This is a genomic window from Altererythrobacter chaiwopuensis (assembly GCF_054957755.1).
Window position 1 is genome coordinate 1,320,353 of record NZ_JBTXJG010000001.1, and the last position, 110,449, is coordinate 1,430,801.

At 62.0% G+C, this 110,449-nt stretch carries 116 protein-coding genes and 1 tRNA gene (2 of these 117 cut by a window edge); 60 read left to right on the forward strand and 57 right to left on the reverse strand.

Going from position 1 to position 110,449, the window contains the following annotated elements; genetic code table 11:
* Positions 1-533, reverse strand: partial view of a DUF885 domain-containing protein gene (locus ACX2DJ_RS06470; protein ID WP_462571640.1) — the beginning only. It extends 1,297 nt beyond the left edge of the window; only the first 533 of its 1,830 coding nucleotides appear in the window; the start codon lies at positions 531-533; its stop codon lies off the left edge, out of view.
* 107 nt (positions 534-640) lie between these two features.
* Between ACX2DJ_RS06470 and ACX2DJ_RS06475 the strand changes: the two genes are divergently transcribed.
* The gene (locus ACX2DJ_RS06475) at positions 641-850 is read left to right on the forward strand and encodes a hypothetical protein (RefSeq protein ID WP_462571641.1); all 210 of its coding nucleotides are present in this window, start codon (positions 641-643) and stop codon (positions 848-850) included.
* A gap of 24 nt (positions 851-874) precedes the next feature.
* Here the strand turns inward: ACX2DJ_RS06475 and ACX2DJ_RS06480 are convergent, their stop codons facing one another.
* On the reverse strand, positions 875-1,540 hold the full coding sequence (locus tag ACX2DJ_RS06480) for an energy transducer TonB (RefSeq protein ID WP_462571643.1): 666 nt from the start codon (positions 1,538-1,540) through the stop codon (positions 875-877).
* A 526-nt stretch (positions 1,541-2,066) separates the two neighbouring features.
* Positions 2,067-2,723 carry an alpha/beta hydrolase gene (locus ACX2DJ_RS06485; RefSeq protein WP_462571644.1) on the reverse strand — a complete coding sequence of 219 codons (657 nt, stop codon included), beginning with the start codon at positions 2,721-2,723 and terminating at the stop codon, positions 2,067-2,069.
* 109 nt (positions 2,724-2,832) lie between these two features.
* Between ACX2DJ_RS06485 and ACX2DJ_RS06490 the strand changes: the two genes are divergently transcribed.
* The 9 genes from ACX2DJ_RS06490 (at position 2,833) to parC (ending at position 12,314) form a co-directional block, all read left to right on the forward strand.
* Entirely contained in the window at positions 2,833-3,891 is a 1,059-nt protein-coding gene (locus ACX2DJ_RS06490) for a cysteine desulfurase family protein (RefSeq protein ID WP_462572563.1), read from the forward strand.
* Positions 3,888-4,967, forward strand: a complete 1,080-nt coding sequence (locus ACX2DJ_RS06495; protein ID WP_462571645.1) for a cysteine desulfurase family protein — start codon at positions 3,888-3,890, stop codon at positions 4,965-4,967. Before ACX2DJ_RS06490 ends, ACX2DJ_RS06495 begins: the two co-directional genes overlap by 4 nt.
* Positions 4,958-5,299 (forward strand): 2Fe-2S iron-sulfur cluster-binding protein, encoded by a 342-nt coding sequence (locus ACX2DJ_RS06500; RefSeq protein ID WP_462571646.1) that lies wholly within the window; start codon positions 4,958-4,960, stop codon positions 5,297-5,299. Before ACX2DJ_RS06495 ends, ACX2DJ_RS06500 begins: the two co-directional genes overlap by 10 nt.
* Before the next feature lie 142 nt (positions 5,300-5,441).
* Positions 5,442-5,780, forward strand: coding sequence for an ArsR/SmtB family transcription factor (locus ACX2DJ_RS06505; RefSeq protein ID WP_462571647.1), 339 nt, complete (start codon positions 5,442-5,444; stop codon positions 5,778-5,780).
* Entirely contained in the window at positions 5,780-6,250 is a 471-nt protein-coding gene (locus ACX2DJ_RS06510) for an ArsI/CadI family heavy metal resistance metalloenzyme (RefSeq protein WP_462571649.1), read from the forward strand. The genes ACX2DJ_RS06505 and ACX2DJ_RS06510 overlap by 1 nt, the downstream gene beginning before the upstream one ends.
* A 7-nt stretch (positions 6,251-6,257) precedes the next feature.
* Positions 6,258-6,758, forward strand: a complete 501-nt coding sequence (locus ACX2DJ_RS06515) for an arsenate reductase ArsC (RefSeq protein ID WP_462571650.1) — start codon at positions 6,258-6,260, stop codon at positions 6,756-6,758.
* Positions 6,755-7,897, forward strand: coding sequence for an ACR3 family arsenite efflux transporter (gene arsB / locus ACX2DJ_RS06520; RefSeq protein WP_462571651.1), 1,143 nt, complete (start codon positions 6,755-6,757; stop codon positions 7,895-7,897). Before ACX2DJ_RS06515 ends, arsB begins: the two co-directional genes overlap by 4 nt.
* Before the next feature lie 165 nt (positions 7,898-8,062).
* Positions 8,063-9,883, forward strand: coding sequence for a GMC family oxidoreductase (locus tag ACX2DJ_RS06525; RefSeq protein ID WP_462571652.1), 1,821 nt, complete (start codon positions 8,063-8,065; stop codon positions 9,881-9,883).
* 124 nt (positions 9,884-10,007) lie between these two features.
* Entirely contained in the window at positions 10,008-12,314 is a 2,307-nt protein-coding gene (gene parC / locus ACX2DJ_RS06530; protein ID WP_462571653.1) for a DNA topoisomerase IV subunit A, read from the forward strand.
* Positions 12,315-12,382: 68 nt separating this feature from the next.
* Here the strand turns inward: parC and ACX2DJ_RS06535 are convergent, their stop codons facing one another.
* The 6 genes from ACX2DJ_RS06535 to ACX2DJ_RS06560 form a co-directional block, all read right to left on the reverse strand.
* On the reverse strand, positions 12,383-12,931 hold the full coding sequence (locus ACX2DJ_RS06535) for a hypothetical protein (RefSeq protein ID WP_462571654.1): 549 nt from the start codon (positions 12,929-12,931) through the stop codon (positions 12,383-12,385).
* Between the two features lie 216 nt (positions 12,932-13,147).
* Positions 13,148-14,338, reverse strand: a complete 1,191-nt coding sequence (locus ACX2DJ_RS06540; protein ID WP_462571655.1) for a CCA tRNA nucleotidyltransferase — start codon at positions 14,336-14,338, stop codon at positions 13,148-13,150.
* Complete coding sequence (locus ACX2DJ_RS06545) at positions 14,328-14,936, reverse strand: CoA pyrophosphatase (protein WP_462571656.1); 609 nt, start codon at positions 14,934-14,936, stop codon at positions 14,328-14,330. Before ACX2DJ_RS06545 ends, ACX2DJ_RS06540 begins: the two co-directional genes overlap by 11 nt.
* Before the next feature lie 13 nt (positions 14,937-14,949).
* Complete coding sequence (locus ACX2DJ_RS06550) at positions 14,950-15,498, reverse strand: DUF1285 domain-containing protein (RefSeq protein ID WP_462571657.1); 549 nt, start codon at positions 15,496-15,498, stop codon at positions 14,950-14,952.
* A 24-nt stretch (positions 15,499-15,522) separates the two neighbouring features.
* A complete protein-coding gene (locus ACX2DJ_RS06555; protein ID WP_462571658.1) occupies positions 15,523-16,032 on the reverse strand; it encodes a GNAT family N-acetyltransferase in 510 nt (169 codons plus the stop codon).
* 65 nt (positions 16,033-16,097) lie between these two features.
* Entirely contained in the window at positions 16,098-17,255 is a 1,158-nt protein-coding gene (locus tag ACX2DJ_RS06560; protein WP_462571659.1) for a PQQ-dependent sugar dehydrogenase, read from the reverse strand.
* Between ACX2DJ_RS06560 and ACX2DJ_RS06565 the strand changes: the two genes are divergently transcribed.
* The 4 genes from ACX2DJ_RS06565 to folP all read left to right on the forward strand — a co-directional run bounded on the left by ACX2DJ_RS06565 (position 17,248) and on the right by folP (position 21,632).
* A complete protein-coding gene (locus ACX2DJ_RS06565; protein WP_462571660.1) occupies positions 17,248-17,880 on the forward strand; it encodes a ribonuclease HII in 633 nt (210 codons plus the stop codon). The two genes, ACX2DJ_RS06560 and ACX2DJ_RS06565, sit on opposite strands and share 8 nt — an antisense overlap.
* A gap of 27 nt (positions 17,881-17,907) precedes the next feature.
* A complete protein-coding gene (locus tag ACX2DJ_RS06570) occupies positions 17,908-18,834 on the forward strand; it encodes a calcium/sodium antiporter (protein WP_462571661.1) in 927 nt (308 codons plus the stop codon).
* Between the two features lie 204 nt (positions 18,835-19,038).
* Positions 19,039-20,175 (forward strand): site-specific DNA-methyltransferase, encoded by a 1,137-nt coding sequence (locus tag ACX2DJ_RS06575; protein ID WP_462571662.1) that lies wholly within the window; start codon positions 19,039-19,041, stop codon positions 20,173-20,175.
* A 341-nt stretch (positions 20,176-20,516) separates the two neighbouring features.
* The gene (gene folP, locus ACX2DJ_RS06580) at positions 20,517-21,632 is read left to right on the forward strand and encodes a dihydropteroate synthase (RefSeq protein ID WP_462571663.1); all 1,116 of its coding nucleotides are present in this window, start codon (positions 20,517-20,519) and stop codon (positions 21,630-21,632) included.
* Here folP and ACX2DJ_RS06585 read toward each other — a convergent pair.
* Both ACX2DJ_RS06585 and ACX2DJ_RS06590 read right to left on the reverse strand, forming a co-directional pair.
* A complete protein-coding gene (locus ACX2DJ_RS06585) occupies positions 21,629-22,408 on the reverse strand; it encodes an SDR family oxidoreductase (RefSeq protein ID WP_462571664.1) in 780 nt (259 codons plus the stop codon). The two genes, folP and ACX2DJ_RS06585, sit on opposite strands and share 4 nt — an antisense overlap.
* 54 nt (positions 22,409-22,462) lie before the next feature.
* Complete coding sequence (locus ACX2DJ_RS06590) at positions 22,463-23,884, reverse strand: sigma-54-dependent transcriptional regulator (RefSeq protein ID WP_462571665.1); 1,422 nt, start codon at positions 23,882-23,884, stop codon at positions 22,463-22,465.
* A 156-nt stretch (positions 23,885-24,040) separates the two neighbouring features.
* Here ACX2DJ_RS06590 and ACX2DJ_RS06595 point away from each other — a divergent pair, with 156 nt between their 5' ends.
* The 13 genes from ACX2DJ_RS06595 (at position 24,041) to ACX2DJ_RS06655 (ending at position 35,558) form a co-directional block, all read left to right on the forward strand.
* Complete coding sequence (locus ACX2DJ_RS06595; RefSeq protein WP_462571666.1) at positions 24,041-24,163, forward strand: hypothetical protein; 123 nt, start codon at positions 24,041-24,043, stop codon at positions 24,161-24,163.
* Between the two features lie 4 nt (positions 24,164-24,167).
* Positions 24,168-25,289, forward strand: a complete 1,122-nt coding sequence (locus ACX2DJ_RS06600; RefSeq protein WP_462571667.1) for an NAD(P) transhydrogenase subunit alpha — start codon at positions 24,168-24,170, stop codon at positions 25,287-25,289.
* Between the two features lie 75 nt (positions 25,290-25,364).
* Positions 25,365-25,784, forward strand: coding sequence for an endonuclease domain-containing protein (locus tag ACX2DJ_RS06605; protein ID WP_462571668.1), 420 nt, complete (start codon positions 25,365-25,367; stop codon positions 25,782-25,784).
* 1 nt (position 25,785) lies between these two features.
* Complete coding sequence (locus ACX2DJ_RS06610; RefSeq protein ID WP_462571669.1) at positions 25,786-26,070, forward strand: NAD(P) transhydrogenase subunit alpha part 2; 285 nt, start codon at positions 25,786-25,788, stop codon at positions 26,068-26,070.
* A complete protein-coding gene (locus ACX2DJ_RS06615; RefSeq protein ID WP_462571670.1) occupies positions 26,070-27,515 on the forward strand; it encodes an NAD(P)(+) transhydrogenase (Re/Si-specific) subunit beta in 1,446 nt (481 codons plus the stop codon). Before ACX2DJ_RS06610 ends, ACX2DJ_RS06615 begins: the two co-directional genes overlap by 1 nt.
* A gap of 55 nt (positions 27,516-27,570) precedes the next feature.
* On the forward strand, positions 27,571-28,773 hold the full coding sequence (locus ACX2DJ_RS06620; protein WP_462571672.1) for a parallel beta-helix domain-containing protein: 1,203 nt from the start codon (positions 27,571-27,573) through the stop codon (positions 28,771-28,773).
* Positions 28,770-29,783: an SO2930 family diheme c-type cytochrome gene (locus tag ACX2DJ_RS06625; RefSeq protein WP_462571673.1), complete on the forward strand. Its 1,014-nt coding sequence runs from the start codon at positions 28,770-28,772 to the stop codon at positions 29,781-29,783. Before ACX2DJ_RS06620 ends, ACX2DJ_RS06625 begins: the two co-directional genes overlap by 4 nt.
* Positions 29,780-30,754, forward strand: a complete 975-nt coding sequence (locus ACX2DJ_RS06630; protein ID WP_462571674.1) for an alpha/beta fold hydrolase — start codon at positions 29,780-29,782, stop codon at positions 30,752-30,754. The genes ACX2DJ_RS06625 and ACX2DJ_RS06630 overlap by 4 nt, the downstream gene beginning before the upstream one ends.
* Positions 30,755-30,855: 101 nt before the next feature.
* Entirely contained in the window at positions 30,856-32,016 is a 1,161-nt protein-coding gene (locus ACX2DJ_RS06635) for a deoxyguanosinetriphosphate triphosphohydrolase (protein ID WP_462571675.1), read from the forward strand.
* The gene (locus ACX2DJ_RS06640; RefSeq protein ID WP_462571676.1) at positions 32,009-32,701 is read left to right on the forward strand and encodes an NAD(P)H-binding protein; all 693 of its coding nucleotides are present in this window, start codon (positions 32,009-32,011) and stop codon (positions 32,699-32,701) included. The genes ACX2DJ_RS06635 and ACX2DJ_RS06640 overlap by 8 nt, the downstream gene beginning before the upstream one ends.
* A gap of 149 nt (positions 32,702-32,850) precedes the next feature.
* A complete protein-coding gene (locus tag ACX2DJ_RS06645; RefSeq protein ID WP_462571677.1) occupies positions 32,851-33,303 on the forward strand; it encodes an ABA4-like family protein in 453 nt (150 codons plus the stop codon).
* Positions 33,304-33,387: 84 nt separating this feature from the next.
* Positions 33,388-34,941 carry a long-chain-fatty-acid--CoA ligase gene (locus ACX2DJ_RS06650; protein ID WP_462571678.1) on the forward strand — a complete coding sequence of 518 codons (1,554 nt, stop codon included), beginning with the start codon at positions 33,388-33,390 and terminating at the stop codon, positions 34,939-34,941.
* 23 nt (positions 34,942-34,964) lie between these two features.
* On the forward strand, positions 34,965-35,558 hold the full coding sequence (locus tag ACX2DJ_RS06655; protein WP_462571679.1) for a DUF938 domain-containing protein: 594 nt from the start codon (positions 34,965-34,967) through the stop codon (positions 35,556-35,558).
* A gap of 16 nt (positions 35,559-35,574) precedes the next feature.
* Here ACX2DJ_RS06655 and ACX2DJ_RS06660 read toward each other — a convergent pair whose 3' ends face one another.
* From ACX2DJ_RS06660 to ACX2DJ_RS06670, 3 genes are all read right to left on the reverse strand, one after another.
* Positions 35,575-35,703, reverse strand: coding sequence for a hypothetical protein (locus ACX2DJ_RS06660; protein WP_462571680.1), 129 nt, complete (start codon positions 35,701-35,703; stop codon positions 35,575-35,577).
* A gap of 113 nt (positions 35,704-35,816) precedes the next feature.
* Positions 35,817-35,945, reverse strand: a complete 129-nt coding sequence (locus ACX2DJ_RS06665) for a hypothetical protein (protein WP_462571681.1) — start codon at positions 35,943-35,945, stop codon at positions 35,817-35,819.
* A 67-nt stretch (positions 35,946-36,012) separates the two neighbouring features.
* Entirely contained in the window at positions 36,013-36,921 is a 909-nt protein-coding gene (locus ACX2DJ_RS06670) for a DMT family transporter (RefSeq protein ID WP_462571682.1), read from the reverse strand.
* A gap of 81 nt (positions 36,922-37,002) precedes the next feature.
* Between ACX2DJ_RS06670 and ACX2DJ_RS06675 the strand changes: the two genes are divergently transcribed.
* Positions 37,003-37,245: a hypothetical protein gene (locus ACX2DJ_RS06675; RefSeq protein ID WP_462571683.1), complete on the forward strand. Its 243-nt coding sequence runs from the start codon at positions 37,003-37,005 to the stop codon at positions 37,243-37,245.
* A 9-nt stretch (positions 37,246-37,254) separates the two neighbouring features.
* Here the strand turns inward: ACX2DJ_RS06675 and ACX2DJ_RS06680 are convergent, their stop codons facing one another.
* Complete coding sequence (locus ACX2DJ_RS06680; RefSeq protein ID WP_462571684.1) at positions 37,255-38,793, reverse strand: TadA family conjugal transfer-associated ATPase; 1,539 nt, start codon at positions 38,791-38,793, stop codon at positions 37,255-37,257.
* A gap of 228 nt (positions 38,794-39,021) precedes the next feature.
* Here ACX2DJ_RS06680 and ACX2DJ_RS06685 point away from each other — a divergent pair, with 228 nt between their 5' ends.
* From ACX2DJ_RS06685 to ACX2DJ_RS06695, 3 genes are all read left to right on the forward strand, one after another.
* Positions 39,022-39,912 carry a DMT family transporter gene (locus ACX2DJ_RS06685; RefSeq protein WP_462571685.1) on the forward strand — a complete coding sequence of 297 codons (891 nt, stop codon included), beginning with the start codon at positions 39,022-39,024 and terminating at the stop codon, positions 39,910-39,912.
* Positions 39,913-40,014: 102 nt separating this feature from the next.
* On the forward strand, positions 40,015-41,850 hold the full coding sequence (glmS, locus tag ACX2DJ_RS06690; RefSeq protein ID WP_462571686.1) for a glutamine--fructose-6-phosphate transaminase (isomerizing): 1,836 nt from the start codon (positions 40,015-40,017) through the stop codon (positions 41,848-41,850).
* A 107-nt stretch (positions 41,851-41,957) separates the two neighbouring features.
* Positions 41,958-44,309 (forward strand): putative bifunctional diguanylate cyclase/phosphodiesterase, encoded by a 2,352-nt coding sequence (locus ACX2DJ_RS06695; RefSeq protein WP_462571687.1) that lies wholly within the window; start codon positions 41,958-41,960, stop codon positions 44,307-44,309.
* 19 nt (positions 44,310-44,328) lie between these two features.
* Here ACX2DJ_RS06695 and purQ read toward each other — a convergent pair whose 3' ends face one another.
* From purQ to infA, 9 genes are all read right to left on the reverse strand, one after another.
* On the reverse strand, positions 44,329-45,006 hold the full coding sequence (purQ, locus tag ACX2DJ_RS06700) for a phosphoribosylformylglycinamidine synthase subunit PurQ (protein ID WP_462571688.1): 678 nt from the start codon (positions 45,004-45,006) through the stop codon (positions 44,329-44,331).
* A complete protein-coding gene (gene purS, locus ACX2DJ_RS06705) occupies positions 45,006-45,254 on the reverse strand; it encodes a phosphoribosylformylglycinamidine synthase subunit PurS (RefSeq protein WP_462571689.1) in 249 nt (82 codons plus the stop codon). Before purS ends, purQ begins: the two co-directional genes overlap by 1 nt.
* A 126-nt stretch (positions 45,255-45,380) precedes the next feature.
* Complete coding sequence (locus ACX2DJ_RS06710) at positions 45,381-48,224, reverse strand: M16 family metallopeptidase (protein ID WP_462571690.1); 2,844 nt, start codon at positions 48,222-48,224, stop codon at positions 45,381-45,383.
* A 52-nt stretch (positions 48,225-48,276) separates the two neighbouring features.
* Positions 48,277-49,086: a phosphoribosylaminoimidazolesuccinocarboxamide synthase gene (gene purC, locus ACX2DJ_RS06715; RefSeq protein WP_462571691.1), complete on the reverse strand. Its 810-nt coding sequence runs from the start codon at positions 49,084-49,086 to the stop codon at positions 48,277-48,279.
* A gap of 144 nt (positions 49,087-49,230) precedes the next feature.
* A tRNA-Phe gene (locus tag ACX2DJ_RS06720) sits at positions 49,231-49,306 on the reverse strand.
* 100 nt (positions 49,307-49,406) lie between these two features.
* Positions 49,407-49,592, reverse strand: coding sequence for a DNA gyrase inhibitor YacG (yacG, locus tag ACX2DJ_RS06725; RefSeq protein WP_462571692.1), 186 nt, complete (start codon positions 49,590-49,592; stop codon positions 49,407-49,409).
* Positions 49,589-50,581, reverse strand: coding sequence for an Rne/Rng family ribonuclease (locus ACX2DJ_RS06730; RefSeq protein ID WP_462571693.1), 993 nt, complete (start codon positions 50,579-50,581; stop codon positions 49,589-49,591). The genes yacG and ACX2DJ_RS06730 overlap by 4 nt, the downstream gene beginning before the upstream one ends.
* The gene (locus tag ACX2DJ_RS06735; RefSeq protein ID WP_462572564.1) at positions 50,574-51,092 is read right to left on the reverse strand and encodes a Maf family protein; all 519 of its coding nucleotides are present in this window, start codon (positions 51,090-51,092) and stop codon (positions 50,574-50,576) included. The genes ACX2DJ_RS06730 and ACX2DJ_RS06735 overlap by 8 nt, the downstream gene beginning before the upstream one ends.
* A gap of 59 nt (positions 51,093-51,151) precedes the next feature.
* Positions 51,152-51,397 (reverse strand): translation initiation factor IF-1, encoded by a 246-nt coding sequence (gene infA / locus ACX2DJ_RS06740; protein WP_047806247.1) that lies wholly within the window; start codon positions 51,395-51,397, stop codon positions 51,152-51,154.
* A 194-nt stretch (positions 51,398-51,591) separates the two neighbouring features.
* Between infA and ACX2DJ_RS06745 the strand changes: the two genes are divergently transcribed.
* Positions 51,592-54,411, forward strand: a complete 2,820-nt coding sequence (locus ACX2DJ_RS06745) for a TonB-dependent receptor (protein WP_462571694.1) — start codon at positions 51,592-51,594, stop codon at positions 54,409-54,411.
* A 25-nt stretch (positions 54,412-54,436) separates the two neighbouring features.
* Here the strand turns inward: ACX2DJ_RS06745 and ACX2DJ_RS06750 are convergent, their stop codons facing one another.
* The 3 genes from ACX2DJ_RS06750 to ACX2DJ_RS06760 all read right to left on the reverse strand — a co-directional run bounded on the left by ACX2DJ_RS06750 (position 54,437) and on the right by ACX2DJ_RS06760 (position 58,096).
* Positions 54,437-55,234, reverse strand: a complete 798-nt coding sequence (locus tag ACX2DJ_RS06750; protein ID WP_462571695.1) for an esterase/lipase family protein — start codon at positions 55,232-55,234, stop codon at positions 54,437-54,439.
* A gap of 35 nt (positions 55,235-55,269) precedes the next feature.
* Complete coding sequence (locus ACX2DJ_RS06755) at positions 55,270-56,847, reverse strand: WS/DGAT/MGAT family O-acyltransferase (RefSeq protein ID WP_462571696.1); 1,578 nt, start codon at positions 56,845-56,847, stop codon at positions 55,270-55,272.
* Between the two features lie 124 nt (positions 56,848-56,971).
* On the reverse strand, positions 56,972-58,096 hold the full coding sequence (locus ACX2DJ_RS06760) for a BaiN/RdsA family NAD(P)/FAD-dependent oxidoreductase (RefSeq protein WP_462572565.1): 1,125 nt from the start codon (positions 58,094-58,096) through the stop codon (positions 56,972-56,974).
* Between the two features lie 104 nt (positions 58,097-58,200).
* Between ACX2DJ_RS06760 and uvrC the strand changes: the two genes are divergently transcribed.
* Positions 58,201-60,243 carry an excinuclease ABC subunit UvrC gene (uvrC, locus tag ACX2DJ_RS06765; RefSeq protein ID WP_462571697.1) on the forward strand — a complete coding sequence of 681 codons (2,043 nt, stop codon included), beginning with the start codon at positions 58,201-58,203 and terminating at the stop codon, positions 60,241-60,243.
* A 6-nt stretch (positions 60,244-60,249) separates the two neighbouring features.
* Here the strand turns inward: uvrC and ACX2DJ_RS06770 are convergent, their stop codons facing one another.
* From ACX2DJ_RS06770 to ACX2DJ_RS06780, 3 genes are all read right to left on the reverse strand, one after another.
* Positions 60,250-62,115 carry a DEAD/DEAH box helicase gene (locus tag ACX2DJ_RS06770; protein WP_462571698.1) on the reverse strand — a complete coding sequence of 622 codons (1,866 nt, stop codon included), beginning with the start codon at positions 62,113-62,115 and terminating at the stop codon, positions 60,250-60,252.
* Between the two features lie 246 nt (positions 62,116-62,361).
* A complete protein-coding gene (locus tag ACX2DJ_RS06775; protein WP_462571699.1) occupies positions 62,362-63,882 on the reverse strand; it encodes a spinster family MFS transporter in 1,521 nt (506 codons plus the stop codon).
* Between the two features lie 148 nt (positions 63,883-64,030).
* Entirely contained in the window at positions 64,031-65,488 is a 1,458-nt protein-coding gene (locus ACX2DJ_RS06780) for a carotenoid oxygenase family protein (RefSeq protein ID WP_462571700.1), read from the reverse strand.
* A gap of 343 nt (positions 65,489-65,831) precedes the next feature.
* Between ACX2DJ_RS06780 and ACX2DJ_RS06785 the strand changes: the two genes are divergently transcribed.
* Positions 65,832-66,647 carry a universal stress protein gene (locus tag ACX2DJ_RS06785; RefSeq protein ID WP_462571701.1) on the forward strand — a complete coding sequence of 272 codons (816 nt, stop codon included), beginning with the start codon at positions 65,832-65,834 and terminating at the stop codon, positions 66,645-66,647.
* 6 nt (positions 66,648-66,653) lie between these two features.
* Here the strand turns inward: ACX2DJ_RS06785 and ACX2DJ_RS06790 are convergent, their stop codons facing one another.
* The 7 genes from ACX2DJ_RS06790 to hisG all read right to left on the reverse strand — a co-directional run bounded on the left by ACX2DJ_RS06790 (position 66,654) and on the right by hisG (position 75,360).
* The gene (locus ACX2DJ_RS06790; RefSeq protein ID WP_462571702.1) at positions 66,654-67,571 is read right to left on the reverse strand and encodes an acyl-CoA thioesterase; all 918 of its coding nucleotides are present in this window, start codon (positions 67,569-67,571) and stop codon (positions 66,654-66,656) included.
* A 72-nt stretch (positions 67,572-67,643) separates the two neighbouring features.
* Positions 67,644-69,710: an alpha/beta hydrolase family protein gene (locus ACX2DJ_RS06795; RefSeq protein WP_462571703.1), complete on the reverse strand. Its 2,067-nt coding sequence runs from the start codon at positions 69,708-69,710 to the stop codon at positions 67,644-67,646.
* Between the two features lie 123 nt (positions 69,711-69,833).
* Entirely contained in the window at positions 69,834-71,948 is a 2,115-nt protein-coding gene (locus ACX2DJ_RS06800; RefSeq protein WP_462571704.1) for a sodium-translocating pyrophosphatase, read from the reverse strand.
* A gap of 154 nt (positions 71,949-72,102) precedes the next feature.
* Positions 72,103-72,930 (reverse strand): thiamine-phosphate kinase, encoded by an 828-nt coding sequence (thiL, locus tag ACX2DJ_RS06805; RefSeq protein ID WP_462571705.1) that lies wholly within the window; start codon positions 72,928-72,930, stop codon positions 72,103-72,105.
* A gap of 23 nt (positions 72,931-72,953) precedes the next feature.
* Complete coding sequence (gene nusB, locus ACX2DJ_RS06810; protein ID WP_462571706.1) at positions 72,954-73,406, reverse strand: transcription antitermination factor NusB; 453 nt, start codon at positions 73,404-73,406, stop codon at positions 72,954-72,956.
* Positions 73,403-74,692 carry a histidinol dehydrogenase gene (gene hisD, locus ACX2DJ_RS06815; RefSeq protein WP_462571707.1) on the reverse strand — a complete coding sequence of 430 codons (1,290 nt, stop codon included), beginning with the start codon at positions 74,690-74,692 and terminating at the stop codon, positions 73,403-73,405. Before hisD ends, nusB begins: the two co-directional genes overlap by 4 nt.
* The gene (hisG, locus tag ACX2DJ_RS06820) at positions 74,692-75,360 is read right to left on the reverse strand and encodes an ATP phosphoribosyltransferase (RefSeq protein ID WP_462571708.1); all 669 of its coding nucleotides are present in this window, start codon (positions 75,358-75,360) and stop codon (positions 74,692-74,694) included. The genes hisD and hisG overlap by 1 nt, the downstream gene beginning before the upstream one ends.
* Before the next feature lie 78 nt (positions 75,361-75,438).
* Here hisG and ACX2DJ_RS06825 point away from each other — a divergent pair, with 78 nt between their 5' ends.
* Positions 75,439-76,518, forward strand: a complete 1,080-nt coding sequence (locus tag ACX2DJ_RS06825) for a DUF2332 domain-containing protein (protein ID WP_462571709.1) — start codon at positions 75,439-75,441, stop codon at positions 76,516-76,518.
* A gap of 10 nt (positions 76,519-76,528) precedes the next feature.
* Here the strand turns inward: ACX2DJ_RS06825 and ACX2DJ_RS06830 are convergent, their stop codons facing one another.
* Genes ACX2DJ_RS06830 through ACX2DJ_RS06845 form a run of 4 tightly spaced genes read right to left on the reverse strand, consistent with a single transcriptional unit; the run spans position 76,529 to position 79,426 of the window.
* Positions 76,529-77,425 (reverse strand): alpha/beta fold hydrolase, encoded by an 897-nt coding sequence (locus ACX2DJ_RS06830; RefSeq protein ID WP_462571710.1) that lies wholly within the window; start codon positions 77,423-77,425, stop codon positions 76,529-76,531.
* Positions 77,425-78,237 carry an SDR family NAD(P)-dependent oxidoreductase gene (locus ACX2DJ_RS06835; RefSeq protein ID WP_462571711.1) on the reverse strand — a complete coding sequence of 271 codons (813 nt, stop codon included), beginning with the start codon at positions 78,235-78,237 and terminating at the stop codon, positions 77,425-77,427. Before ACX2DJ_RS06835 ends, ACX2DJ_RS06830 begins: the two co-directional genes overlap by 1 nt.
* Before the next feature lie 36 nt (positions 78,238-78,273).
* The gene (locus ACX2DJ_RS06840; RefSeq protein WP_462571712.1) at positions 78,274-79,152 is read right to left on the reverse strand and encodes a pirin family protein; all 879 of its coding nucleotides are present in this window, start codon (positions 79,150-79,152) and stop codon (positions 78,274-78,276) included.
* Between the two features lies 1 nt (position 79,153).
* Positions 79,154-79,426, reverse strand: coding sequence for a BolA family protein (locus tag ACX2DJ_RS06845; RefSeq protein WP_462571713.1), 273 nt, complete (start codon positions 79,424-79,426; stop codon positions 79,154-79,156).
* A 52-nt stretch (positions 79,427-79,478) separates the two neighbouring features.
* On the opposite strand from ACX2DJ_RS06845, the gene ACX2DJ_RS06850 reads away from it, so the two are divergent.
* Positions 79,479-80,084 (forward strand): J domain-containing protein, encoded by a 606-nt coding sequence (locus ACX2DJ_RS06850; protein ID WP_462571714.1) that lies wholly within the window; start codon positions 79,479-79,481, stop codon positions 80,082-80,084.
* Positions 80,085-80,191: 107 nt separating this feature from the next.
* Here the strand turns inward: ACX2DJ_RS06850 and ACX2DJ_RS06855 are convergent, their stop codons facing one another.
* Positions 80,192-81,037 carry an oxygenase MpaB family protein gene (locus ACX2DJ_RS06855; protein ID WP_462571716.1) on the reverse strand — a complete coding sequence of 282 codons (846 nt, stop codon included), beginning with the start codon at positions 81,035-81,037 and terminating at the stop codon, positions 80,192-80,194.
* Between the two features lie 54 nt (positions 81,038-81,091).
* The gene (locus tag ACX2DJ_RS06860; RefSeq protein WP_462571717.1) at positions 81,092-81,661 is read right to left on the reverse strand and encodes a TetR/AcrR family transcriptional regulator; all 570 of its coding nucleotides are present in this window, start codon (positions 81,659-81,661) and stop codon (positions 81,092-81,094) included.
* 68 nt (positions 81,662-81,729) lie between these two features.
* Here ACX2DJ_RS06860 and ACX2DJ_RS06865 point away from each other — a divergent pair, with 68 nt between their 5' ends.
* From ACX2DJ_RS06865 to ACX2DJ_RS06880, 4 genes are all read left to right on the forward strand, one after another.
* Positions 81,730-82,374 (forward strand): glutathione S-transferase family protein, encoded by a 645-nt coding sequence (locus ACX2DJ_RS06865; RefSeq protein WP_462571718.1) that lies wholly within the window; start codon positions 81,730-81,732, stop codon positions 82,372-82,374.
* 4 nt (positions 82,375-82,378) lie between these two features.
* A complete protein-coding gene (locus tag ACX2DJ_RS06870) occupies positions 82,379-83,056 on the forward strand; it encodes a cupin domain-containing protein (protein ID WP_462571719.1) in 678 nt (225 codons plus the stop codon).
* 98 nt (positions 83,057-83,154) lie between these two features.
* Positions 83,155-84,135, forward strand: a complete 981-nt coding sequence (gene cobS, locus ACX2DJ_RS06875) for a cobaltochelatase subunit CobS (RefSeq protein WP_462571721.1) — start codon at positions 83,155-83,157, stop codon at positions 84,133-84,135.
* A 71-nt stretch (positions 84,136-84,206) separates the two neighbouring features.
* Positions 84,207-86,399 carry a transglycosylase domain-containing protein gene (locus ACX2DJ_RS06880; RefSeq protein WP_462571722.1) on the forward strand — a complete coding sequence of 731 codons (2,193 nt, stop codon included), beginning with the start codon at positions 84,207-84,209 and terminating at the stop codon, positions 86,397-86,399.
* Here ACX2DJ_RS06880 and ACX2DJ_RS06885 read toward each other — a convergent pair.
* From ACX2DJ_RS06885 to pyrE, 9 genes are all read right to left on the reverse strand, one after another.
* Positions 86,396-86,794, reverse strand: a complete 399-nt coding sequence (locus ACX2DJ_RS06885) for a PaaI family thioesterase (protein ID WP_462571723.1) — start codon at positions 86,792-86,794, stop codon at positions 86,396-86,398. The genes ACX2DJ_RS06880 and ACX2DJ_RS06885 overlap by 4 nt on opposite strands.
* 1 nt (position 86,795) lies before the next feature.
* Entirely contained in the window at positions 86,796-87,254 is a 459-nt protein-coding gene (locus tag ACX2DJ_RS06890) for a PaaI family thioesterase (RefSeq protein WP_462571724.1), read from the reverse strand.
* 182 nt (positions 87,255-87,436) lie between these two features.
* Positions 87,437-87,922, reverse strand: coding sequence for a Holliday junction resolvase RuvX (gene ruvX, locus ACX2DJ_RS06895; protein ID WP_462571725.1), 486 nt, complete (start codon positions 87,920-87,922; stop codon positions 87,437-87,439).
* The gene (locus ACX2DJ_RS06900) at positions 87,904-89,040 is read right to left on the reverse strand and encodes a DUF3089 domain-containing protein (RefSeq protein WP_462571726.1); all 1,137 of its coding nucleotides are present in this window, start codon (positions 89,038-89,040) and stop codon (positions 87,904-87,906) included. Before ACX2DJ_RS06900 ends, ruvX begins: the two co-directional genes overlap by 19 nt.
* A gap of 5 nt (positions 89,041-89,045) precedes the next feature.
* The gene (gene lepB, locus ACX2DJ_RS06905) at positions 89,046-89,924 is read right to left on the reverse strand and encodes a signal peptidase I (RefSeq protein ID WP_462571727.1); all 879 of its coding nucleotides are present in this window, start codon (positions 89,922-89,924) and stop codon (positions 89,046-89,048) included.
* 23 nt (positions 89,925-89,947) lie between these two features.
* Positions 89,948-90,349 carry a holo-ACP synthase gene (acpS, locus tag ACX2DJ_RS06910; RefSeq protein WP_462571728.1) on the reverse strand — a complete coding sequence of 134 codons (402 nt, stop codon included), beginning with the start codon at positions 90,347-90,349 and terminating at the stop codon, positions 89,948-89,950.
* Positions 90,346-90,621 carry a pyridoxal phosphate biosynthetic protein gene (locus ACX2DJ_RS06915; RefSeq protein ID WP_462571729.1) on the reverse strand — a complete coding sequence of 92 codons (276 nt, stop codon included), beginning with the start codon at positions 90,619-90,621 and terminating at the stop codon, positions 90,346-90,348. Before ACX2DJ_RS06915 ends, acpS begins: the two co-directional genes overlap by 4 nt.
* On the reverse strand, positions 90,618-91,373 hold the full coding sequence (locus ACX2DJ_RS06920) for a pyridoxine 5'-phosphate synthase (RefSeq protein WP_462571730.1): 756 nt from the start codon (positions 91,371-91,373) through the stop codon (positions 90,618-90,620). Before ACX2DJ_RS06920 ends, ACX2DJ_RS06915 begins: the two co-directional genes overlap by 4 nt.
* Before the next feature lie 2 nt (positions 91,374-91,375).
* The gene (gene pyrE / locus ACX2DJ_RS06925; RefSeq protein WP_462571731.1) at positions 91,376-91,954 is read right to left on the reverse strand and encodes an orotate phosphoribosyltransferase; all 579 of its coding nucleotides are present in this window, start codon (positions 91,952-91,954) and stop codon (positions 91,376-91,378) included.
* A gap of 252 nt (positions 91,955-92,206) precedes the next feature.
* Here pyrE and coxB point away from each other — a divergent pair, with 252 nt between their 5' ends.
* From coxB to ACX2DJ_RS07005, 16 genes are all read left to right on the forward strand, one after another.
* Positions 92,207-93,124: a cytochrome c oxidase subunit II gene (gene coxB / locus ACX2DJ_RS06930; protein WP_462571732.1), complete on the forward strand. Its 918-nt coding sequence runs from the start codon at positions 92,207-92,209 to the stop codon at positions 93,122-93,124.
* Positions 93,125-93,156: 32 nt separating this feature from the next.
* A complete protein-coding gene (ctaD, locus tag ACX2DJ_RS06935) occupies positions 93,157-94,857 on the forward strand; it encodes a cytochrome c oxidase subunit I (protein ID WP_462571733.1) in 1,701 nt (566 codons plus the stop codon).
* A gap of 120 nt (positions 94,858-94,977) precedes the next feature.
* A complete protein-coding gene (locus tag ACX2DJ_RS06940; protein WP_462571734.1) occupies positions 94,978-95,895 on the forward strand; it encodes a heme o synthase in 918 nt (305 codons plus the stop codon).
* Positions 95,892-96,017 (forward strand): cytochrome c oxidase system small membrane protein, encoded by a 126-nt coding sequence (locus ACX2DJ_RS06945; protein WP_462571735.1) that lies wholly within the window; start codon positions 95,892-95,894, stop codon positions 96,015-96,017. The genes ACX2DJ_RS06940 and ACX2DJ_RS06945 overlap by 4 nt, the downstream gene beginning before the upstream one ends.
* A gap of 4 nt (positions 96,018-96,021) precedes the next feature.
* The gene (locus tag ACX2DJ_RS06950; RefSeq protein WP_462571736.1) at positions 96,022-96,603 is read left to right on the forward strand and encodes a cytochrome c oxidase assembly protein; all 582 of its coding nucleotides are present in this window, start codon (positions 96,022-96,024) and stop codon (positions 96,601-96,603) included.
* Positions 96,604-96,681: 78 nt separating this feature from the next.
* Complete coding sequence (locus ACX2DJ_RS06955; RefSeq protein ID WP_462571737.1) at positions 96,682-97,554, forward strand: cytochrome c oxidase subunit 3; 873 nt, start codon at positions 96,682-96,684, stop codon at positions 97,552-97,554.
* On the forward strand, positions 97,554-97,946 hold the full coding sequence (locus ACX2DJ_RS06960) for a DUF983 domain-containing protein (RefSeq protein WP_462571738.1): 393 nt from the start codon (positions 97,554-97,556) through the stop codon (positions 97,944-97,946). The genes ACX2DJ_RS06955 and ACX2DJ_RS06960 overlap by 1 nt, the downstream gene beginning before the upstream one ends.
* On the forward strand, positions 97,943-98,518 hold the full coding sequence (locus ACX2DJ_RS06965; protein ID WP_462571739.1) for an SURF1 family cytochrome oxidase biogenesis protein: 576 nt from the start codon (positions 97,943-97,945) through the stop codon (positions 98,516-98,518). The genes ACX2DJ_RS06960 and ACX2DJ_RS06965 overlap by 4 nt, the downstream gene beginning before the upstream one ends.
* A 61-nt stretch (positions 98,519-98,579) precedes the next feature.
* Positions 98,580-99,980: a threonine synthase gene (gene thrC / locus ACX2DJ_RS06970; RefSeq protein WP_462571740.1), complete on the forward strand. Its 1,401-nt coding sequence runs from the start codon at positions 98,580-98,582 to the stop codon at positions 99,978-99,980.
* Positions 99,980-100,963 (forward strand): RsmD family RNA methyltransferase, encoded by a 984-nt coding sequence (locus tag ACX2DJ_RS06975; protein ID WP_462571742.1) that lies wholly within the window; start codon positions 99,980-99,982, stop codon positions 100,961-100,963. Before thrC ends, ACX2DJ_RS06975 begins: the two co-directional genes overlap by 1 nt.
* Positions 100,964-100,973: 10 nt before the next feature.
* Positions 100,974-101,345: a dihydroneopterin aldolase gene (locus ACX2DJ_RS06980; protein ID WP_462571743.1), complete on the forward strand. Its 372-nt coding sequence runs from the start codon at positions 100,974-100,976 to the stop codon at positions 101,343-101,345.
* A 4-nt stretch (positions 101,346-101,349) separates the two neighbouring features.
* The gene (locus tag ACX2DJ_RS06985; RefSeq protein WP_462571744.1) at positions 101,350-101,664 is read left to right on the forward strand and encodes a Rossmann fold domain-containing protein; all 315 of its coding nucleotides are present in this window, start codon (positions 101,350-101,352) and stop codon (positions 101,662-101,664) included.
* Positions 101,657-102,691 carry a GTP 3',8-cyclase MoaA gene (gene moaA / locus ACX2DJ_RS06990; RefSeq protein ID WP_462571745.1) on the forward strand — a complete coding sequence of 345 codons (1,035 nt, stop codon included), beginning with the start codon at positions 101,657-101,659 and terminating at the stop codon, positions 102,689-102,691. Before ACX2DJ_RS06985 ends, moaA begins: the two co-directional genes overlap by 8 nt.
* Before the next feature lie 110 nt (positions 102,692-102,801).
* Positions 102,802-103,065, forward strand: a complete 264-nt coding sequence (locus tag ACX2DJ_RS06995; protein ID WP_462571746.1) for a MoaD/ThiS family protein — start codon at positions 102,802-102,804, stop codon at positions 103,063-103,065.
* A 6-nt stretch (positions 103,066-103,071) separates the two neighbouring features.
* A complete protein-coding gene (locus ACX2DJ_RS07000) occupies positions 103,072-103,518 on the forward strand; it encodes a molybdenum cofactor biosynthesis protein MoaE (protein WP_462571747.1) in 447 nt (148 codons plus the stop codon).
* Positions 103,519-103,719: 201 nt separating this feature from the next.
* A complete protein-coding gene (locus ACX2DJ_RS07005) occupies positions 103,720-104,028 on the forward strand; it encodes a hypothetical protein (RefSeq protein WP_462571748.1) in 309 nt (102 codons plus the stop codon).
* Positions 104,029-104,100: 72 nt separating this feature from the next.
* Here ACX2DJ_RS07005 and ACX2DJ_RS07010 read toward each other — a convergent pair whose 3' ends face one another.
* Positions 104,101-104,649, reverse strand: coding sequence for a hypothetical protein (locus tag ACX2DJ_RS07010; RefSeq protein WP_462571749.1), 549 nt, complete (start codon positions 104,647-104,649; stop codon positions 104,101-104,103).
* 206 nt (positions 104,650-104,855) lie between these two features.
* Between ACX2DJ_RS07010 and rplU the strand changes: the two genes are divergently transcribed.
* The 3 genes from rplU to ACX2DJ_RS07025 all read left to right on the forward strand — a co-directional run bounded on the left by rplU (position 104,856) and on the right by ACX2DJ_RS07025 (position 106,412).
* Positions 104,856-105,380, forward strand: a complete 525-nt coding sequence (gene rplU, locus ACX2DJ_RS07015) for a 50S ribosomal protein L21 (protein WP_462571750.1) — start codon at positions 104,856-104,858, stop codon at positions 105,378-105,380.
* A 12-nt stretch (positions 105,381-105,392) separates the two neighbouring features.
* Positions 105,393-105,662, forward strand: coding sequence for a 50S ribosomal protein L27 (rpmA, locus tag ACX2DJ_RS07020; RefSeq protein ID WP_462571751.1), 270 nt, complete (start codon positions 105,393-105,395; stop codon positions 105,660-105,662).
* 216 nt (positions 105,663-105,878) lie between these two features.
* A complete protein-coding gene (locus tag ACX2DJ_RS07025) occupies positions 105,879-106,412 on the forward strand; it encodes a GNAT family N-acetyltransferase (protein WP_462571752.1) in 534 nt (177 codons plus the stop codon).
* A gap of 76 nt (positions 106,413-106,488) precedes the next feature.
* Here ACX2DJ_RS07025 and ACX2DJ_RS07030 read toward each other — a convergent pair whose 3' ends face one another.
* Both ACX2DJ_RS07030 and ACX2DJ_RS07035 read right to left on the reverse strand, forming a co-directional pair.
* The gene (locus ACX2DJ_RS07030; RefSeq protein ID WP_462572566.1) at positions 106,489-107,373 is read right to left on the reverse strand and encodes a metal-dependent hydrolase; all 885 of its coding nucleotides are present in this window, start codon (positions 107,371-107,373) and stop codon (positions 106,489-106,491) included.
* A 121-nt stretch (positions 107,374-107,494) separates the two neighbouring features.
* Entirely contained in the window at positions 107,495-108,415 is a 921-nt protein-coding gene (locus ACX2DJ_RS07035) for a metal-dependent hydrolase (RefSeq protein ID WP_462571753.1), read from the reverse strand.
* Positions 108,416-108,445: 30 nt separating this feature from the next.
* Between ACX2DJ_RS07035 and ACX2DJ_RS07040 the strand changes: the two genes are divergently transcribed.
* On the forward strand, positions 108,446-109,045 hold the full coding sequence (locus ACX2DJ_RS07040; protein ID WP_462571754.1) for a TetR/AcrR family transcriptional regulator: 600 nt from the start codon (positions 108,446-108,448) through the stop codon (positions 109,043-109,045).
* On the opposite strand, the gene ygfZ is transcribed toward ACX2DJ_RS07040, so the two are convergent.
* Both ygfZ and ACX2DJ_RS07050 read right to left on the reverse strand, forming a co-directional pair.
* Entirely contained in the window at positions 109,029-109,766 is a 738-nt protein-coding gene (gene ygfZ / locus ACX2DJ_RS07045; protein ID WP_462571755.1) for a CAF17-like 4Fe-4S cluster assembly/insertion protein YgfZ, read from the reverse strand. The genes ACX2DJ_RS07040 and ygfZ overlap by 17 nt on opposite strands.
* A protein-coding gene (locus ACX2DJ_RS07050) for an ATP-grasp domain-containing protein (RefSeq protein WP_462571756.1) crosses the window boundary here: on the reverse strand, positions 109,763-110,449 show its 3' portion. It continues 201 nt past the right edge of the window; 687 of the gene's 888 nt are visible here — the last part of the coding sequence; the start codon falls outside the window, past its right edge — the gene reads right to left on this strand; the stop codon is at positions 109,763-109,765. The genes ygfZ and ACX2DJ_RS07050 overlap by 4 nt, the downstream gene beginning before the upstream one ends.

Sequence of the window (110,449 nt, forward strand, 5' to 3'; positions counted from 1 at the left end):
CGCGCGACATAGGCGTCAACATCGCTTGCTTCGCGCAAGGGCTGCGTGGAATCGAGGAAGCGCGGCATGTCGAGATATGCGCCGACATTCTGGATCACCGCATATGGCGCATTGCGCCAGCTTCCCACTGCCACGACGCCATAGGGCTGGGCAAAACCGGCCAGCGCATTGGCATAGGCGGTTTCGACCACTTCGAAGCTGGTCAGCTGGTCGGGCGTCATGCCCACACGCGGGTAGTCGCGGACTGCGGCCAGATCGACCTCAAGCGCGGCCGCGTATTTGGCCAGCCCATCGGGGGAAACATCACTCAACCGGCTGCGCAGTGCGGCATGTTCACCTGTGTCCACGCCCAGGCCGGTGGCGCGTTCGGGCTCATGCGCAAGCAGATTGTAAGCCACCTTGTCCAGCATGGCATCGGGTGCCAGTTCGGGCGTTGGTGCCATCCGGCAGGCGGGAAGCATGGCGATGAGTGAAGCGCCGCCAAAGCCCTTGAGCGCGTTGCGGCGAGTGAGCGAAAAATCGTGATGAGTCATGCCGCTGGTGTTAATGTCAGCTGAAATCAAGTCAATTGCAGGGTTGTGAGGCGGGGCATTGACGGTGCACACGAATGGGCGATCGGCGCCGCAAATGGAGGCAAGACATGAATTTAGTGCTATCGATCGTGATGCTGGCGGCGGGCGCGCTGATCGTGGGCGCATTCATACTCTGGCGGCGCGGCGTGCCGAAGAAGCAGCCGCTGTTGATGCTGCTGCTTGCCGTGATCGCCATTGCCAATGTGCTGATCTGGACGCTGCCCGATGCGAGCGGCGATACGCCGCTGGGCCGGGTAGCTGGCGAAACGGGCGAGTAACGCCGCGCCCCGCCAGCCGTTCGATCAATCGGGCAGGATCCAGCGGATCGAGCTGTTGTAGCTACCCGCAACGGGTTTGCCCGCGGCGTCGGTTGCGGGAGTGAAGCGCGCGCGCGTGGAAATCAGCTTGCAGGTTGCCTCATCAAGCACGCTGTGCCCGCTTGAGCTGGTGATGCGGCAGGCGCTCACACGCCCGCTGGACGAGATGCTGAGTTCAAACCGCGCGGTGCCGGTCAGCTCGCGGTTGATCCAGCTTGTGCGATAGTCGTCGGTCGTCACCCAAGTGCCGGGCGCACCCAGCGGCGTAGCTGGTACGGGCTTTATTGCCGACAGGCCGCCCGCTTCCAGATCGACGGGCGGCAGGACTAAGCGGGATAACATGTCGCCTGGCGGCGGAAGGGTGATCGTGCTGTCAAGCTTGACCTCCGTCATCGATACATCGACCGGCGGCCGGGGAGTGACCACCTGCGATGTTGCCCGGGCTGCGGCGGGGGCCTGTTCAGCCGGATCCGGCGGCGGAGGCGGCAGGGTGATGTCAATGCCGATCAGCGGACCATCGAGCTCGGGCCGGGCGATCTCGTTCACGGCCAACCCGGTGATCAGCAAAGCGCCGAGCGCGCCGGGGATGATCAGCGCGCCTGCCAGGCCGGCACCGCGCTGCTTCAGGGGCATGGGATCTGCGAATGCCATATGCGGCTCCTCTCTCCAGTCGGGCCGCCCGGGGCTTTATTGCCTTTGTCCGGTCCGAAATGCGGCACCGAGAAAAGAATGTTACAACATTACATAATCTAGAGCAAGCTGTTTGGTTCACACTTGTGCAGGCTCGACATGGCACCAGCCATGCAAGTCACTGCATTATCGCAATATCCGGGAGGTGCGCAGGGCCAGCGATGTCGGCCCCCGCGCTAGGGTCAGGACCCATTAAACACATGGCCGTGGCTTGGATGAGAATTGTTCAGGCCGCGGAGCGAGCGAAGGGGAATAGTGGTGCTATTGATCAAGCGAGCGACAAAGGCCCGGGCAATTCTGGCCAAGCCCTGCGGGTGGCCGTTTGCGGGCGAACTGCTGCGTCAGCCACCTCAAAGGGAGAAACACTCCCTTTCTCAGCGCCTACCTTGCATTTCATCCCGCAAACGAGCCACCTTAGTTTTCCCTGAGCGGCTGGCCTGCCAGCCAGCCGAAGGGGCTCATGCGGTTAATGAGTCCTGACCCCAGTTCACTTGATCGGGCAATCGGGATTAAGGCGGAAATCGAGATAATTGTCGACCGACGCCATCAGATCTTCCATTTCGTTTTCGAAGAAATGGTTGGCACGCGGGATTTCCTCGTGATGGATGGTGATGTGCTTCTGCGTGCGCAGTTTGTCGACCAGCTTCTGCACGGCGATCGGCTGGACCACCGTATCTGCCGCGCCCTGGATGAAGATGCCTGAGGCAGGGCAAGGAGCCAGGAAGCTGAAATCATACATGTTGGCGGGCGGGGCGACCGAAATAAATCCGCGTACCTCGGGGCGGCGCATCAGCAATTGCATGCCGATCAGCGCGCCAAAGCTGTAGCCAGCGACCCATGTGGTCTGGGCTTCGGGATGGATCGACTGGACCCAATCGAGCGCAGAGGCGGCATCGGACAGTTCACCAATGCCATTGTCGAAGCTGCCCTGGCTGCGACCGACGCCGCGAAAATTGAAGCGCAAGGTGGCAAAGCCCCGATCGGCAAAGGTCCTGTACATGCGCTGCACGATGCGGTCATTCATCGTGCCGCCCCCTTCGGGATGGGGATGCAGGATCATCGCCACGGGCGCGCGCGGGCGCGGGGGCGGAGAGAAACGACCTTCGAGGCGGCCCTCGGGGCCGGGAAAAATGACTGACGGCATCGCGTAACCTGTTGATGGGCGCTGCCGGAACTGGCGCGCCGCGCTTGCAGGCCTATATAATGATCGTTCGAAAATTCGCAATTGCGATAACCATTGCCGAGGCTGCACTATTCCGCCGCGTATCTATCTCGACCATGCCGCCACCAGCCCGCTGCGGCCCGAAGCGAAAGCGGCGCTGGATGAAGGCTGTGCCATCTGGGCCAATCCGTCGAGCCCGCATGCCGAAGGGCGCAGGGCACGCGCTGCGCTGGAGGATGCGCGCGCGCGGATCAAGTCGGCGGTGGGGGGGCAAGGCGAGCTGATCTTCACTAGCGGCGCAAGCGAGGCTCTGGCAATCGCGCTTCACCAGGCTCAGGCCGGCGCGCGGCTGGTCAGCGCGGTGGAGCACGATGCGGTATTGCAGGCGGTGCCCGATGCCGAACGGCTTCCGGTGCGCCCCGACGGCGCGCTCGACCTTGAGAGCCTGCGCGAAGCGGTCCAGCGCGAGCGACCGCTGGTGGCGGTACAACAGTTCAACTCGGAAACCGGCAACCGGCAGGATCTGGCGCAAATCGCCGGTATTGTGCGCGGCGCGGGCGGGTTGCTGCTGGCGGACTGCGCACAGGGCGCGGGCAAATTCGCGCTGCCCGAATGCGACATTGCGGTGATCTCGGCGCACAAGTTCGGCGGGCCGATCGGGATCGGCGCGCTGCTGGTGAAAGACTATGCCATGCTTCGGCCCACCGGGGGGCACGAGCGCGGATACCGGCGCGGGACAGAGAACCTGCCCGGCGCGCTGGGCATGGCGGCGGCGCTGGAGGCGGCGCGCGAGCCCTATATCGCCCCCGCTGTGCTCGAACCGCTCGAAAGCCTTGCCGGTGCGGTGCGCGAGGCTGGCGGGGCCTGGCTCTCCGACAGGCTGCCCGACCCTACGCCCTATATCCGTGCCATCGCCATGCCCAATATGTCGGCCAGCGCGCAGGTGATGCGCTTTGACATGGCGGGGATTTCAGTGTCGCAAGGCAGCGCCTGTTCCAGCGGCACGATGAAGACAAGCCATGTGCTCAAGGCTATGGGCATGGATGACGAACTGGCGGCGCGGGTGATCCGCGTCAGCCTCGGTTGGAACACCACGCGCGTAGAAGTGGAACGCTTCTGCGAGGCGTGGCTAGAGCTGGCGAAATCATGATCTACCTCGATTACCAGGCCACTACCCCGCTCGCGCCCGAAGCGCGCGATGCCATGCTGCGCTGGCTTGACGGAGCAGACGGCATGGGCTTCGGCAATCCGCACTCGCCGCACCGGATGGGGCGGCAGGCCAAGGCCGCAGTCGAGCTCGCCCGCGAGCGGGTGGCGGCCCTGCTGCCGCCGGGCGGGCAGGTGATCTTCACCGGCAATGCCTGCGAGGCGCTCAACCTCGCCATGCGCGGCTCGGCGGGCATCCGCAAGCCGGGCATCGCCATTTCCGCGATCGAGCACGCGGCGGTCTATGAAACAGCCGAAGTGCTCGGCCATGCCACCCGGCTTGCGGTCGATGCGAACGGCGTCACCAATCCTGCTGATGGGCTGCCCGAAGATACCGGGCTGGTCGCGGTGATGGCGGTCAATAACGAGATTGGCACGGTCCAGCCGGTGCGCGGATGGCTGGAGCGGGCGCGCACAGCTGGCGCGCTGATGCTGTGCGACGCGGTGCAGGGCGCGGGCAAGCAGGTGCTGCCCGATTGCGACATGATCGCGATCAGCGCGCACAAGATCCACGGGCCCAAGGGGATCGGCGCACTGTGGCTGCGTGACGGGATCGAACTCGATCCGCAGGTGACGGGCGGGCTGCAGGAAGGGGTCCGCTCGGGCACGCTAAGCCCGGCGCTGTGCGCGGGATTTGGCGCGGCGGCGCAGCTGGCTGCTGAACGGATGGAAGAGGACGCGGCGCATGTCGAGGCATTGTGGCGGCGTGCGCGCGAAATATTGGGCGAATGGACGCTCAACGGCAGCGCCAATGCGCGCTGGCACGGAAATCTCAATGTCCGCAAGGATGGCGTCGACGTTGCGCGGCTGATGAGCGATTGCCGCGATGTCATGTTCAGCGCAGGATCGGCCTGCGCCAGTGGATCGGGCAAGCCCAGCCATGTGCTGAAGGCGATCGGGCTTTCTGAGGCTCAGGCAAAAAGCTCGATCCGGCTCGGCTTCGGGCGCTATACTACGCTGGAAGAGGTCGAGCGCGGGGCCATGGCGCTTGACAAGGCCGCGAAGGAGCAATGGGCGTGAGCATCAAGGTGCGCTTTTCCGACACGCAGGGCAATGTCACCGAGGGCGCAGGCGAGCCGGGCCAGTCGCTGCTCGAACTGGGCCAGGCGCTGGGCCTGCCGCTGGAGGGTACCTGCGAAGGCCAGATGGCCTGTTCCACCTGCCACGTGATCGTCGATGCCGAATGGTTCGATCGTCTGCCCGCAGCGAGCGAGGAAGAGGAAGACATGCTCGATTTCGCCGCCGGGGTGCGCCGCACCAGCCGCCTTTCGTGCCAGATCGACCTTACCGAAAAACTCGATGGGCTATCCGTGACCGTCCCATCCGAAGCGCATGACATGCGGCGGATGTGAGAGCATTGCCGGGGCGTCAGCTGACGCTGCATTTGCGGACGCATAATAACAGAGCACGAAATCCGAAAAGCAGACGAAAAGCTACTTGACCCCGCGCTCTTGATTCGATATTTCGATATTTATCGAATAATAGGATTGTATGATGCACGCCGACCAAGTGATTCGCGCCCTGTCTGCCCTGGCACAGGAACACCGCCTCGCTGCCTTCCGCCTGCTGGTGCAGGCCGGGGAGCAAGGCGTTGCCGCTGGCGTGCTTGCCGAAAAGCTCGATGTTCCGCCTTCCTCGATGAGTTTCCACTTGGCACAGCTCTCCAATGCGGGGCTGGTTACGCAGCGGCGCGAGAGCCGCTCGATCATCTATTCGGCAGACTATGCCGCGATGAACGGCCTGATGGGCTACCTCACTGAAAACTGCTGCGGCGGTGTGTCTTGTTCCGAGGATGCCGCCTGCCTTCCTTCCCAGACAAGAAAGAGCGCCTGATGAAACGTTTCCATGTGCATGTCGGCGTGACCGACATCGAAAAGTCGATCGACTTCTATTCAAGCCTGTTCGGGGCCGAGCCTTCTGTGGTGAAGGGCGACTACGCCAAGTGGATGCTCGACGATCCCCGGATCAACTTCGCGATCTCGATGCGCGAGGATGCGGCGAAAGGAATCGAACACGTCGGTTTGCAGGTCGCGGACAGGGCCGAACTTGAAGAGGTCTATGGCCGTCTCAAGGCTGCCGACCGCCCGGTGCTGGAAGAAGGCGCAACGACCTGCTGCTATGCGCAGTCGGAAAAGAGCTGGATCGCCGATCCCGATGGCGTCGTGTGGGAAGCCTTCCTGACCGAGGGCGAAAGTACGACCTATGGCGGCAGCCCTGATCTGAACCAGTTGGCGTCCGCGAGCGCCGCAAACAGTGCATGCTGTGCACCGCAACTGGCACCCGCCAAGATTTCCTGCTGCTGAGCTTTTTGTGTCCGATAATCCGCTGAACGTGCTGTTCCTGTGCACGGGAAACTCCGCGCGCTCGATCCTGGGCGAAGCGATCTTGGGCCATGACGGCGCTGGACGCTTCAAAGCCTATAGTGCCGGGAGCAATCCGACCGGCACAGTCAATCGATGGGCGATACACACGCTCAACACGCTGGGCTATCCGGCAGAAGGCTATCGCTCCAAAAGCTGGAACGAATTCGCCGACGGACCGGAATTCGACCTGATATTCACCGTTTGCGACAGCGCGGCGGCTGAAGCGTGCCCGGTCTGGCCCGGTCGCCCGACATCGGCCCATTGGGGCATTCCCGATCCGGCTGCGGTCGAGGGCAGCGATGCCGAGAAGGCAGCGGCCTTTCTCGACGCTTTCCGGATGCTCAAGCGGCGCATTGACCTGATGCTGGCCCTCCCGATTGCCAGCCTTGAACAGATCGCCCTGCGCGAAAAGCTCCAATCAATCGGTCAAGAGGCGGACAAGCAGTGACCGCAACGACTGCCGACATCGACGCCCGCGCGGCGGGGCTGGGCCTGTTCGAGAAATGGCTGTCCGTATGGGTGGGTGCAGCGATCCTGGCGGGAATCGCGCTGGGTAATCTCGTACCCGGGACATTCGCATCGCTCGCTGCAATCGAGTATGCTTCGATCAATCTCGTTGTGGCGGTGCTGATCTGGGCGATGATCTTCCCGATGATGGTCGCTGTCGATTTCGGAGCTGTGCGCCGGGTCGGCGACAAGCCCAAGGGCCTCATCATCACGCTGGTGGTCAACTGGCTCATCAAGCCCTTCACGATGGCGGCGCTCGGCGTGCTGTTCTTCGAGGTCGTTTTTGCCGATCTGATCGCGCCCGCCGATGCGCAGCAATATATCGCAGGGCTGATCCTGCTGGGCGCTGCTCCCTGCACGGCCATGGTGTTCGTCTGGTCGCAACTGACCAGGGGCGATCCGGCCTACACGCTGGTTCAAGTGGCAGCCAACGATCTCATCATGATCGTTGCCTTTGTGCCGATTGTCGCTTTGCTGCTCGGCGTCACTGACATCTCTGTCCCGTGGGAGACATTGCTGCTTTCTGTCGGTCTCTATGTCGTAGTGCCGCTGGCTGTGGGGGCTTTTGTGCGCCATCGCTTGCTCGCAGGCCATAATGGTGACGAGGGTGCGGTGTCTGACTTCACTACCCGGCTGAAGCCGCTTTCCATAATCGGATTGCTGATGACGGTGGTGCTGCTTTTCGGATTTCAGGCCGGGACTATCGTTTCGCGGCCCCTGCTCATCGCGCTCATAGCTGTTCCGATTGTTATCCAAAGCTACGGCATTTTCTTTATTGCCTATGGGGCGGCAAAGGCGTGGAAAGTGCCCCATGCTGTTGCGGCTCCTTGCGCGCTCATCGGCACATCAAACTTCTTCGAACTGGCCGTTGCGGTGGCCATCGGGCTGTTTGGGCTGGGTAGCGGTGCTGCACTTGCGACCGTTGTAGGCGTATTGGTCGAGGTTCCGGTCATGCTGTCCCTCGTCGCAATTGCAAACCGAACCAGGGGCGGCTTTTCGGGGCAGATCGTGCTGACCGAGGGATTGGACGGGCAATCAGTATCGGTCCCTGCGGAAGCGCATGACATGCGGCGGATGTGAGAGCGTCCGCCAACAACCCGGTTGCGGACATGCTGTTTTTCCGCGTTAATCCTGATCATTGATCTCATGCAGAATTGCGTGACCCAACTCCCCGACCGATGTATAATCCATCGGTCGGCGGAATCGTTGTCGTCGTAGGTCGCATGGGCTCGGGGGGAGTGTTCGATGACGGCTGCTTATGATTTCGTGATCGTCGGTGCAGGTTCGGCCGGCGCAGCGCTTGCTGCGCGCCTCAGCGAGGACCCCAAGATCACGGTCGCTTTGCTCGAGGCGGGCGGAAAGCCCCCCGAACGCGAGGCGATACCAGCCGCCTGCGCTTCGCTGCAGCTTGATCCGGAATGCGACTGGATGTTTCAGGGAGAGTCCGGGAAGGCGGGGAGAGGCTTGCGCGATCACATGATCCCGGTTCCGCGAGGAAAGATGCTCGGCGGGTCCTCGGGCATGAACTACATGGTCTTTGTGCGCGGGCACCCCGGCGATTTCGATCATTGGGCAGAACTTGGCGCCACAGGCTGGAGCTTTTCCGACATCCAGCATTGTTTCGAACGGTTGGAGGAAGTTCGTCCTTCAAATGAAGCTGCCATAGACGCGGAAGGGCGCGGCAAATCTGGCCCGGTCGGCGTGGGCATTCGTTCACCAGTGATACCTTGTGCCCGGCAATTCGTCACAGCAGCGACCAGGACGGGTATGCCTGAAGGCGATTACAACGGCACCGGTCGATTCCAGCAAGGAGGTGTTTCGTCGCTCGTTCAGACCAACACGCGCAACGGTCAGCGATCAAGCACCTATCATGCCTATCTTGAAAACGCTGCAGAGAACCGCCCGAATCTGACAATCATTACGAACGTGCAGGCAAACCGCCTTATCCTGAGGGACGAAGGCGGTGAACTGGTCGCAGGCGGTGTCGAATATCGCGATGCGGACGGAATGATCAGGCAGATATCCGCGAACCGGGAAACGATCCTGTCGGCAGGAGCCGTAGGATCTCCGCATTTGCTGATGCTGTCGGGCATTGGCCCGCGACGCGAACTGGAGGAGGCTGGCGTCGTGTGCCGACTCGATCAGCCGCACGTGGGCAAGCATCTGAAGGATCATTTTCTTGCCGGAATGCTCTTTCCTGCCCCCGGGATCGGGCTTGCTCCTGCCGAAATAGGCGTAGCGATCGGACCCGATGCCCTGCGTGGGCCCGGCGGCCCCTTACCGGCTGATCCGGCGGAAGACGACACACTCAGCGCCGACCTGAAGGAACTGAAGGCCGAGGCCGAACGGCAGCTTGCGGAATTGAAGGCAACCGGCAGCAGCCTGGCCGCGTCGAGCACTTATGACGGGTTGTGCTTCTTTTCGACCGGCCTGGGGGACGATTTCACCCATGATGGCCAGATCGGCTTTCTGACTTCCGGGAACATCGCCGATTTCTATCGCAACCAGATCAACGCGGATGTCACGATGATGTTCGAAGATCCCGAGGCGGTGCTTTCTCCGGAATCAGAGAATGTGATCATTCTGCCCAGCAACTGCGTGCCGCACAGTGAAGGGGAGATCATTCTCCAGTCGGGCGATCCGTCCGTGCCGCCGAAGATCGACTTCAATTACTTCGCCGATCCGCATGACCTGAAGGTGATGGTCGCACTGATGCGGAAATCGCTTGAGATCGCCAAAAACTGGCCGGAAGGCGGCCTTGGCGAATGGATGATTCCCCCGGAAATCGCCAGAAAGCATGGCCATGTGCCGGGCGAAGAGCCAAGCGATGCCTTGCTTGAAAGCTTCGCGCTATACTTCGGCAACACGATCTATCACCTTTCCTGCACTTGCCGGATGGGCGATGTGGTCGACGAACGACTTCGTGTGAAGGGTGTGCGGAACCTGCGCATCGCCGATGCCAGCATCATGCCGGAAATACCCAGCGGTAATATCAACGCGCCGTGTATCATGATTGGCGAGCGCGCCTCTGACTTGATCAGGGAAGACCACTATATGCCGGCCTAAATACCGCAGAAGGCCTGAAGGGAGTATCGGGTGGGTCCACTCCGCACCCAGAACCCGACATTCCGCCCATTCCTGTGGAAACGCCTCTCCCCTCAGCCCCCGCGCATTGCTAAGCGCGTGAGCGATGGCTGACATTACCGAAATCCCCGATTCCGATCCATTCGACGCGATTGTCGATGCCCCGTTCGATTCTGCGCTGGAGCAGCGCTATCTCGTCTATGCGCTTTCGACGATTACCGCGCGCTCGCTGCCCGATCTGCGCGATGGGCTGAAACCGGTCCACCGCCGGTTGCTATGGGCGATGCGGCAGTTGAAGCTTGATCCCAACAGTGCCTTCAAGAAATCGGCCCGCGTGGTGGGTGACGTGATCGGCAAATACCACCCGCACGGCGATGCCAGCGTTTATGACGCAATGGTGCGGCTGGCGCAGGATTTTGCGCTGCGTTATCCGCTGGTCGAGGGGCAGGGCAATTTCGGCAATATCGACGGCGATAATGCCGCCGCCTATCGCTACACCGAAGCGCGGCTGACCAGGACGGCGCTGCTGCTGATGCAAGGCCTTGATGAAGGCACGGTCGACTTCATCCCGACCTATAATGGCGAAGAGCAGGAGCCGGAAATTTTCCCCGGCCTGTTCCCCAATCTGCTGGCAAACGGTGCCAGCGGGATCGCGGTAGGCATGGCGACCAATATCCCCAGCCACAATGTCGCCGAAATCATCGATGCCACGCTTGAGCTGATCGACAATCCGCATGTCGAGCATGCGCGGCTGATGGAGCTGTTCCATGGGCCGGATTTCGCAACCGGCGGGCAGGTGATCGACAGCAGGCAGGCGATCGCCGATGCCTATGAAACCGGGCGCGGATCGTTCCGTGTGCGCGGCGTGTTCCACGCGGCCGAGGCGGACAAGAAGGAAGATCGCGAGGCGGGGATCGAGCGGCTGGGCGGCGGGCAATGGCAGCTGGTCATTTCCGAAATCCCCTATCAGGTGCCGAAGGGCAAGCTGATCGAGCAGATCGCGCAGGCGATTGCCGACAAGAAGCTGCCGATCCTTGAGGATGTGCGCGACGAATCCGACACGCAGATCCGCATCGTGCTGGTGCCGCGCAGCCGCAATGTGGACCCTGAATTGCTGAAGGAATCGGTCTTCAAGCTGACCGACCTCGAGACACGCTTTGGGCTCAATCTCAACGTGCTTGATGCTCAACCGGGCCTGGGCCGCACGCCGATGGTGATGGGGCTGAAGGAATTGCTCGAACACTGGGTGCGCAGCCAGATCGACATTCTCCAGCGCCGCAGCCAGCACCGGCTTGACCAGATCGCGCGGCGGCTGGAGCTGGTCGAAGGCTATATCATCGCTTTCCTCAACCTTGACCGGGTGATCGAGATCATCCGTTACGAGGATGATCCCAAGGCCGAGCTGATGAAGGAATTCGGCCTCACCGATCGCCAGGCCGAAGCGATCCTCAACATGCGCCTCAGGAGCCTGCGCAAGCTCGAGGAAATGCAGCTGCGGCAGGAGAAGGACGATCTGCTGGCGGAAAAGGACGAGCTCGACAAGCTGCTCGAAAGCCCTGCGCGCCAGCGCACGCGGCTGAAGCGTGATCTCAATGCGCTGCGCAAGGAATATGGCGAGGATACCGTGCTGGGCAAGCGCCGCACGCGGATCGAAGAGGCCGAGCCCGCAGTCGAATTCAGCATGGACGCGATGATCGAAAAGGAACCGGTAACGGTGATCCTGTCGCAAAAGGGCTGGATCCGCGCCGCCAAGGGGCATGTCCCGCTGGATCAGGACTTCAAGTACAAGGAAGGCGACGATCTGGCCTTCATCGCCCATGCGCAAACCACCGACAAGATCCTGATCGCGGCGGAGAACGGCCGCTTCTATACGCTGGGGGCCGACAAGCTGCCCGGCGCGCGCGGTTTTGGCGAGCCGGTGCAGTCGATGGTCGATCTTGAAGCCGAAACCGGCATTGCGGGCATGCTGGTCCACCGGCCCAAGGGGCGCCTGCTGCTGGCATCAACCATTGGCAAGGGCTTCGTTGCGGAAGAGGCGGAACTGCTCGCGGAAACGCGCAAGGGCCGCCAGGTCGTCAACCTCAAGGGCGATGCACGGCTCAACGTCGTGCGCACGATCGAAGATGCGCATGACCATGTTGCCTGTGTCGGCGACAACCGCAAGCTGGTGGTGTTCAACCTTGAGGAAGTGCCGCTGCTCGCGCGCGGGCAGGGCGTCACGCTGCAGCGTTATCGCGACGGCGGGCTATCGGATGCGACCACATTTGTGCTGGCCGAAGGGCTCAGCTGGCAGATGGGCGGCAAGGGTGACCGCACCCGCACCGAAAGCGAGATTTGGCAGTGGAAGGTGGCGCGCGGCGCCGCCGGGCGCATGCCGCCGCAGGGCTTTCCCAAAGACAACCGCTTTGGTTGATCAGGCAAAGTAAAGGGCCGGCAGGATCACCTCCGGCCGGCCCTCGTATTGGTTAGCGTGTGGTGGCCTCAGCCGCCCGCCGCTTCGAGTGCAGCCATGATGTCCGCATAATTGGCGAGCGCGAATAGTCCACCTTCTGGGTTCGCCGCGAGAAGTTTGACCGGCAGCGTAACGAGCGTTTCGTCTTCGCCCTTGATGATCACGTTTTCGCCGGCGATCTTGTCAACCATGCCGAGCGATTGCGCATCGACGGTGATAACGGGGGCGCCCACAACCAATGCGGCCTGAAGCGCGGCAGCCGCTTCTGCTTCGGCCTTGGCCTTCGCTTCAGCGGCGGCCAGCTTGGCCTGCGCATCGGCAGCCTTGAGTTGTTCATAAACGGCGTCGTGTGTGGTGTTGAGCGTTGGGCCGTTCTCACCCTCGCCAAAAACGCTCAGCGGCAGAGGGGCCTTGAATTCGCCAACTGCGAGCACGGCATTGGTGCCATCATTGCTTTCGATGGTGCCGATGGGCTTCCCGTCATTGCCATAGACGGTTGCACCCACATCCTGTGCGTGCGCTGCAATCGGGGTCGCCGCGAGGGCGGTGGCCAGGATGGCGAGCTTGGCAAATTTCATAAATTCTCTCCGTTCAAATCGATTCTTGCAGTGCCGCGTACCGGAATCACGCGCAGCGCTGACGACCATGTTCAATTATAGTGGAAGACTGGCAAAGGCCGGTTTCCCAGGGTTGCAACCGCACAAGGGGCTGCGATGGGTCAGCCCTATAGCCAGATAAAAGGCGCCAGTGCAACCGCGCCTTGCTACATTAAGTGCGCCTGCCTGAAGCTGCGATTAAGGCAGGCCGGGTTCTGCGCCCAACTCCTGATCGAGCAATTTCAGCACTCTTTCGCGCGGGGGAAAGCCTTCCTCGATCCAGTATTGCTCGACCTTGCGCAGGATCGCGGCAACGCGCGGGCCGGCAGCAATCCCGCGGGCCACAATCTCGCCGCCCTTTAATGGAAATTGCGGTACTTTCCAATCCCTTAGGCCCCTTGCATCGCCGCCCTGCAACAGCACACGATCGGCCGCAATGGCCGGGCTTTCGCGATAGGCAAGGGCCTGCTGATCAGTGAGGTCCGAAGCCTCGCGCGCGGCCACCGCCGCCAGATGCCCGCGCTGCGCGCGCGACAGCCGCAAACGCGCCGATACAGCCTCGGCAATTTCGGTGAGTGGAGGCAAAAGAGCGGCCATCCGACGCAGTGGATCGGGCGCGAATCCCTGTTCCTGCTCGGCCGCGATCACTTTTTGGAGGATGTCGAGATGCTGTGGGGATGCTTCTGGCAGAACCACCTGCAACACGCCCAATTGCCGCATCCGCGCAATCGTGGGGTGTGGATCGGGCAGGGCGAGCAGCGCGGTAAGCTCTGCTGCAATCCTTTCGCGGCTGAGGCCCTTGAGCGTCGAAGCGAGCTGGGCGCAGGCCTGTTCAGCCGATTCATCCAGTTCCGCCCCGAAGCGCGCCTGAAAACGGAAATAGCGCAGGATGCGCAGATGGTCTTCCTGGATCCTGTCGCGCGCATCGCCGATGAAGCGCACCCGCCGCCGGGCAAGATCGTCCATTCCGCCGAAATAGTCCGAAATCTCCAGCGTTTCAGGATGGGCATAGAGCGCGTTGATGGTGAAATCGCGCCGTGCGGCATCCTCTTCCCACCTTTCGGCGAAGGCAATAGTCGCGCGGCGGCCATCCGTCGAAACGTCGCGGCGCAGCGTGGTGATCTCTACCGGCCCGCCTTTCAGGATCGCGGTGACGGTGCCATGCTCGATCCCCGTTGGTACCGTGCGGATGCCGGCTTCTTTGCATCGCCGCACAACTTCGTCTGGCAGCAACAGTGTGGCGCAATCAACATCGTTCACTTCCACGCCCAGCAGGCTGTCGCGAATCGCGCCGCCCACCCAGCGGATGTTGTCAGCGCCCAGCGCCGCGACAAGCCCTGTCAGGCTTTCGCGCCGGGTCCATGCTGCATCGGCAAGATCAGCGAACATCGGCGAATTCCTCCGGCGCAATCCGGCGTGCGAGATTGGCGATGATCGCTGCGGTCACGCCCCAGATACGAAACCCCTGGTAATCAAGCTCGAGATAACGCCGCATGTGCCCGCGCCAGAAAACTTCATGCGTGGTCCAGTGCTTGCGTTCGAGCAGCAGCTTGAGCGGGGCCTCGAACCAGGCCTCGACCTCGGCCGGGTTGGGCACAAGATCAAGATCGGGCGGTACCACGCCCAATACCGGCGTGACATCGAAGCCGGTGCCGGTTTTGTACCGATCGGTGGTGCCGATTACGCGCACGGCCTTGCGGTCCATAGCGAGCTCTTCCTCGGCTTCGCGCAGCGCAGCGCCCACGGCATCCTCGCCCGGATCGATCTTGCCGCCGGGAAAGGCGACTTGTCCCGGATGGTCGCGCATATTGTGTGGGCGCTGGGTCAGGATCACTCCGGGTTCAGGCTTGTCGGTGACCGCGATCAGCACTGCCGCATCGGCAGCACGGCCCGCCAGCGCGAAGCGCTCGTCGCTGAGCAGATCGGGGATTTCGCGGCGATGGCCGCGTTCATAGAGGTACGAGAGCTGGTCGAACAGGGCGCTCATCGACAGGCCGACCTCATTGCGGCAGCAGCGAGAAACGAGCGCCCAGGCTGGCAACGCTCCAGTCATCGCCTTCCTCGAGCGCGATCTCTGCCAGCTGCTGGTAGGTGCTGCGGTTGAGCCGCGCTTCACAGCCGCGCCGTACCTTAAGATAAAGCGCCGGGGTTTCAGGATTGCCGCGCGCGACCAATGCGTTCTGAGGGCCTGCAATCACCAGTTCGTCAGTATTGAGCCGGAAGGCGAGCCCTTCGCCGCGCCGCGCCACGTCGACTGCGATAAAGGGCGCGTCCTCGACCTCGATCGCGGCTTTCTCGAACGGAGTGACCAGCCAGTACTGCCCCGCTTCATCATGCGTCAGCAGCCCGGCAAATGCGCGCACCATGGCTTCGCGGCGGATCGGATCGCCCTGATGATACCATGTGCCGTCAGCCGCGATCCGCATGTGGCTTTGCGTGACCTGCTGCGGATTCCAGCTTTCGACCGGCGGCAGTTTGCGCAGGGCGACCTGCTCGGCCACATCGGCAAGCGAGAGTTCGGCAAGATTGGGCGGGGGCTGGTACGGCATAACTGGCGGGCTGAATGCCAGAAGCTAGGCGGCTAGCCAAGGCCCCAGCATGCCTTCAGGAGGAAGGATAGCAGGATTGCTGCAGCGCGCCAGCAGGCGGCCAGGGTCCCACGGCCCAGGGCAGCGCCATCCGCCGGTGTACCGGGCCGAGAAGTCCCACTGGCCATAATAGGGTTCATCGCCGATCAGGACCTGCGGCAGGCTACCCTCGGGGGCCAGCAAGCCGAGCGTCGCCGCCATCAGCGCCTTGCCATAACCTTCGCCCTGGTGTTCGGGCAGCACCGCCACCGGGCCGACCATCAACAGCGGATGCGGCCGCCCAGCGGGATCAGTCAGCGCCACCGGCCAGGCCTGGATCGTGCCGACCAGCATCTCGTCATCATCAAGCGCGGCAAAGCTGAGCGCTTCGAGCCATTGGGTGCCTTCGCGGATGCGATATGCGGTGCGCGCATGCCGGTCAGGGCCAAAGGCACGGTCGAGCACCTGCTCGATCATGTCCGCGTCAACATTGGCCAAAGGGATCAGACTTGCCATCGCGCGGCGCGCTTAGGCCGCGCGATGGAGCCTGTCGATGCAAATTATGATGGCGAACGCAAAGCCTATTTGGCCGTCAGCTTGAGCAGGCGCGCATCCGGCCCGTCTTCCAGAACCCACAGTGCGCCATCCGGCCCTTCGTCGACCGAACGCAAACGGCCGCCGATGGGATAGCGGGCGGCTTCGCTTGCGCTTTCGCCGTTGAATTTCACCCGCACCAGCGCCTCGCTGCTCAACCCGGCGATCAAAGCGTTGCCCTTCCAGGGGGCGAACATGATACCGCGATAGATGATCATGTCGCCCGGCGCGATCACCGGGGTCCAGTGGATCGCCGGCTTGGCGAAGCCGTCATCTGCGGTGTGATCGGGTATATTGTCGCCATTGTAGTGATCGCCATAGGAGCGCACGGGCCAGCCGTAATTGGCGCCTGGCTTGACCAGGCTGAGCTCGTCACCGCCCGCCGGGCCGTGCTCGACTTCCCACAGCCGTCCTTCGGCATCCCAGTCCATGCCCAGGATGTTGCGGTGGCCCCATGACCAGATATCGGCAGTCACGCCGCCCCGATCGGCCAGCGGATTGCCTGTTGCTGGAGTGCCGTCGAGATTGAGGCGCACAATTGTGCCGAGCGTATTCGTGGTATCCTGTGCGGGCTCCATCTTCTGCCGATCGCCGCTGGCAACGAACATGTATTGTCCGTCTGGCGAAAACCGGATGCGGTGCGAATAGTGCCCGCGCCCGGTCACCTTGGGGGCTTGGCGCCAGATCACTTCCAGCCCCTCGATGGCGCAGTCGCCGCCGTCCACGCAAGCCAGCGTGCCGCGCCCCACCACCGCGCCGCGTGTGTCGCCAGCTCCGGCCTCGACCCAGCTAAGGTAAATGGTGCGGCTGCCGACGGTGGCTGCCGCTTCGCCTGGCAGGAAGGCCACATCGCCAAAGCCGCCCTGGCCGCCGTAATCGACCTCGGGCGTGCCGCTGACGGCGAATTCGCGGCCCGTCGCCGTGTCGAGCCCGCGCATACTGCCTGCCTTCAGTGTGACAAACAGAACTTCGGTGCCCGGCGCAAAGGCGGCCGCCCATGGCTCGTCATAGGTGCCCACATGCTCGACCGAGAGTTCAGGTTCGGCTGTTTTGGCGCCGGTGTCCACACTTGCGGTGGCGCCGCAACTTGCGAGCAGCAGGCTGGCAGGGAATAGGGCGGTTGGGAATTTTGTGATCATGGACATGCCTTCTGCAATGCGCGAAACACGGATCGGTGCCCGGCCGCTGGTTATCGGCGTGGATGAAGCCGGGCGAGGGCCACTGGCAGGGCCGGTGGTGGCCGCAGCAGTAGCCCTGGGCGTCAATGTTCCACAAAGGCTTGACGATTCCAAGAAGCTTTCGGCCCGGCGGCGTGCTGTACTCGACGAACAAATTCGCGCCACCTGCTGTTGGGGGCTGGGCGTGATCGAGCCGCAAGAGATCGACCGGCTCAACATTCTCGTTGCCACCATGCATGCAATGACCCGCGCAGTTGCGGAGCTGGTCAGGCGACTGGGGCGGGAGCCTGACGCGATCCTGATCGACGGCAACATGATCCCGGCTGGGCGCTGCCCCGAGTGGCGCTGGCCGCAGGTGCGCGCAATCGTGGGGGGCGACGCGCTGGAACCGGCCATTTCGGCCGCGTCGATTGTAGCCAAGGAGTGGCGCGACCGGTTGATGTGTGAAGCGGCGCAGGCGCATCCGCATTACGGCTGGGAAAAAAACAAGGGCTATGGAACCGCCGAGCACATGGAGGCGTTGCGCAGCCATGGTCCGACCCCGCTTCACCGCCGCAGCTTTGCGCCCGTCGCGCAATCAGCGCTGTTATAGCACCACGATTGCTCTAAGCGCTGCCACATGATCGAAGCGATTCTCTATGTTCTGGCAGGCCTGGTGGGGCTCACCATCGGCGGCGAGCTGCTTGTGCGGGGCTCGGTGGGCATTGCCCAGTATCTCCGCGTGTCGAACCTCGTCACCGGGCTGGTGATCGTGGGCGCGGCAACGTCGATGCCGGAAATGGTCGCCAGCGTGCAGGCCGCGCTGGCGGGATCGCCGGGGATTGCCTGGGGCAATATTGTCGGCTCGAACATCGCCAACACATTGCTGATCCTGGGCGCGACTGCGATGGTGATGCCGATCGTGCTTTCCGGCACCGGGCGGCGCGATGCGGTGGTGGCGCTTCTGGCATCGCTGCTGCTGTGGGGAATCACCGCGCTGCAATGGGGATCGGTATGGATCGGCGCGGCGCTGCTCGCGGCAATCGTGGCCTATGTCTACTGGCGCTACAACCATCCCCACAGCAACGTGGGTGATGACGAGGACGAGCCCGAGCCGCAGCTGCGGCTGCCTGCGGCAATCCTGCTGTTCGCGATCGGGCTGGCTTTGCTGGTGGCGGGCGGCCAGGCGCTGGTGTTCGGCGCGATTGATCTTTCCCGGCTGATGGGCGTTTCGGAGACCGTGATCGGGCTGACCGTGGTTGCGGTGGGCACTTCATTGCCCGAACTCGCCGCATCGGTTGCAGCTGCGGTGCGCGGCAAACCGGGCCTTGCGATCGGCAATGTCGTGGGCTCGAACATCTACAACATCCTGCTGATTGGCGGGGCGACCATGGCGATCGCGCCCTTTGCCGTTCCCGCCGATCTGCTTGCTTACGAACTCGTACTGCTGGCGCTCACCGCAGTGGTGTTCCTGGTGATCGTGGCCCGCGCGCGCGAAATCGGGCGGCTGCTGGGCGCGCTGCTGGTGATTTCCTTCATCGCCAATACGGTGTTCATCTTCAGCTGACTTTTCCCGCCGGCATTGAGTCCGCGGCGCAACACCACATCATATCGAGTCCGGTGAATCCGCACAGACTCAACATCTTGTGCGGGACTCTTTTTGTTCCGTCATAGCTAACGCCGTATTAACCATAACCGCCTATCGCTTTGTGCTTGACGCCGAGTCCGCAAGGACTCACCCTGTGGATAAGTCATCAGAGGGGTAGATTACATGGCGGTCGTGGAGACCACGAAAACGCGCGCCGCGCGCGTGCGAACTGCTGTTGCGGAAAGGCCGGATTTGCCACTGGGGCAGATCCTTGACGGCGATTGCGTGGAGGCGATGCGCCGCCTGCCTGACGCCAGTGTAGACTGCGTGTTCGCCGACCCACCCTATAACCTCCAGCTTGGCGGCGATCTCAACCGCCCCGATGGCAGCGCGGTCGATGCCGTAACTGACCACTGGGACCAGTTCGACAGTTTCAAGGTCTATGACGATTTCACCCGTGGCTGGCTGACCGAGGCGCGCCGGGTGCTGAAGCCCGATGGGTCGCTGTGGGTGATCGGCAGCTATCACAATATCTACCGCGTGGGCGCGATCCTGCAGGATCTTGGCTTCTGGATCCTCAACGACATAGTCTGGCGCAAGACCAACCCCATGCCCAATTTCAAGGGCACCCGCTTCACCAATGCGCATGAAACGCTGCTGTGGGCTTCGATGGGCGAGAAGGCGAAGTATCACTTCAACTATCGCGCCATGAAGACGCTCAACGACGAATTACAGATGCGCAGTGACTGGCTGCTGCCGATCTGTTCGGGCGGCGAACGCCTGAAAGAGGGCGGGCACAAGGTCCACCCCACGCAGAAGCCGGAGGCGCTGCTCTATCGCGTGCTGCTGGCGACGACCGAAAAGGGCGACGTGGTGCTCGATCCCTTCTTCGGCACCGGCACCACCGGGGCTGTGGCCAAGCGGCTGGGGCGGAAATGGATCGGCTGCGAGCGCGAGAATGTTTACCGCGACGCCGCACTCAAACGCATCGCAAAGGAATTGCCGCTCGATGAAAGCGCGCTCGCAACCATGCAGAGCGCCAAGAGCGCGCCGCGCGTTGCCTTTGGCGCGCTGGTCGAAAACGGCTATCTCAAGCCGGGCACGCAGGTGTTTGACAAGCAGCGCAAATGGATCGCAACCGTGCGGGCCGATGGCTCGCTGGCTTACGAAAAGCAGACCGGTTCGATCCACGGGCTGGGCAAGGATTTGCAGGGCGCACCCAGCTGCAACGGCTGGACCTTCTGGCACTATGAGGTCGATGGAGACGTGAAGCCGATCGACGCCGCGCGGCAGCTCTACCTGCTGGCGACGGAGGATTGAGGGAATGACGAGCTGTGGGTGGGGAGGCGGAGCTCGGCGTCGGCCCTGCTTTCGCCACCTCCGCTCAGCCTGAGCTTGTCGAAGGCCACGCGCCGACTTTCGCCGCAAAAATAACTCAACTTTTGGCACTGCGAGACAATTGCGAGATCAGCGCCCAGTCTCTCGCGATTGGCGCCTCCTGTCCTACACGCCATCCTGCCGCTAATCCCCAGCGGATGAACCGCCCTTGCTTCACCCCCGCTCAGCCTTTGCCTATCACCCTGCGGCGGAGGGGATTTTATCCTTTATAACCGTGTTCCATGTGTTCCATCTATTCAGTTCCGGGGTGGGTTTGCTGAACAATGAATGACAAGATCTATATCCGCCCGATTACCTTTGCGTCCGGCCCGCAGGCGACCGAAGGCAATGCGGTGCGCATTGCCGGGGGCATGGTCTATGCCCGCGAATTTGCGGTCATCCAGCGCCGCGGCGGCGCGGCGGTAGGTCGGTGGCTCGCCAATCCCGCAACCATGCCGGAAGTGCTCGATCGCCTGCCCGCCAGTGTGGCCGAGGATGCGCGGGCGCAATGGGGCAACCTTGCGCTGGTACATCCCCCGCTCGAATGCGGTTCGCGCATGGTGCGGCTCGACCAGCCGCAGGTGATGGGCATCCTCAACGTCACGCCTGACAGTTTTTCCGATGGCGGCGAGTTCCTCGACAGGCCGGAAGCGGGCCGGGCGTTTGCCAGCGCCATGCTGGAGGCGGGCGCCGCGATCATCGACATCGGCGGCGAGAGCACCCGGCCAGGCGCAGCCGCCACATGGGAGGGCGACGAGAAGGACCGCGTGCTGCCCGCAATCGAATATTGTGCCGCGATGGGTGCCGCGATCAGCGTCGATACCCGCCGCGCGGGCGTGCTCGAGGCCGCGCTTGAAGCCGGGGCGCATATCGCCAATGACGTTTCCGCCATGCGGCACGATCCGCGCAGCCTGCCGCTGGCGGCGAGCAGCGGCTGCCCCGTTGTGCTGATGCACGCGCCGGGCGAGAATGATGATCTGCACGCCAATGCCGACTACGCCAATGTTGTTTTCGACGTGTTCGACTGGCTGAAGGAGCGGCGCGATGCAGCCGTGGCAGCGGGCATCTCGCGCGCGAAGATCATCCTCGATCCGGGCATCGGCTTCGGCAAATCGCTGGCCGACAATCTGGCGTTGATGAATGCGCTGCCCATGTTCCATGCGCTGGGCCAGCCCCTGCTGCTGGGCGCCAGCCGCAAGCGGATGATCGGCGCGCTGTCGAATGAGGCGACAGCGGACCAGCGGCTGGGCGGCAGCATCGCGCTTGCGGTGGCGGGCATGAACGCGGGGGTGCAGCTTCTGCGCGTCCACGATGTCGCGGAAACCGTGCAGGCGCGCAATGTCTGGCGCGGCCTTCGCGATGCCGCGCTCACCGATTTCGGCGAACTGCCGGAGGATTAGCCCGGCGAAGCGGCGGAGCCTGCCAGCAGGCCGCCGTCGAGCGTCAACTCGCTGCCGGTCATATAGGCGCTTTCGTCGCTGGCGAGAAAGACGCACAGCGCCGCGACTTCCTCGATCGTGCCGAAGCGCTTCAATGGGGTGTCGGCCACCAGCGCCGCCATCTTCTCTTCGCGGTCAGGTCCGTCGCCCAGCATCGGCTCCCACATCGGGGTGCAGATCGCGGCGGGGTGAAGTGAATTGCAGCGGATCGCCCAGCCGTGCTGCGCGGCATAGAGCGCAACCGACTTGGAATGGTTGCGGATCGCCGCCTTGCTGGCGGCATAGGCGGCAGCGCCGGGGATACCGACCAAGCCAGAGCGTGAGGACATGTTGATGATCGAACCCGTGCCTTTGGTCTTCATTGCCCGCAGCGCATATCGGCAGCCCAGGAAGGTGCCATCGGTGTTGACCGAATGCACCGCGTGCCAGTTTTCCAGAGTGCAATTCTCCGGATCGTGCGGGCCGGGCGAGCTTTCGAAACCGGTGACCCCGGCATTGTTGACCATGACGTCGATCGCCGGATGCGCCTTGGCCAAAAGGTCCCAATGCGCTTCGCTACGCACGTCCAGCTCGAAGAATTGGCAACCGATCGAATCTGCCTCCGCCTGGCCATGCTCGACATCGATATCGGTGAGGACGACCTTTGCGCCTTCGCGCTGGAACGCTTCGCAGATGCCGCGCCCAATCCCGCGCGCACCACCGGTTATCACACAGATCTTGCCTTCGAGCTTGCCCATCTGTTCCTCCGTCGCGGCCGCTCTAGCGGCGTGCGGAAGCAAATCTAGGCTTGGTCAGGCGGCGTTGTCGATGCCCAGATCGGCGAGCTTGCGGTAGAGTGTCGAGCGACCGATGCCGAGCCGCCGCGCCACCTCGGTCATGCGGCCGCGATAGTGCCCGATTGCAAGGCGAATGACATCGGCTTCGATCTCTTCGAGCGGGCGCAGATTGCCATCTTCGGTGTAAAGCAGCACGCCCGCACCGTCATGGATCGAACTGTCGCTGTCCTGTGGCTGCTCGCCCAGCAGTTCGCTCAGCTGCGGAAAGCTATCGGCGGTCAGCGCTTCACCGTCGCAGAACACCGCAGCGCGGAACAGCACAGCCTGGAGCTGGCGGACATTGCCCGGCCAGTCATAGGCCTTGAGCAGCATAAGGGCACTGTCGGTGATCGAAAGATGCCTGAGGCCGGGCTGGTCGCCGATGCGGGCAAGGAAATGGCGCGTCAGCGCGGGAATGTCGCCCGCGCGTTCGCGCAGGGGTGGCAGCTGGATGGTCGTGTGCGAAAGCAGATCGAGCAATGCGGCATTGAACTTGCCGGCCTCGGCAAGCTTCGCCAGCGGCAGGTTCCCCGCGCTCAGCAGGCGCACATCGACGCGGAAACCATGGCTCGCGCCAAGCGGGCGCACGATCCCGGTCTTCAGAATCTCGAGCAGCTTTTCCTGCAGGTGTTCAGACAGCCGATCGACCTCGTCGAGCGCCAGGGTGCCGCCATCGCATTGCTGCAGGGCACCGATCTGGCGGTCAAAAGCCCCGGCAAAGGCACCTGGCTCATGCCCCAACAGCACCGATTCGATCGAATTGGACGGCACGCCGGCCAAATTGATGATCCGCAACGGAGCTTTTGCCCGCGGGCTTGCCGCATGCATCGCGCGCAGCAGCATATCCTTGCCGGTGCCGTTTTCGCCTTCGATCAGTACATGGCCATGGCCGCGTGCAGCCTTGGCCGCCTGTGCCAGCGCGGTACGGAACCTGGGTTCATTGCCGACCATGGCATCGAAATCGAGTTTGGCCGGAATCTTCTCGGTCAGGGGCTGCAGTTCGTCTTGCGACTTGTCGCCTTCGGTCGATGCGCGCAGCGCCTCCAGAAAGCGATCGGGCGCGACCGGCTTGATCAGGTAATCCGTTGCACCGGCCCGCATGGCTTCGACCGCCAGCAGCGGCGAGGCGCTGGTAGTCAACATCAGGATCGGCAGCGCAGGGCGGCGGCGCTTCAGTTCCTCGATCAGGTTGCAGGCGTCGTCACCTGGCACCCACTGGTCAAGGACGATCGCGGACAGCTGCATCCCGTCGCGCGTGCCGAGCATGGCAATCGCGGTGTCCGGATCGCCAGCGATGACCGTGCGCCACCCTTCGCGCGCGGCAAGCGCACTGATCAACCGGCATTGCGCCGGTTCGTCATCTATCAGCATCAGCACGCGCTGCTCGCTGCTTGCCATGGTCAAAACCGTCCCGCTGTGAAACAGAAGCGAACAATAACCGAGGCGGGTAAAGACCCTATTAAGGGTGACTGGCACTTTTCGGGTCCCTTGTGATCGCTCGATTTGCGCGATAGAGGATCTGTCACTCTCAATTTTTACGCAGGGGACGCGTTAATGGCATCGCATGACATGAAATCGGCCAAGAAGACCTATGGCGGCTTCATTACATTGCTCAAATGGGCCGTTCCGGTGATCGCGGTGATCACACTGGTTATTCTCACGCTGATTGCCGATTGATCCGTTGCGGATAGCGGTTCTCAAGGAACGCGCCGCGGGCGAGCGGCGCGTGGCGTTGACGCCTGAAACGGTGAAGAAATTCGCCGCTCTGGGGTCAGAGGTGGCAGTCGAATCCGGGGCCGGCGAATCCGCCGCGATTGCCGATTCCGCCTATGTCGAGGCCGGCGCAAGTGTCGGGTCGGCGGCGGACACGGTCAAGGGCGCAGACATCATATTGGGCATTCAGGCCCCCGATCCGATCCTGCTGGCTGGCGCAAAGCCCGGTGCATGGGTGGCGGCGACTTTCGATCCCTTCGGCCAGAAAGATCGGGTCGAAGCCTATGCCAAGGCCGGATTCGAAGCGCTGGCGATGGAATTCATGCCGCGGATCACCCGCGCGCAGAGCATGGACGTGCTTTCGAGCCAGTCCAACCTGGCCGGTTACAAGGCGGTGATTGCGGCGGCGGACAATTATGGCCGCGCCTTCCCGATGATGATGACAGCCGCAGGCACTGTGCAGGCCGCGCGCGTGTTCGTGATGGGCGTGGGCGTGGCCGGCCTTCAGGCGATTGCCACCGCGAAGAGGCTGGGTGCGCAGGTTTCCGCCACTGACGTGCGCTCAGCCACCAAGGAACAGATCCAGTCATTGGGTGCCAAGCCGATTTTCGTTGAGGAAGTCGCAGGGATCGAAGGCGAGGGCGCGGGCGGCTATGCCACGGAAATGTCGGAAGAATACCAGAAGGCGCAGGCCGAACTGGTTTCCAGCCATATCGCCAAGCAGGATATCGTCATCACGACTGCCTTGATTCCGGGGCGTGCTGCTCCACGGCTTGTTACCGACGCTCAGATCGCGACGATGAAGCCGGGCAGCGTGATCTTCGATCTGGCAGTGGCGCAAGGCGGCAATGTCGAAGGCTCGAAGCCCGATGAGTTGGTGGTGCGTCATGGCGTGACGATCATGGGCTATTCGAACACGCCCGCGCATCTGGCGGCAGATGCCAGCGCGCTGTTCGCGCGCAATCACTACAATTTCCTCTCCGCCTTTTGGGACAAGGACCAGGGCCGTCCGGTGCTTGATGAGGAAATCGGCAATGCCGTTCGGCTGACGCAGGGCGGCGAAGTGGTGAGCGAGAGGCTGAAGGGGTGATTTGCTGTGCACCCTCCAAGAGACTCCCCCTTTGGGGGAGGTGGCAGCGCGAAGCGCTGACGGAGGGGGACTGACTTGGAAAACCACACTCCGGAGTCGCTGCAAAAGGCGCGCAATCTGCGCCGCGAAATGTCTTTGCCCGAAGGATTGCTGTGGCACCGGCTGAGAATCAGGCCGATGAGCGTGAAATTCAGAAAACAACACCCGATCGGCAACCTGATTGTCGACTTCTTCTGTGCAAGCAGCAGGCTGGTGATCGAAATCGACGGCATTTCACATGACATGGATGGCAATCCAGACCGGGATCGACGCAGGGATGCCTGGCTCAGGTCTCAGGGATTTCGAATTGTCCGGGTACTGGCAGCTGACGTGCTCAAGGATCCCGATGCTGTTGCTGATGGGATAGTTCGGCTCTGCATGCCAGAGCCCCCTCCGTCAGCGCTTCGCGCTGCCACCTCCCCCAAAGGGGGAGACCCTTCAGGAGTCGCTTGCTGAAATGGACTTCATCTCAATCCTTTCGATCTTCGTGCTGGCATGTTTTGTCGGCTATTACGTCGTGTGGTCGGTCACGCCTGCGCTGCATACGCCGCTCATGGCAGTGACCAATGCGATCTCGAGCGTGATCATCGTCGGCGCGCTGATCGCCAGCGCTGAAGCAGGCAGCGTGATTGCCAAATGGCTCGGCCTTGCTGCGGTGGCGATGGCCAGCGTCAATATCTTCGGCGGCTTTGCGGTGACGGCGCGAATGCTGGCGATGTACAAGAAGAAGGAGAAGAAGTGATGTTCTCCTTCCTTGCAAGCGGGGCCGCACACGGCCCGGTGAACCCGTGGGTCGCCGTGGCCTATCTCGTGGCGGGCGTATTCTTCATCCTCGCCTTGCGCGGGCTTTCAAGCCCCGCCACCAGCCGCACGGGCAATCGCTTCGGCATGGCAGGCATGCTGATCGCGGTGGCAACCACGCTGATTACCCACGACATTGCCAATATCGCCGAGATCGGGATTGCCATTTTTCTGGGCGGAATCGTGGGATTCACCATCGCCCGCCGCATCGCGATGACACAGATGCCCGAGTTGGTCGCCGCGTTCCACTCGCTGGTCGGCCTCGCCGCTGTTTTGGTGGGCTGGGCGGCCTATCTCAATCCCGGCGCCTTCGGCCTGCTGCTGCCACAAGGCGGCATTGCCCCGGTCAGCAAGATCGAGATGGGCCTCGGCATCGCCATCGGCGCGATCACCTTCTCCGGCTCGGTAATTGCTTTTGCCAAGCTGGCAGGCAAGATGAGCGGTGCGCCGATCCTGCTTCCCATGCGGCATGTTATCAACCTGGGCACGCTGGCCGCGATCATCATATTGACCGCGCTGTTCGCGATGGCTGGGCCGGACGAAACGTTGCCGCTGATCGTGGCACTGACGGTGCTCGCCTTTGCCATCGGCTTCCTACTGATCATCCCCATCGGCGGGGCAGACATGCCGGTCGTTGTCAGCATGCTCAACTCCTATTCCGGCTGGGCAGCGGCGGCGATGGGCTTCACGCTGGGCAATACGGCAATGATCATCACCGGGGCGCTGGTAGGCTCCTCGGGCGCGATCCTCAGCTACATCATGTGCCGGGCGATGAACCGCAGCTTCATATCGGTGATCGCAGGCGGATTCGGCACCGACAGCGGCGCTGCAGCAAGCGGTGAGGGGCGCGAACAGCGCCCCTACAAGCAGGGCAGCGCGGCGGATGCGGCCTTCATGCTCGAACAGGCGGAAAAGGTCATCATCATCCCCGGCTATGGCATGGCGGTGGCGCAGGCGCAGCACGCGCTGAGGGAAATGGCCGATCTTCTGGAGGAAAAGGGCGTCGAGGTAAAATATGCCATCCATCCGGTGGCCGGGCGCATGCCGGGGCACATGAACGTGCTGCTGGCCGAAGCCAGCGTGCCTTACGACAAGGTGTTCGAACTGGAGGACATCAACAGCGAATTCGCGCAAGCAGATGTGGCCTTCATCATTGGCGCGAACGACGTGGTCAATCCGGCCGCCAAGACGGACAAGAGCAGCCCCATCTACGGTATGCCCGTGTTCGATGTCGACAAGGCCAAGCAGGTCTTCTTCATCAAGCGCAGCATGGGCGGAGTGGGCTATGCCGGCGTGGACAATGACGTGTTCTACATGGACCAGACCATGATGCTGCTGGCCGATGCCAAGAAGATGGTCGAGGAAATCGTGAAAGCGCTGGATTAGCGCCCTTGCAATTCGCCTCCCTTGCGGCACTATATGTTGCAGGGGAGAGCTTAAGATGATCCGAATTTCATTTGCTGCGGCGCTGTTGGCAAGCGCGACACCGGCTTTGGCAGAAGTCCACACGGTTGCCCCCGGCGAAGGCGCGCAGGAACGCTTGCAGGAAGCGTTGATCCTGGCCGCGCCGGGTGACGAGATCGAACTTGAAGCCGGGCGGTTCGAACTGACCGACGGGCTCAGCCTCGATGTCGACGGGGTAACGCTGCGCGGTGCGGGGGCTGACGCCACAGTGCTTGATTTCACCGCGCAGAAAGACGCGGGCGAGGGGCTGCTGGTCACGTCCGACAATGTCACCCTGCGCGATTTCGCGGTCGAGAACCCAAAGGGCGACGGGATCAAGTCCAAGGGCGCGGACAATATCGTTTACCAGGGCATTCGCGTCACCTGGACCGGCGGGCCGCTCAGCACCAACGGCGCCTATGGCATTTACCCGGTTGAAAGCACCGGCGTTCTGGTGGCCGAAAGCCAGGTATCGGGCGCATCCGATGCCGGCATCTATGTCGGCCAGAGCCGCGACATCACCGTGCGCCACTCGCTGGTGCAGTATAATGTCGCGGGGATCGAGATCGAGAACAGCCGCAATGCAGTGGTCGAGGAAAACCTCGCCACTAACAACACCGGCGGCATTCTGGTGTTTGACCTGCCCGGCTTGCCGGTGATGGGCGGCGGCGACGTGGTGGTTCGCCGCAACCTGGTGGTGCAGAACGATGTCGACAATTTCGCCCCTCCTGGCAACATCGTGGGCGGGGTGAAGCGCGGCACAGGCATTCTGGTCATGGCCAACGAGAACGTGCTGGTCGATGAGAATGTCCTGCAGAAGAACGACACGTCGCAGATCATGGTCGTCGCCTATACGCTGCCGTTCGACGACGAGCGCTACAACCCATTTCCGCGCAATGTGGTGATCGGCAACAATATCTATGAAGAGGGTGGCCAAAGGCCCGATCTCGATGGAGCAGAAGCCCTGCTTGCGGCATTTGGCGGAGCGCTGCCGCCGGTACTGTGGGACGGTTTGGCCGAGCCTGGCAGCACCGCGCTGAGCGTGGCAGAGGGCACTGCGGGCTGGTCGCTCAACCTGCCGCGGCAGGGTGCCGACTTGGCCGAAGCGACGCCCGGTCCGCTTGAAGCCCCGGTGGGCGATCCATCATCCCTGCCCGAAGTCACTGGCGCGCCGCAAGAACTGGAAGCGCGGCTGAAGTGAAACGGGGCCTGTTACTACTGGCGGCGGGCGCAGCTGCGCTGGGCGGTGCCATGGCGCAGGCAGAACTGGCCTCGCCCGGAGTATCAGACACGGCAATCCTGCAGGACGGATTGCCTCGCACGTTGTCGGAATACGGTTTCTTCGCCGATGGCGCGGCGCAGTTCCCGGCGCCCGGCGTGGTGCCTTATCGGCTCAACGTGCCGCTTTATTCCGATGGGGCGGAAAAGCTGCGCTTCGCCTATGTGCCGACGGGAAAGCAGGCGCTGTCAGATGGAGGCGGACTGCTGCAATTTCCGGTTGGCAGCGCCTTGATCAAGACGTTCGCTTTCGGTGAAGGGAGCGAGCGTCGCCTGATCGAGACCCGCGTGATGTTGCACCGTGCCGATGGCTGGGTGGCCCTGCCTTATCGCTGGAACGAGACGCAGACCGAGGCGACATTGGCGGTAGCGGGGGCACGGCTTGAAGTGACCACGCCTGCGGGCGAGCAGATCAGCTATCGCATTCCCAACAAGAACCAGTGCAAGGAATGCCACGGCCTCAATGGCGAGGTGGTTCCCATTGGTCCCAAGGCGCGCAATTTGTCGGCTGGCTGGCTGGCTGGCTTCGTCAGCGCCGGGCATCTCGATGCGGTTCCAGCCGGAAGCGACGCCATGCCATTGTGGGAAGCGCGCGCCGCACAGAGCCCCGAAGTGGCCGCGCGTGCCTATCTGGATGTCAATTGCGCGCATTGCCACCAACCGGGGGCGACTGCGTCCAATTCCGGGCTCGATCTGCGCTGGGAGCAGAACGATCCGCATTCCTTCGGGATATTCAAGCGCCCGGTTGCCGCCGGGCGCGGCGCGGGCGGGCATGAATTCTCGATCGTGCCGGGCAGGCCGGATGAATCGATCCTGCTTTACCGGATGGACTCAGTCGAGCCGGGCGTCGCCATGCCTGAACTGGGCAAGTCCACAGTCGACCCCCACGGTGTTGCGATTGTGCGCAAATGGATTGCGGAGATGGAAAAATGAAGCGCTTCGCGAAAATCCTGGCCGTGATCGCCGCGATCCTGGCGATCGCCTTCCTCATTTTCCGCGTGCCCGATACCGATCCCGATGAAATGCGCGCCAAATACGGGGCCGCGCCATCGCAGATGGTCGAACTGCCTAACGGGATGAGCGTGCATCTGCGCGACGAGGGGCCGGAAAATGGCAATCCCGGTGCGCCCGCGATCGTGCTGCTGCATGGTTCCAACGCCGATCTCCACACCTGGCAGCCCTGGGTGGAGGCACTGCGCGGCGAATACCGGGTGATCCGCTATGATCAGCGCGGCCATGGCCTGACCGGCCCGGCGCCTGACGGCGCCTATACGCTCGACCGCTTCACTGCTGACCTTGACGCCGTGGCCGATGCCATGGGGCTTGAGCAATTCGTGGTCGCAGGCAATTCGATGGGCGGATGGATCGCTGCGGGCTATGCGATAAAGCACCCCGACCGTCTTGCCGGCCTGGTGCTGGTGGATGCCAGCGGCGCCCCCATCGAGCGCGACGGGCCGCCGCCGCTGGGGTTCCGCATTGCACAGACCCCGGTAATTCGTGACCTGGCGAGACATTTCATGACGCGTTCGATCTTTGAGCGCAGCCTTGCACAATCGGTGTCGAACCAGGCAATCGCGACCGACGCCGAGATTGACCGCTATTGGGAACTCGCGCGCTATCCGGGCAATCCTCATGCGACAATGCAGCGCTTCGCCACACCGCGCCAGGCCTTTTCGGCTGAAGAGATCGGGGCGCTCGATGTGCCCACGCTGGTGATGTGGGGCGAAGAGGATGCCTTGATTCCGCTGGCTGCGGGCAGGTGGTATGCGGAGCACCTGCCCAACGGCAGCTTCATTTCATACAAGGGCATTGGACATATCCCGCAACAGGAAAACGCTGCACAAAGCGTTGACGATCTGCGCTTGTGGCTTGAGCAATTGACCCAATTGACACCCGCCGGCTGATGCTTCTGCCACATCCTGACGTGTATCGGACCGGTTTGGCCGGTGTTGCCCGATTGTTCCCGTTGCCCACCCGCTGGTGGTGACCTAATCGGCCTGCACTCATGACCCGCGCTCCTTACGCCGCAGATCCTGCCCGAACCCCGGGCCGCGAATTTCCGCAAGAGCGCGCTGGTGCGCGCGGACCGCGCAGCGAGTTTCAGCGCGACCGCGACCGGATCATTCATTCGATGAGCTTTCGCCGCCTGCGCTCGAAAACGCAGGTGTTCATCGCGCCCGAAGGCGATCACTATCGCACCCGGATGACGCACAGCCTGGAAGTGGCGCAGATCGGCCGGGTGATCGCCCGTGCTCTGGGTCTCGACGAGGATCTGACCGAGGCATTGTGCCTGGCGCATGACCTGGGCCACCCACCCTTCGGCCATGCGGGGGAGGGTGCGCTGGAAGAGGCGATGGCGCGACATGGCGGGTTTGATCACAATGCGCAGTCGCTGCGCACCATCATGCGGCTGGAGAGCCCATATCCCGGGCATGAAGGATTGAATCTGACATGGGACCTGCTCGAAGGGCTGGCCAAGCACAACGGGCCGGTGATTGCGCCAAATTGGGCGCTTGCCGAGCTTGACGAAGCTTTCCCGCTCGAGCTGGGCCAATGGCCATCGCTGGAAGCGCAGGTAGCGGCTGTGGCGGACGATATCGCCTATGACAATCACGACATCGACGATGGCCTTCGTGCCGGTTTCCTGACGCTTGACGATCTGCTCGAGGTCGATTTCCTTGCGCAGCAGTGGCGCGAGGTTGAGCGGCGCCACCCGCATGAGCCACATGACCGCCTTTTGCGCGAACTGGTGCGCGACCAGATCGGGCTGATGGTCAATGATGTAATCACCCACACTCGCGAACAAGTGAAGGACGCAGGCTCAGTCGATGAAGTGCGCGGTGCGGGGCGGCAATTGGGCGGCTTCTCGCCTGGCATGGCAGAGGCCGAACGCGGGCTCAAACGCTTCATGTATGACCGGCTCTATTGCCACCCCGAACAGGTCTCTGCAGCCGAACGGGCGCGAGATGTGGTTGCGCGGCTGTTTGCTGCCTACGCACAAGACGCCGGGCTGATGCCCCAGGAGTGGCGCGAGCGTTTGCCCGCAGACGAACCGGGCCGTTCGCGGATCATCGCCGATTTCATCGCCGGGATGAGCGACCGCTTTGCGATCGAGCGCTGCGCGGCAATCTATGGCGAGCGGCCACGGGGGCTAACCAATGTCTGAGCCATTGCGGATCGCGCTGGTGGGCGCAACCGGGTTGATAGGCAGCCAGGTGATCCGGGCCTGCATGGGCCGCAGTGACGTGCGGCTGGTGGCGGTTGCGCGCCGCGAGGTGAAGCTGCCCAAGGGCGCGCGGATGGAACTGTTCGTGGCCGAGCCGGGCAATTGGGGCGAAGTGTTCGGGGCACTGCGCCCGACTGCACTGATCTGCGCCTTGGGCACTACATGGAAAAAGGCTGGTGAAAGCGAGGAAGCTTTCCGCGCGGTGGACCAGAAATTGGTGCTCGATACTGCCCGCGCGGCGCAGGCCGCAGGCGTAGAGCGGCTAGTGGCGGTCAGCTCGGTTGGCGCCGATCCGCTGTCCAGGAACTTCTACCTGCGGGTCAAAGGCGAGGTCGAAGCAGAGCTGTCCAAAGTGGGGTTCAAGCGGCTTGACCTGCTGCGCCCCGGCCTGCTCAAGGGTGAGCGCGGTGGCGATCGGCGGCTGGGGGAGCGGCTGGGGATCATCGCCAGTCCGATCGTTGACCCCTTCCTTAACGGGAAGTGGCGCAAGTTTCGCTCGATAGACGCGATTGCCGTGGCGCAGGGCGCGATCGGCTTTGCCGGCCGGCGCGCGGGCGGGCGCTTCACGCATGAGAATGACTCGATCCGCCGTTCGGCGCGCGAATGGGTGAAGCTGGGCGGCTAGCCACCTGAAACAACCCGCGCTAAGCCATGTGCCGGGATCATCGCGCAAGCCAAACCCGCGTTCAATGAATGCGGGGGTGTGCCCTGCCTTGTGGAGATCGGCAGCGTGCTTGCAGCCTATTGGCGGCGCAGTGCAGCGGGAGAAGAAGAATGAGCTGGGATGCGATATTCGGAGCGGCCAACATGATGGCTCTGATCGCCTGGGCGTGCCTGATCCTGCTGCCGCGCTGGCCCGCGCTGCTCAGCGCGATCCTGTATCTCGGAGTAGCGCTGCTGAGCATGCTCTATGCCGGAATATTGCTCTCGCTGCTGGCGGGGTGGGCCGATCCCGGCGGGAGCATGGAGGGCGGCAATTTCAACTCGATCGAGGGTGTCCAGGCGCTGTTTTCGGCCAAGGGCGGCTTGACGCTCGGCTGGGTCCACTACCTCGCCTTCGACCTTTTTGTGGGACTGTGGATCGCACGCGACGCGGATGCCAAGGGCTTCTCGCGAATTGTGCAGGCGCCAATCCTCTTGGCCACTTTTGTGGCCGGGCCGTTGGGGTTGTTCGCCTGGCTGCTGGTCCGCGAGCCGCGCGCGCGTGCAAGCGGCCGCTGGTCATAGACGGGATAACGGGGAACCATGGGTGCTGCATTGCCTTTTGTAGGCATGAGCGGCGTGCAGGCGCCCAAATGAGGCGGAGAGACTATGAACGGCTATCACACTTTCACCACGTTTGACGAAATCCTGGATTTCTGGGCCAGCGAACGGCCTGACGGCCCTGCATTCGAGCAGGACGGCCGGATTACCAGTTTTGCCGAACTTGATCGGCTGACCCGACTGATCATCCATTTCTACTGGAGCCAGGGCCTGAAACCCGGCGACCGGGTGGCGTGGCTCGGCAAGAATTCCGACCTCTATTTCATGCTTTATCTCGCCGCCGGGCGCTGCGGCGTGGTGATGGTGCCGGTCGGTTGGCGGCTCGCCCCCGCTGAAGTTGCCTTTATCCTCAAGGATACAGGTGCGAAACTGGTCTTCACGGGTGACGAATTTGCCGATGCAGCGCGCAAGATCGCGCCGGGTCTGCCTGCAGCACCAACGGTCTTTTCCGAAAGCGAGATGCGTGCCTTGCTGCCGCAGCAGGTCGAAAGTGAGTACACGCCTGCGACTGCAAGCGATCCCGTGCTACAGCTCTATACTTCAGGCACGACCGGCAATCCCAAAGGCGCGCTGCTCGCGAGCGGCAATTTGCTGGGCCTGCGCAATCACGCCATCGAAGCCGGGCTTCCGTGGTCGTTCTATGAGCCGGATGACTGCATGCTGGTTGCCATGCCCTGCGCGCATATCGGTGGAACCGGTCTGGTCAATGTTGCCATCGCCAGCGGGATCCGCTCGCTTGTGCAGGCTGAATTCTCGCCGGTTGGTGTGCTCGAAGCGATCGAAAAGGGCGCTTCGCAGATGTTCATCGTGCCCGCCGCGCTGCAGATGGTGGTGCAGCACCCGCAGGCGAAGGAAACCGATTTCAGCCACCTCAAATATCTGATGTATGGCGCTGCGCCGATGCCGCTGGAACTGCTCAAGGAAGCGGTGCGTACAATGCCCAATGCCGGGTTCCTGCAGGCCTATGGCATGACCGAGACTTCGGGGACGATCTCGAGCCTGCCGCCGGAAGATCATGTGCTTGAAGGCAATCGGCGAATGCGATCAGCGGGCAAGGCCGTGCCCGGGGTGGAGATCAAGGTGGTCGATGCCGAAGGAAACGAAGTGCCGCGCGGCGAAATTGGCGAAGTTGCGGTCAGATCCCCGTCGAACATGCTCGGTTATTGGCAATTGCCCGACGCCACCGCCGAGGCGCTGCGCGATGGCTGGATGCACACGGGCGATGCGGCGGTGATGGATGAAGACGGCTACATCTATATCCAGGACCGGATCAAGGACATGATCATCTCGGGCGGTGAGAATGTCTATCCAGCTGAGGTCGAAAATGCGATCTTCGGCCATCCCGCAATCGCGGAAGTTGCGGTGATCGGCGTGCCGAGCGAGCGCTGGGGGGAAGAGGTTAAAGCCTGCGTCGTCGCCAAGCCGGGCCATGAAATCGACGAGGCTGAAATCATCGCTTATGCGCGCGAGCGCGTAGCCGCGTTCAAGGCGCCCAGAAGCGTGGATGTTATCGCGGCAATGCCGCGCAATCCGTCGGGGAAGATCCTGCGGCGTGAACTGCGCAAACCTTATTGGGACGGGCAGGAACGGCAGGTCAATTGAGCCCAACTGGAAGTCGTCGGCCCATGAAGAAATTCGCACCTGCAGTCGCTCGCAATCGTGAAGCCTTGGCCACTGTTCTTGCCGGTGAATTGCCGGCTGCCGGCCTGGTGCTCGAAGTCGCCAGTGGCTCAGGTGAGCATGCGTTCTATTTTGCAGGGGTGTTCCCTCAGATAGACTGGCAGCCAAGCGATCCCGATCCGGATGCACTGGCATCGATCGCGGCCTGGCGGGCCGATTTTTCCGGCGAGAACCTGCGTGCTCCGATAGCCTTGGATGCTGCTGCGCCACGTTGGCCGATTGATCGCGCTGACGCGATTCTCTGCGTCAACATGGTGCATATCAGCCCTTGGTCGACGACGGTCGGGCTGTTTACCGAGGCCGAGCGCAAGCTCGATCGCGGTGCGCCGCTGATCCTTTACGGGCCCTATTTCGAGGAAGGGAGCGAACCGGCCCGATCCAACATCGATTTCGACCTCAGCCTGCGAGCGAGGAACGAACAGTGGGGGATCCGCGATCTGGCCCAGATGGACAGGCTGGCTGAAGGCAAGGGCTTCAAACGCATGGCGCGGCACGCAATGCCCGCCAACAATCTCACCTTGGTTTATCGGCGCAATTAGGGGTTTACCGACGGGCTTAGGTCTCTTCGTCGACCGCATCGGCGACCGACTTGAGATCATCGCCAACACCGCGCACAGTGTTGCAGGCGGTGATGGAAACAAGCAATGTGCCCATAAGCACTGCGGCCGTGATCTTGCTTCTCATGTGATGAACCTTACTAGTTGAGCGAGAAGAATTGCGCGAATTCGCGGCTCGGGCAACAAAAAAGGGCCCGCCCTTATGGCGAGCCCCTTTTTTGCGTGCTGCAAGGGATTGAATCACATTTCTTCGTCGACCGCGTCGGCTGCGCTATTGAGGTCGTCACCAGCGCCGCGCACGGTGTTGCAGGCACCTGCGCTGAGGGTCATCGCGGCCAGGGCCACGGCAATGATTGTCTTGCGGATCATGCTAGATTCCTTTCGTTGTTCCAATACCCTCACTAGCGTCTAAACGCGCAGCGAATGCAAGTGGTTCCTAAGGCCCTGCCGCCAGGTTGCGCGCCGGGCGCGACAATTGGTGTTCACGCCAGGCGATCAGCAATCCTGCGCCGATGATCAGCGGGGCGCCCAGCCAGGTGGTTGCAGGGGGAAGCCGGTCGAACAGCGACCATCCCAGCAGGGTGGCCCAGATCAGTGCCGAATAATCCATCACAATCACACTGGCGACGGTGCCATAACGCAGCGCGCTGGTGAGCAGATATTGGCCCAAAAGGCCGCTTATGCCCAGCGCGACAAGGTAGAACCATTGCTCTGCATTCTTGGTCTGCCACACGAAGGGAAGGGAAAGTGCCAGCACCGGCACCGTAAAAAATGCGAAGTAGAACACGATGGTGAGCGAATCCTCGGTTTTGGTGAGGTCGCGAATATAGATCGATATCAGCGCGATCATGAAAGCAGCGCCAAGCGCAATTCCGGCGCCCAACATTGGAATGTGGCCGTCTCCCGGCTGCGCGATCACCACTATGCCGGCAAACCCCAGCAGCACCGCACCCCAGCGCCATATACCCACTTTTTCATGCAATATCAGCGCCGACAGGATCACCGCCCAGATTGCCGCAGTGAAATTGAAGCTGGTTGCTTCAGCCAAAGGCAGCAGCGTGACCGCGCCGAAATTCAGCGTCATACCGATCAGGCCCAATGTGGCGCGCAGGCCGTGTTGGCCCAGGCGCCTTGATTTGAAATTTCCCAGTTTGCCGGTGGCCCAGAACATCAGAAATATCAGCGGTATTGTTGGCAATTGCCGCCAGAACAGGATCTCGGGCAGGGCCAGCCCGCTTTCGCTGGCCAGTTTGACCAGAGCGACCATCAGCGAAAGCATGGCCGCTGCCGCCAGCCTGAGCAACAGCGCGAACAGTGGGCGTTGGGCGGGGGCATTGGCGGTCACGCCGCTGCCTGTAAGGCGGTTTGGCCGATGCGCAAGCCTTGCGGGATTGCCTGATGGTGGAACTTGCCCCATCTGCGCCTGATGCCGGGAGCCGGATTCTTCACTTTTGCCAGCGAAGCGGAGCTGGTGGCATTGGCCGGAGCAGTGTTTGTCGCGCTTGCGCTGCTTGCCTTGCTGGGGGAGCGTATGCGCGTTCGGCGCAAGCGGCTCGACCGGCTCGATCAGGTTGGTTGGGTGCCGTGGACGATGATCTTCATGGCCAGCGCGATTATTGGCGGGGGCCTGCTGGCGCTTTCACTGCCAGCGGCACTGTTCGGGAGCTGACTAGCGCAACTATAAACACGCCTCGAGATACGCCTGGTCAAAGCCGAACTGGCGCGCCTTTTCAAGCGTATAGGGCCGCAGACCGCTGGAACGGAATTCGCCCAGGATCTTGCCGTCATCGGTCTCGTCCAGATATTCGAACTTGAACAGCTCCTGCGTCACGATCACATCGCCTTCCATCCCGATGACTTCGGTGATGTTGGTGGTACGGCGCGAACCGTCGCGCAAGCGTTTCACCTGCACGATCAGATCGACCGATTCGGCGATCTGGCGGCTGATGGCTTCCTTCGGGATCTTGATGTCACCCATCAGGATCATGTTTTCCATGCGGCCCAGGCACTCACGCGGGCTGTTGGCGTGCAGCGTACACATCGATCCGTCGTGGCCGGTGTTCATCGCGGCAAGCAAGTCGAAACATTCCGCGCCGCGAATTTCGCCCAGGATGATCCGGTCAGGCCGCATACGCAGGGCGTTCTTGACCAGATCGCCAATCGTGATTGCGCCCTGGCCTTCAAGGTTCGGCGGACGCGTTTCGAGGGGTAGCCAATGCGGCTGTTGCAGGCGCAGTTCGGCCGCGTCCTCGATGGTCAGCACACGCTCGCCCGGATCGATCATCTTCGACAAGGCGTTGAGCATGGTCGTCTTACCCGAACCGGTACCGCCAGAGATCACCACGTTCATCCGGCAGGCACCGGCAATTTTCAGGCAGGTCGCCATCTTTTCGCTCATCGAGCCGAATTCCTTCAGCATGTCGATGGTGATGGGCTTCTCGGAGAATTTGCGAATCGAGATCGCCGTCCCGCGCAATGACAGCGGCGGCACAATTACGTTGACGCGGCTGCCGTCCTTGAGGCGGGCGTCGGCAAGCGGTGTTGTCTGGTCTACGCGGCGCCCGACCTGGTTCACGATGCGCTGGGCGATCTGGAACAGGTGCGATTCGTCGCGGAACTGGATCGGAGCCAGCTGCAATTTGCCCTTCTTTTCAACATAGGTCTGCTGCGGGCCATTGACCATGATATCCGAGATATCGGGATCGTTGAGCAATTCCTCCAGCGGGCCGAAGCCCAGAAGCTCGTCGATCAGCACCTTTTCCAGCGCGAATTGTTCGCGGCGGTTCAGCGTGACCTTCAGCTCGGCCAGCACTTCCATGATGATCGGCCGGAATTCTTCCGACAGCTCTTCCTTCGAAAGCGTGGCAGCCGCTTCCGGGTCAACGCGTTCGAGCAGGCGCGGCAGCACCTGTTCCTTGATCTTGTGGATGCTGGCTTCGAACCCGCCTACGCCCACATCTTCGTGGACCATATTGGCGCGATCGTCGAGGCGGCTCATCGCCTCTTCAGTGGTTGCCGGCCTGGCGTTGCCAGAGGGGGCAGCTGCCGGGACTTGCGTGGCTGATCCACCGGCACCGGGTATCGGGGGAAACTGCGCGCCGCCGCTTTCGCCCAGGGGAGACTTGTCGCCGCCCTTCATAGGGCGTGCCACGCCAAAGGAAGGGCGTGCACCGGGCTTCATTCCCGCAGGTCCGGATTTCTTTCCGAATGCACTCATTCCCTGGTCCCCAAACGGCTAACTTCGCTTACGAGTGCCATCAACGCCGCATAGCGAAGATGTCCTCTCGGAAAGTGGTGAATAATTGGGAAACCTTATTATTTTCCTAAGGCGCAAAGGCCGCAATGGCTGCTGCTGATAAACCGTGTTGCGACTTCGCATGGATGGGCTAGAGCCCGGCTACGGAGCGCCCAATCGTATCAATCTTCAAGCAGAAAGTTCAGCCAATTGAACAACAACCGCACTGGATTGCTGCTCGCGATCTGCGGCTTTGCCATGCTTTCTGTTGGTGATGCGGTGATCAAGACCATGGCTGGACTTTGGCCGGTTCCCGCGGTTGCAGCATTGCGCTTTACCATCGGCGCGGTTGCGCTTGGGATTTTGTTGCTACGGCAAGAGGGGGTGCAGGGTTTCCGTCCGCGCTATCCCTGGCTCCAACTGGCGCGCGGCGGCAGTCTGGCGATTTCTTCGCTTGCCTTCTTCTCCGCCATCTATGTCATGCCGCTGGCCGAAACGATGGCAATTACATTCCTTTCGCCGGTGCTCACAGCTGTGCTAAGCGGCCCATTGCTGGGCGAGCGCGTGCGCCCGGCGGTGTGGCTGGCATCGCTTGCTGCGCTGGCGGGGGTGGTGCTGATCCTGCGGCCCAACCTGGCTGAGCTGGGCTGGCCCGCGCTATTGCCGCTTGTCGCTGCGGTATTTTTTTCGCTGATGATCATCACCAACCGCGCCTCGGCAGGGCATGGCAGTCCGCTGGCGATGCAGGCCTATATGGCGATCATTGCCGCGCCGCTGCTGATCGCGGTTGCCATGGGAACACAATGGCTTGGTATTGAAGCTATGCAGTTCGGCTGGCCCAGCTGGGACATCGTGCTGCGCTGCACCTTTGTGGCATTCACGGCCACATGCGCGCATTGGCTGGTCTATCTCGGCACATCGCGGGCCGGGGCGGCGCAGATCGCGCCTGCATCCTATGTCCAGCTGCTGGTCGCCTCGCTGCTGGGCTGGTGGTTCTTCGGGGATGTACCTGATCTCCTTACGATTGCCGGAGCTTCGATCATCATCGGGGCCGGGCTATTCCTATGGCGAAACAGCGTTCGCGCGCATCCTGGCCAATAAGGCATTTGAAGGCGCGGCCGGGCGCGCTAGAGGCAAGCTTGCATTCAGCCGGGGCGAGCTAGCGCGCCGGTTTCATCTTCTGACCGGTCAAGCGGGGCATCTATGTGTGGAATCATTGGCATTGTTGGACAGGGTACGGTGGCAGACCGGCTGGTCGATGGCCTCAGGCGGATGGAATATCGCGGTTATGACAGCGCGGGGCTGTGCACGATCGACAACGGCACGCTGATCCGCCGCCGCGCGGAAGGCAGGCTCTCCAACCTTCTTGCCGTGCTTGAGGATCAGCCCGCAACCGGCAATGTCGGCATCGCCCACACGCGCTGGGCGACCCACGGTGCACCCACCGCCAGCAATGCCCATCCGCACGCGACCGAACATGTGGCGATCGTCCACAACGGCATCATCGAGAACTTCAAGGAATTGCGCGATGAATTGCGCGCTGACGGGCGCGAATTCCAGAGCGAGACCGACAGCGAAGTTGTTGCCCATCTGGTCTCTCGGCGGATTGAAGCGGGGGATACGCCCGAAGAGGCGATGCGCGATGTGCTGCCGCGACTGCGCGGCGCGTTTGGCCTGGCGATCATCTTCCGTGACTATCCCGATCTGCTCGTCGGCGCGCGGCTCGGCTCACCGCTGGTGGTGGGATATGGCACGGGTGAAAACTCGGGCGAGATGTATCTCGGCTCTGACGCGCTTGCGCTTGCCCCTCTGACCCAGCAGATCGCCTATCTCGAAGAGGGCGACTGGACGGTTATCAGCCGCGACGGGGCGCAGATCTTCGATGTCGAGAACAATCCCGTCGAGCGCGAAAGACGCCATTCGGGGGCTTCTGCGGCGGCGGTTGAGAAGGGCAATTACCGCCACTTCATGCAGAAGGAGATCTTCGAACAGCCAACCGTGGTCGCGCAAACATTGTCATCCTATCTACGCCGGGCCGACAATACGGTTGCGCTGCCGCAATTCGATTTCGATCTTTCGGCGATCAGGCGGCTGACCATCGTCGCCTGCGGCACCTCCTATTACGCTGGCATGGTCGCCAAGTACTGGTTCGAGCATTTTGCGCGTCTGCCGGTCGATATCGATGTGGCGAGCGAGTTTCGCTATCGCGATCCAGTGCTGGAAGAAGGCGGGCTGGCGCTGTTCATTTCGCAGAGCGGCGAAACCGCCGACACGCTTGCCGCGCTGCGCCATTGCCGCCAGGCCGGGCAGACGATCGCGGTGGTGGTGAATGTCCCCACCAGCACCATGGCGCGCGAAGCAGACCTGCTGCTGCCCACCCATGCCGGGCCGGAGATCGGCGTGGCATCGACCAAGGCCTTTACCTGCCAGCTGGCAGTGCTCGCCGCGCTGGCTGCGCATATGGCGGTCAAGAAGGGCCGGATGAGCAGGGAGGAAGAACAGGAGGTGGTCAAACACCTGCTCGAAGCACCGGCCGCGCTCAACGCTGCGCTCGATCATGATGATGATATCGCGGCGATGGCGCATCTGATCGCCCCGGCGCGTGACGTGCTCTATCTGGGCCGTGGCCCGGATTATCCTCTGGCGCTGGAAGGCGCACTAAAACTCAAGGAAATCAGCTATATACATGCCGAGGGCTATGCTTCGGGCGAAATGAAGCACGGTCCCATCGCGCTGATCGACGAAGATGTGCCTGTAATCGTGATCGCGCCGTCCGGGCCACTGTTCGAAAAGACCGTTTCCAACATGGAAGAAGTGCGCGCGCGCGGCGGGCAGATCGTGCTGATTTCCGACGCCAAGGGGCTGGAGCAAGCGGGCGAGGGGTGCATGGCCACGATTGAGATGCCCGCAGTGCATCCGCTCATCGCACCGCTGGTCTATGCCGTGCCGGTGCAATTGCTCGCCTATCACGTCGCAGTGGTGAAGGGCACCGATGTCGATCAACCACGCAACCTGGCTAAATCGGTGACGGTGGAATAGGGGCTGTGGAAGTTTGTAGCTGGAATTCAGCATTTCAGCGTCAAATGACCCATGAGTTTCTGAACTGCTTTACTGCCGCATAACCTTTCAAGGTTAATTGCGGGTGGGTGAGCGAACTTGATACGACCTTTCACAGCACGTCACCGCAGCTGACGTCTGCCGCCGTTCTGGGCTTGACTGACCCGCACGGTGAGGATTGGTCGCGGCTGCGCGGCATGCAATTCTCCGCGCTGGGCAAGCTCACCCCGATCCGGATGTTCGTCAACTTTGTTCTGGCCGTAATGGCAGTCTGGCTGCTCAGGAACGCGGTCAGCCCGATGTGGCTGGGGGCCTGGTTTGGGGCCATGCTGCTGGTCCAGGCACGCGGCGCGCAGGTCGATCGCAGGCTGGCGGATACAGACCGGCGCCAGGTCAGGTTGGATGATATGCTGCTCCATTCGTCAACACCGCTGCTGGCGGGATTGTTGTGGGCACTTGCATTGGTTGCCTTCGCGCCGGTTACTCCCGGCTATGGTGGGCTTGCGCTGTGGGCGATGGCTGCATTCCTGGTTATGAGCGCGGTTACCTTCTACAGTGCTGCGCCTCTCGGCATAGTGGTGTTCACAGCCACGCTGGGCACAGGCGCGCTTGTGGCCCTGTGGCGACAGGAACTGGTCGAACTTTCGCTGTTTGTGGCGGCCTTCATCCTGGTTGCGTTGATTGGCGCGGTGAACGGCGGGCGGACGTTCCTCAAGGCGAGGATCGCCGAGATCAGCATGGCCGAAAAGGATGCGGTTGTCTCTTTGCTCCTGCGCGAGTTCGAAGAGAACGAAGCAGACTGGTTGTGGGAAATTGATCCGGCCCGGCGGATCCGCAGCGTATCTCCGCGCTTTGCCTATGCGCTGTCATGCAAGGCTGCCGATGCCGAAGGAAAACCGCTGCTTGAAATGATCGCCGGCAAGGGCTGGGATGGCGGCCAGTTGCCCCCAAGCCTGCATGACCTGGCCGAAAAACTGCAAAACCGGGAAAATTTTTCAAATGCCATGGTCGAAGTCTCGATCAGGGGCCAGCGCCGCTGCTGGGAACTTTCCGGCACGCCCATACTTGATGAGCGCGGCAAGTTCCTGGGCTTTCGAGGAGTTGGCTCGGACGTTACCGTACAGCGCGAATCCTCGGAAAAGATCGCCTATCTCGCGCGCTTTGACACGCTCACATCGCTGCCCAATCGCTTGCAGCTTACCGAGGCGATTGGCGAGGCAATGCAATATGCCGAGCACTGGCGCACGCAATGTGCATTCCTGATGATCGATCTTGACCGGTTCAAATCGGTCAATGATTCGCTTGGCCACCAGATCGGTGACCGGCTGCTGGCGCAGGTATCGGCGCGGCTCAAGGCGCTGATCGGCGACAATCAATTGTGCGGCAGGCTGGGTGGCGACGAATTCGCGGTTGTGATCCGCGACGCCACTGACCACCGCCTGATCGATAAGGTCGCGCTGATGGTGATCGAAAGCCTTTCCGAACCCTATGTGGTCGATAACCACACGCTGTTTGTGGGGGCGAGCGTTGGATCGGCAATCGGACCGCGCGACGGGCGTTCGGTGGAAGAACTGATGCGCAATGCCGATTTGGCGCTTTACCGCGCCAAGGATGCCGGGGGCGGGCGCCATTGCCAGTTTGAACCTATCCTGCATGCATCGGCGGAAGAACGGCGCAAGCTGGAGCTTTCGCTGCGCGGTGCACTCGATCGTGACGAACTGATGCTGCAATACCAGCCGGTGGTTGACGCCAAGGACGAGAGCCTCGTGAGCTTCGAGGCGCTGGTGCGCTGGCACAGTCCGGAGCATGGCCTTGTCAGCCCGGCCAAGTTCATTCCCGTGGCGGAAGACACCCGCATGATCCTGCCGATTGGCAAATGGGTGCTGCGCCAGGCATGCCGCGAAGCGCGCAACTGGCCCGAGCATGTAAAGGTGAACGTCAATGTCTCGCCCGAGCAATTGCTCGATACGGACTTTACCAACGATGTGGTCCTTGCGCTTGCTGAAACGGGCCTGCGGCCCGAGCGGCTCGAAATCGAAGTGACTGAAAGTATCTTCCTGCGCGATGCAACCGTGGCGCGTAGTGCGCTCGAACAGGTCATGGCGCTGGGGTGCAGTGTGGCGCTGGATGACTTTGGCACCGGCTATTCCTCGCTCGGTTACCTGCGCAAATTGCGCTTTTCAACGATCAAGGTGGACCGGACCTTTGTGAAGGGCGCCGCGCAGCAAAGTGCGGAAAGCCTTGCGATCATCCGTGCCGTGGTGGCGATGGCGCAAAGTCTGGACATGACGACCACCGCAGAGGGCGTCGAAACGATTGAGGAGGCCGAACTGATCAAGGCGCTGGGATGCGACAAGATCCAGGGCTATTATTATGGGCGGCCAATGTCCGCCGATGATGCGCTGCAACTGTTCCGCGCTCCGGGTGTCAAGCACGCCTGAGCCGCTTCACAATGTCAGATCAGGCCGCAACCAGGCTGCCGACCACGCTTTCGAACAGGCGGCATCCATCATGGCCGCCAAGCGCGTCTTCGATCGCGCGCTCGGGGTGGGGCATCATGCCCAGCACATTGCCCGAGGCATTGAGGATACCGGCAATGTCGCGGCGCGAGCCGTTGCAGGGTTCGGCGTAGCGGAAAGCGACCCGGCCTTCGCCTTCGATCCGGTCAAGCGTCGCCTCATCAGCGAAGAAATTGCCGTCATGATGCGCCACCGGGATGCGGATCACCTCACCGGCCTCATAGGCACTGGTGAACAGCGATTGATTGTTTTCCACTGTCAACGGCACGGTGCGGCAGATGAAGTTCTGGCCGGCGTTGCGCATCAGGGCGCCGGGCAGCAAGCCCGCCTCGGTCAGCACCTGGAAGCCGTTGCATACGCCCAGAACCGGCACGCCGCTTTCGGCTGCCTGCACCACCGCGCGCATGATCGGGCTGCGCGCGGCCATCGCGCCGGAACGCAGATAATCGCCATAGGAAAAGCCGCCCGGCAGCGCGATGAAATCGAGCCGCTGGGGCAATTCGGCATCGCCGTGCCACACGCGCAGCGCGGGGACGCCAGAGACTTTTTCGATCGCCATCGCCATGTCACGGTCGCAGTTCGAACCGGGAAAAGTGATGACGGCGGCACGGAAAGCCATCAGGCGGGTTCCCCCTGGCCGGGCTTTTCGACGACGTAATCCTCGATCACCATGTTGGCGAGCAGCTTGCGGCACATATCGTCGAGAGCCGCGTCGCTGGTGTCGTCGGCCACATCCATCTCGATCACCCTGCCGATGCGGACATCCTTGACCCCGCCGAAACCGAGCCCCTCGAGGGCGTGATGGACTGCGCGGCCTTGCGGGTCGAGCACACCGGGCTTGAGGCGGACCAGGACACGGACTTTCATGGTTTGCTCCTCGGCAGGCTAACTGCGGCACCGGATTCGTGAACCCCGGGCCACTTTGGCGGTGCCTATAGCGAGATGGAGGCCAAGTGCAATCGGCGCGTCGGGTTTCCCCACGGCGGGGGCTGCCTAATTGCCGCCGTTTTCCTCCGCATCGGTTTGCGGCACCACCAGGAACTCGACGGCATCGGATGGCACCAGATAGGTCTGCGCTGCCGCCTGCATATCGCGCGCGGTAAAGCCTTTCAGTATTTCAGGCGCCGCAAAGAAGCGGTCGAGCCTGTCGGCCTCGCTTTGCGCCCGGTCCGCGAAGGTCATCCAGCCGCCCAGCGATTTGAGCATATTGTCATAGCTTTCGAGCAGCGGCTGGCGCGCTCGATTGACTATATCTTCGTCAAGCCCGCCATCTTGCAGCCCTTCCAGCATTTCACCGATTGCCTGGCGCGCCGGGTCGAGCTGGGCATTATCGATCGCGACGTTGAGGCTGAAAGTGCCGTAACCGCGCCAAACGCGCGACATCGAGCTGCTGGCAGACGGCGAATAGGCCTGGCCCAGCTCTTCGCGCAATTGTTCCTGCAGGCGAATCTGGACCACGCGTCCGAGCAGGTTCAGCCGCAGCGTTTCGGCAAGGTCGCTATCATCGTTTGTGGGCCAGACCATACTTATCAACGCCTGGTCAGGCTCGCCGCTATGCGTGATCGTGTGTGTGCCGCGTTGCGCAGTAAACGGCCTGGTGCGGGCTGTCTCGCGCGGTTCGAACTCGGCTTCACGTTCGGGCAGCGCACCAAGAGTCCTGGCCACAGCATCAATCGCGGCCTGTTCGTCGAAATCCCCGACCAGCGCCAGTTCGATTGCACCATTGGTCAGGCGATCTCCGATATCGGCAGCAAGCCTGGCAAAGGTGCGGCTTTCATAGGCTTCGCGTGGTTGCAACGAAAAGCGCGGATCACCTTCAGACAGGATCGCCCCCATGCGATTGCCCAGCGCCTGCGCCAGCGTGGCATCAAGGCTGGCAAAGAATTGTGCGATGCCGCGGCGATAGCGTTCTTCGCCTTCGCTGCGATAGCCCGGATCGCTGAGGGTGGCGGCGAGCAATTGCAGCTGCAATTCGAGATCGCGCGGGGTGGTTCCGCCGCTCATCCGGAATGCATCGGCCAATGAGTCGATCGAAAAACGCACGCTGCGCCCGGCAAGGATGCTCACCAGCTCATCCTGGCTGTGTGCCCCAAGGCCGCCCGCCGCGAGCGAAGAGATCATGGCAGTCTTGAGCGGATCTTCTGCCGAATTGAGCAGGCTGCCGCCATCAAGCGTGAGGCGATAGCTGATGCGGTCTTCGCGGATATCGGTTTGCTTCAGGTTCAGCCGCACGCCATTGGCGAAGCGGATAAGGCGGAATCCGAAGCGTTCGTCGCTTGTGTCGGAAACGATCGTGCCGGGCTGGCCGAAATCCTGATAGGCGAATTTGGCCTGATCGCGCCATTCGGGCGCGCTTAGCTGCGCCAGCGCCGCTTCGTTCCATGCTGCGCGCAGGGCATGGCCGCCGCCTTCAGGTGCCGATCGGCCCTGATAACGGATCAGCGGATTATCGAGCGGGACCGCGTCTTCGCGCACTGCGGCAAGGGCGGCTTCAGGCGTGATCTCGTCAGCGAAATTTTCGAACCGTTCAAGCGCGCTTTGCGGGGTTGAGGGGATCTGTTCGCCATCGATCAGCGCGAGCGCGGCTGCGGCAAGTGAGGCATGGGTGCGGGTGGCGCTGCCGCCTGCCGCGTTTTCGATCGCTGTGCGTAAGCCCGCGACTTGCTCTGCAACCTCGGCTTCGCTGAACCCGAATTCCAGTGCCTTGCGCGTTTCCATTGCCGCCGCGATTACCCCGCGGCGCCATTCGCCGTCGGCAGTATTGACGGTGAGGGTGGTGGAGCGGGCATCCTCGAACAGATCGCCGGTGGCAATACCGGCGCTGCGGAACGGGGCATCCCCGCCGCGCGCCAGCGCTTCCAGCCGCCGATTGATGATGCCATAGCCCACCGTGCGCAGCAGGCCCTGCCGCCGGTTGGCAACCGTATCAGGCCGCTCGATCCAGGGGCCAGAGCGCGAAATGCTGATCCTTTCGGGCAAGGCCGGGTCGACATAGATGTCGCTTTCGCCAGCTCGGGTGATATCGACCGGGCCGGTTTCCGGCTCGACCGGGGCGGGCGCCGATTCCCAATCATCAAACCAGTACCGTAAACGCGCTTCGATTAGCGCGACCGGAAAGTCGCCCACGATCACCATGGACGTGTTGGCCGGCACATAGGTGCGTTCATAGAACGCGCGCAGGTCAGCCGCGCTGGCGTTCTCCAGCACTTCGACTGCGCCGATCGGCAAGCGGTTGACAAACCGTGCGACCGGGGCCGCGAATTCAAGCTCGTCCTCAAGCTGCTTGTAGGCAAAATTGCGCCGGTCGCGCCGCTCGGCCAGGATAATGCCGCGCTCGCGATCGACCGCATCCTGCTCAATCAAGAGCTCGCTCGACGTTTCGCGCATCAGCATCAGCGCGGTATCCAGCAGACTCTCGTCATTGCGCGGAAGATCAAGCTGATAGACCGTCTGCTCCAGCCCGGTCGAGGCATTGGTATCAGCGCCGAAAGCCAGCCCTTCGCGCTCGAGCAGCTTGATCATCTCGCCTTCCGGGATCCGCTTTGAACCATTGAAGGCCATGTGTTCGATGAAGTGCGCCAGCCCGCGTTCGCTCTCCGCCTCGTCAAGCGAACCGGAGCCGATGTGGAGCCGGATAATCGCCGTCCCCTCGGGCGTGTCATTCTGCCGCAAGATGTAGCGCATCCCGTTGTCCAGCACCCCGAAATGGTACTCTGGATCGACCGGGATGTCGCTCTGCTCGAACGCCCATGAGGGCGCAGGTGTCTGTTGTGCGAATGCGGCTGCAGGCTGGAGCGCGAATGCGACCAATGCCGCGATAATAGTGGGAAAACGCATGGTTCCTGCTTACTTGCTCGGCCTAGCCTTGCAAGTGGCTGAACCGCCGAGTCTACTTCTTCGGTGGTTTGGGCTGGGCGCCGCGCAACCGGCCGCGGTGCACTGAAAGATCGAACACTTCGCCCGGGCCGCTGTCGTCATTCTGCAGCAGGCCAAGCCGCCGCGCGACTTCCTGATAGGCTTCGCTTTCCCCGCCCAGATCGCGGCGGAAGCGATCCTTGTCGAGCTTTTCGCCGGTCTTCATGTCCCACAGCCGGCAGCCATCGGGGCTGATTTCGTCAGCCAGGATCACGCGGCTGAAATCGCCGTCATAAAGCCGGCCGAACTCGAGCTTGAAATCGATCAGGCGGATGTCGACCGCGGCGAACATGCCGCACATGAAATCATTGATGCGGATCGCCATGGCGGCGATGTCCTGCATTTCTTCCGGCCCGGCCCAGTTGAAGCAGGCGATATGCTCTTCGGCGATCATCGGATCGCCCAGTGCGTCATCCTTGTAGTAATACTCGATCAGCGTGTGCGGCAGCGGCTCACCCTCCGGGATGCCCAGGCGCTTGGAAATGGATCCTGCAGCGACATTGCGCACCACCACTTCGATCGGGATGATTTCCACCTGGCGCACCAACTGTTCGCGCATGTTCAAGCGGCGGATGAAATGCGTGGGGATACCGATATGCGCCAGCCGGGTGAAAACATGTTCGCTGATGCGGTTATTGATCACACCCTTGCCGTTGATCGTGCCCTTCTTCTCGGCATTGAAGGCGGTTGCATCATCCTTGAAATACTGGATCAGCGTGCCCGGCTCAGGGCCTTCGTAGAGGATCTTGGCCTTGCCTTCGTAGATCTGGCGACGACGCGACATTGTGGGTTCATCCTGCTCTAAAAATACATGCGCCCCGGCGGGCTTTGCCATGAGGCAAGGCGGCGGCCGGGGCGGGCGCCCAGCCATACTCGCAACGCGGGAAATTGGCAAACGCCTGTGCAGCTCTGCCGCGCGCTGGCGCAGTGGTGCCTCGGGGCGGGATCGAACCACCGACACTACGATTTTCAGTCGTATGCTCTACCAACTGAGCTACCGAGGCATCGCTACTGCGACGGTGAACAATACACCGGCGAGCGAATGAGAGCGCGCCTATGGCGAAGGCGTGACGGATTGGCAAGGGGGAATTGGCCGATTTAGGCTCACTCGTTCTCTTCGCGGACGATCTCGCCCGCAATCTCTTCCGGCATGGCGGGGCGGCCGGGCACGGCGTAGCCGTCACCAAACCACAGCGCGAGGTCGCGGTCCTTGCAGCGGCTTGAGCAGAAAGGGTGAAACTCCTCGCTGCTCGGTTTCTTGCAGATCGGGCAGGGCCTGAGCTTGGTCATAGCGGCACTGCCTGCGCGAATCCTGCTTCAAGCGCAAGCTTCGGATCGTTTGCGATGCGAACTTCACGCCCGCTGCGCCGCGAAAGTTCAGCTAGCCATTCCGGCTTCAGACAGGCAATAATCGCGGGATGGGCCGTGAGCAGCAAGGCACCGGCTTCGGCGACACGTTCGGCCCGGCGCAGCAGCAAGCGTGCCGCCGCACCGCGCCGGCTCAGTGAAATTTGCTGCAAGATCGATGCACGCATCAGCCGGGCCACGATCTGGACAAAGCCGAACCCGTTCATGGCGGTGCGTTCATGCGGCCAGCCAGCCAGTTCGTCTTCCAGCCTGCTGTCCACCGCCTTGCGATCGAGCCGGTCGGTCAAGGTCGGGAAATCCACACCGATATTGCCGGCGATATCGAACCGGCGTAGCGCGCGCGCAAGCGCGGGAACTGCATTGAAGGTAATAGCCTCTACCGGATGCCCGTCGACATCGATCAGGGTCATCGCCGGTGTAATGGAGAACAGCAGAGCCCCGCCGTGAAAGTCAACTTCGCCTGACCAGGCTTCGGCGAACAGCTCTTCCCAGTCCGCTTCGTCAGGAAAACGGTGAACGATTTGGACCTCGTATCCCTCCTTGCGCAGGCTGTCTGCCAGCGATGGCGCGGGATCGAGGGGAAGATCGGTTTTCACCGCCAGTGCGCGCTTGAGCCGCCCGCGCTCGGCAATGGCCTCGCGTTCGACCAGCATCCGGACGGTTGTTCCTTCGCTGTCGGATTTGGGCAAGCGGCGTCCGATTGCATCCTCCCCGCTGGAAAAACGGACAATCGCCATTGAGGAAAGCGGGAAACGCTCGGCCACCACGGCCTCGATCACTGCACCGTGGGCAAGCGTGCCCGGCCAGCGCAAACGGGCGGCCGCGATACCGCCCCGGTCAAGCTGAATTGCACGTTCTTCGCCGATCCCCTGTTCGACAAGCCAGGTGCCGATTGCGGAACGTTCAACCAATGTCGAAACCTGCCGCTTTCAACACCGCGCGAGTTTCATAAAGCGGTAGCCCAACCACCCCCGAATGGCTGCCTTGGATCCATGCGATCAGGCCTTCAGCCGCGCCCTGGATGGCGTAGCCACCTGCTTTGCCATGCCATTCGCCAGTGGCGAGATAGGCCGCGGTCTCCTCTTCCGAGAGGCGCTTGAAGCGGACAGAAGTGGTGCTGAGCTTCTCGCGCAGCGTCCCGTCAGGTGCCTTGAGCGCGATTGCGGAGAGCACGCGGTGGCGCCGACCTGACAGCAGATCAAGGCATTGGCGGGCCGTTGCTACGTCTTCCGCCTTGGGCAGGATCCTGCGGCCCAGAGCGACCACGGTATCGCCGCCCAGCACGTGGCCATTGCCTGCCACTGCCAGTGCCTTTTCGCGCGCCATGCGCACGGCATATTCCAGGGGCAGCTCGCCCTTGCGGGGGGTTTCATCAATATGAGCGGGGCAGACGGCAGCGGGTTCGATCCCAAGCCGCGCGATCAACTCACGCCTTCGAGGGCTGGCCGATGCGAGAATGAGCCCTGGTGAATTCACCAGGATTACTGCGGGCCAGGGCCGCCGCGACCGGGCATGAAGCGATAGGTGATACGCGCCTTGGTCAGATCATAAGGCGTCAGTTCGCACAACACCTCATCGCCCACCAGCACGCGGATGCGGTTCTTGCGCATCTTGCCGGCGGTGTGGCCAAGAACTTCGTGACCGTTTTCGAGCTCAACCCGGAACATCGCGTTGGGCAGCAGTTCCACTACCTTGCCGCGCATTTCGAGGAGTTCTTCCTTGGCCATGTAAATCCTTAAGCTGTGATTTGAGTGCGAATTCGCGCGCGCTTTAGCTGTGCCGGGAGCAAAATGGAAGCCTCGTGCGTTACCACGCCGAATCTTGTAGCTTCCGGTGCCTCGTACGTCTCGCGCGCATTGATGCAAACTAATACATTTCAGCACCTTGTGCCGTTGATCGATTTGAAGGACATGCGCGCTCAATGAGCTCCAGAAAAATTCTGCTAGCGGGAACTTGTCTTGCCTGGGGCCTGGCGAATCCGGCGCAGGCGCAACAGCAGGCGGCGGCAGTTGCGGTGCAATCACAGGACCCGCAGGAACAGGCGACGCAAACCGGCCCGATCGGCGAAATCATGGTGCGGGCAGATCGCCTGCGCGGACAGCTCGATGTCGATCAGGCGCCCGTGCTCGAGCTCAACGAAGCCGATATCCAGGCGATCGGGGCGACATCCGTGGCGGATCTGATCCAGTCGATTGCTGCGCAGACCGGGTCTTCGCGCGGACGCGGCGGCGGACAGCCGGTTTTCCTCGTCAACGGCATCCGGATCAGCAATTTTCGCGAACTGCGCTCTTATCCGCCCGAGGCAATCGCCAAGGTCGAGGTGCTGCCCGAGGAGGTGGCGCAGCGTTTCGGCTTTCCGCCCGACCGCCGCGTCGTCAACATGATCCTCAAGGATAATTACTCGAGCCGCGAGGTGGAGCTGGAATTCGAAGGGCCAGACAGGGGCGATTCGTTGGCGCTTGAGCAGGAGTTCACCTATCTCAAGATCGACAATGGCGCCCGCCTCAACATCAATGCCGAAGCGCGCGATGTTTCACTGCTGACCGAGGCAGAGCGCAATGTAACCCAGGCCGATGGATCGCAATCCAGCGTGACTGGCGATCCCGATCCGGCGCGCTTTCGCAGCCTGTTGCCCGATACGTTCAATGCCGAGGCGACAGTCAACTGGGCCAAGGCGATCATGGAAAGCGGATCTTCGGTCAGCTTCAATGGCACCTATGAACGCAGCGAAAGCCGCAGCCTTTCAGGTCTCAATTCGGTTGTGCTGGTGGACCCGCTCGGCAATTCCGCGACCCGCACCTTCGGCGCCGAAACCCCGCTTGAACGCAAGACTTCCAGCGATACCTTTTCCGCCGCCGGTTCCTATGCATTGCCGTTGGGCGGTTTCCAACTGACCACTACTGTCGATGCCAGCCTGGCCGAAAGCACCACCCTGATCGACCGGCGCTTCGATACTCAGGAACTGCGCGATGCGGCGGCGGCGGGAACGCTGGCGCTTGACGCAGCGCTGCCGATCCAGGCCGAAAACGGATTTGACACCGCGCAAACACGATTGTGGAGCGGCAACGGCAAGGCGACGCTGCGGGGCGCGCCATTCTACCTGCCCGCGGGAGAACTGTCTGCGACTTTCGACATTGGTTTCAACTGGGACCGGATCGAAAGCAGTGACACGCGCACGGCGGGCGACACGCAGTTGACGCGCGGCGACCTGGAAGCCGGAATCAATATCGCCATCCCCATAACCAGCCGCCGGGACATGGTGTGGGACGCGCTTGGCAGCATTTCGCTGAACGGCCAGTTCGGGATCAACCATCTGTCCGACTTCGGCACCTTGAGTGACTGGAGCGCCGGGCTCAACTGGTCACCGTGGGGCAATCTTGACCTTCAGGCGACCTATATCTGGCGCGAAGTGGCGCCAAGTCTTGGCAGCCTGGGCAACCCGCGGGTCGAGAGCCTGAACGTGCAGACCTTCGATTTTGCGCGCGGGGAAACGGTGCTGGCCACGATCATTTCCGGCGGCAATCCCGACCTGCAGGCGGAAACCCAGAAAGACTGGAAATTCACCACCAATTGGGAATTGCCCTTCTGGAAGGACACGCGGCTGTCGGCAGAGTTCATCCGCAACCGTTCGAGCGATGTCACCAGCGGCTTTCCGGTGCTGACCAGCGCGATCGAAGCGGCCTTTTCCGAGCGGGTCGAGCGTGACGCGGATGGCCGGCTGCTGTCGATCGACCGCCGTCCGGTTACCTTTGCCCGGACCCGGTCCAACCGGCTCGTTTTCGGGCTGGTGACGCGCGGCAGCTTTGGTGAGGCCAGACCGCAGGCCGAACGCGGTGGCCGCAGTGCGCCAGCGGGCCAGCCGGGCGCAGGCCCACGCGCCGGCGGCGGACCGCCCGATGCCGGGCGGCGCGCAGCCTTTATGCGGTTTCGTGAGCGGATCTGCGCGGACGATGGTCTGTCCGTATTGCAACAATTCGCTGAAGCCGCCGTGCGCGGCGATGATCTGGCCCAGCAGTTTCCAGAGTTCGATCCGGAACGTACCCGGCGGATGGTGGAACAGCTGCGCGCGGATGATGGCTCGATCGATCAGGAACGGCTGGCGGGCTTGCGAGAGCGGATCTGCAGTTTCGATCCTTCGGCAATGGGGCAAGGCACACCGCCCGGCGGCAGTCCGGCCGAGGGCGGAGCGGCGGCTGGAGCGGGCGGCCCACCGGCAGCGCGTGGTGGCGGCCCCGGCGGGCGAGGCGGCTTTGGTAATGACGGGCGCGGGCGCTATTTCTTCAATCTGACGCACACGATCGAACTCGATAATACCATTGTCGTGACTGACGGCGGGCCTCTGCTCGATCTGCTCGATGGCGATGCGATAAGCGAGAGTGGGCAGGTGCGCCATTCTTCGCGGATTGAAGGTGGCATGTTCCGCAATGGCATGGGGCTGCGCCTGTCGGGCGCCTATACCGGCAAGACGCGGATCGACGGCAGCGGGCTTCCGGGCGGCAGCACGCTGCATTTTGGCGATCTAGCGACAGTGGACCTGCGGCTGTTCATGGAACTTGGCCAGGTGCTCAAGCAGGAAAGTGGCTTTCTCAAGAACTTCCGCGTTTCATTCCGGGCCGATAATGTCTTCGATGCCCGCCGCCGTGTGACGGATGCAAATGGCGAGGTGCCGCTGCGTTACCAGCCGTTCCTGATCGATCCCACCGGTCGGTTCGTGGGGGTGGATCTGCGCAAGCTGTTCTGACGCCAGCGCCCTTGCCGCTGGCCGGTCAGTTGAAGCCGGTCTGCGGGAACATCCATTTTTGCGCCAGCGGAACCTCGAATGGCGTCCAGTCATCCTCTGGCTGTGCCAGCCGGTCAGCAATCGCGATCATCACCGAGGGGTTGACTCCCAGCCCGCAATGGCTGGCGTAAACCTCGATATTCTCGCTGGGCGTGCGGGTGGGTTTCTGCACCGAACCGCGCCAATGCACGATACCGTCGGTTTTGGTCAGGATCGAGGTGGTCGGCACCGGCGGCGCCTCGTCAAGCCCCTGGAAACGCCCGCCACGCATCGGCTCGGGCTGCTTGCCGTTGAGCAATTCGAACAGGCGGCGGGCATTGGTATGGCCGCGGTCATCCGAAATCGGGCTGCCGAGGCTGATCACCAGCCGAACCCGATCGGGGTGCAGCTTGGCCAGTTCGCGTGCAAGCACGCCGCCGAGGCTCCAGCCGACCAGCGAAACCTTGCGCCCGCTTTCATCATTGAGCCGGGCGAGCTGGTTTTCGAGCCGTTCGATCAGGGCATTGTCAACGCGGACATTGCGCCCGCTGTCCCAGCCGTGGGCATCATAACCCAGATCGCGCAGCAGCCGGCGCATCGGCGCAGTCGAATTGTTCGTTGCCATGAAGCCAGGCAGCACCTTTACCGTGTGCCCGTCACCACGCGGCAATTGCGACAGGAAGGGGCGGCTGAGGTAGAATGCCCCCAGTTCGAAGAGGGCACGGGCTTCGGCCAGCGTCCACAGCCTGCTGGGCGGGCGCGCCGCGCGATCAAACTCTTCCTCAACCATTGCCAATGTGGCCATATCTGCGTCCCTTTTGTTGTCTTTGTCCCGGCCCATCAGGCCTGTTTCGCTTTGCTCGCCGTGCGCTTGCGCTTTGCAGTGGCCCCGCGTTTCGGCTTCGCGGCGGGTTTCTTCGCCGCGACCTTTGCCTTGGCGGCGGGCTTCTTCGCCGTCGGCTTGCGCTTTGCCGCCGGTTTGGCTGTCTTCCCGTCAAGCGCCCTGGCCGCTGCCAGCAGCTCGTTGAAACCGTCCTCGATGCACTGCACGTAGAATTCGGGATCGGGCAGCAATTCACGGTCAGCGGTAAAGGCGACCGTTGCCTCGTCGCAATAGCTCTGCACGACATGCCCAATGCCCATCCCGTCGGTAAGGCAAAGCAGCCCCATCATGCTCTCCAGCCGTGCGCCGCTCGAATAGATCGGGATCGGCGGGCCGGGCACATTCGTCACCACGGTTGTGAACGGGGGGCCGACCCCGCGATTGGCAAGGCCAAGGCGGGTATAAAGCTGCGCGCCCAGCGCCATGAACAGCGCAGGCGAGACCTTGCTGATCTCGGTCATGTTGCGCGCGCCCAGCGCATCGGACATCGCCTTGCTGTTGGTGGTCTGCGAATGGACGAATTGCAGCCGTTCTGCCGGATCATCGATATGTGTTCCCAGCGGCGCGATCATCGCCGCCACCTGGTTGCCCATATCGCCCTTCTCGCCCGTCGACCGGACCGAGATTGGCGCCATCGCGGTGAGCGTTTTCTTGGGCAAATCATCCTTGGCGAGGAGATATTTGCGCATCGCCCCGCCGATGATGGCCAGGAACACGTCATTGACCTTGGCCCCTGGTGCCAGCGCCCGGATCGCCTTGATGTCTTCCAGCTTGAAGCTGCGTCCTTCGACCACGCGGTGCGGCGAGATGACCCGGTTGAAGCGCGTCTTGGGCGCAACCAGGTCAGAGCTGACCTTGAGTTCCTTGGCGGCCAGCCCCTTGATCGCCCTGGCCAGACCGGGCGCCGCCTTGGCTGCCACCTCCAGCTGCTTGAGCGGATTGGTGACCGCGTTGAAATAGCTCTTGCCCAGCAGCTCGATCGGATTGGGAACCTTCCCCGGCTTCCATTTGTCAGGCGTATCGGGCGGAGGTGCATCGGCCTGAAGCGTATGCATTGCTTCCATCAGGTCGATCCCGCTCATCCCATCGATCGCCGCGTGATGCACCTTGGTGACCATGGCGAAACTGCCCTTGGCAACGCCCGGAATATTGTCGAGCCCTTCGACAACCGTGAACTCCCACGGCGGGCGCTCCAGATCCAGCGGGCGCGCGAATATCCGTGCCGCCTGGATGCATAGCTGGCGCCAATCGCCCGGCTTGGGCAGGGCAACATGGCGGACGTGATATTCGAGATCGAAGTCCGGATCCTCGATCCAATAGGGATAATCCAGATCGAACGGCACGCGCACCAGCCGCTGGCGGACTGTACGGCTCAACTGCAACCGGCTTTCGAAAAAGCCCAGTATATCCTTGAAGCGAACAAAGCCGCCGGGAGCTGTCTCCGGATTGTAGATCAGGATCGAGCCGATATGCATCGGCGAATTGCGCGATTCCATCGCAACGAAGGACGCATCCATGCCTTGCAGTTGGCGCAAGGGATTCTCCCGCTATGCCCCGCTATGGGGTCTATGTTGCAAATGCTAACACAGTTCGGATCGCGGTCAACTTGCCGCACCCGTCAAGGCTCGCCTGCGCGGCACTGCGGGCGGTGCGGGTTCGCTAGAGAGCTTCGCCCGCCGCGAAGCCAGAAGCCCAGGCCCACTGGAAGTTATAGCCGCCCAGCCAACCGGTTACGTCAACCGCTTCACCGATCGCATAAAGGCCGGGAGTTTTGTTGGATTCCATGGTCTTGGACGAAAGACCGGCGGTAGAAATGCCGCCCACCGTCACTTCGGCCTTGGCAAAGCCTTCACTGCCATTGGGATGGAATGCCCAGCGCGACAGGCGCGCTTCGGCTGTTCTCAGGGCCTTGTTGGGGGCATTGCCCAGTTCGGTTTGAAGGCCGATCTTGTCCGCCAGAATGTCTGCCAATCTGTCCGGCAAGGCTTCCCGCAGCACGGATTTGAGTGTGACACGTGGATTCTCCCGCTTGCATTCGATCAGCCAGTCGCTGGCCCGACCGGGCAGAAAATCGACGGTGACGGCATCGCCCGGGCGCCAATAGGAGCTCGCCTGCAGGATCGCCGGGCCGGATAGCCCGCGATGGGTGAACAGCGCGGCCTCGGCAAAACTGGCCTTGCCCGCCGTAGCGACGACCGGTGCCGAGACGCCCGAGATTTCGCGGAACAACACTTCCTCACCTCCCAATGTCAGCGGGACGAGGGCGGGGCGCGGCTCCACTACCTTCAGGCCGAATTGCCGCGCAAGGTCATAGGCAAAACCGGTCGCGCCCATTTTCGGGATCGAGGGGCCGCCGGTGGCGATCACGAGGGCGGGGGAGGTAAAGGTGCCTTGCTGAGTAGTGACGTGGAACAGGCTGCCGTCATGCGCAACCTCGCCCACTTCCTCGTTGCAACGGATCGTCACATCGCCTTTCGCGCATTCGGCCAGCAGCATGTCGACGATCTGCTGCGCCGGACCGTCGCAGAACAGCTGGCCCAGCGTCTTTTCGTGCCAGTCGATGCCATAGCGATCGACCAGCGCAATGAAGTCACGCGGAGTGTAACGGGCGAGCGCGCTCTTGGCGAAATGCGGGTTGGCGGAAATGAAGTTCGCCGGACCAGCATTTATATTGGTGAAATTGCAGCGCCCGCCGCCCGAGATCAGGATCTTCTTGCCCGGTTTCTCGCTCTTTTCCAGCACCAGCACGCGGCGCCCGCGCTGCCCCGTGCGCGCCGCGCACATCAGCCCGGCGGCACCTGCGCCGAGAACTATGACATCGAATTGATTGTCCACCCGCGCCCCATTGCGGCTTTGCCATTTGTGCGCAAGGTTTCTATCTGCCGGACATGGCGCGAACTCCGGCAGGCACCCCTCACGATCCGCGTGGTGCGGAACGCTTCAACGAGGAGCGGGCGACCTATACCGTTGCCAGCGCGCAGCCTGACCTCGAAGCGGGGATTGCCGCAATTCGCGCCACGGTAAAGACGCTCAAGCCCGTGCCGGGTATCTACCGGATGCTCGATGCGCGCGGCGACGTGCTTTACGTCGGCAAGGCGCGTGCTTTGAAGAACCGCGTGGCGAATTACACGCAGGTGCAGGGGCTCACCAATCGCCTGCTGCGGATGGTGAGCCAGTGCCGCAGCATGGAGATCGTCACCACCAATTCGGAAGCCGAAGCGCTGCTGCTGGAGGCGCAGCTGGTCAAACGCTTTCGCCCGCCCTTCAACGTGCACCTGCGCGACGACAAGAGCTTCCCCTTCATCCTGCTGCGCGCCGAGCATGAATTTCCGCGGATCATGAAGCATCGCGGTGCGCGCAAGGCCAAAGGGAACTACTATGGCCCCTTCGCCAGCGCGGGCAGCGTCAACACCACCATCAACGCGCTGCAGAAGCTGTTCCTGCTGCGAAGTTGCACCGACAGTTTCTTCAGCCGCCGTGACCGACCGTGCCTGCTTTACCAGATCAAGCGCTGCAGCGCGCCCTGCGTGGGGCGGATCAGCAAGGAGGATTATGCCGCGCTGACCGGCCAGGCGAAGGACTTTCTGTCGGGCAAGTCCTCCGCAGTGCAGGCTGACCTTGAGCGGCAGATGGCTGAAGCCGCCGAAGCGCTCGATTTCGAAACCGCCGCGATCCTGCGTGACAGGCTGCGCGCCGCAACCTTCATCCAGGGATCGCAGGCGATCAATGCCCAGGGCGTGGGCGATGCGGACGTGTTTGCGCTGGCGGCCAAGGGTGGGCAGGTCGGCATCCAGGCCTTCTTCATCCGCGGCGGGCAGAACTGGGGGCACCGCGCCTTCTTTCCCACGCATACGAAGGAAGTCGAGGAAGCCGAAGTGCTCTCCAACGTCATTCTGCAATTCTACGAGGAAGTACCGCCGCCGCCCACCGTGCTGGTCGACCGCGAATTGCCGGAGCGGGAGCTGATCGAACTGGCGCTGGGAGAAGTTGCGGGGCGCAAGGTCAGCGTTTCAGTCCCGCAGCGCGGCGAACGGCGCAGGCTGATGCAGCAGGCCGAAAGGAATGCCGTGGAGGCGCTCGAGCGGCGTATGGCCGAAAGCGGCACCAAGGCGAAGGTGATGCGCGACCTCGCCGAATTCCTTGAGCTTGACGGGGCGCCGCAGCGGATCGAAGTTTATGACAACAGCCATATCCAGGGTGACAAGGCAGTTGGCGCGATGGTGGTGGCGGGGCCGGAGGGTTTCCTCAAGAACCAGTATCGCAAGTTCAATATCCGCGAAGCGCAGACCAATGACGATTTCGGGATGATGCGCGAAGTGATGCGCCGGCGGTTTCGCAATCTGGCTGAGAATCCTCCCCAGGATGGGGAGGGGGACCACCTGAAAGGTGGTGGGGGGGAATCGCGGGATGGGACTTCCCCTCCGTCAGCGGCTGCGCCGCTGCCACCTCCCCGTTCCGGGGAGGATCATCGGAACACATGGCCCGATCTGGTGCTGATCGACGGCGGGAAGGGGCAGATGTCATCGGTGCGCGATACGCTGGAGGAGCTTGGCATAGAGGACGTGCCGCTGATAGCCATCGCCAAAGGGCCGCACCATGGGCGCGAGGGGCGCGAAGTGTTCCATTTCCCCGACGGACGCGAGAAGACGCTGCCCACCAATTCGCCGCTGCTGTTCTATCTTCAGAACCTGCGCGACGAGGTGCACCGCTATGTGATTGGAGCGCATCGGGCCAAGCGCAGCCGCGCGATCAGTGCTTCGCCGCTCGACGAGATCCCCGGTATCGGCCCGGCGCGCAAGCGTGCGCTGCTGCTGCATTTCGGCACTGCGGGAAAGGTGCGCGCGGCCTCGCTCGAAGACCTCCAGCGTGCGCCCGGCGTCAGTGACGTAGTGGCGCGGAAGATCTACGATTTCTATCACGCAGGCGGGTAAGTTCGCCTAGCCGCGCTTCGGGCCGCCGGGCTTACCCCCGCCTTTGCCCGGACCCTTGCCAGCACTTTTGAAAGCGCCTTTGCCTGCACCCTTACCCTTGAATCCTGGCTTGGGCTTGCCGGCGAACTTCTTGTCGGGCTTGGGGCCATCCTTGTTGTCGCGTTTGAAGGGCACGCGCGGCTTGCCGGCAGGCCCTTTGCGGAATGGCTTGTCGCGGGCATCGGGGCCGCCATGTTTGCGGTTCTCGCGCGCTTCCATGCGCGGGCCCTCAGCCGATTCCTCGATCACGATCGCATCCTGCTCATCCTCGTCCGAGGCGGTGCGGCGCAAGGCATCGGCGAATTTCGGAGCAATGGCGCGCGGCACCTGAAACCAGCTTTCATGCTGGCCGATGCGGATCGCGCCGATTTCATTGCGGGTAATGTGGCCGCGGCGGCAGATCAGCGGCAGGATCCAGCGCGGTTCGGCGCTTTGGCGGCGACCGATTCCCATCTTGAACCACACCACGTCTTCGAAACCGGGGCGGTGCCGCTCGGCCTGGGCCTTCTCGCGCGCTTCGGGCGTATTGGCGAGCAGTTCTTCCGGCTGCGGCATCTTGGCGCGGTGCGCCTGAACCAGTGCGGCAGCAATATCCTCGGCGGGCAGCTTGCCCATCAGTTCGGCCGCCAGCTCGCGGTCATCGTCCTCATATTCGGTCGGAGCGGTGAGCTTTTCCATCAACCGGTCATGATCCTTCTTGCGGATCGCCTCCACGGTCGGCGCACCCATCCACGCGGCCTCGATCCGCGCGCCGCGCAGCATGCTCTCCACCCGCTTGCGGCGGTTATACGGCACCACAATCGCGGCGATGCCCTTCTTGCCCGCTCGCCCAGTGCGGCCCGAACGGTGCTGGAGCGTTTCGGCATCGCGCGGGATCTCGACATGGATCACCAGGCTCAGCGTTGGCAGGTCGATACCGCGCGCCGCGACATCGGTGGCAACGCACACGCGCGCACGCCGGTCACGCATTGCCTGCAGCGCCTGGTTGCGCTCTGACTGCGAATGTTCGCCAGACAGGGCAACCACGCCAAAGCCGCGGTTCTGCAATGTGGCGTGCAGCCGCCGCACGCTGTCGCGCGTGGCGCAGAAACAGATCGCGGTTTCAGCCTCGTGAAAGCGCAGCAGATTGACCACCGCATTCTCGATTTCCGATGGGCCGACGGTGATCGCCTGATAGCTGATATCGCCGTGCCCGCGGTTTTCGTCCGCTAGCGACAGCCGCAGCGCGCCGCTCTGATAGCGTTCGGCCAGGCGAACGATCGCGGGCGGCATGGTGGCGGAAAACATCAGTGTGCGGCGCTGGTCGGGCGCAGCGTCAAGAATTTCCTCGAGGTCTTCGCGAAAGCCCATGTCGAGCATTTCGTCCGCTTCATCCAGCACCACGCCGACAAGGCCGGAGAGATCGAGTGCGCCGCGCTCCAGGTGATCGCGCAGGCGCCCCGGAGTTCCGACAACGATGGCCGGGCCCGTGCGCAGCGCGCGGCGTTCCTTGCTGGCATCCATTCCGCCAACGCAGGTGGCGATGCGCAGGCCCGCCTTGGCGTAAAGCCAGCCGAGTTCGCGGCTGACCTGCAGCGCCAGCTCGCGCGTGGGCGCGATCACCAGGGCGAGCGGCCTTTCGGTCAGCGGTGTGCCGCGAATTTCGCCGAGCAGCTCGTCTGCCAGGGCAAGGCCGAAGGCAACGGTCTTGCCCGATCCGGTTTGCGCCGAAACAACCAGGTCGCGCCCTGCGGCATCGGGGCCGGTCACGGCCGCCTGGACCGGGGTTGGGGCTGAATAGCCGCGTTCGGTCAGGGCTTCGGCAAGGATCGGCGGTAGATTTTCGAAAGACATGCAAACTCGCAAAGGTGGGTAGCCGCGCCGGGGTTCGGCGGGGGAGGGAAATGGAGGCAAGAGGCTGGTGAGGGGCTCGCGCGAAAGTCAACGGCGGGCGGCGGGATACACCAGCGGCGCCTTTGCGCGGGCCTATAGCGCCAAAAGCCGCGCTTGGCTTGTTTTATTTTTGCAGGTGCGAAATGGGCGTGGCGAAGCGAAACTGACGTTCCGCTGCCGGCACCAATTGCGCACTCTGGCGTTTCTTCAGCTGGCGGAATTGGCCACCATGTCACGCTGCAGAGTGCGGCCGGCCAGAAGATAATGCAGCGCGGCCCAACCATAACCACAAATGAAAATGACAATCGACCACTGCAAGCCGCGCGCCTCGGCGCTTGCGCAAGCAGCCACGGCGGTTTTCTCTGCCTCACTAAGAAGAGGTATCGCTTCGGGAGCAAGCGTAATCAATGACTTGCACGCCTCTAGCGTGAGCCCGAGGCCTTGCCCGTCCAGGAATACTGTCTTCAAGAAGGTCGAGAGCACCCCGATAAGGGGTGGGCCGAGGCCGTAGCCGAGCAGGTTTACGACGAACAGCGTGATTGCGACCGATGTGGCGCGCATCCGGCTGTCGACCACCCCTCCTGATACCGCATACATCGGCCCCAGGTAGAAATAATGGATCATCGCCGCGATCATCAGCGGCGGCATCGCCAGCCACAAATTGTCAACCAGAAAGCCGAAAGCGTAAAGCGGCACGGATGCACCCATGCCGAGCGCCGGCAGCCACGAAAGTGCGTTGGGATGCCGTTTCGACATCTTGTCGGCGAGCCAGCCGGAAGCGAATACGCCCAACGCGGCCATCAAACCCAGGATTATGCCGAAGAGCAACGAGGCGTCCTGGATCGAAAGGCCGTGCGTGCGTATCAGGAAAGAAGTGGTGAACTGCCCAACACCGTAGCCAACAAAAGAGGCAAGCGTCGCACCGGTCACTATGTGCCAATAGGCGGGTTTTTTCATCAGCAGGGCCAAGGCTTCGCGAAAGCTTGCTTTCGCCAGCCCCTGCAGGGCCGCGGGATCAGTATAACCGCGCGGCGGTTCCTTTATGCTGCACCAGACGATCAGTGACAGCAGCAGGCCCGGCGCTCCGACTATCACGAAGGCGATGCGCCAGCCCTCCACCTGGGACCAGTCCAGATTACCGAACAGGAAGCCAAGGCCGACTGCATTCACCCATGCGCCGAATTGCGCACCCTCCAAGCCAGCTATCTGTCCCCCGAAGATCGCCGCCAGCATTCCGCCGAGCGGAACTCCCAGAGCATAGATCGATACTGCGGTTGCTCGGCGTGAAGGTTTGAAATAATCCGCAATGAGTGACTGGGCTGGAGGCGTGCATCCAGCCTCTCCAATGCTTACCCCTACCCGGAACAGGAAAAGCATAAGGAACGACATCGCAAAACCACAAAGGGCGGTGAACAGGCTCCAGATCGCTACGGCTGTGGCAATGATGACTACCCGGTTATAACGCTCTGCGCCGCGCGCTATCGGGATGCCAATAAATGTGTAAAGCACGGCAAATGCTGGCCCGCCCAGCATTCCCATCTGCCAGTCCTCAAGGCCGAAACTGAGCTTGATCGGCTCAGTCAGAATATTGACGATCGTTCGGTCGATGAAGTTGAAGATATAGACGATAAGCAGTGCACTGAGCACATAGGACCGATAGCCCGGAGATCCGAAACCGTCAGATGCGGGAGCAACATTTGTTGATGCTTGCACCGTCGCTTGGCCCATCAAATTCTCCCAAGAGATCCATGTCGATTTGACACTGGAGTTTGCCCGGTTGGGCCATCGCATTGGTGCACCTTCTGAGCATTTGAGCAACAGGTAAAGCTATATGAGATGAGTCGGCACCCCCACCCATTATCGGACATTCAGCCGCTCATCCCAGCATTCCCCGCTCGACCCATGTCGAATGGACGCCGCTCGAAATCTTGTGCGGCAGCGCCAAGCGGCAGATCGGCCCCTTGGTCACGTCGCTGGCGTCGAGAATGGCGAATTCGCTGGTGCCCTTGTTCTCATCAATCAGGAAAGTGACGAGATATGCATCGTCCTCGGACATAGCGCCCTTGCGGGGCACGACCGGGCTTTCGCTGGCATAAACCCCCTTGGGCAATTCATAGACCTGCTCCTCGCCGGTCTCGGTATCTTGTCGGCAATAGCCGTTGAACAGGAACCAGCCGGGCTTGCTGGTGGTCGACCAGACGTAACGGCTCTTCTTCATCGCGTAGTCGGGATTGATCATCCCGAATTCGACGATCCGGTCGCTGAGGCGCTCTTCGCGCGTTTCGCCTGTCTTCAGGTTGAAGCGCCAGCGATGCAGCCGGCACTGGAAGCTGTGCTCGTCGACATAGGCCATCATATGCGCATATCGCCCGAATTCCGCGATCGGCTCAGGCATGGGGCAGGACTGGTGATAGCCTTCCAGCACTACCTCGTCGCCCTCTTCATAGGCGTTGGTCCAATGGAGCACATAGGTCGGCTCGGCCTCGAACCAGCGGATATCTTCCGGCTGGCCATGGCGCGGGATCAGCGCGAAGCGGGTGGGCAGGCCATCGTGCAGCCGCGCAGCGTGAATATCGCGCGCCAGCGCCTCCGCGTCCCAGAACAGCGGCATGTCATTCAGGATCGACCAGTTTTTGGTGATCGCCATGTCATGCGGCAGGCGCGGGCCGGGTAGCGGGATAGGCACGTAATGAACCAGCTTTCCGCGCCGATCGACCACGCCATAATGCATGTAGGGGGCATGGACGCCGTAGTTGAAGAACATCAGCTCTCCGGTTTCCTCGTCCACCTTGGGATGGGCGGAAACGCCGTCGAGCGGCCCCCATGGTGCCTTGCCCAGGTTTTCCAGCGTGACGGGATCGAGCATCCACGCCTCCCCGCACTGGTAGAAGGTGGCATAGGCCACGCCGGCATGGACCACGATGTCGGTGCTGCCGGTGTCCTTCAGGCCCCCATGTGCGCCGAAGCCGGGGCGCTTCGACGTGCCCGGTGGGTCCATCAACCCCCCCCATAGCGACTGTCCGGCAATCTGCTCTTCAGTGAAACAATGGGTGCGCACGAAACGGTTGCGATAGCTGACCTTGCCGCCCGAAATGCTGACCTGGTGGATCATGGCATCGCCATCGAAAGGATGATGGCGGCCAAGCGGCTGGTGCACCGGGTTTTCGGTGTTGCGCAGATATATGCCGTCAATATCCAGCGGCACTTCGCCTTCGATCACTTCCAGCGCGTCAACCGTTATCTCTTCGTGCAGCGGAGTCCAGGCGCCGGAGAGATAGGGGTGGTTCGATGGTTCGAGCGTGTATTTCAGCGGTGCTTGGCGGGTGATCTGCATTGGCAATCCTCTCCTGCGAAATGATGCGCCGGAGGGCGCGGCGATGCAAGAGGAGGTATGGCACAGGCCGGCCTTGCCGCGTTTCCTACTCCAGCCCTTGTCGCTAGCCTGGCGTCATGAAATTGTGCTGCAAGATCCATACGGACCATCACTCGCACCCTTGCATGGCCAGGGCATTTTTTTGGAACATAGACAGTGTTCCATGTGTTCCATCTGGTTGGATGCCGCGCGCAGCGAACTTAAAAATTTTGATCGAAATCAATGAAGCTTGCCCCGTTCATTCTAACCCTAATCGTGTTAGACAGGGTGAGTCGCAAACTTGCCGAACCGGAGGAGAGCCGCGATGAAATCAATCTTGCTGCACATCAATGACGACGCCGGACTGGAAGCGCGCATACAGGCGGCGCTCGATCTGGCACGTGCGTTCGGCGGGCATATTACCTGTCTGCAATCGGTGACTTACGAGATTTTCGCCCCGGGTGACTTCTACGGCTCGGCGATGGCGGCAGCGATGCCGGTGATCCGCGAGAATGCCGAAGCGCTGCGCAAGCAAGTCGAGATCGATCTGGCGAATGAGGATGCCTCGTGGGAGTGGATTTTCCAGTTCGGCATGGCGGAAAGCCGGTTGCTGGAGAAATCGGCGATCAACGACGTGGTAGTGGTTGGCCCCAATGATATTGGCGAGAACGGGCCGCGCCCCTCGCGCATGGTGGGCGACCTGTTGATCCATTCGCGCACGCCCGTGCTGGTGGTGCCCAATGACCAGAAATCGCTCGACTGCGGCGGTCCGGCGCTGGTTGCATGGAACGGCTCGACCGAAGCCTGTGTGGCTCTGCGTGCTTCGGTTCCGTTATTGACCAAGGCGAGCAAGGTCTATCTTGCCACGGTAACGGAAGAAAATTCCAAGGTGCGTTATGACTTCCCACCGGTGGAGGGCGCGGAATATCTCAGCCGTCATGGTATTCGGTCCGAAATCGTCGAAATCCCGCAAGGGGACGCCTCCATTCCGGATACATTGGTTGCAGCAGCGCAGGTGCGCGGGTGCGGCTATATGGTTATGGGAGCCTTTGGCCATTCGCGCCTGGCCGAACTGCTGCTGGGCGGGGTAACGCGCAAGGCACTGACCGACCCGCAAATCCCGATCCTGCTCGCACACTGAGCCGGATCAGGAGTTCCGCCTGCGGATCATGCCTTCCTGGGCCACGCTGGCGACCAGTTCGCCCGCGCGGTTGAGTATCCGCCCGCGGTTGAATCCCCGGCCACCGCCACTCCAGGGAGCATCGGTGGCGTAGAGCAGCCACTCGTCGGCGCGGGCGGGGCGGTGGAACCACAGCGCGTGATCCAGGCTGGCACCGGTCAATTCGCCGCGCATCCAGCTGAGGCCGTGCGGCAGTGCGCTGGTGCCAAGCAGGGTGAAATCGCTGGCATAGGCGATCACCGCGCGGTGCAATGCCGGATCATCGGGCAGGGGTGCCGCAGCCTTGAACCAGCTATGCGCGCGGGGTTCGCGTGGCTCGGCGTTCATCCAGTGCAGCTTGTCGGTGGTGCGCATTTCGATCGGCCGGGGGCGGAGCATGGTTTCGCGCATCGCGCCGCTGATTCCGGCCTTCGCGGCATATTCGCGCCGCAATTCCATATCGCTGCGCAGGTCTTCGGGCGGCGGGACATCGGGCATGGTGTAATCGTCATGCTCCAGTCCCGGTTCGGGTGTCTGGAAGCTGGCCGTGAGGTTCAGGATCGGGCGGCTGGCGCCATCCTGTTCCACCTGGCTGGCCACCACTCGCCGATTGGCAAAGCTGCGCCCATCGAAATCTGCTGCCACAGCATAGCTGATCGGCGGGCCTTCCTTGCCCCCGCGCAGGAAATAGGCGTGCAGCGAATGGGCCTGCTTGCCTTCACCCACGGTCGCTTGCGCCGCCTGCAGCGCCTGCGCGATCACCTGCCCGCCGAACACGCGGCCCACGCCGCCTTTTTGCGGGCGTCCGGTGAAATGATTGTCTTCGCCTGGCTCAACCGTCAGCAGTTTCACAAGCCCCGCAACAAGCTGCTCGGGCGAGGGCGATTCTGAAGTTGCTTTGGCCATGGTGCGGTTCCCTTGCGGCGTGTCCTCACCAAGGTCAAACTATCAAAAGGAAGACAACAATTCCTAGCTGGATCAGTTCAGCCTGGCCAGAGGTGGCGGGGCATTGCCATCTTGTGGCAGATAGGCCGGATTGTATCGCTCCAGCCATGAATATGCTTCCTCGATCCATTGGATATGAACATCGTCATAAGGCAAGTTGTGTGTGCCCTGTTCCTGTACGATATAACGAAAATCGCGGCCTTCGATCTTGCCTGAATTGCGCAGATTCTTCACCAGAGTTTCGGCCTGCTCCATCGGAATTCGCGCATCCCGCTTAGCGGTTACGATCAGAATGGGGGCCCATTTGCCGTCGGTATTGCGAGCCGAAGAAATACCTTCGGGATCGTCAGACGTGGCTTGAAATCCGCTGCTGAACCGCCCGAGGTTCTTGGCATCCCAGGCATTCATTAGGGGCATGTCATATACTCCCGCACCGGCGATGGCACATTTCCACACGTCCGGATCGCGTTGAGCACCACGAGCTGCCGCATATCCTCCATAGGACCAGCCCATGATGCAGGCGCGATCAGGGTCAATCAGGCCCGTTTCTCGGAAATAGCTAAGCAGATCGTTGAGATCGTCCTGCATCCGCTTGCCATAACCGCCAGGCTCCCTGCCCAATTTCTCGAACTCCTTCCCGTAGCCGCCCGAACCGCGATAATTGGGCTGGATTACCACATAGCCTTGTTCAGCCAGTGGCTGGTTCCATGGTTCGGTTTGATTGGTTGCCGATATGACACCGAACGGCCCACCGTGGGGCATAACCACAACCGGCAGGTTGGTTTGTCCTAAACGATGGCGCGGATAGGTGATGATAGCTTGTATCCTGGTTCCATCGCTGGCTGTGTACCATTCGGCCCTTACCGGATTGAGCGGGGCATCCTTTAATGAATCACGCAACCAATTCAGCAATCGCAACGCGCCCGTACGAGTATCGAACAGGTAGAATCCGCCCGCGCGCTTGGTGCCTCCGGCAAATACGACTATGCGCTCCAGATCGCTGGTATAATCAACGATCGACACTTCGTCAGGCCCGAAAACCTCTTCAAGCATCGACAGGATCGCCGTGTGCGTTGCATCGGTGAATTTGGTTTTCAATTCGCCGTCGAATGTGCGGTATCCGAGCAAAATGCCGTTTTCCTGATCTGTTATGAGGCCTTGAAGATCGAATCCCTCCGTTTCGAACACGGTCTCGACGGTTTCCATGGTCGTCAGGTTGAGCTTGTACAGCTTCGTAAAACCTTCATGGCGCGAGGTAACATAGGCCAGATCGGTGCCGGGTATGAACAGTTCTGGCGCAGGGATGGATTCGGTAAAGGTCTCATCGGCTTCATTGTAGACCGTCTTGAAATTCCGAACGCTTTCGCCCCTGTAGAGCATCCGGAATTTGCCATTGTCAGGGTCCCTGCTGAAGCCGATGCGGACATTGCCCTGGCTATCAGCCGCCCACCCCCTGACAATCGGATTGGTACGCTGGACTATCCTGTACTTACCGGTATCAACGTTGACTTCCAGAACCTCGGGAAAGCCCCATCGCTCGGTCGAGTTTGCCACTGAATCCCTTTGCAGCAGATAGGTGCCGGTTGAATGGTCCATATGCAGGATCTGTCCGGCATCCCCGCCTGATCCTCTCCAAGCCTGGTTTATCATCTCTCCGCTATCGATATCGTAGGCAACAAGACGTCGAAAATCGACAAGCCCCGATCCCAGATCTTCTCGCGAAATGATGGTCATCACTATGTGACGGTTGCCGATCCATCGGAAACCGGCCATCGTTCGGTCGCCTGTCTCGCGCACTTCCTCTGCTGCCAGGATGGGTTCAAGCATCAGGCTGTCCAGATTGAGCAGAACAAGCACCTCGCGACCATTACTGCCGGCAAGATAGGCCAGATATTTGCCGTCGGGCGAGATGCGCGGATTGCGCATGTTCGCCTTCTTTACAAATTCGGCGACTGGAATACGGTTCTCGACGGTTTGCGGCACTTGCGGTGCGGCAACCTCCTGCGCTGAAACTTCGCCGAATCCGGCAAAGGATAGCGAGAGCGCCAGCGGAGCTGCAGTGGCTGCAATCCACCTGCCTGACTGTTTGAAAATGTGCATCCTGATTCAGCCCCTCATTCAATAATCCATTGCAATACTAAGGCGAAGTCTCTCATTCGCAAGAAAAACCCCGCCCGGATTGCGCCGGGCAGGGCTTGAAGTCCCCAAATGATCGGGTTTGTCCTAGATCGCGGCGTGACCACCGGCGAGAGCCGCCAGCAGCAACAGTGCCACGATGTTGGTGATCTTGATCATCGGGTTCACGGCGGGACCTGCGGTGTCCTTGTACGGATCACCCACGGTATCGCCGGTTACGGCTGCCTTGTGGGCTTCGGAGCCCTTGCCGCCGTGGTTGCCGTCTTCGATGTATTTCTTGGCGTTGTCCCACGCACCGCCGCCCGCAGTCATCGAAAGAGCCACGAACAGGCCGCTCACGATCACGCCCAGCAGCAATGCGCCAAGTGCGGCAAAGCCGTTAACCTGACCTGCGATCGCGGTGATCACAAAGTACACCACAATCGGCGCAAGCACCGGAAGCAGCGACGGAATGATCATTTCCTTGATCGCCGCCTTGGTGACGAGATCAACCGTGCGGGCATAGTTCGGACGGCTTGTGCCTTCCATGATGCCCGGATCATTGGCGAACTGGTCACGCACGTCGATCACCACATCACCCGCAGCGCGGCCCACGGCAGTCATGCCCATCGCACCGAACAGGTACGGGAGCAGCGCGCCGAGCAGCAGTCCGACGATGACATAGGGGTTCTCAAGGCTGAAATCGACCGTCAGGTTCGGGAAGAACTCCTTGAGGTCGGTGGTATAGGCAGCGAACAGCACCAGCGCAGCAAGCCCCGCCGAACCGATCGCGTAACCCTTGGTCACAGCCTTGGTGGTGTTGCCCACAGCGTCGAGCAAGTCGGTCTTGTCACGGACGCTATCGTCCAGCCCGGCCATTTCGGCGATACCGCCCGCGTTGTCCGTCACAGGCCCATAGGCATCAAGCGCCACGACCATGCCGGCAAGGGCAAGCATGGCGGTCGCCGCATAGGCGATGCCGATCAGGCCTGCGAGCTGATATGCGATGATGATGCCCGCCACGATGACGATGGTCGGCAGCGCGGTCGCTTCAAGGCTGATGGCCAGCCCCTGGATTACATTGGTGCCGTGGCCCGTTTCCGATGCCTTGGCAATCGAGCGGACCGGACGGAAACCTGTGCCGGTGTAATACTCGGTGATCCAGATGATGAGGCCAGTGATGACAAGGCCTAGCAGTGCGCAATAGAACAGTGCGCGGCCGGTAATATCATTGCCGTTCACGCTGGCGACAACGGCTTCCATGCTGCCCAGCGCCACGTCGGTCGAAACCCAGATGGCCGGCACAGCCAGAACCGCGCTGACAAGGAAGCCCTTGTACATTGCGCCCATGACATTGGTGCCGCCGCCTAGACGGACGAAATAGGTGCCGATGATGCTGGTGACGATGCACACGCCGCCAATCAGCAGCGGAAGCGCCATCAGCCCTTCGAGCACGGCAGAAGTCTTGAGCAGCAGCGCGGTCAGCACCATGGTGGCGCCAACGGTCACGACATAGGTTTCGAACAGGTCGGCCGCCATGCCGGCGCAGTCACCCACATTGTCACCCACGTTGTCGGCGATCACCGCCGGGTTGCGCGGATCGTCTTCGGGGATACCTGCTTCGACCTTGCCGACCAAATCGGCGCCGACATCGGCAGCCTTGGTGAAGATGCCGCCGCCCAGACGCGCGAAAATCGAGATCAGCGATGCGCCGAAGGCGAGCGCGACAAGGGCGTCGACAACGGTACGATCTTCACCGCCAACGGTATAGCCGCCCGGACCGGTGAGATACCAGTAGAACACAGCAATCGCGAGCAACGCGAGGCCGGCCACCAGCATGCCGGTGATCGCGCCAGCGCGGAAGGCCAGCGTCAGGCCTTCCTGCAGGCCCTTGCTTGCAGCCTGTGCGGTGCGGACATTGGCGCGCACCGAGATGTTCATGCCGATGAAGCCCGCCACACCCGAAAGGATCGCGCCGATCACGAAGCCGGTCGCGCTGATGGTGCCGAGGAAATAGGCAACGATCACCGCCACCGCCACGCCGACCACGGCGATGGTGGTGTACTGACGCTTGAGATAGGCCTGGGCGCCTTCCTGAATGGCGCCGGCGATTTCCTGCATTTTTGCGTTCCCGGCATCTGCGCCGAGAACCTGGCGGCTGGTGACGAAGCCATACACGATGGCGAGTAGCCCCAGCACAATTGAGATCTGAATAAGGTCCACGAACTCTTCCCCTCTTGCCCACGTGGAAAAGCGCCTCCGCGAACGCAGAGGCGATAGGTGGCGCTGGCTATAGGCGATGCGACGGCGGTGACAAGGGTGGAATCGGTGGAATCCCGCCAACTCACCTTGCTTTCACCAGTTTCACCAAGGTGGGTCAGTGCTGGTAGCCAAGACCTGCCTGGTTGATCAGCGGGTGGCCGTCCAGCACAAGCGAAGCGAAGCCAGGCGGCTCGACTGTGCCGATGCGCGTGCACTCGACCGGTGGCTCGACACCTTGTGGCAGTGTGAACAGCAGTTGATAGTCATCGCCCCAGCGCAGGCATTCCTCGCGCCGATCCTGCGCGGCAACGGGCACGCGGATGCTGTCGATAGCGATGGTCGCGCTGCTTGCACTGGCCATGCGCCATGCATCGAGCAACAGGCCATCCGAAATGTCCATCATGGCTGTCACATGCGGTGCGAGCGCAAGGCCTTCATCGAGCAGCGGATGGGGCCGCAAATAGGCCATGGCGTGCATCGCATCGCCCTCAAAGCCCAGCATTGCGCGGCCCAGCGTGCCGGTGACATAAACCAGGTCGCCCGGCTGCGCGCCGCTGCGCGAAGGCACAGGCAGATGCGTTGCCCGGCCGATCGCGGTAAGTCCGAAACTGCGCGGGCCGTGGCTGCGGATCGTATCGCCGCCAAGCAGGGGAGCATGATATGTTTCAAGTGCTTCGCGCAGTCCATCCAGGAAACGCTGGTCGCCCGCGCCAAGGCTGTGGCCCAGCAAGACGCCGATTGGCTGAGCGCCCTTGGCCGCGAGATCCGACAGGTTCACCGCCACCAGCTTCCACGCGACATCGGCCATGTCGGCACCGGACGGGAAATGCGTCCCCTCCGCCATCATGTCGTGAGTGATGACCAGCGTTTCTCCGCCGAATTCCAGTACAGCGCAGTCATCTTCCAGCTCGCGCGCGCCCGCGTGGAGCGGCAGTTTGCGCAAGGCAGCGATGAAGGTGTGCTCGTCTATGGCCGCACATCCTTGGCCACGGCATCGAGAATGCCGTTGACGAATTTCGCCTCGCGATCATCGAAGAACGCCTTGGCGACATCGACATATTCGTTGATTGCACTCGCAACCGGGACATCTGCACGTGCAATCAATTCGTAAGTGCCGCAGCGCAGGATCTGCAGCATGGTCTTGTCGAGCCGCGCCAGCGTCCAGCCCTGTGCCAGTTTGCCGGTGAGCTTTTCGTCGATCTCTTCGCGCCGCGCATCCACGCCCGATACCAGATCGTCGAAGAAATCGACCTCGGCCGCTGCATATTGCTCGTCGTCGATCTCCATGCCCAGCCGATGCTGGTGGAATTCATTCAGCAGTCGCGCAAGCGCGGTGCCTTCCATATGCTGCTGGTAAACCGCCTGGACTGCGGCCAGTCGGGCTGCAGACCGGGCTTGCGAGCGGGCAGGAATTTTCATTTGAGCCTCAATTCGACCGATTTGGCGTGTGCGGGCAGGCCTTCTGCATGGGCCAGCGCGACTGCGGCGGGCCCCACTTTGCCGAGCGACACCTCATCCAGTGCGATGAAGCTGGTACGCTTCATGAAGTCTAGCACGGACAGGCCGCTGGCGAAACGTGCGCGGCGCCCGGTGGGCAGCACATGGTTAGGCCCGGCAACATAATCGCCGATCGCCTCTGGTGTCATCCGGCCCAGGAACACGCTGCCCGCGTGGCGGATCGCGCGCAGCAGCGGTTCGGGCTTGGCCACGGCCAGCTCGACATGTTCGGCGGCGAGGCGATTGGCGAGCGGTACGGCTTCATCGAGCGTGTCCACCACGATGATCGCGCCATTGGCCTGCCAGCTGGCGGTGGCGGTTTCGGTGGTCGCAAGCTCGGCCAGCTGCGCTTCAATCTGCGCGGCTACCTCGTCTGCAAAACCGCTATTGTCAGTGATGAGGATTGATTGCGAGGTCGGATCATGCTCGGCCTGGCTGAGCAAATCGGCTGCGATCCAGTCTGCCCGGTTGTGCCTGTCAGCGATCACCAGAATTTCGCTTGGCCCAGCCACCATATCGATGCCGACCACGCCGAAAAGCTGGCGCTTGGCCTCCGCGACCCAGGAATTGCCCGGCCCGGTGATCACATCGACCGGCCTGATCCGCTGCGTGCCATAGGCAAGCGCGGCCACCGCCTGCGCTCCGCCCACGCGCCAGATTTCGTCCACGCCCGCGATATGCGCTGCGGCCAGCACCAGCGGGTTGGCCTTGCCATGCGGCGTGGGGGTGACGACCACCAGCCGCTCGACCCCGGCAACTTTGGCGGGGATGGCGTTCATCAGCAGAGAAGAGGGATAGGCCGCGCGCCCGCCCGGCACATATAAGCCCGCAGCGTCGACCGCGCGCCAGATCGCGCCCTGGCGCACGCCCGCGTGATCGGTGAAGTCCCGGTCAGTCGGCAGCTGGTCAGCGTGATAGGCACGGATGCGCTCTGCCGCGAGTTCCAGCGCGCCGCGCAGTTCGCCGCCCAGCGCGTCATAGGCGGCGCGGCACTCGGCGGCGGAAATGCTCCAGTCGCTGTCATCGGCAAGCTCATAGCTGTCGAAGCGCTCCGAATATTCAGCCAGTGCCGCATCGCCCCGATCTTTGACATCAGCAAGGATCCGCGCCACGTCGCCGCTGACATCGCTGTCGCTTTCGCGCCGCGCATTGACCAGCGCGTCAAACTGAGCCGCAAACCCGGCAGCGGAGGAAACCAAACGCTGCATCAGCCCGCCGCCTGCTCTTCAGTGGTCTTGCGGAATGCCGCGACCAGCTCGGCCACGCGCGGATCGGTCTTGAGTGCAGCGCGATTGACGATCAGCCGCGCAGAAATGTCGATGATGCGGTCCGTCTCGACCAGGCCGTTATCCTTGAGTGTCTGCCCGCTCGAAACCAGGTCGACGATTTGCCGCGCAAGGCCCAGCGATGGTGCGAGCTCCATCGCGCCATTGAGCTTGACGCATTCGGCCTGGATGCCCCTGGCCTCGAAGTGCTTGCGGGTGAGATTGGGATATTTTGTTGCGACGCGCAGATGGCTTGCGTGGCCACCTACGCCCTCATCGCCCGCCACGCGCGCCACCGAAAGGCGGCAGTGCCCGATATCGAGATCGACCGGAGCATAGAGATCGGCATAGTCGAATTCCTCGATCACATCCGATCCCACAATGCCCACCTGTGCCGCGCCATGGGCGACGAATGTCGCGACATCAAAGGCACGCACGCGGATCAGGCGCATGTCGGTGCGATTGGTGGAGAAACTCAGCGAGCGATTGCCCTTGTCGTGAAAGGCATCTTCCGGCACCACACCCGCGCGTGCCATTACCGGCAGCGCTTCGTCGAGAATGCGCCCCTTGGGAATGGCGAAAGTCAGCTGAGTGGCGGCGGTGTCAGTCATAGCGCCGCGGCACTTAGGCATTGGGCGAGGAAAGGGCAATGAAAAGGAGCTTTCGGGCACTTGGGTGATCAGGGTAAAATGCCAGGCTATCAGCTGGTCGACATGGGGACGCGGGGCGAAGCCGCGATCCGCACCGCTTTCACCAACCAGGCCGCCTATTGCGAGCGGAACAGCGCGCCAATCACGGCCAAGGTTTGCAATGCAATTCTGGCAGCGGTGGAGGGGGACAAGAGCAACGCCCTGCTCGAACGGATTCGCGGCTGGGCCGGTGCACCGCTGGCTGATGCGTTGCCACTGCGCGTCGCGGGCGGGATCCATGCACTATATCTGGCGGGCGAAGCGAGCGAACTGGCGCCGATCTATCGCGGGCTACCGGTCAATGCTGATCCGATCGTTGAGGAAGTGATGCTGGTGCACGAGGCGCGACTGTTGCCCTGGCTCGACAGCCCGCCGCAGACCAATGAGGCGGGGCGCTCAAGCAATTTCATTGCCGCCTTGCTATGGCTGGCAGGGCGGGGCTTGCCCGCACAGTTCGAATGTCTGGAGATCGGCTCAAGCGCGGGGATCAATTTGATGATCGACCGCTATGGCTATGACCTTGGCGGCGTGAAGGTGGGCCCTGACGCACCGGCGATGGCGTTCAAGCCCGGCTGGACAGGCAATCCGCCGCCCGATGTGCCGATCGGGCTATTGTCGCTCAAGGGATGCGACATAGCCCCGGTCGACCTGACGGACCCGGCGCAGGCGCTGCGGCTCAAGGCCTATATCTGGCCCGAACATACGATCCGCTTCGATCGGATGGAGGCGGCGATCGCGGCAGCAGAGCAGTGCAAACCTGATGTGCTCAAGATGGATGCAGCCGAGTTTGTCGAGGCGGAGTTGGCGAAGCCGCAGGCAGCGGGCACCACTCGCGTGCTGATGCATTCGATCGTGTGGCAATATGTACCCGAGGACCAACAGCAACGGGTGATTGCTGCGATGGAAACGGCGGCAGGGCAAGCCACGCCCGATGCGCCGCTCGCCTGGATCGCTCTGGAAGCGAACCGCACACTTCACCGGCATGAACTGCGCGTGCGCTTTTGGCCGGGAGGCGAGGAGGAAACCCTGCTCGCCCGCGCGCATGCGCACGGCGCGGATATTGAATGGCTGGCGACCTAGGGTCCTGGCCCTAACTGGTTTTGCTCAGGAAATCTTCCATCGCCGCATTGACCTTGTCCGGCGCTTCCCATGGCACGAAATGCCCGCAATCGGGCACTTCGACCAAGGTCAACGAGTCAATCACATCCTCAAGGCCTTCGAGATTTTCGGGCGGCAGCGCCAAATCGTCCAACGCCCAGATCACCAGCGTCGGGATCGTCAGATTGGGCAGGGCAGGCGGGGTGTAGCCTTCGGGCACCGCGAACGGCACGTCCATCAACGGCACGTCAATCGGGCTGGCACGGTAATAGTTGAGCATCCCGAATGCTGCCTCGGTATTCTTCCAGTCCTCCAGCAGCGCGGCGCGCTCTTCGGGTTCCATCGCGGAAGGGCGGTCCCATTTCACCGACTTCAATAACAGGCCGGTAAGCCCGTGTTCGCGCACCAATTGGTCATTGGCAGTATCGCGGAAATCGCGGATATACTGGCTTGCTTCGCGCTGCTGGCGATTGGTGTAAAGCAAACGCTGGAACACCGCCGGATGCGGCGCATTGGCAATCACTGCGCGGGTTACGCGGCTGTGCTGGCCGCTCAGGGCAACGCCCCATGCAATCGCGCCGCCCCAATCGTGCCCGACGATGGTGAACTGCTCCACCCCCAGCGCATCGGCGAGCAGGAAAATGTCACCAATCAGCTTGTCGGGGGTGTAAGCCTCGACCTCCTGCGGCTTGGATGACCCGCGATAGCCGCGCTGGTCGGGCGCGATGCAGCGATAGACGCCTGAAAAGTGCCTGATCTGATGCCGCCATGTGCGGTGGCTTTCGGGAAAGCCGTGAAGGAAGATCAGCACCGGCGCGCTGCGCGGCCCCTCATCGACGACGTCGAGCTCGATACCGTTGGCGAGCGTGACCCGTTTCTGCTCCATCATCAGCCTTCTGCCTCCATTTTCTCGATATAGCCGGCGGCGACCATGCCCGCGACCTGGTCAAGCAATTGGTCTGGCGTGCGGCGCAGCTCGCCCATGGCTTCTTCCATGCCTTTTGCAACGATGATCTCGCGCTGATTGAGCACTACCGCATCGATCATGGCCTTGGCGGCATCGGCGGGCTGGATCCCCTCATCGATTACCTTGTCGCTGCGTCCGCGCCTGGTGCCGTCGGCGGTCAGCGCATTGCGGCTGACATCGGTGGCGATCGACCCGGGATAAATGACATGGACCGACACGCCTTTCTGGCTCAGCTCGGCGCGCAGTGCATCGGCATAGCCGGCAAGGCCAAACTTGGCCGCGCAATAGGCGGTCCGCATCGGCACGCCGACCTTGCCCGCGATCGAGGAAATGAACAGCAGATTGCCGCTGCCGCGCTCGGCCATATGCCCGATCAGCCCCTGCGCAAAGGCGATCTGTGCGGTGAGATCGATATCGATGATTTCGCGATAGACGCTCATATCGGTCTTCAGCGCCTGACTGCGCTGCGATACACCTGCATTGGCGACCGCAATATCAACCCCGCCCTTCCATGCGATTGCCTTGGCTGTGGCTGCGGCCAGGGCGCTTTCATCGCGCACGTCGAAGGGCAGCAGCAGCGCGTCACCGCAATCCGCCGCTACTTCGGCGAGGCGAGCCTCGTCGCGTCCGGACAGGATCAGGTGAGCGCCGCGGCTGGCCCATTCGCGCGCCAGCGCCGCTCCTATCCCTGACGATGCGCCCGTGATCCACACCACCTTGCCCGTGAAATCCATGCTTCTCTCTCCTCGGCGGCTTGCTCCGCGATTGTGTTAGTCAGTGCTGGTATTGGGCCGATCGGGCAGCGGGATCCACTCGTCTTCATCGCCTGGAACCTTGGGGAATCGCCCGGCATCCCAGTCTTCCCGGGCTTGCCGGATGCGATCCCGGCTTGAACTGACGAAGTTCCACCATGCGTGTCGCGGGCTGGAGAAGGCTTCGCCGCCGAGCAGCATGATCCGCCCGCCGTTTTCGCTCGACAATGACATGTTGCGGCCCGGGGCCAGTACCGAAAGCTCGTATAGCCCCAGCGCCTGCCCATCGACGGAGGCTTCGCCGCCGACCAGCATCACCGCGCGCTCGTCGGCGCTGATCTCGATCGGCAGCGAGCCACCCGGTGCCAGTACGATCTCGGCATAGATTGTGTCGGCATAGGTGGTGGTGGGTGCGCGCGTACCCCATAGCTCGCCCATGATGACGATGGCCTTGGCGCAGCTGTCCTCGACTATCGGAAGGTCTTTCACCGCCTCGAAGGCAGGGTCGATCTCTTCGCGCCCATCAGGCAGCGCGAGCCAGGTCTGCATGCCATAGAGCTTGGGGCCGGTGGCGCGTTCTTCCGCCGGTGAGCGCTCCGAATGGACGATACCTTTGCCCGCGGTCATCAGGTTCACCTGGCCCGGACGGATCGTGGAGAATGTGCCGAGGCTGTCGCGGTGATTGATCGCGCCTTCGAACAGCCATGTCACGGTAGCAAGGTTGATATGCGGATGCGGGCGCACATCCATACCAGTGCCGATGTCGAGCTGGCCCGGGCCGAACTCGTCGACGAAGATAAATGGGCCGACCATGGTCCGCTCGCGCTTGGGCAGCACGCGGCGCACCTCGAACTGGCCGAGATCGTGTGTGGTGGGGGAAATGGTTTGCTCGATCATGTCACTCTCCCGGTGCCCGTGCCCTGATCGCCAGTGCGTGCACCCGCTGGCCGGGAATATCGCCCAGCGCGGCATTGACCATGCGCTGGCGCTGCAAGCGCGATACGCCCGCGAAGGCCGCGCTCTCAATCACAATGGTGAAATGTGATTCGCCGCTGCCGTCATCACCAGCATGGCCGCTGTGCCGCGCACTGTCATTGATCACTTCAAGGAAGGAAGGGGCGAGCGCTGCGCGCAGCAGGGTTTCGATTTCGTGGGCAACTGTTCCGTTCATATGGCTGAATTTGGGGCTTCCCATCCGGCTTGTCCATGCCCATCCTAAAAGAGTGAAACAATCAAGGTTCCATGGACGATATGAGGATACAGGGCGCGTGTGCGAGTATCCGGCCTGCCAGGAGGCGGGCGAATTCCGCGCGCCTGGCTATCGTTCGAGCGGGTTTGACGGGCCGGGCCATTACCGCTGGTTCTGCCTTAAGCATGTGCGCGAATTCAATTCGGACTATGACTGGTTTGAGGGAATGAGCGCCGAGGAAATCCTCGAAGCCCAATCACCTGCAGCAGGCTGGAAGACCGAAAGCCCCAGTTTCCGCCCCACCGCCGGGGTCGACGGGATGCCGCGCTGGGCCGATTTCGACGATCCGCTTGATGCGATCAGCGCGCGGGTCAGCGGCATCAGGAGCCGCGCCGAGCGCGAAGCGCGCATGGCGCCGGGAAGTTTTGGGGACGGGCGCTTCAGCCGCGAGGAAGCGCATGCGTTGGGTACGATGGGGCTGGCGCTTGATACGGACCGGCGGCGGCTGCGCCAGCGTTATTCCGAACTCGTGCGCCGCTATCACCCTGATAGGAACGGTGGCGATCGCAAATACGAAAGCCGCCTCAACAGCGTTGTGGAGGCCTATCAGTTGTTACGCCGGAGCGCGGCCTTTTCCTGAGCCCCCGCTTCTATGAGAGCCCGAAGTGCGATCTGCCCGTGGCTCATCGCGACGGTGTAGAATGTGAACTTGGTCATGCTCTGCTCTTCTCGTCAGGCCTGCCCAACTCAATTCTGCTTGAACGCCCAGCGTAAGGTCTTGCCCATGCCCCAGGTCGCGGCGCGGGCGGGCAGGGCCGCGATTCCCGGGCGGGTCAAGCCCAGCATGGTCCGGACGAAAGGCGGGAGCATTTCAACCGCTTCGGCAGCCAGCATCGCCTGAAGGCCAGGCGGAGTGCCTGATGCACGCTGGGTCAACACCAGCCTCGCCACTTCGCGCGCTTCAGGTGAAGTGCGCAGGTCACTGCGCATATCGCGGAACAATTCCTCTGCCTCGTTGCGGTTGGTCGGCACTGGATCGGCACCCAGCGCGCGGGCGATGAGCGCGAACTGGCGGAAATATTCATCTTGCTCGTGGCCCGGCATGTCGGGGCGTACATGGCGCTTGTAGGCAGCGAGGAAACTCGAGGCTTCGGTAACATGGACCCATGCCAGCGTGCGCGGAGTGGTGGCAGAATATGGCGTCCCGTCGGGCAAGGTGCCGGTGACTCTGGCGTGGATACGGTTAACCCGCTCTATGGCACTTTGTGCCTCGTCTCTGTGCCCGAAGGTGGTCACTGCGATGAAGCGCGCGGTGCGGCGCAGGCGGCCATGCATGTCCTCGCGAAAGTTCGAATGGTCTAGCACGCCCTGCAGCGCAGCTGGGTGGAGCATCTGTAGCAGCAGTGCCCTGATGCCGCCCACCATCATGCCTACAATATCGGCATGCACCATGCGGATCGGCGAGTTGCGCTTGAACAGCGCTTCATCGGAAGGCGGCACAGGCTGCTGCCCGCCCGCCGTGTCATTGAACACGCCGCGCACCTGTTCGACCAGCTTGAGGCGAAATCGCTCGATCGGATCGGGTGACGACATGCGGCATGTCTACGCCACTGCCAGCTGCAACGCCAGCCAGGTTTGCAATAGGCGTTAGCGGCGTGAGACGCGGGCAGCGATCGTCGATACCGCGTGATCGAATTGATCCATGTCGCCTGCAGCGCGGGCAAGCAATTGTGCGCCTTGCAGTTGCGCCAGAATCGCCACGGCCTCGATCGCGGGGTCGCCGCTCACCGCGATACTCATGTCGCGGCGGCCCTTGAGCAAGGTCTGTTCGATCCACTGCGCAACCATCGAATTGGCGCGGGCGAGCATTTCGCGCATGTCGTCACAAACCAGTTCGCTGTCGCCCGCAAGGGCCGTGCACAGGCACAGGGCCTGCCCGGATCCAGTGGCTGCGCGATACATCTCGATCGCCCCCAACAAGGCTTGCCCACCCAGCCGGCTCTGCTGATCGATCGCATCCAATTGTCGCGAGACCTGATCTGCATAACGGTCGAGAACCGCCAGCCCCAGATCTGCCTTGGTTGGAAAGTGGTGGTGGATACTCGCCTTCCGGATGCCAGCATCACGGGCGATATCGGCATAGCTGAAGCCGCCATAGCCGCGGGTCCGCATGGCATTTTCGGCCAGATTTACGAGTGTTTCCCGAGTATCGCTCATCCCTACCAATTAGTAGGTTGATTTCTGTCTTGCAAGAGCTATTACGCCACAACCTACTAGTAGGTAGGATGATTCGGAATGACGAAGGACTGCTTATGCTGAAGATTTACGATGCCGAGAATTTCCCGAACCCCAAGCGGGTACGCCTGGCTCTGAGAGAGAAGGGCGCGCTCGACCAGGTCGAGTTCGTGCCTGTCGATGTCAAAAGCGGCGAACTGCGCACCCCTGCAATGCGGGCCAAGAACCCCGATGCCACGGTTCCATTCATGGAGCTGGAGGACGGTACCGTGATCGGGCGCTGCAATCCGATAATCGAATTCATCGATGCAACTTTCGACGGGCCCAGCCTGACAGGCGCAACCCCGCAGGAACGGGCACGCATCAGCGCAATCAATCTGCGTGTCGAGGAAGGCTTGCTCGATGCCGGGGCGGACTATTTCCACCACGCCACTGCCGGGCTTGGCCCCGATCTCGAAACCGACCAGGTTCCGGCCTGGGGCGAACGCCAGAAGCGCCGGGCCCAGGAGACTGCGCGCTACCTCAACGGAGTGCTGGCGGACCAGGAATACCTTGCGGGAGACAACTTCAGCGTGGCAGATATCACCGCGTTCACCGGCGTCAGCCTGGCCGGCGCGCTGGGGCTGCTTCCTGACGAAGATCTGGCGCATCTTGACCGCTGGAAAGCCAAGGCCGCCGCTCGATACGAGAGTTAAGCAAGTGCGGATCAATGCGAATTTCGACATACCGGTTGGGGTGCAGGCAGGCTCGCTTGAGTGGCAGGCTTCGCCCATGGCCGGGGTCGATCGCCGCATGCTTGACCGGATCGGCGGGGAGGTGGCGCGAGCCACCTCCATTGTCCGATATGCGCCAGGCAGCCACTTCTCCGCTCACACACATGATGGCGGCGAGGAGTTCATCGTGCTGGAAGGGACGTTCCAGGACGAGCATGGCGACTATCCTGCCGGAACCTATGTCCGCAATCCTGTTGGCACGCAGCACGTCCCGCGTTCGGACCCTGGCTGCACCATCTTCGTGAAGCTGTGGCAATTCGATCCTGAAGACCGCGCGCAATTCGCGCTCGACCTGGGCGAACTTGCGCTCGCACCTGTTGCCGATGCGCCCGGGATAGCCCGGGCGATTCTGCACGAACGTGTTGATGAGCTGGTCTTGCTCGAACAGTGGGATGCAGGCACCACCCGCAGCTTCGATGCCCAGGGCGGTGCCGAGTTGCCAGTGCTGGAAGGTTCCGTCGAATGGCAGGGCCAGACTTATGGCAAGCATGGCTGGATTCGCCTGCCAGCCGGTTGGCAGTGTAGAATTGTCGCAGGGCCCGAAGGCGCCCGGGTCTGGATAAAGTCACGCCATCTCGCGAAACTGCGGCTGCCCCCTTCGTGAAATCCGTTTCAATCTGGTGAACTAGCTAAATAAGCGGGAAACAGCCGCTTGCAGCCGCCATCGCTCCCGTCTAGGCGTCGCAAGTCATGGTAAGCTTGATGGAAACCGAATACGATGGGACGGGCAGGACGCTCATCCCGGAACCCGACACCACGATCGACGTGCGCGACACGTTTGGGATCGATGTCGACTGGCAAGTGCCTGCCTTCAGCCTGGCTGATGAGCGGGTGCCGGATATCGATCCGAACTATGTGTTCGATCCGGACACGACACTCGCGATCCTGGCGGGATTTGCGCACAATCGGCGCGTAATGGTGCAGGGCTACCACGGCACCGGCAAATCGACCCATATCGAACAGGTCGCTGCGCGGCTCAAATGGCCCAGCGTCCGCGTCAACCTTGATGCGCATATCAGCCGTATCGATCTTGTCGGACGCGATGCGATCGTGCTGCGCGACGGGCTGCAGGTGACCGAATTCAAGGAAGGCATCCTTCCCTGGGCGCTGCAGCATGCGGTGGCGTTGACCTTTGACGAATACGATGCCGGCCGGCCTGATGTCATGTTCGTGATCCAGCGCGTGCTCGAAACCGAAGGGCGCCTGACGCTGCTGGACCAGAACAAGGTCATCACACCAAACAAGTATTTCCGCCTGTTCGCCACCACCAACACGGTGGGCCTGGGCGACACCAGCGGGCTTTATCACGGTACGCAGGCGATCAACCAGGCTCAGATGGATCGTTGGAACATTGTGGTGGCGCTTAATTACCTTGCGCCCGAGGTCGAACAGCAGATCGTCAAGTCAAAGAGCCCGGACACTGATGACAAGACGATTGCCGACATGGTCAAAGTGGCCGATTTGACGCGCCAGGGCTTCATGAACGGAGATATATCGACCGTGATGAGCCCGCGCACGGTGATGACCTGGGCGCAGAATGCCGAAATATTCAAGTCGGTTGGCTTTGCGTTCCGTCTCAGCTTCCTCAATAAATGCGACGAAGCGGAGCGGACTCTGGTGAGCGAATATTACCAGCGTGTGTTCGACGAGGAACTGCCGGAAAGCGCCGCGAAAAAACCCTGACGCACAGGTTCCGCGCCGCCATAACCAGAAATTGCTCGCCATTACTGTGTTAATCGCTTAACACAGCCACCATGTTTGCCTGGCTTCGAACACCTCGTCGAACCAAGAGCGCGCGCGAGCGGTTCGATGAAAATCGGCCTGAAGCCGGTTTTTACGCGACGGAAGACCCCTATGGTAGCGCGCTTGATGAGTTTGACGAACAATTTGACTGGGAACCGGGCCGCAAGCGAGCGCGCATGCGGAGCTGGCGCTTCTGGAATCGCAAGCATGCACCAGGCACAATCCGTTTCGGCGAAAGCTGGGACGAACCGCAGACCCGCTGGTGGCAGCCGGCGCATTGGCGCGGGCGGCAGAGGCGCTGGTGGGCGGTGCGGATTGTTGCGGCACTGCTCGCGCTGTTCATCGCGCTGGTTGCATGGCTGGCGATAACCGCGCCGCTCAGCAAATCGCTCGAGCCGATCGCGCCGCCGCAGATCACCTTGCTCGCTTCTGACGGAACGCCGATCGCGCGCAGTGGAGCCTCGGTCGATGCACCGGTCGAAGTCAACCAACTGCCGGATCATGTCGTGGGCGCGTTCCTGGCGATCGAGGACCGCCGCTTCTACGACCATTGGGGCGTGGACCCACGCGGATTGGCCCGGGCGGCATGGTCGAATGCCACTGGCGGCCCGACCCAGGGCGGCAGCACCATCACCCAGCAGCTTGCCAAGTTCACTTTCCTCACACCCAGGCAAACGCTGACCCGCAAGGCGCGCGAGATGCTGATCGCCTTCTGGCTGGAGGCATGGCTAAGCAAGGACGATATCCTCTCGCGCTATCTCTCCAATGCCTATTTCGGCGACAACCAATATGGACTGCGCGCGGCCAGCCTGCATTACTTCTATCGCCAGCCAGAGAATCTGCGGCCCGAGCAGGCCGCTATGCTAGCGGGCCTGCTCAAGGCACCATCGCGGCTCGCGCCGACCCGAAATTATGACCTGGCTGAAGATCGCATGCGGCTGGTGCTCGCGGCGATGGCCGAAGAGGGGTATATCACCGGCGCGCGCGCGGCTTCTTTGCGCGCGCCGCGGCTCGACGTCCGCAATCGCGACCGATTGCCAACGGGCACCTATTTCGCCGACTGGGCGCTGCCGATCGCCCGCGCGAATTCGGAAACGAGCTATTCCAGGCAGACTATCACCACAACGCTTGACGCGCGCTTGCTAGGCTTGGCGGGTCGGGTGATCGCGCGCGCGCCTCTGGGCAAGGCACAGGTGGCGCTGGTGGCGATGCGGCCCAATGGCGAGGTTGTGGCGATGGTGGGCGGCAAGGATTACGCCAATTCCCCGTTCAATCGCGCCACCCAGGCGCGCCGCCAGCCCGGCTCGACCTTCAAGCTGTTCGTCTATCTCACCGCGCTCGAATCGGGCATGAAGCCGAACGACCGGATCGACAATTCGTCGATTGAGGAAGGTTCCTATCGGCCCAGGAATTCAAGCGAGCGTTATTCAGACACGATCACGCTTGAGGACGCGTTTGCCCGATCGAGCAATGTTGCGGCCGTGCGGCTGCTCAATCAGCTGGGCAGCGACCGGGTGATTGCAACTGCGCGAAGGCTTGGCGTGACATCCGACTTGCCCGAAGGTGATCCAAGCCTGGCGTTGGGCACTTCAACCATGACGCTGCTTGAATTGACCAGCGCCTATGCGGCGGTGGCAGGCAATGCCTATCCGGTCGAACCGCATGCTTTCCCGCGCGAGGAGCAGGGCTGGTTCGAATGGCTGTTTGACGGTCAGTCGCGCTTTTCCGACCGCACACATCGCGGGATGGAACAGCTGCTGCGAAGCGCGATCAATCGCGGCACGGGCAAGGCGGCGATGCTGGCCGGGCCCAATTTCGGCAAGACCGGCACGACCCAGGATCATCGCGATGCGTTATTCGTTGGCTATGCCGGCGGGTTGGTGGTGGGCGTGTGGATCGGGAACGACGATAATTCGCCTCTCGGCGGGATTTCGGGCGGCGGATTGCCCGCGCGGATCTGGCGCGATTTCATGCGCGGCGCGATTGCCGGAAGCGACACAGTTGCGCCGGTTGAACGACCCGATCCCGAGGGGCCGATACGCCCGCTGGATATTGACGAAATTCGCGAAATTCCGATCGACGGGAACGGCTCGACGCTTTCGGTCGAGCAGGACCAACTCAGGGTCGTGACAGAGATTGAAGGCAAGCCGATTGAGCTTCGCCTGACCGAAGATGGGCTGGCGGTCGAACCTGCGGAGCGTTAGCCCTCGCGATCAGCCATGAGGATATTCATCACGGCGGTGGCGATTGGGCGCTCTTGATCATCCTGCCACGCCTCTACCGAGACATTGGCATTGCGGCGCCCAAGCCGGGTGATGCGCCCTTTGGCGTAACTTGGCTTCTGCTTGCCCGCGCTCAGGAACTGCACCGTGATGTTGATCGGCTTGAGCTGCGGGTTGCGGCTTTCAGTCTGGAGCCGAGCCCGCAACACGGCATAGCCAGCGGTTTCGAGCAGCCCGCTGATCGCGCCGCCATGCAATGCGCCGGGGCGCCCCTCCACGATATTGCTGAATTCCACCACCAGTACCGGCGCGCCGTCCACCTCGCCATGCACGGAAATGCCGAGCGAGCGCGCATATGCCGTGAGATACCGTTCCATGTCAGTTGTGGGCGGCAATGCGCGGATCCCTCGCGATGGTCATGAAAACGCCCGCCATGCTCGCCACTGGGTCATCCGGGTCGCCGTCATGCGCGATCCCGCGCACAAAGGCCGCAGAGCGGGTGCGGCGATAGCATTCTACCCGGCCCTTTACCGCGCTGCGCTCGCTCGCGGGGCGCTGATAATCGACCCTCAGGTCAAGCGTGGCGACCGGCGTGAAAATCTTGCTGGCTGTCCAGATGCTCATACCCGATGCCATGTCGAGCAGGCTGATGATCGGCCCGGATGCAAGTACGTGACGATCCTCCTCGCCCAGCAAATCCTCGCGCCAGGGCAGCTCTAGCTCAACCCAGTCCTCGCCATGATCGCTGTATCGCAAGCCAAGCCAGCCGGAATGGCCGTGGCGAAACAGGAACTTGGCGGATTCTGCCGGATCGAAGGGAGGGAGAGGGGCGGACATCAACATCGACCCTGCCTTTGGACCTTAGCGATTACAATACTCTAATTTCGGCGGTGAGATCGATGTATCCACTGTTCCAGCCGCGCGGCGGCGCGCGATGCATTTTGGCGCGAGGCCGGGCTGCCGGTGTGCCTGATGCTGGAGAGGGTTGCGCAAACGCAACGCGCAGCGCTCGAAAGCGGCTAAAACGAATTCCCTGCCAGCGCGTCGATCGCGCCTTGCAGGATCACGGCGGCGGCATGACTGTCGATCTTCGCGGCACGTTTGGCGCGGCTGATGTCCTGCCCGATCATTGCGGCTTCAGCACTCTGGGTTGACCAGCGTTCATCCCAAAGAAGTATCGGCAGGGAAAATGCCTCTGCCAGATTGCGGGCATAGGCGCGGCTCGCCTGCGCGCGCGGCCCCTCGCTGCCGTCCATATTGCGCGGCAGGCCGATCACGATTCCGGCAATGCCTCGCTCTCTTATCAAGGCGGCGAGCGCTTCGCGGTCGCGCCCGAACTTGCCGCGGGGCAGGGTTTTACCAGCGGTGGCAAAGCGCCACCCGGCGTCACAGGTTGCAATTCCGATTGTCTTGGTGCCGAGATCGATCCCGAGCAGCGCCCCGCCATCAGGCAAGGCCTCGCGCAGCCCGGCCGCGCTGTCAGCGATCAAGGCCTCGCCGCCCATGCCTGCACACGCTGCGCCACATCAGCCTGCACATTGGCCCAGAACAACGGGATGTCATAGACGTGGTAATTGTTGCCGGGCAGGACATAGCGGCCCAATTCGGGCGGATCGCCGATCAGCAGCAAGCCGCGCTCGTCGCAGCGGGCAGGGACGGCGCGCGGCAGCAATTCGCCATCGCTAAAGTCGCCCTTTGGCTTGAGCGTGCCAAGATTGCGTTCCGCCGGTGCAGACTTTTCGGCACCTCCAGTCAGGGGATTGGTGCAAAGTATCGCGCTGTTTCCGCGCGCCGCGCCGTCAAACCCGGTGGATTTGGCATAGGTATCGAGCACAGCCGAGGGATCGGCGGGCTCGGCAAAGCTCGACCAGCTCATCACACAACCCGCCTGGTCAGGCGCGCTGCACGCGGCAAGGCCGAGCGATGGCAGGTCATGTGCGACTGAAATTGGCCAGCCGATGACATAGGCGGCGGCGACCCGATCAGCGAGAGGCTGGCCCGCCACCTGTTCGCGCAGCAGCCGCATCAGGTGTAGTGCGCCCTGGCTATGCCCGGTGAGGACTATCGGCTGTTCGGGATCAATCGACCCGATGAATTCGGCAAAAGCCGCCGCGACATCAGCATAGGCCAGATCGAGCGCCTGATGCGCCGCCGCTTCATCAGTCAGGAAGGCACCCATGGTCGCCTGGCGATAACGCGGTGCCCAGATCTCGCTCGCCCGGTTGAAGGGGCTGGCCATGCCGCGCACATAGATGCGCGCAACCCGCTCGGCTTCCTCGTCACCTAACGGAGCGTTCCAGTTCGAACGGTTGAGATAGCTGGTCGGATGGACGAAAAAGACCGCGAAATCGGGCAGGGCAGGATCAGCCGGTGACGGCAGGCTCATACGCTCGCCGGCATAGCCAGGTTGCCAGCGTGCCGTATTTTCGGACAGGCCGGGATGCGCGAACCACATTGCCGCATCGGAATAGGCAGTCTTTGCCAGGGGTTGCTGTTCGACGAATTCGGTCGAAGGCACCAGCGCCAGCGTGGTCAATTCCTGCGCCCATATGCGCAGTACCAGTAGCGCAGCGATCAGCAGGACTATGATCGCGGCAATCACATAGAGGAATTTCTTTGCCACTCGACCTACTCGGTTGCGTCGTCGCGCTCCGCTATGGCCGGGCGCAGTGTTGTCCAGGCGCGATTTCCGCGCAGGCTTTCATACCAGCTGACCGGGTTCCAGCTTGTAGAACCGTCGAGCGAGAAAGTGATGAATTCAGCGCGGCCGCCGATGTTCTCGAGCGGGACCGGGCCCATCAGCCCGCGCGGGCTGTAGAGCTCGCGGCTGTCGGCGGAATGATCGCGATTGTCGCCCATCACAAAAACATGGCCTTCGGGGATCGTCATTTCCTCGAAATTGTCGAGCGGCTGGTTTTCGAGATTGTCGATCACCAGGTAGCTTGCGCCATTGGGGAGCGTCTCGCGATAGGCGGGCATCTCGTAATATTGTTTTCCGTCGGCTTCGCGCACCAGATAGTTGGTGAAGGCCGAAAGGCAGGGTGAACCTTCGCATAGCAGTTCCGGCTCGAAGGGGATTTTGATCGCAGGCACGACCTCGCGTTCGACCGGGGTGCCGTTGAGGATGATCCGCCCGTCGCGCACGGCGATGCGGTCGCCCGGCAGCGCCACCACACGCTTGATATAGTCTTCATCACGCACCGGGTGCACCGGGATCACGATGTCGCCATATTCAGGAGTATCTGCCCAGATGCGCCATTCGCTGCGCGGCATCAGGTGGAAGCTTACCGACGCCCAGCTCCAGCCATAGGGATATTTGCTCACCACCAGCCGGTCACCGACATAAAGCGCCGGCATCATCGAGGTGGAGGGGATGTAGAAGGGCTTGGCCACCAGACTGTGAAAGGCAAGCACCGCCAGCAACATCAACGCAAGGCCGCGCAGCTCGGCGATCCAGTTGACCTTGGTTTCCTGGTCCTTGCTGTTTTCTTTGTCGTTTGTGTTCACTGTGTTGGTGCCGGTCTGCATAGTCAAAGGGGCCGCGCTTCGATGATGACATAGGCCTGAGCCCATGGATGATCGTCGGTGAGGGTGAGATGAATGAGCGCCTCATGGCCATGCGGCGTCAATTGCGCAAGCCGAATCGCGGCACCGCCAGCCAGCGCCAGCGTGGGCGCCCCCGAGGGGGCATTGATCACGCCGATATCCCTCATGAACACGCCGTGCCTGAAGCCCGTACCAACCGCCTTGCTGAAGGCCTCTTTCGCGGCGAAGCGCTTGGCATAGGTGCCCGCGATGGTGAAAGGGCGGCGGCGCGCCTTGGCGCGTTCGATTTCCGTAAACACGCGATTCTCGAAGCGTTCGCCATAGCGATCAAGCGAATTGGCGATCCGTTCGATATTGCAGAGATCCGATCCGAGCCCGATAATCATGCGATTTTCACCAGCATTGCGATAAACAGCGTCAGTGCGATCCAGTGCAGCAGCACCTGCGCCTTGACGAGATAGTGCGCCGAATCGCCCTTTGCCATCTTCAGCGTGCTGCCATAGCCAAACAGCTGAAGCAGCAGCCAGCCGGTGGCGAACAGCACCAGCACCTGCCGACTAATCGCAAAGCCAAGCAATGCGATGCTCAGAAGGAACGGGATCGCGCCCGCAATGGCCCAGCCAAGCTGCGCGCGGCTCGGCTCCCCTGTGCTGCTCACCGCGCGTCATCCATCAGCTGTCGCATCCGGCGCACGGCATTTTCCAGGCCCACGAACACTGCTTCGCCTATCAAGTAATGCCCGATGTTCAGTTCCGCGAGTTGGGGGATCGCAGCGATCGGCTGGACATTCTCATATGTCAGCCCGTGCCCGGCATGGGGTTCGATACCGTTCTTGGCAGCCAGTGCGGCCATATCGGCAATCCGCTTGATTTCCCGAGCCATCTTCTCGCTGTCACCGTCAAGATGCGCATGTGCATATTCACCGGTGTGAAATTCGACCACGGGTGCGTTCAGCCGCAGCGCGGCGTCAAGCTGCCGCTCATTCGCTTCGATGAACAGGCTGACGCGGATGCCCGCATCGGCGAGTCGCGTGACGATCGGGGCGAGCTGATTGTGCAGGCCGGCTGCATCAAGACCGCCCTCGGTGGTGCGCTCCTCGCGCTTTTCGGGCACGATGCAGGCGGCATGCGGCTTGTGCCGAAGCGCGATCTCCAGCATTTCCTCGGTCGCCGCCATCTCCAGATTGAGCGGCAAATCGGTCGCGGCCTGGATTCGAACAAGGTCTTCGTCGCGGATATGGCGCCGGTCCTCGCGCAGATGCGCCGTGATGCCGTCACCGCCCACTTGTGCCACGATTTCTGCCGCACGCACCGGATCGGGGTGATCGCCCCCGCGCGCGTTGCGGATCGTGGCGACATGATCGATGTTCACGCCGAGCCGCAGCCGGCCGGGATTGAGCACGCTTGCCATGGCTAAGCGCGGCTACCAGGCTTGCTAACGGGCATCGCAGCAAGTTCTTGCGGCAATTCGTCCTCCGCATAGGTGGGGAAGTTGAGTGCCACCAGCGGGATGAAGGGCACGCCCAGATCCACTTCGCCGCCCGAACGATCGACCAGCGCAACCTCGGCGATCACTTCGCCGCCTTCCTCACCCACTGCGGCGATCGCCTCGCGGCTGGAAAGGCCGGTAGTGACCACGTCTTCCACCATCAGAACTTTCGCGCCCGGCTCCAGCGCGAACCCCCGGCGTAGTTGGAATCTGCCATCCGGCCGTTCGAGGAACAGTGCGTCCTTGCCCAGTGCGCGGCCCATTTCATGTCCGATGATGATTCCGCCCATCGCAGGCGAGACAACCACATCCACCTTGCTGCGAATCTCGCGTGGCAATTTTTGCGCCAATGCCAGCGCCAGCCGGCCGCCGCGCTCCGGATTCATCAACACACGTGCGCATTGCAGGTAATGTGCACTGTGCCGCCCGGAAGAGAGCTTGAAATGCCCTTCCAGCAACGCGCCGCAGCTGCGGAATTCGGACAGCACCTCGTCTTCAGTCATGTGTGATTTATCCACCTATCTTGCGCTGATTGCGCCGGGATCACCCGGTCTTGCGTATTTTTCTCCCTAGAAGCGCTTGAGACAGGGGGCAAGCGCGCCTATAGGGCCGGTCAATCTCGGCGTTCATGCCGGGTGTTTGGGTTGGCTGGAGTGGTCTGGCGTTTGCGGACTGCAGGGCAACAGGGCACGAGAGAAGCGGGAAACGTCAGACAAATGGTTTTGGGTCAAACAGGCCGCCACGCCTTTTCATTTATGGTTATGTTCGCGCTTGCCGTCATGCTGGCATTCGCGCCGCGCGCTGCGCTGGCACAGGACGAAGCGGCAGCTTCCGAGGTTGCTGCGGCTGAAACTGCGGCAGCCTATACGCCGATGGCACCGACTGAAGGCAAGGGCATGCCGGTCGACGGGCGGCTCGGCTTCCAGGACCAGTTTTCGCCCAATGGCGATTATGCATTGTGGATGCACGATTTGATCCTGCTGCCGATCATCACGGTGATCAGCCTGTTCGTGCTGGGGCTGCTGCTGTTCGTGATCGCGCGCTACAATCGCCGCACTAACCCCAGCCCTTCGAAGACGACCCATAACACCATGATCGAAGTGGTGTGGACCGTGGTTCCCGTGATGGTGCTGCTGGTGATCGCGATCCCGTCAATCCAGCTGCTCGCACGCCAGTTCGAATCGCCGCCGGAAGATGCGGTGACGGTGAAGGTGACCGGATACCAGTGGTATTGGGGCTATTCCTACCCAGACAATGGCGATTTCGAAGTTATCTCGAACATGCTGACGGCGGAAGACGCCGTTGCCGCCGGTGAGCCTTACCAGCTCGCGGTCGACAAACGCATGGTGGTCCCGGCGAACACGCCGCTGCGTATCCAGACCACTGCGGCGGACGTGATCCACTCTTTCGCCGTGCCCAGCCTGTGGTTCAAGCTTGATGCCGTGCCAGGGCGACTCAATGAAAAGCAGCTGCTGATCAAGGAACCGGGCGTCTATTACGGCCAGTGTTCCGAGCTGTGCGGTGCGCGCCACGGCTTCATGCCGATCGCGGTTGAAGCTTTGCCGCGCGATGAGTGGGAGGCATGGGTCCGCGAGCAGGGCGGCACCATTCCGGGCGAGGAAGCGGTCGAGGCACCTGCCGAAGACGCTGCTGCCCCAGCGCCCGCCGCCTGAAGAAATTGAATTAGCCAGAGAGTATCAGAACGATGGCCACCACCGCAGAAGGTTTCACCGCTCCCCATGCAGATCATGGGCATGGTGCGGATCACAAGCCGGGCTTTTTCGCCCGCTGGTTCATGTCGACCAATCACAAGGATATCGGCACGCTATATCTCGTCTTTGCAATTTTTGCAGGGATCATAGGCGGCGCCATTTCGGGCGTGATGCGCATGGAGCTGGCCGAGCCGGGTATCCAGCACCTCGGGTTCTGGGTCGATCTGCTCGGCGGCGATGCCACTTCGATGGATGCGAACTACCACATGTGGAACGTGTTCATTACTGCGCACGGCCTGATCATGGTGTTCTTCATGGTCATGCCGGCGATGATCGGCGGCTTCGGCAACTGGTTTGTTCCGCTGATGATCGGCGCGCCGGACATGGCCTTCCCGCGCATGAACAATATTTCGTTCTGGCTGACCGTGGCTGGTTTCTGCAGCCTGCTTTTCTCCATGTTCGTGCCAGGCGGCACGGGAGTGGGGGCGGGCGTTGGCTGGACGGTCTATGCGCCCCTTTCCACCACCGGTTCGCAGGGCCCGGCAGTCGACTTCGCGATCTTCTCGCTCCACCTCGCGGGCGCTGGCTCGATCCTTGGGGCGACGAACTTCATCACCACCATCTTCAACATGCGCGCGCCGGGCATGACGCTGCACAAGATGCCGCTGTTCGTGTGGTCGGTGCTGGTCACTGCATTCCTGCTGCTGCTGGCGCTGCCGGTGTTGGCTGCGGCGATCACCATGCTGATCACCGATCGCAATTTCGGCACGACCTTCTTTGACCCGGCCGGCGGCGGCGATCCGATCCTTTACCAGCACTTGTTCTGGTTCTTCGGGCACCCTGAAGTCTATATCATGATCCTGCCGGGCTTCGGCATGGTCAGCCAGATCGTGGCAACGTTCAGCCGCAAGCCGGTGTTCGGCTATCTCGGCATGGCCTATGCCATGGTCGCGATCGGTGTGGTTGGCTTCATCGTGTGGGCGCACCACATGTATACGGTCGGCCTGGACGTGAACACCAAGATGTATTTCACCGCGGCCACGATGGTGATCGCAGTGCCGACAGGCGTGAAGATCTTCAGCTGGGTTGCGACCATGTGGGGCGGCAGCCTGGAGTTCAAATCGCCCATGGTCTGGGCGCTGGGCTTCATCTTCCTGTTCACCGTTGGCGGTGTGACCGGCGTTGTGCTGGCCAATGGCGGCATCGACGACAATCTGCATGACACCTATTATGTGGTTGCCCACTTCCACTATGTGCTGTCGATGGGCGCGGTGTTCTCGCTCTTCGCCGGCTTCTATTACTGGTTCCCGAAGATGAGCGGCCGGATGCATTCCGAACTGCTGGCTCACTTGCACTTCTGGGGCTTCTTCGTGGGCGTGAACGTGATCTTCTTCCCGCAGCACTTCCTGGGGATGCAGGGCATGCCGCGCCGTTATCCGGATTACACGGCGGCCTATAGCTATTGGAACGAGATCTCGTCCTATGGCTATTGGATCATGGCCGGCTCGATGGTGCTGTTCTTTGCCAACCTTGCCTATGCCTTCCTGGCCGGGCGCAAGGCGGAAGACAATTACTGGGGCGAAGGCGCGACCACGCTTGAGTGGACGCTCTCCAGCCCGCCGCCGTTCCACCAGTTCGAAACGCTGCCGGTGATCGAGGATCACCACGATTACCACGATCACCGCCCGGCGTAAGATTGAGATACCGCCAGGCGCAAACCCCCATCGGGGCACGCACAAAATAAAGGGGGCGTGCCGCAAGGTGCGCCCCCCAATGCAAGAGCCAGGCCCGGCTTTGAGTGAGACACGCAAGCAATGACTGCCACAACCGCAACAGCACTGCCGGCCGATTGGCGCGATTTCCTCGCGCTGACCAAGCCGGGCGTGATGCGGCTGGTGATCTTCACCGGCCTGTGCGGGTTGTTGGCGGCTCCCGGCAGCATTCATCCTGTGATCGGCTTTACCGCGATCCTGTGCATTGCGCTGGGCGCGGGTGGTTCTGCCGTGATCAACCAGTGGTGGGAAGCTGAGATTGATGCGGGGATGAAGCGGACTGCCAATCGCCCGCTGCCCGCAGGCCGCATGCACCCCACTGACGCGCGTGATTTCGGCATCACCATGTCGGCGGCATCGGTTGCGATCATGGGGCTGGCAGTGGGCTGGCTGGCTGCGAGTATCCTGGCGGTGGCGATCGTCTATTACGCCGTGCTTTACACCATGTGGCTGAAGCCGCGCACGCCGCAGAATATCGTGATCGGCGGCGGTGCCGGCGCCTTTCCGCCGATGATCGGCTGGGTTGCGGTAACCGGCGATATTACTGCGATGCCGCTGCTGCTGTTCGCGATCATCTTTTTCTGGACCCCGCCGCATTTCTGGGCGCTCGCGCTGTTCGTGAAGTCAGACTATGCCAAGGTCGGCATTCCGATGATGCCGGTGGTGGCCGGTGAGCGCACTACCCGCCGTCACATCCTGGCCTACTCGATACTGCTGGTGCCGATTGCTGCGGCACCATGGATGATTGGCGGCACGGGCGCGATCTATGGCGTTTGCGCGCTGGCGCTCTCGCTGGCGTTTCTGGCGCTCTGTGTGCCGGTTGCGTTCCGTTCGGCCACCGAAGGCGACACGATGAAGCCGGAAAAGCGCCTCTTCGCTTACAGCATTCTCTATCTGTTTGCGCTGTTCGCGGCGCTGGTTGTCGATGCGCTGGTGCACCAGCAGGGATGGTTCGCATGACACCCGAAGAGGAAGCCGAAATCCGCCGCCGCCAGAAGGCGCGCAATTACGCTCTCGGGGGCGTGCTGCTGTTCCTGGCTGTGCTGTTTTATGCGATCACCATTGTGAGAATGGGAGATTGATCCTGTGAGTGCCACATCCACTCCATCGCTTGATCAGAAGAACCTGCGTACCGGCATCTATGCCTTCATGGGCGCGCTGGCGATGCTGGGCATGGGCTATGCCGCAGTGCCTCTATACGATCTGTTCTGCCGGGTTACCGGATTTGGCGGAACCACGCAGCGAGCCAGCGATGCCGACGCGGCTGCGGCAGAACGTCAGGCGCAGGCAATCGGCGGCAAGACGATTTCGATCCGCTTCGACGCCTCGGTGGCGCGCGACGTGCCGTGGACTTTCCGCCCGTCGCAAAGCACTGACACTGTCCAGATCGGCGTGCGTGACATGGCAACCTATGTGGCCAGGAACAACAGCAGCGTCCCGATCACCGGAACCGCAACATTCAATGTCGAGCCTGAGCAGGCAGGTCGATATTTCAACAAGATCCAGTGCTTCTGTTTTACGGAGCAAACTCTGCAGCCGGGCGAAGAGGTGCATATGCCGGTGCTCTACTATGTCGATCCGGCAGCGCTGGAGGATGAGAACATGAAGGGTGTCGAACAGATTACACTGAGCTATACTTTCCATCGGGCGATCAAGCCCCAAGAGTGATAACTGAAACCAAGCCTCTGGACCCGGTGGATCGGGCTGGGTAAGGGCCCAAGCAGAAAGTAACAGGACGCATTTGTCATGGCTGGTACGAAGAACCACGATTACCACATTCTCGAGCCCGATATCTGGCCGCTGATCGGCTCGATTTCGGCCCTCACGTTCACCACTGGCATGGTGCTGTTCATGCACCCCGAAACCTTTGGCACGGCAGGCAAGATCGTGCTGGGCCTGGGCGTTGCCGGGCTGATTGCGACGTTCTTCAGCTGGTTCAGCAATATCGTGAGGGAAGCCCAGGGCGGCGATCACACCCCGGTGGTGCAGCTGCACATGCGCTATGGCATGATCCTGTTCATTGCTTCGGAAGTGATGTTCTTCGTCGGCTGGTTCTGGGCGTTTTTCGACTTCGCACTGTTCCCTGCTCCGATCATGGTGGGCGAGGACGGGCTGGTGGCCAGCCTGTTCGGCCAGGACGGCGAGGCGGCAGCGCGCACCTTCCCCGCAGCGGGCATCGAGGTGCTCAACGCCTTCCAGCTTCCGCTGCTCAACACGCTCATCCTGCTGTGCTCGGGCACGACCGTAACATGGGCGCACCATGCGCTGATTCATGGCGATCGCGAGGGGCTGAAGCAGGGGCTGTGGGCCACGATTCTGTTGGGCGTGTTGTTCACGTCGATCCAGGCTTATGAGTATGCGATCGCGCCGTTTGCCTTTGGCACCAACACCTATGGTTCGGCCTTCTACATGGCGACTGGCTTCCACGGCTTCCACGTGTTGATTGGTACGATTTTCCTCATCGTTTGCCTGGTGCGGGCCTATGCCGGCCACTTCACGCCGCGCCAGCATTTCGGCTTCGAAGCGGCCGCGTGGTACTGGCACTTCGTTGACGTGGTGTGGCTGTTCCTGTTCGTCGCAGTCTATATCTGGGGCGGCTGGGGCGCACCGGTCCACTGATGGAACAGGGCGCAAGCTCTGAAGAATCGAAGGGGCAGCCCGGTATTGGCCAGGCTGCCCTTTTCGGTTTGTGCCCGCGCTGCGGAGAGAAGACTCTGTTCGCCGGGCCAGTCAAATTTGCCGACAAGTGCGAGTCCTGCGGGCTGGACTACAATCGCTTCAATGTAGGCGATGGGCCGGCAGGATTCCTCACCCTTATCATTGGCGCGCTGATGGTGGGGCTGGCGATCTGGCTGGATATCGCCGTCAGCCCGCCTTTCTGGGTGCATGCCTTGATCTGGATCCCGCTGACCATTGCAGCGGTAACCGGGGGGCTGCGCGTGTCCAAGGCCGCGCTATTGGCGGCGGAGTTCCGCAATAATGCACGCGAAGCTGGGAGCCGCAAACTATGAATCTGCGCCAGCTTCCCGTTCTTCCGACCATAATCGTGGTGGCTGCCGCGGCCATCATGGTGGCACTGGGAATTTGGCAATTGGGCCGCGCTGAGGAAAAGGGCGCCTTGATCGCGCATTACGAGGCGGTTTCAACCGAAGAGGGCCGGGTCGATTGGCCGATGAATGACGAAGAAGCAGCGGAGCGCCTCTATCGCTTCGCCTTTGTCGATTGCACTCAGGTGCTCGCCCGCCGGACTGCGGCAGCCACTTCGTCCGAAGGCGTAAAGGGCCTTGCGCAGATTGCCACCTGCAGGCTCGCAAATGGCCGCGAAGCCGATATTGCCCTGGGCTTCACGAAGGAGCCAGTCGAGGGAGGCTGGCAAGGCGGCGAGATCCAGGGGATCATCGCGCCCGGCCCGCGGCTCGTCGCCATGCCGCCGGCAGCGGGGCTTGAGCCGCTGGCCGCACCCGATCCGCGCGATCTGCCCAACAATCATCTGGCTTATGCCGGACAGTGGTTCTTCTTCGCGCTCACTGCGCTGGTGATCTACGCCCTAGCGATCCGCAAACGGATCAGGTCAAAGGCTTGAGGGCGCCCAAGTTCCATTTGCTTGCCCTGTGCGCCCGGCGCGTCTAACCGCTCATCCCGCAATGCAATATATCTCGACCAGAGGAAGCGCTGCGGCGCTCGATTTCGAAGGTGTCACCCTGGCAGGCCTTGCCAGCGATGGTGGCCTGTATCTACCGGCTGAATGGCCGCGTTTCAGCGAGGCCGAGATCGCCGCGATGGCAGGCCTTCCCTATGCGGAACTGGCCACGCGGGTAATGCTGCCTTTCGTTGAGGGCAGCCTGACCGAAGACGAGCTGCGCAGCCTGTGCAAAGAGGCCTATGGCCGCTTCGCGCATGATGCTGTGACCCCACTGGTCCAGCTCAATGAACGGCAATGGCTGCTGGAATTGTTCCATGGCCCCACGCTCGCGTTCAAGGATGTGGCGATGCAATTGCTGGGCCTGCTGTTTGAAACCTTCCTCAGCCGCCGCAAGTCCAACCTTACCATCATCGGTGCGACCAGCGGCGATACGGGTTCAGCCGCGATCGATGCGGTGGCCGGGCGCGAAGGGGTGGACATCTTCATGCTTCACCCAAAGGGACGCGTAAGCGAGGTTCAGCGCCGCCAGATGACCACGGTGTGTGCACCCAACGTCCATAATATCGCGATTGAAGGCAGCTTTGACGATGCGCAGGCAATGGTGAAGCGCATGTTCGGCGATGCGGAGATGACTGCGCGCTTCAACATCGGTGCGGTCAATTCGATCAACTGGGCGCGCCTGATGGCGCAGGTGGTGTATTACTTCGCTTCTGCGCTGCAGTTGGGCGCGCCGCACAGGCCGGTTGCCTACAGCGTGCCGACCGGCAATTTCGGCGACGTTTTCGCGGGCTATGTCGCCGCGCAGATGGGCCTGCCGGTGGCGCAGCTGATCGTCGCAACCAATGTCAACGATATCCTCCACCGTGCGCTGTCAGACGGCGATTATTCGACCGGTACAGTCACGCCCACGGCTACGCCCTCTATGGACATCCAGGTTTCTTCGAATTTCGAGCGGCTGCTGTTCGATTGCGGTGGACGCGACGGCGCAGCGATGGCCGCGCAGATGCGCGCATTCGAAGCGGACAGGGCGATGCGGCTGACCAATGCCCAGCGCGAAGGCGCAGCCGGGCTGTTCACCAGTGCGCGGGTAGATCAGGATCAGGTGCTGCAGGCGCTGCGCTGGGCGCACGAGCACGCGGGCGAAGTGATCGATCCGCATACTGCGGTGGGCCTGCATGCCGCTTTGGCGAGCGATCTCGATCCGGCCATCCCGCTGGTAACGCTGGCGACAGCACATCCGGCCAAGTTCCCTGACGCGGTCGAGCGGGCGACGGGCCTGCGGCCATCGCTTCCCAGCAGGGTGGGTGATCTGTTTGCGCGCGAGGAGGAATTTGTCGAACTGCCCGGCGAATATGAGGCGGTGCGCGACTTCGTCAGCAAGCACGCAAGTACCGCCGACTGATGGCTGAGCTCGTCCGCGATCCGCTGTTGATGGTGGGCAGGGGCTGGGAAGGCGGCTATCGCCTGCTTGACAGCGGGCACGGGCGCAAGCTCGAGCAATTCGGCCCGCACGCCTTTATCCGCCCCGAGCCACAGGCGATGTGGACACCGCGCCTGGCTGACTGGAAAGCGGCGGGCGAATTCATCCCCGGCTCGGACGAGGACGGCGGCGGTCGCTGGCAATTGTCAGCAGACCTGCCGGAGCAGGGTTGGCCGATTAGCTGGAACGAAGTCAGCTTTACCGCGCAGCCTACCCCGTTCCGCCATCTGCAGTTCTTTCCGGACATGGCGCCGGTGTGGGAATGGATGCGTGAAATCCTCCCCTGCGAGGGGAGGGGGACCGGCGAAGCCGGTGGAGGGGACTCGCGGTTAGGCAAATCCCCTCCGTCATCGCAGGGCGATGACACCTCCCCGTCTCGGGGAGGATACGAAACGCTCAACCTGTTCGGTTATACCGGCGTTGGCTCGCTGGCTCTCAGCCGTCATGGCCGGGTAACCCATGTTGACGCCTCCAAGAAGTCGGTGGCGCAAGCGCGTGACAATGCTGTGCTGTCGCGCATGGACGACCGGCCAATCCGCTGGCTGGTGGATGACGCCGCAAAATTTGCCGCGCGCGAAGTGCGGCGCGGCAGCCGCTATGACGGGATTATCCTCGATCCGCCCAAATTCGGTCGCGGGCCGAAAAACGAAACCTGGCGGCTGGAGGAAGACCTTCCCGCGCTCCTCGCCGATTGCCGCAAGCTGCTCGATCAACGGAGCCGCTTTCTTTTCCTCACCGTTTATGCTGTTCGGATGAGTAGCCTGGCGCTGGCGGGGTTGGTCGATGAGCTGTTTTCCGGCCTGCCGGGCACGGTCGAGCATGGCGATCTGGCGGTGCAGGAAGTTGGCGAGGGAGGGCGTCTGCTTCCCACGGCGATTTTCGCACGCTGGAGCAATTCGGAGTAAGGCGCGGGGCATGACCGATTCGCTCATTCTCGAAGTTGCCGATTTTGAACATGATGTCCTGACCGGCATCTATTCGGAAGAGACCGGCAAGCCGCAGCCGCTGCGGATAACAATCCAGGCACGTCTGGCAGTTGCCGATCGTTACGATCCCGATACGCCGCTTGAGGCGAGCAAGAACTACATGGACCTCAAATTTGCTGCTTCGGACGCCTTGCCGCAGGGTGTGCACTTCAAGCTGATCGAAGCAGTAGCGGATCACATTTGCGAGACGCTGTTCGTGCAGGATGCACGCGTGGAAGCGGTCACGGTAAAGATCGTCAAGCTGGCGATTGCCGAAGCGAATGAAAAGATCGGCATCACACTGCACCGCGAGCGGAAATAGCGCGATGCAGGCAGAGTTGCGGATCGACAGCCTGCCGGAAAGCCCGCTCGATGCGGGGGCGGCCTTTCACCGCGAATGTGTTGAGAAAGCGCACAGGGTGTTGGGCGGCGATGCGGAATCCCTGGTGATAGTCCTGCCTGCCGCGCCCAGCGATCATGACGATTGGCGCCGGGCGATGGCGCGCGATCTGGGCCGGAAATATGCCCCCAAGCGAGTCAATCTGCTTGGGGGCGGTGCCGCCGAGGCGATCGACGCGATGCTGGCATATTTGGGGGCTGCGCCGGGCATCACCGGCCAGTATCTTGCGCTGCATGACTAGAGTGCGTGACGTTCTTCTACCCGCCCCGGGGGCAAAGCCGCTGGTCGATAGCTTCCAGCGCCAGATCAACTATCTGCGCCTGTCGGTGACCGATCGCTGCGATCTGCGCTGTTCCTATTGCATGCCTGAGCGGATGGCCTTCCTGCCGCGCAAGGATGTGCTGAGCCTGGAGGAGCTGTTCCAGCTCTCGCTCGGCTTTATCGCCCGCGGAGTAAGGAAGATCCGTGTGACCGGCGGCGAGCCGCTGGTGCGGCGGGATATCATCGACCTGTTCCGCGCACTCGGCCGCAAGCTGGGAGACGGGTTGGACGAGCTTACGCTCACTACAAACGCCACACGGCTGGCGCTGCACGCGGACGAGCTGGCGCGCGCAGGCGTGCGGCGGGTCAATATCTCGCTCGATACGCGTGACCGTGCGCGCTTTGCCGCGCTGTCGCGGCGCGACGCATTGCCGCAGGTGCTGGAGGGGATCGCGGCGGCGAAGGCGGCGGGCCTCAAGGTCAAGATCAACACCGTGGCGCTCAAGGGCAGCAATCAGGAAGAAATCCCCGATCTGGTCGCATGGGCGCATGGTGAAGGGTTTGACCTGACGCTGATCGAAGTGATGCCGCTGGGCGAGGTCGAGCAAGACCGGGTCGATCATTTCCTGCCGCTCAGCGAAGTACGGGCAAGGCTGGAGCAACGTTGGACGCTCACTCCGCTGCGAGACACTACCGGCGGCCCGGCGCGATACGATTGGGTGACGGAAACCGGGGGGCGGCTGGGCATGATTACCCCGCTATCCAATAATTTCTGCGCTGGCTGCAATCGGCTGCGGGTGACCGCCACCGGGCAGCTCTATCCTTGCCTTGGCGGCGGAGAGCGGGTCGATCTACGTGCGGCGCTGCGTTCCGAAGAGCCCGAAGCGAACCTTCAGGCCGCGCTCGATGAGGCCATGCGGATCAAGCCGGAGCGGCACAATTTCGATATATCACGGCGCGGCGCCGAGCCCGCACAGCCGCGCCACATGTCGATGACGGGCGGTTAGGGATGGCTGGTGGACTTTCAGTCGTCATTCCCGCGAAAGCGGGAATCCAAATCGAAGCCAACACCTCTTCAATCTGGATTCCCGCTTTCGCGGGAATGACGAGGTAACTTATGTCTATAAGAGTACTCTACCTCGGCAAGTTGGCGGATGTGGCCGGACAGGCAGTAAGCGAGCTTTCTCCGAGCCGCGGCGATCTCGATTGGCCTGCCATTCTTGCCCTGCTCGACGCTCATGTGCGCGAAGGACTGGCCGATGCCATCCTCGACGAACGTGTAAAGGTTGCGCTGAATGGCGCTGTGCTTTCGAATCGCGAAGCGCTGGTCGCGCGAAATGGCGACGAAGTCGCCTTCCTGCCCCCCGTATCAGGCGGCTGAACCGCCATGCGTGATATTCGGCTTCTTACCGAACCGTTTTATCCTGGCGCGTTGATCGGGCCGTTCACCAATGCCAATCCCGGGCTTGGCGGTGTTTGCACCTTTGTTGGAGAAGTGCGCCTTGATGAAGGTGTCGAAGCGCTTGAACTGACGCATTATGAACCGCTGACCTTGCAAGGCATGCAGGAACTGGCCGATCGTGCATTCGCACGCTTCAAGCTGATGGGTCTGTTGATGGTCCACAGGGTCGGGCTGATGCATCCGGGCGAGCCGATCGTGTGTGTTTCTGCGGCAGCGCGGCACCGGCGCGATGCGATCGACACGGTCGATTTCTGCATGGATCACCTCAAGAGCGCGGCATGGTTCTGGAAGCGGGAGAAGCGCGCGGATGGCTGGCACTGGATCGAGCCGCGCGCCGATGACTATGCCGATCTCGCGCGTTGGAGCGAATAGTCCGGTGGTTTTGACCTAGGTCAAGGCGGTCGGATCTCAGCTGCGGCATGTTTTCCTTCAGCGGAAGGAGATGTCGTCATGTCGAAACTCATTGCCCCTGAACTGATTGGTGAAAAGGCGCGAATCGTCGCTGCTCCGGTGCAGGGACGGATTCCTACCTCTGTAGATCGCACATTCTAGCTGCCTGCGGCGCTTTATGGCGTGACTGTGGCCTGCTATCTCGGTTTCCTCGCCGTCACAGCGATGGTCTTCGGCAATCCCGGCTTGATCATTCCGATGGTGATCATCGGTTTCATCACAATTGCCGGTTTCGGCGTTCCGGCGATCTGGGCCTGGATGAAGCCCGAGCATAAGCAACGCGCGCTTGATCTCGACAATTTCACGAGTCGCGGGATCATGACCCACACCGGGCGGCTCAAACCGCGTGATGCAGCGACACAAGTCTTGATTCTGCCAGTTCTGGTCTTCCTATGGGGACTTGCGGTGGTGACGATAGCCGCAACTATCTAGGGTCCTGACCCTAGTCCCTGTCCTTCCCGGGCGTGAACTGGCAGCGCGCGGGGTCGATCCGTCGGCCCCGCGCTAATCTTGCAGGGCAGGCGCCCGGGGTGGTGTACCGAGCTGAGCCGCCAATGCATGAATAATCTGATTCTCAGCCTCGACCAACGCAGCCGCTTCCGTTTGTGCCGCTGAAATCTGTTCACGTTCGTGGAATTCCAGCGAAGCTGCGGTGTAGAGTTTGTCGAGGTCGGCCAACAGGCCAGTGCTTGCCCCTGCTTGCGAATCGAGCTCTGCAATCGCGACCAGGGCAAGCGACCAGTTCTTGTCTTCCGGCCCCGTTCCTCTCGCAGCATGCACCAGGCCCCGGGCCGTCTCAGCCTGCGTCAGAAAGCGCGAGTGCCGCGTGCGGACCACTGCGATTGCCTCGCGCAATTGCGCTACCTCGCTGAGCGACATCGGCTCGGGCAGCAGAACCTGCCGCTCTGAACTGCTGGCTTCGAATTGGCCTTGGACACGATCGAAATCGCGCGCCGAAAGAGTTGGATAACGGCCCGAATTATCTGCACAGGCGGCTGAAAGGGCGCCGAAAACGGCAAGGGTCGCCAAGCTTGGGAAATAGGCTATTGTCATAGGCAGCAAGCATAGCATGGCTTTCGGGCCATGCCACCTGCTGCGATGCCAACAGGCAGCACCAGAAAAAGCGGCGATCTCCCGTTGACTTGGCACAGCCTTTCCCTTAACGGCACGCATCTTTCCGGCGCCACCATCTGGTGGGTTGTCGGGTGCGCCTCTTTCATTGCGGAGAGGCACAGCTTTAGATTGAGAGTATTACCACCATGTTCGCAGTAGTGCGCACGGGCGGCAAACAATATCGGGTTGCCGCCGGAGACAAGATTGCAGTCGAAAAGCTCGCTGGCGAAGCCGGCGACACCGTGACGCTGGGCGATGTCCTGCTCGCGGGTGAAGGCGACAAGCTGGCTGACGCCTCGAAGGTGTCGGTCTCGGCGGAAATCATCGCCCAGGCGAAGAGCGAGAAGGTGCTCGTTTTCAAGAAGCGCCGCCGCCATAATTATCGCCGCAAGAACGGCCATCGCCAGCAGATGACCTTGCTGCGCATCACCGATGTGGGCGAAGGCAAGGCGGCAGCTCCGAAGAAGGAAGCTGCTCCCAAGAAGGAAGCTCCCGCCAAGGGCGCAACCAAGGGTGAAACCGAAGCCAAGCAGGACGCGCCGAAGAAAACCGGAGCGACTGCGGCCAAGGCGACTGCGCCCAAGAAGGAAGCTGCTCCCAAGAAGGAAGCTGCAGCCAAGAAGCCGGCTGCTAAGAAGGCGCCTGCCAAAAAGCCGGCGGCCAAGAAGTAAGGATTACGCACAATGGCACATAAGAAAGCAGGCGGTTCATCGCGTAACGGTCGCGACTCAGTCGGCCGTCGCCTTGGTGTAAAGAAGTTCGGCGGCCAGGAAGTGGTCGGCGGCAACATCATTGTGCGCCAACGCGGCACTAAATTCTATCCGGGCACCAACGTGGGCATGGGCAGGGACCATACCCTGTTTGCGCTCGAGAACGGCGTTGTCCGATTCCACCAGGGCAAGCTCGGTCGCAAATTCGTGTCGGTAGACATGATTGCCGAGGCAGCTGAATAAACGGACGGTTCGTTAAAGGGATCGTCCAAACGGGACGGTCCCAGCCGGTAATACGGCAACCAAAGAGGGAGATGGGGCTTTCCTGAAATTTCAGGGAGCCCGTCTCCCTCTCGTCGTTTCTCCCTCTGACAGGCTGGCGAAAACAGCTTTCGCCGCAACGCAGATGTCACGCGAGGCGCCTATCTGGGCGTTGGCGGGGCGATGAGGAGAAGGAAAATGTTCCATTGCACCGAGCGGCTGCTGTTGCGGCCCGCCTGGCCGGAAGATTGGCAGGCGATCCATTCGGGAATCGCCGATGAAGGCGTTGTGCGGAACCTGGCGCGCGCGCCCTGGCCCTATAGGCCCGATGATGCGCGTGACTTCGTCGAGCAGCCCATCGCTCCTTTTTACCCGCGGTTCCTCATCACCCGTGCGCGTGATGCCGCACTTGTGGGTTGCATCGGCATAGATGCGCATGCGGGCGAAGTGGAATTGGGTTACTGGATCGCGCGCCAGCATTGGGGGCAGGGCTATGCCACTGAGGCGGGGCGCGGCGTGTTGGAGATCGCCGGGATTCTCGGGCATTCACGCGTGGTCGCCAGCCATTTTCTGGACAATCCTGCGTCAGGCCGGGTGCTCGCAAAGCTGGGTTTCTTGCCAACCGGCATGGTTGTGAAGCGTTTCAGTTGCGGCCGAGGCGAAGAGGCGCTTGCTGCCGAGTATGCGATCGATCTGGCCGCGCGGGAGGCAGTTATCCAGCACGCCGCCTGAATCCTTTTGGTGCGCAGCAAAACAAAACCCCGGTGCCTTGCGGTGCCGGGGTTTCGCTTTTGAGAAGAGGGAGAACCTATTCGGCGGGCTGCATCAGCGCGTCTTCGAATTCGCCTTCGTAAATGTTGATTAAATAGCGATCGTCGTGATCCCACGGGTGGAAGCCGGGCTTGAAATAGGCCAGCCACGCGGGGAATATCCGCCGCACCACACCCGGCGTAAAGGCAAGGTATTTGAACAGGCCCCAGCGCGCCTTCCAGCCGGTGATGCCATCCTGCGCCAGGAGGTTCATCGAATCTTCCCAGCGGTTCCTGAAAAAGCGGCCGGTTACCACCAGCATCATCAGGCTGCGCACCTTCCAGCGCCGATTGGGAGTCCAACTGCGAGTGGCATGGTTCCAGGTGTCATAGGCAACACCCTTGTGCTCGAGTTCCTCAGTCGCGTGCCAGCGCCACATCTTGCGCACTTCCGGGTCGGCCTTGGCGAAATGTCTGGGGTTCTTCAGGAATTCATGCGCCATCATGGCGGTATAGTGTTCCAGTGCCATGGTCGCGGCAAGGTTGAGAATCTCTGGCCGGCCCTTGGTCATGGCCAGCATTTCCTCCACGCGCTTGTCGATCTTCTTGATGTCATAGCCATGATCTTCGGCCAGGCGATTGAAGGCGATGTGCTCGCGCGTGTGGTTGATTTCCTGCTTCACGAACGCCCGGATTTCAGCCTCTAGCTTGGGCGATGCGCCTTCGCGATGTGCCTTTACGGCTTCGATGAAGAAGGCTTCACCGCGCGGGAATGTGGCCGACAGGGCATTGTGCCAAGCGGTACCGAAGGGTTCGCCCGCCCACCAGCGGCGGAGCGTTGTGCCGCGGTTGAACCGTTCGTCACGAACGGTAATTTCAAGATCGGTGGGGGTCGGATTGGACTTTACAGAGGTATCGAGAGCGATCCTGGCGGGTGCGTTCATCGGGTGGCTCCATGAATGCGTTACTGACATCAGTGTCAATAGCCACTACTTACAGAAATGTCAATAAGGCGCCGCCACGGATTCCGCCTGGTTCAATCCCAGGCGTTGTGGGGCTGGCCGCCTATTCAGCCGGCATCACTGCGTCGGAATAGGGGCTTTCGGACTTGGCGATCAGCGCGCGATCGTCATGTTTCCAGGGATGGAAACGGGGCGTCAGGATCGTGGCCCACTGGAAGAACATCCGCCGCATCATGCCCGGTTTCCACCACAGGAAAGCATAAAGTTTCCACTTGGCCTTACGGCGTGAATAACCATCCTGCTCCAGCAATCCGATCGCATCGCGAATCCGGTTGCCGAAATACTTCCTTGTAATCAGCGCAGCGATCAGAGCGCGCGACTTGTAACGCTTCCATGCGCTCCAGTCACGGGTCGCGTGGAGCCAGATATCGTAGACCAGCCCCTTGTGCTCGATCTCTTCGGTTGCGTGCCAGCGCCAGATATCGGCTGCTACCGGATCTGCCCCGTCAAGGTATTCGGGATGCTGGAGCAGTTGGCGGCTGATGATCGCGGCGAAGTGTTCCAGCGCAATGGTGATGGCAAGATTGAATTCCTTGGGGCGCCCCTCGGTCAAGGCAAGCATCACCTGGATGCCCTGATCGATACTTTCGACATTATAGCCGTGATCGGAAACCAGCCGGTTGAACGCGACATGTTCGCGTGTGTGGTTGATTTCCTGATTGATGAATGCCTTGATCTCGCGCGCCAGCTTGGGTGGTAATCCCTCGCGAAAATCGCGCAGAGTATCGATGAAGAAGGCCTCGCCCCGCGGCAGGCTGGCTGATACCGAATTATACCACGCTGTGGCGACCGGATCATTCGAATGCCACCAACGCGGGACCATCGCCTGGCGGTCAAACCGCCGATCGCGCACGATCAGTTCGTGCTCTGCAGGGGTGGCGCTGGCGCGAGCGGTGATACCGCCCTCGGCGCTCTTGCCGCTCGCATCGGAGCGTTCTAGGTCAAAGGAAGTTTGCTCGGCCATCGGGTAAGAATCTATTAGGCTTAACAAATAATGACAAGTCGCAAACGTTTAACCCCACAGGAATCCAGAAGTTCGGCGCTTCAGGCGGCGCGCGCATTACTTATTGAGGCTGGCCCGCAATCGGTCACCTTGAAAGCTGTGGCCGGGCGTATCGGGCGCACTCACGCGAATCTCTTGCACCATTTCGGATCAGCATCCGGACTGCAAAAGGAGCTGGCGAGACATCTGGCGGAAACCGTTTGCGAAACTATCAAGGAGGCTGTCCGCGCCAGCCGTGCTGGCTTGGGTTCACCGCGCGAAGTGGTCGACCTCGCTTTCGACGCCTTTGACAAGGAAGGTGCGGGCGCGCTTGCGAGCTGGATGATCCTGACCGGAAATGAGGACGCGCTGAGCCCGATTGTCGAGACCATCCACCAACTTGTCGATGACATCGCGCCAGATGAACCCGACGCAATCATCGAGGTCAGGCGGCTGCGCGAAGAGACGCTGGCCCTGGTGCTTATGGCGATGGGCGATGCGTTGATCGGTTCGGCTTTGGCGCGTTCGCTCGGCTTACCCGAAACGGCGGCGCGCGACCGGGCACAGATCATGCTCGAGCGTTCCCTGGAGGCGATCAACCAGCCGGGGTGATCGCCGCCTTCATCCATTCCGGCGCCATATCGCGATCGATGCTTTCTACCCGCATATGATCGACGGCAAAGCCGATGTCAGGATAGGCGGCCTTACGTCGCTTTTCGTCTGATCGGCCAAGCGGCACGACGATCAGGCGGCGGTTGACCTTCTGCCGCCAGTTCATGCGCGCGGTATTCTCCTGCCCGATGTAACAGCCTTTACCGAAACTGACGCCGTGGAGTTCGACCGCGTTTGTTTCCAGCCACAGGATGTCGCCCAGTTCGGCACGTCCCTCTGGCACGCCCAGCGCCAGCCGATGCGCCAACCACCCTGCGTCAGCAGCCTTGTCGCCGTCGCTTGCGGGCGCAATCCAGCGCCAACCCAACGCCGCCAGGCGTGGATCTGGCGCTGATCCTGCGGTTTCTTGCGCGCTCCAGTGCACCGCCAGCGCCTCGTCTTTCGCGATCCCGATCTTGCGGCGCAGCCGGTAAAGGGAAAGGCGCTTGACCAGTTCGTCAGCCAGTTCAGCCTCGCAGTCGATCAGCGCATCCCCGCCATCGCGCCAGACGATGAAATCGAACATCGTCTTGCCTTGTGCGCTCAGCAGCGCGGCATAGGCGGGCAGATCGCCCGTCACGTCATTGGTGACGAGCCCCTGCAGGAAAGCGAATGCATCCTCACTATCGTCCTCTGCGGAGAGGCGGATTACGGCACGCTTGGAAAGGTGTGTTGCGCTCACTTGTTCCCTATCCTTCTCGCAATGGCCTCGGCCAGCATTGGCCCCAGTTCGGGGCCTTGTCTGGGATAGAGATAGGGTTCGATCAACTCAGCTTCCATAAGAAGCAGCGCGCCATCCTCGCCGCGCACCATGTCGATGCGGGCATAGAGCGGGGTTTCGAAGGGAATGGCATCGACCACAGCCTGCGCGGCATCAAGATCCGGCGAGGCTGGAACCATCGCCTCCTCAGTGCCGCCATAGAGCGATTGCACACGGTAATCGCCCGTTGCCGGGCGCTTCACCAGCGCGTGTGAGAATTTCCCGTCAATGAACAGCAAGGACATCTCGCCCTCGCTCGCAATCTGCGGGAGATAGGGCTGGATCATCGCCGGTTGGTGCATCATCCAACCCGCATCCGGCGAATGGTGGTGGTGGATCGATTGCCCCTCTGCCCCGGCGCCAACCTGCCGCTTGGCGACAATCGCGTCGCAGCCGAATTCTTCCATGGCCCTGGCAATGTCGGCCGCGCTCGGCTGTTCGACCCACAGCGTGGGGATGGTCGCCACGCCGCGTTCGGCCAGGTCGCGCAGATAGGTCTTGCGAGCATTCCAGCGCACCGTGGCCGGCGAATTGCACAGCAGTATCCCGGCGCTCTCGAGAGCATCGAGCTTTGCCAGAAAGGCCCGCTCGTCATCCTGATAGTC

What these genes read in the sequence shown, in the direction of transcription:
- yacG (WP_462571692.1), bottom strand. Translation starts at nt 49,592, where the DNA reads ATGACCAAGCTCAGGCCCTGCCCGATCTGCAAGAAACCGAGCAGCGAG.
- ACX2DJ_RS06865 (WP_462571718.1), top strand. Translation starts at nt 81,730, where the DNA reads ATGATTCGGAATGACGAAGGACTGCTTATGCTGAAGATTTACGATGCC.
- ACX2DJ_RS06665 (WP_462571681.1), bottom strand. Translation starts at nt 35,945, where the DNA reads ATGATCCGCAAGACAATCATTGCCGTGGCCCTGGCCGCGATGACCCTC.
- ACX2DJ_RS06885 (WP_462571723.1), bottom strand. Translation starts at nt 86,794, where the DNA reads ATGGAACGGTATCTCACGGCATATGCGCGCTCGCTCGGCATTTCCGTG.
- infA (WP_047806247.1), bottom strand. Translation starts at nt 51,397, where the DNA reads ATGGCCAAGGAAGAACTCCTCGAAATGCGCGGCAAGGTAGTGGAACTG.
- ACX2DJ_RS06660 (WP_462571680.1), bottom strand. Translation starts at nt 35,703, where the DNA reads ATGAGAAGCAAGATCACGGCCGCAGTGCTTATGGGCACATTGCTTGTT.
- parC (WP_462571653.1), top strand. Translation starts at nt 10,008, where the DNA reads ATGGCTGACATTACCGAAATCCCCGATTCCGATCCATTCGACGCGATT.
- folP (WP_462571663.1), top strand. Translation starts at nt 20,517, where the DNA reads ATGAATGACAAGATCTATATCCGCCCGATTACCTTTGCGTCCGGCCCG.
- ACX2DJ_RS06590 (WP_462571665.1), bottom strand. Translation starts at nt 23,884, where the DNA reads ATGGCAAGCAGCGAGCAGCGCGTGCTGATGCTGATAGATGACGAACCG.
- ACX2DJ_RS06860 (WP_462571717.1), bottom strand. Translation starts at nt 81,661, where the DNA reads ATGAGCGATACTCGGGAAACACTCGTAAATCTGGCCGAAAATGCCATG.
- moaA (WP_462571745.1), top strand. Translation starts at nt 101,657, where the DNA reads ATGACTAGAGTGCGTGACGTTCTTCTACCCGCCCCGGGGGCAAAGCCG.
- ACX2DJ_RS06650 (WP_462571678.1), top strand. Translation starts at nt 33,388, where the DNA reads ATGAACGGCTATCACACTTTCACCACGTTTGACGAAATCCTGGATTTC.
- ACX2DJ_RS06845 (WP_462571713.1), bottom strand. Translation starts at nt 79,426, where the DNA reads ATGAACGGAACAGTTGCCCACGAAATCGAAACCCTGCTGCGCGCAGCG.
- ACX2DJ_RS06675 (WP_462571683.1), top strand. Translation starts at nt 37,003, where the DNA reads ATGCCGGGAGCCGGATTCTTCACTTTTGCCAGCGAAGCGGAGCTGGTG.
- ACX2DJ_RS06920 (WP_462571730.1), bottom strand. Translation starts at nt 91,373, where the DNA reads ATGGCAAGCGTGCTCAATCCCGGCCGGCTGCGGCTCGGCGTGAACATC.
- ACX2DJ_RS06480 (WP_462571643.1), bottom strand. Translation starts at nt 1,540, where the DNA reads ATGGCATTCGCAGATCCCATGCCCCTGAAGCAGCGCGGTGCCGGCCTG.
- ACX2DJ_RS06945 (WP_462571735.1), top strand. Translation starts at nt 95,892, where the DNA reads ATGACACCCGAAGAGGAAGCCGAAATCCGCCGCCGCCAGAAGGCGCGC.
- purQ (WP_462571688.1), bottom strand. Translation starts at nt 45,006, where the DNA reads ATGGCTTTCCGTGCCGCCGTCATCACTTTTCCCGGTTCGAACTGCGAC.
- ACX2DJ_RS06565 (WP_462571660.1), top strand. Translation starts at nt 17,248, where the DNA reads ATGGACATGCCTTCTGCAATGCGCGAAACACGGATCGGTGCCCGGCCG.
- ACX2DJ_RS06940 (WP_462571734.1), top strand. Translation starts at nt 94,978, where the DNA reads ATGACTGCCACAACCGCAACAGCACTGCCGGCCGATTGGCGCGATTTC.
- ACX2DJ_RS06960 (WP_462571738.1), top strand. Translation starts at nt 97,554, where the DNA reads ATGGAACAGGGCGCAAGCTCTGAAGAATCGAAGGGGCAGCCCGGTATT.
- ACX2DJ_RS06835 (WP_462571711.1), bottom strand. Translation starts at nt 78,237, where the DNA reads ATGGATTTCACGGGCAAGGTGGTGTGGATCACGGGCGCATCGTCAGGG.
- ACX2DJ_RS06545 (WP_462571656.1), bottom strand. Translation starts at nt 14,936, where the DNA reads ATGAGCGCCCTGTTCGACCAGCTCTCGTACCTCTATGAACGCGGCCAT.
- ACX2DJ_RS06500 (WP_462571646.1), top strand. Translation starts at nt 4,958, where the DNA reads ATGGGCGTGAGCATCAAGGTGCGCTTTTCCGACACGCAGGGCAATGTC.
- ACX2DJ_RS06825 (WP_462571709.1), top strand. Translation starts at nt 75,439, where the DNA reads ATGCCAGGCTATCAGCTGGTCGACATGGGGACGCGGGGCGAAGCCGCG.
- ACX2DJ_RS06655 (WP_462571679.1), top strand. Translation starts at nt 34,965, where the DNA reads ATGAAGAAATTCGCACCTGCAGTCGCTCGCAATCGTGAAGCCTTGGCC.
- ACX2DJ_RS06980 (WP_462571743.1), top strand. Translation starts at nt 100,974, where the DNA reads ATGACCGATTCGCTCATTCTCGAAGTTGCCGATTTTGAACATGATGTC.
- ACX2DJ_RS06745 (WP_462571694.1), top strand. Translation starts at nt 51,592, where the DNA reads ATGAGCTCCAGAAAAATTCTGCTAGCGGGAACTTGTCTTGCCTGGGGC.
- ACX2DJ_RS06770 (WP_462571698.1), bottom strand. Translation starts at nt 62,115, where the DNA reads ATGTCTTTCGAAAATCTACCGCCGATCCTTGCCGAAGCCCTGACCGAA.
- ACX2DJ_RS06645 (WP_462571677.1), top strand. Translation starts at nt 32,851, where the DNA reads ATGAGCTGGGATGCGATATTCGGAGCGGCCAACATGATGGCTCTGATC.
- ACX2DJ_RS06485 (WP_462571644.1), bottom strand. Translation starts at nt 2,723, where the DNA reads ATGCCGTCAGTCATTTTTCCCGGCCCCGAGGGCCGCCTCGAAGGTCGT.
- ACX2DJ_RS06610 (WP_462571669.1), top strand. Translation starts at nt 25,786, where the DNA reads ATGGACTTCATCTCAATCCTTTCGATCTTCGTGCTGGCATGTTTTGTC.
- coxB (WP_462571732.1), top strand. Translation starts at nt 92,207, where the DNA reads ATGGTTATGTTCGCGCTTGCCGTCATGCTGGCATTCGCGCCGCGCGCT.
- uvrC (WP_462571697.1), top strand. Translation starts at nt 58,201, where the DNA reads ATGGCGCGAACTCCGGCAGGCACCCCTCACGATCCGCGTGGTGCGGAA.
- rplU (WP_462571750.1), top strand. Translation starts at nt 104,856, where the DNA reads ATGTTCGCAGTAGTGCGCACGGGCGGCAAACAATATCGGGTTGCCGCC.
- ACX2DJ_RS06630 (WP_462571674.1), top strand. Translation starts at nt 29,780, where the DNA reads ATGAAGCGCTTCGCGAAAATCCTGGCCGTGATCGCCGCGATCCTGGCG.
- nusB (WP_462571706.1), bottom strand. Translation starts at nt 73,406, where the DNA reads ATGAAAATTCCTGCCCGCTCGCAAGCCCGGTCTGCAGCCCGACTGGCC.
- ACX2DJ_RS07035 (WP_462571753.1), bottom strand. Translation starts at nt 108,415, where the DNA reads ATGGCCGAGCAAACTTCCTTTGACCTAGAACGCTCCGATGCGAGCGGC.
- ACX2DJ_RS06560 (WP_462571659.1), bottom strand. Translation starts at nt 17,255, where the DNA reads ATGTCCATGATCACAAAATTCCCAACCGCCCTATTCCCTGCCAGCCTG.
- ACX2DJ_RS06525 (WP_462571652.1), top strand. Translation starts at nt 8,063, where the DNA reads ATGACGGCTGCTTATGATTTCGTGATCGTCGGTGCAGGTTCGGCCGGC.
- ACX2DJ_RS06550 (WP_462571657.1), bottom strand. Translation starts at nt 15,498, where the DNA reads ATGCCGTACCAGCCCCCGCCCAATCTTGCCGAACTCTCGCTTGCCGAT.
- ACX2DJ_RS06595 (WP_462571666.1), top strand. Translation starts at nt 24,041, where the DNA reads ATGGCATCGCATGACATGAAATCGGCCAAGAAGACCTATGGCGGCTTC.
- ACX2DJ_RS06975 (WP_462571742.1), top strand. Translation starts at nt 99,980, where the DNA reads ATGGCTGAGCTCGTCCGCGATCCGCTGTTGATGGTGGGCAGGGGCTGG.
- ACX2DJ_RS06750 (WP_462571695.1), bottom strand. Translation starts at nt 55,234, where the DNA reads ATGGCCACATTGGCAATGGTTGAGGAAGAGTTTGATCGCGCGGCGCGC.
- rpmA (WP_462571751.1), top strand. Translation starts at nt 105,393, where the DNA reads ATGGCACATAAGAAAGCAGGCGGTTCATCGCGTAACGGTCGCGACTCA.
- thrC (WP_462571740.1), top strand. Translation starts at nt 98,580, where the DNA reads ATGCAATATATCTCGACCAGAGGAAGCGCTGCGGCGCTCGATTTCGAA.
- ACX2DJ_RS06855 (WP_462571716.1), bottom strand. Translation starts at nt 81,037, where the DNA reads ATGTCGTCACCCGATCCGATCGAGCGATTTCGCCTCAAGCTGGTCGAA.
- ACX2DJ_RS06775 (WP_462571699.1), bottom strand. Translation starts at nt 63,882, where the DNA reads ATGGGCCAAGCGACGGTGCAAGCATCAACAAATGTTGCTCCCGCATCT.
- ACX2DJ_RS06830 (WP_462571710.1), bottom strand. Translation starts at nt 77,425, where the DNA reads ATGATGGAGCAGAAACGGGTCACGCTCGCCAACGGTATCGAGCTCGAC.
- purS (WP_462571689.1), bottom strand. Translation starts at nt 45,254, where the DNA reads ATGAAAGTCCGTGTCCTGGTCCGCCTCAAGCCCGGTGTGCTCGACCCG.
- ACX2DJ_RS06760 (WP_462572565.1), bottom strand. Translation starts at nt 58,096, where the DNA reads ATGTGCGCGGCGCGCACGGGGCAGCGCGGGCGCCGCGTGCTGGTGCTG.
- ACX2DJ_RS06640 (WP_462571676.1), top strand. Translation starts at nt 32,009, where the DNA reads ATGTCTGAGCCATTGCGGATCGCGCTGGTGGGCGCAACCGGGTTGATA.
- ACX2DJ_RS06995 (WP_462571746.1), top strand. Translation starts at nt 102,802, where the DNA reads ATGTCTATAAGAGTACTCTACCTCGGCAAGTTGGCGGATGTGGCCGGA.
- cobS (WP_462571721.1), top strand. Translation starts at nt 83,155, where the DNA reads ATGGAAACCGAATACGATGGGACGGGCAGGACGCTCATCCCGGAACCC.
- ACX2DJ_RS06955 (WP_462571737.1), top strand. Translation starts at nt 96,682, where the DNA reads ATGGCTGGTACGAAGAACCACGATTACCACATTCTCGAGCCCGATATC.
- ACX2DJ_RS06880 (WP_462571722.1), top strand. Translation starts at nt 84,207, where the DNA reads ATGTTTGCCTGGCTTCGAACACCTCGTCGAACCAAGAGCGCGCGCGAG.
- pyrE (WP_462571731.1), bottom strand. Translation starts at nt 91,954, where the DNA reads ATGACTGAAGACGAGGTGCTGTCCGAATTCCGCAGCTGCGGCGCGTTG.
- glmS (WP_462571686.1), top strand. Translation starts at nt 40,015, where the DNA reads ATGTGTGGAATCATTGGCATTGTTGGACAGGGTACGGTGGCAGACCGG.
- ctaD (WP_462571733.1), top strand. Translation starts at nt 93,157, where the DNA reads ATGGCCACCACCGCAGAAGGTTTCACCGCTCCCCATGCAGATCATGGG.
- ACX2DJ_RS06475 (WP_462571641.1), top strand. Translation starts at nt 641, where the DNA reads ATGAATTTAGTGCTATCGATCGTGATGCTGGCGGCGGGCGCGCTGATC.
- ACX2DJ_RS06570 (WP_462571661.1), top strand. Translation starts at nt 17,908, where the DNA reads ATGATCGAAGCGATTCTCTATGTTCTGGCAGGCCTGGTGGGGCTCACC.
- ACX2DJ_RS06585 (WP_462571664.1), bottom strand. Translation starts at nt 22,408, where the DNA reads ATGGGCAAGCTCGAAGGCAAGATCTGTGTGATAACCGGTGGTGCGCGC.
- acpS (WP_462571728.1), bottom strand. Translation starts at nt 90,349, where the DNA reads ATGATTATCGGGCTCGGATCGGATCTCTGCAATATCGAACGGATCGCC.
- ACX2DJ_RS06965 (WP_462571739.1), top strand. Translation starts at nt 97,943, where the DNA reads ATGAATCTGCGCCAGCTTCCCGTTCTTCCGACCATAATCGTGGTGGCT.
- ACX2DJ_RS06985 (WP_462571744.1), top strand. Translation starts at nt 101,350, where the DNA reads ATGCAGGCAGAGTTGCGGATCGACAGCCTGCCGGAAAGCCCGCTCGAT.
- ACX2DJ_RS07030 (WP_462572566.1), bottom strand. Translation starts at nt 107,373, where the DNA reads ATGAACGCACCCGCCAGGATCGCTCTCGATACCTCTGTAAAGTCCAAT.
- ACX2DJ_RS06635 (WP_462571675.1), top strand. Translation starts at nt 30,856, where the DNA reads ATGACCCGCGCTCCTTACGCCGCAGATCCTGCCCGAACCCCGGGCCGC.
- ruvX (WP_462571725.1), bottom strand. Translation starts at nt 87,922, where the DNA reads ATGGGCGGCGAGGCCTTGATCGCTGACAGCGCGGCCGGGCTGCGCGAG.
- hisG (WP_462571708.1), bottom strand. Translation starts at nt 75,360, where the DNA reads ATGACTGACACCGCCGCCACTCAGCTGACTTTCGCCATTCCCAAGGGG.
- ACX2DJ_RS07000 (WP_462571747.1), top strand. Translation starts at nt 103,072, where the DNA reads ATGCGTGATATTCGGCTTCTTACCGAACCGTTTTATCCTGGCGCGTTG.
- ACX2DJ_RS06505 (WP_462571647.1), top strand. Translation starts at nt 5,442, where the DNA reads ATGCACGCCGACCAAGTGATTCGCGCCCTGTCTGCCCTGGCACAGGAA.
- ACX2DJ_RS06555 (WP_462571658.1), bottom strand. Translation starts at nt 16,032, where the DNA reads ATGGCAAGTCTGATCCCTTTGGCCAATGTTGACGCGGACATGATCGAG.
- ACX2DJ_RS06620 (WP_462571672.1), top strand. Translation starts at nt 27,571, where the DNA reads ATGATCCGAATTTCATTTGCTGCGGCGCTGTTGGCAAGCGCGACACCG.
- ACX2DJ_RS06890 (WP_462571724.1), bottom strand. Translation starts at nt 87,254, where the DNA reads ATGTCCGCCCCTCTCCCTCCCTTCGATCCGGCAGAATCCGCCAAGTTC.
- ACX2DJ_RS06680 (WP_462571684.1), bottom strand. Translation starts at nt 38,793, where the DNA reads ATGAGTGCATTCGGAAAGAAATCCGGACCTGCGGGAATGAAGCCCGGT.
- ACX2DJ_RS06785 (WP_462571701.1), top strand. Translation starts at nt 65,832, where the DNA reads ATGAAATCAATCTTGCTGCACATCAATGACGACGCCGGACTGGAAGCG.
- ACX2DJ_RS06710 (WP_462571690.1), bottom strand. Translation starts at nt 48,224, where the DNA reads ATGCGTTTTCCCACTATTATCGCGGCATTGGTCGCATTCGCGCTCCAG.
- ACX2DJ_RS07040 (WP_462571754.1), top strand. Translation starts at nt 108,446, where the DNA reads ATGACAAGTCGCAAACGTTTAACCCCACAGGAATCCAGAAGTTCGGCG.
- ACX2DJ_RS06495 (WP_462571645.1), top strand. Translation starts at nt 3,888, where the DNA reads ATGATCTACCTCGATTACCAGGCCACTACCCCGCTCGCGCCCGAAGCG.
- ACX2DJ_RS06790 (WP_462571702.1), bottom strand. Translation starts at nt 67,571, where the DNA reads ATGGCCAAAGCAACTTCAGAATCGCCCTCGCCCGAGCAGCTTGTTGCG.
- ACX2DJ_RS06615 (WP_462571670.1), top strand. Translation starts at nt 26,070, where the DNA reads ATGTTCTCCTTCCTTGCAAGCGGGGCCGCACACGGCCCGGTGAACCCG.
- ACX2DJ_RS07010 (WP_462571749.1), bottom strand. Translation starts at nt 104,649, where the DNA reads ATGACAATAGCCTATTTCCCAAGCTTGGCGACCCTTGCCGTTTTCGGC.
- purC (WP_462571691.1), bottom strand. Translation starts at nt 49,086, where the DNA reads ATGTCGCGTCGTCGCCAGATCTACGAAGGCAAGGCCAAGATCCTCTAC.
- hisD (WP_462571707.1), bottom strand. Translation starts at nt 74,692, where the DNA reads ATGCAGCGTTTGGTTTCCTCCGCTGCCGGGTTTGCGGCTCAGTTTGAC.
- ACX2DJ_RS06795 (WP_462571703.1), bottom strand. Translation starts at nt 69,710, where the DNA reads ATGCACATTTTCAAACAGTCAGGCAGGTGGATTGCAGCCACTGCAGCT.
- ACX2DJ_RS06535 (WP_462571654.1), bottom strand. Translation starts at nt 12,931, where the DNA reads ATGAAATTTGCCAAGCTCGCCATCCTGGCCACCGCCCTCGCGGCGACC.
- ACX2DJ_RS06840 (WP_462571712.1), bottom strand. Translation starts at nt 79,152, where the DNA reads ATGATCGAGCAAACCATTTCCCCCACCACACACGATCTCGGCCAGTTC.
- ACX2DJ_RS06575 (WP_462571662.1), top strand. Translation starts at nt 19,039, where the DNA reads ATGGCGGTCGTGGAGACCACGAAAACGCGCGCCGCGCGCGTGCGAACT.
- ACX2DJ_RS06540 (WP_462571655.1), bottom strand. Translation starts at nt 14,338, where the DNA reads ATGTTCGCTGATCTTGCCGATGCAGCATGGACCCGGCGCGAAAGCCTG.
- ACX2DJ_RS06780 (WP_462571700.1), bottom strand. Translation starts at nt 65,488, where the DNA reads ATGCAGATCACCCGCCAAGCACCGCTGAAATACACGCTCGAACCATCG.
- ACX2DJ_RS06510 (WP_462571649.1), top strand. Translation starts at nt 5,780, where the DNA reads ATGAAACGTTTCCATGTGCATGTCGGCGTGACCGACATCGAAAAGTCG.
- ACX2DJ_RS07025 (WP_462571752.1), top strand. Translation starts at nt 105,879, where the DNA reads ATGTTCCATTGCACCGAGCGGCTGCTGTTGCGGCCCGCCTGGCCGGAA.